This is a genomic window from Candidatus Micropelagos thuwalensis, assembly GCF_000469155.1.
GTDB classification, from domain to species: domain Bacteria; phylum Pseudomonadota; class Alphaproteobacteria; order RS24; family RS24; genus Micropelagius; species Micropelagius thuwalensis.
This window is the reverse complement of the sequence record NZ_AWXE01000001.1, coordinates 1-115,343: the sequence shown is the minus strand read 5'-3', so window position 1 is coordinate 115,343 and position 115,343 is coordinate 1. Positions and strand designations below refer to the sequence as shown.

Genomic DNA, 115,343 nt, shown 5'->3' with positions numbered 1-115,343 from the left:
AAATATTCCGGCCCAGGATAAGAGGTCTTTTTGTGCCAGACTGTTGACCCAAACTCGACACCCTTTTCCTGCAACCAGTTGATCATTTCAGGGCTGGTATCACAAAAATCTCTTAACGTTTCATCTGAGACAATGTCCTCTGACTCCTGCTTGAGATAGTTGAACATATTATCAGCCGTGTCAGCAATATTGGCTTCTTTTTGAATTGACGTCCCCGCACCTGCATATACCACAGCGCCATTAATTGTTGTTGCGCCGCCTCCTGCAAATTTATCAAGTGCGATAACTGAAAGCCCGTTATCAAGACTTTGCAATGCTGTTGCCGCACCGGCACCACCGAACCCGACAACTACTAAGTCCTTCGACTCATCCCAGGACACCGCATCTCGACTGGAAACTTTGATCGGCGCTTCTACAGACGAAAACCAGTTTTGATTTGACTGATCCATACCCTCTCCCCGAAAAATTATGTTTATTATTCATCAAGCCTTGCAACCCTACACATAGATTATCCAGATAGAAAGAGCTTAAAATACCATATTCAAGGAAATGCATCGAAATGGTTGCAGAAGTTTTTCTCTCTGATAGTTTTATGCTTAATAAATAAAAGGAGGTTGTTGTGAGCAAACCACAAATCGCATTAGTTACTGGCGCAAGCAGAGGCGCAGGCAAAGGTATCGCCCTTGGTCTCGCTGAAAAAGGGATGACTGTTTATGTAACCGGACGCAGCACAGAAGTCGGATCTGCTAAAGGTTGGGACGGGGCAACACTTCCCGGCACCGTTTTAGAAACAGCTGAAGAAATTACAAAAGCAGGCGGTAAAGGGATTGCTGTTGTTTGTGATCACGCTGATGACGCACAAGTCGCTGCACTATTTGAGCAAATAAAAGAAGAGCAAGGACGTCTGGATATCCTTGTCAACAATGCAGCTTATATTCACCCTCAACTAATTGAACCCAAACCGTTTTATGAAAAAGGCCTTGACGCTCAATTCATTTTGGATGTCGGCCTGCGCTCAGCCTATGTTGCCTCATGGCATGCAGCCAAAATTATGGCTGAGCAGAAAAGTGGTCTGATTGTTTTCACCTCTTCGTTTGGTGCGAGTTGTTACATGCACGGCGCTGCTTACGGCGCACAAAAAGCCGGACTGGATAAATTTGCCCATGACATGGCTGTCGATCTTGAAGATGTGAATGTACAGACACTCTCAATCTGGATGGGGCCACTGGTAACGGAAAGAGCAATAATAGCTGCTGAAGTCCACCCTGAACAATATACGGAATTTATGGCGACAGCTGAAACACCTGAATTTATCGGACGTATTGTCTACGCAGTTGCCAATGACGATAAAGCTTCAGAAATTTCTGGGCACACGGTCATTTCTGCTGAAATCGCAAAAGATCGATATAATATTTCTGATCGTGAAGGTAAATTCCCACCTTCCTATCGTGAGATGTTAGGATCGCCGAATCCACCAAATCCTGCAAAAGTCTACTAGTCCGACATGATGCGTACCGGGAAGTACCCTGCAATTAGTTTTGTATTTTGTCTGCTGGGATCACTCGCACTCGTCGCATGCGACCAACCGGTGGCTATAAATGCTGAGCCGTTAAATGCTGACCGCATTTTCCATAATGCGCACATCCTCACCATGTCTTTCGAAAATGAGCATGATGAGATGACGATTGCAAATGCTGTCGCCATTAAAGATGGGCGCATTATCGCTGTCACTAACGATACCCCTAATTACCCAGATAATTGGGTCGGACAAAACACGCACATCACCAACCTTGATGGGCGCACATTGATGCCGGGTTTTGTGCAAAGCCATGCTCATTTTAATTTAATTGTACTGAAAAAAATGACGGTTAACCTTGCTCCACCGCCAGATGGCGGCGTGGCCAATCTCACCAACCTCAAAGACGCATTAAGTGCCGCGGCACAGAAAATACCAGCAGGCTACCCCATTATGGGCATTGGCTATGACGACACTGTGATGGAAGAAAAAAGGCATCCAACGCGAGCTGACTTAGATGCTGTCTCTACCGAGCATCCAATAATAATTATGCACATTTCCTTTCATCTTGCTGTGATGAATTCCAAGGCCCTTGAAATGGCAGGCATTAATGAGGACACACCTGACCCGGAGGGCGGACATATCCAACGAGAGGCTAACAGCAATCGTCCTAATGGTGTGCTGGAAGAAACCGCCATGAATGTGATTGGTAAAATGCTTCCCCAACCTTCTCCACAACAGGCATTCAAAACTTATGATATCGTCGTAAAGGATTTATTGGCATTGGGATACACAACTATTGTTGAACATGCCAGTGACATCGCAATGGAAAAAGGCTTTCAAGCCTATTTTGCATCCCGTGATGTCCCGGTTGATATGATCGCTTACCGCCGCGTTGTACCCGATACCGAACCCATCGCCGCGCAAATGGCCAACATGACACGTGAAGATGTTAACGGCTTTAAACTTGGTGGAATCAAAATTCTGCTGGACGGTTCTATTCAAGGCTATACCGGACATTTAAGCCAGCCCTATCATGTGCCCCCCTCTGGCAAAGACACAAGCTATCGCGGCTACCCGCATCTACCGGCTGAAAAATTTAACGATATGCTCATGCAAGCTTATGCCGCTGATATTCCGCTGCTGGTGCACACAAATGGCGACGCGGCGATAGATGTCCTTCTGGATGGACTTGAAAAAGCAAATAAAGCTCACCCTAACAACACCCTCCGCCCAGTCAGTATTCACGCTCAGACCATGCGGCAAGACCAACTGGACCGTGCGCAGGGCGTATCTTTGATCCCGTCTTTTTTTGTCGATCATGTTTATTTCTGGGGTGATAGACATAGAGAAATTTTTCTTGGTCCTGACCGAGCGGCACAAATCAGCCCTGCTGGATCCGCTGAAAACCGCCAGCTGATTTACACAATCCATGATGATGCGCCCGTCGTTTCAGCTGATCCGTTTAGAACTCTTTGGGTTGCTGTTGCACGCCTCACCAGTTCGGGAGAAAAACTCGGTGCCGAGGAGGCCATAACGCGCCAACAGGCTTTGAAAGCCCTCACATTGAATAGCGCCTATCAACATTACATTGAAACAGAGAAAGGCTCTATTGAGGTCGGCAAACGAGCTGATATGATTATTCTCGATAAAAACCCTCTCACCGTTCCCGAGGCCGATTTGCGACATATAAAAGTCTTGGAAACAGTGAAAGACGGTGAAACTGTTTACACATTGGAACGTTAGTAAATAAGCAGGAGTTTAAAATGTCTTCATTGAAAGGAAAAACCGCACTCATTACCGGTGGCGGTCAAGGTGTTGGCCTCGGCATTGCATTGGCGTTAGCGAATGAAGGTGTGAATGTTGCTTTACTTGGACGTACCATGGAGAAGCTTGAATCGAGCTGTGCCGCTGTGAGCGAAAGAGGTAGCCGTGCTCTGGCTGTTGCCTGCGACGTGACGGTTGATGCAGATTTACGCACGGGCGTTGATGCAACAATAGAAGAATTCGGGCGACTTGATATTCTCGTTAACAATGCACAGCTTGTTCCACTTGCCCCTATTAATGCGCTTACCGATGAAGCGTTTGAAGACGGATTTAAGTCAGGTCCACTCGCTGTGTTACGGATGATGAAATATTGCTATCCACACTTAAAAGCAGAGGGTGGGAATATTGTAAACCTCTTGTCGTCTGTCATGAAACGCTGGGATATGTCGGGTTATGGTGGCTATGCGGCTGTTAAATCTGCCATTCAGCAACTCACAAGAGCTGCCGCGTGCGAATGGGGGCCGGATGGCATTCGGGTCAATGGCATTATGCCCCATGCCAAATCCCCAGCACTTGCAAACTGGATTAACACCAACCCTGAAGAAGCTGAAGCTTTTCAGGCCTCTATACCCTTGAGACGCGTTGGCGAATGTGAAGAGGATATCGGTGCATTCGTGATGCTGATGTGCCGAGAAGAGTCGCGTTATTTATCTGGTCAAACTATTGCGCTCGATGGAGGGCAAGCTTTTGTTGGTTAAATTAATTACCAGAGTTCAGGAATTTCTGAGCCGGTAATATCAACAATCTTTTTCATAAAACGAACGACTGTGTCGATTTCGTCTTCAGAAAAATGTTTTGTAAGTTGTTCCTCCAGCGCTTTGGACTGCGCAAGGAGTTCGATAAACACGCCCTGCCCTGTCTCCGTCAGCGAAATGTCGCCGGTGTCATTACCTTCTTGACTGATAAGTTCTTTTCTGGCGAGCCGCTCAAAAATTTCATTGTCAGGAGCATGCCCTGTATGCGCCAGCCGATCAGAAATGACCTCAGGAGACAAACCACCATTCATGGATAAAAGTGAAAGGCAGAAAAATTCCTGATCACTGAGACCTTGCTCTATATAAGTTTGGCGAACGGGAAGCGACGTCTGGAAATGCGCTCTGGAAATAAGATAGAGCAAATAGTTTTCAGTAAACTTACCACTGTGTAAATCCACGACCTCATCGGCATCTTCTTTTTTCAATTTCGGACGCGCATCGGCATATTTACCGCCGTGAAATATCAGAACGGGCAGAGGGTTGGTCTGATATTCGACAACCTCACCGACAAAAATAATATGGTCTCCGCCCTCATATTGGTAATGAGTTTTACAGCGAAACAAAGCCGCATATTCATTTAGAAGTGGGAAACCCATATCACAGGTGCTGAAATCAATACCGTCAAATTTGTCACCTTGCGAGCTGGCGAAGCGGTTGGAAATATCAGTTTGATGCGCCGCGAGAATATGAACATTAAAGCCACCGGAATTTTCAAAGGCCGGCATTGATTTTGCGGTTTTTGACAACGACCACAATACAAGAGGTGGATCAAGGGACACTGAGTTAAAACTGCTGGCAGTCACACCAACAGGCACTTTATCTTCATCCGAGGTCGTGACAACTGTTACACCTGTTGCAAACTGCCCGAGAGCATTTCTTAGTTCTTTTTGATCTGTGGTCACGACAATACCTTTCAACAATTTTAATAATATTTAGGTCATTCTTCGCCTAAATGAAGCTCGAAACTGCATCAATTACTTTGTCATCGCAACCGAAATATGCTTTTTTAATTACCTCAAGCAGAAGGTGAACAATAAATGACCCTTGAAGACAGAATTGACCGTCTAGAGTCCATAGAAGAAATACGTCAGCTGGTCAGCAAATATTCTCTCTCCCTAGATATGCGAGACCTAGACGCCCATGTGAATTTATTTGCTGAAGATATTCGTGTCAGTCGGGACGCCACTGGGCGCGCCCATCTCAAACAGTGGCTAGATGATACATTGAGGCTTCAATTTACCGGCACATCTCATCATGTGGGTAATCACATTATTGAGTTTGACGACCCTGACCACGCTCATGGTGTGCTGTATTCCAAAAATGAACATGAAACACCCAGTGAAAGCGGTGATGAATGGGTCATTATGCAGATGCTATACTGGGATAATTATGAACGCATTGACGGGCGCTGGTATTTCCGACGACGTCTGCCCTGCTATTGGTATGCTACTGATTTAAATAAACCACCTATTGGGGAACAAAAAATGCGATGGCCTGACAGAGACACCTATGATGGTGCGTTTCATGATTTATTTCCTTCATGGGAAAAGTTTTGGAAAAATCCCCCTAAGGATGGCGTCACGCCTGAAGTCGCCACCCCCGCCCCATGGGGAGAGTTTCTAAAAACGATGCGGGCCGGACAACCAGACCCAAAAATCAAAGTGCGCTAATAATTAATAGTTAATAAAGGTAATACCAATGACACTTTTTGAACCACTTCGTCTTGGCGATATAGACCTGAACAACCGTATTGTGATGGCGCCAATGACCCGCAGTCGCGCCGGACAGAATGATGAACCAACACAGTTAACAGTTGATTATTATGCCCAAAGAGCGTCAGCAGGTTTGATTATTACCGAAGGGGTTTATCCGAGCTATGACGGGAAAGGTTATGTTCGCACGCCGGGCATTGTGTCTGCGGAACAAATCGCTGCCTGGGAAAAGGTTTGTCATAAAGTGCACGAAAATGATGGCAAAATCGTTATGCAAATCATGCATTGCGGACGCATTGCGGCGGCAGCAAATAAACCAGATTTTGCGCGCACACTTGCCCCGTCCCCAATACACGCAGCCGGTAAAATGTATACCGACACTGACGGTATGGTTGAGCATGATGTGCCGTTAGAAATGACATTAGAAGATATTGAGCAGACAATTAACGACTATGCTACCGCAGCCCAAAACGCCATTAATATAGGGTTTGACGGGGTTGAGTTACACGCCACCAGTGGCTACTTGCCAGCACAGTTTTTATCCACCGGCACCAATCAGCGTGAGGACGATTATGGTGGGTCTCTTGAAAACCGCTTAAAATTTACTTTGGATGTTCTGGACGCCATGATTAATCAGGTGGGTGCAGGACGAATAGGCATGCGTATTTGCCCCGGTAACGCATTCAATGATTTGCATGATGATGATCCAGAGCAAACTTTCGCGGCATTGCTGGATGCCGTCTCGCCAAAAAGTCTGGCCTATCTGCATGTTATCCGCATGAAACCAGAGATGAATGGCGGTATTGATAACATTGCGCTGGCGCAAAAACATTTCAATGGACAGCTTATTTTGAATGAAAGCTTCACTAAAGAGTCTGCACAAAAAATCATAGAAAGTGGTCAAGCAAGTGCAGTCTCATTTGGCAGGTTATTTATATCCAACCCCGACCTTGTGCGGCGGTTTGAGACCAACGCTCCCCTTGCTGAAATGAATCTCAGCACGCTCTACACACCCGGCGAAAAGGGATATACGGATTACCCGTTTCTCTGATTATTCAGGGTGAATACAAAATCTTATTTTTGTGCAGCAGCATCCTGCGTGATTTTAAGGAAACTTGGAGGCTCGCCACCACCAAATACTTCTAAACATGCGCCAGAGACATAGGCCGAGTCGGTATCTGCCAAAAATAAACAGGCATGGGCAATATCTTGAGGCTGACCCATTCGTTTCATGGGCAGATTATCGGCAAGATAGGCCATGCCTTTCTCACCCCCATAATGTGCTTCGGAAGCTTCAGTTTTCACCAGCCCGACTATAATCGCATTAACCCGCACGTCAGGAGCCCATTCCATCGCTAATGAGGTTGTGACATTTATCAGCCCAGCTTTTGCCGCGCCATAGGCGACAGTTCCCGGTGACGACCGTGTTGCCGAGACACTTGAAATATTGATGATGGAGCCATTTACATGATTTGCGCGCATATAATTATAAACGGCTTGTGACAAATAAATTGGCGCCAGCAAATTCAACTTAATAACTTTTTCGGTTAAGGACGGGCTGGCTTCAGCTGAGGCGACAGGTGGCCCTCCCCCCGCATTATTAATCAAGGTCGTAACCGGATGTCCAAAACTCGCAGCAAAATCAATAAGCTTTTCGGCATTTTCTGCCTCTCTTATATCGAGTTCTATGAAATGAATGCGTTCGGCAATCTCATGATCAAAGGCCTCTGGTGCGGAACGTCCGCAGATCGCAACATGGGCGCCAGCTTTGGCAAAAGCTGTTGTGATACCCCTGCCAATCCCCTTACCGCCACCTGTAACGATGATTGTTTGACCGTTTAAATCCTTCATGAAAGCCTCCAGTGTTGGTAAGTATTGCGTAATTTTACCCTCATGTCTAAGTTTAGTTGTTTTGATAAAAGCAGTGGCCAAATAGAAGGTAAAATCATGCAAACAATTCCTGGTGTTTTAAAACAAACAGTTCATAAAAATCCTGACCTTGCAGCCATTGTCGATAATGGCACGACCACCAGTTATCGCGATTTACAACATCAGGTTTTAAAAGTCGCGGCGGCCTTCCAAACCAAAGGATTAAGCAAAGGAGATAAATTTGCTATCTGGGCACCAAATTGTGCTGAGTGGATTGTCACCGCGCTTGCCGGTCAGACATTGGGGAGCGTGCTTGTAACTCTCAATACCCGCTATAAAGGGTCGGAGGCCGCAGATATCATCCGCCGATCCGGGTGTAAACTGCTGCTCACAGTTGATGGGTTTCTCGGCCTTGATTATCCATCTATGATTGAGGGCGAAGATCTTCCCGATTTGCAGGAAACTCTCATACTTAGAGATAAAGACGGAAATGACGGCTTTCAAAACCTTCTGGATTTTGCTGATGCGCCGCTCGCTGAGGAAGCGCTAGATTACATAGGGCCAGACGACCCTTCAGACATCATTTTTACTTCCGGAACGACGGGCCTCCCCAAAGGCGCTGTCACACATCACGGGCAAAATATCAGCGTCTTCGATGTTTTTACCAATGCGATTGATATGCAGCAAGGTGATCGATATCTGGTGGTAAACCCTTTCTTCCATAGTTTTGGTTATAAGGCTGGCTGGCTGAGTTGCCTTATCCGCGCCGCCACAATCTATCCGCTTGGCGTCTTTGACCCCGGTGATGTTTTAAGACGTATTGAAGAAGATAGAATTACAGTCATGCCGGGTGCGCCAACGATTTTCCAGACCATCATGGATCATCCCGATTTTGATAAAAGAGACTTGTCATCCCTGCGCCTTGCAACGACAGGCGCTACGGTAATTCCTGTCGATTTGATCCGGAAAATGCACGAAGTCATTGGCATTGATCACGTTTATTCTGCCTATGGCCTCACAGAAACTTGCGGCGTTGTTTCTTTATGCCGGAAGGGCGACGATTTTGAAACCATCGCAACAACGGTAGGGCGTCCTCTTCCTGAAACAGAAGTTATCTTGGTGGACGAAGATGGAAATCAGGTGGACACCGGCGAAGAAGGAGAAATCTGGGTACGTGGTTTCAATGCCATGCAGGGCTATCTTGATGCGCCCGAAGATACAGCGCATACCATAACATCAGACGGCTGGCTGAAAACCGGTGATGTCGGCACAATGGATGACAAAGGCTATCTTCGGATAACTGACAGAAAAAAAGACATGATTATTGTCGGGGGCTTCAACGCCTACCCCGCAGAAATTGAAAAATGGCTGATGCAGCACCCTGACGTGATTGATGCTGCTGTTATCGGGATGGCGGATGACCGTCTTGGCGAAGTACCGCAAGCCTTTATTATAGCCCGCACCCCAGACATTGACACAGAAGCCCTGATGACGTGGATTAAGGAAAGAATTTCTAATTTCAAAGTGCCGCGCAAAATAACCGTACTTGAAGATTTGCCGCGAAACGCCTCTGGTAAAGTTCAGAAGTTTTTATTTGAGGAAATGTAGGTATTTGGAAAATAAATTCTGCAAAAATGATATTTTTTGCATATTTTAAGTAAAAATTCGTAAAAAACTGTTTTATTTTTACGCATATTTGATATTCTCATCCTAACGTTACAAATTTTACCGGAGGATCTTTAAAATGAGTCAAGCAGCCTTGGAAACCGGCAATATGTCCAGCATAAATGTGGCTCCTGTTTTGAAACTAATTGAGAAGAATGCACCTGAAGGAAAAGAGAACAGACAAATACCCAACAGCAGCATTGAAGCACTTCGTGAGCAGGGCTTTTTCAGAATGCTCCTGCCCAAAAAATATGGTGGCTATGAATGCACACCTCAGGAGTTCTTTCGCTCCGCAATCGATATTGCCGAGCGTGATATGAGCACAGCTTGGGCGGGGGGCATCATCGCCGTTCATGCTTATCAACTCGCCATTATGCCGCCGCAAGCAGCTGAAGAGGTTTATGCTGATACCCCTGACACTCTCATTTCATCCTCCTACAATCCAGCAGGCGCCAAAGTGAAAACTGTCGATGGTGGCTTTGAACTCTCCGGACGCTGGGGGTGGAGTAGCGGTTCAGGCCATTGCTCATGGACCTTACTGGGTGGTGTCATCACTGATCATCCGGACGGTATTCACTATCGAACATTCCTGCTCCCACGCAGTGATTACGAAATTGAAGAAACTTGGTTTCCGATGGGACTCCACGCTACGGGTTCTAATGACATTGTGATTGACGAGCCTGTCTTTGTACCCGAACACAGAACCCACATTCAAATGGATGGCTTTAACTGCGTTCACCATCAAGAAAACCCAATGTATTCAATACCTTGGGCGCAACTTTTTATCCGTGTCGTATCCTCCCCTTCTATCGGGGCTGCAAAACATGCGCTTCGCTTATTCATTGAGAATGCCACATCTAGCTCCACTGACCCGACGCGCCTTGCCGGAGACCCGGATGTGACGGTTCGGGTGGCTAAAGCCGCAACACTGATTGACGAAACCGAAGCTATAATTTTCAGAAACTTTGACGAGATGCTCGACAAGGTGAATAAGGGCGAAGAAATTCCCATGATTGACCGCGTGAAATATCGTTATCAAGCCAGTCTCGTTATTGAACGTATGATGGAAGCGGTTGACCTGATTTTTGATGTTGCTGGTGGACGAAGTGTTTATGACGGGTCGCCTATTCAGTCCATATGGCATGACATCCATATCGCCCGCGCGCATGTTGCAAATAATCCAGTCGGTTTTGCCCGCAATTATGGTGGTATTCAACTATCTGGCGAGAGCACGGACTTGTTTGTCTAATGGCTGAATATCTCGCTAAACCGCCAGAGGGCCGTTTTGTCGAAGCCGGCCCCATCAAGATGCATGTTCTTGAATACGGGAATCCTGATGACCCCGCCGTGGTTTTTCTCCACGGATCAGGGCCTGGGAATTGTGGCTACGCAAACTTCAGCAAAAACGCGCAGGAATTTGCTGATGCAGGTTTTTATGTCGTCCTTCCTGACCTTATCGGTTTCGGTTATACCGATAAGCCGATTGACCTTGGTGATTACACGCTTGATTTATTCTGTGACACACTGAAGGCAGGATTAATCTCCCTTGGCATTTCTTCCTGTAGTTTTGTTGGTAATTCTCTGGGGGGTGGGATTGCTGTCCAGATCGCCCTGAATGACCCAAATTTTGTGGACAAACTTATTATGATGGGTCCCGGCTGTATTGAAGAACAGCAGGATTATTTCACAATGCCCGGCATCTCGAAAATGGTTGATGCGCTGAAAGACGGACTTACTGAGGAAACACTTCAAAAAGTTTTGAGAAACTTTGTTTTTGATGAGACGCTAATCACACCTGACCTGATTGCAATGCGTTGGTATATTGTGAAAGATCAACCAAAGGAAGTCATCACAACGATGAAGACGCCTAATCTTGGGCCTAGACTTCAGGAGTTGACCTGTCCAATCCTTACTTTCTGGGGAGCTGATGATTTATTCATGCCACCCCAAGGGAAACAGACCTGCCTTAGGGCAAATAATCAGTCGCGTCTCATTGAGGTAAATGCTTGTGGTCACTGGGTGATGATTGAACACCCGCGTATGTTTAACGCCACCGGCATTGACTTTTTGAAACATGGCTAGAAAATAAAAATCAAATAATCAACAGAGGGTACGAGATGGGAATTGAAAATCTAGGTTACGTCAGATTGCAAGTGACTGACCCAAAAGCATGGGCAGATTTTGCAGTTGATGTTTTGGGCTTTGGCATTGCTGAACATGATGACGGAAATGGCTCGAAATATTTGCGAATGGATGACGCGCCTTTCCGTTATATTGTCGAACAAGGCAGCGAAGATAAATTTTTGGCAGGTGGCTTGCAACTTTCCTCTGCCGAGGCATATGCCGCATTGGTCGAGAAACTTCAGGGCGCGGGCATTCAAGTCGAGACAGGCTCAGAGGAAGAAGCCACTAGACGCGCCGTTACAGCTTTTTCATCCTGCTATGATCCATCCGGAAATCTCGTCGAGTTTTATTATGGGCGGCATGATGGCAGCCCCTTCACGCCCAATCATAACATCAAGGCCTTTATCACGGGTGAGATGGGGCTAGGACATCTGGTTATTCCCGCGCCTGAAAACGAGGCAACTGAAGAATTTTATACCTCCTTGTTTGGTTTTGGCATTAGTGACGACCTCACTCTGCCCCCACCTGTAGAAGGCGCACCAAACCAGCGTGTTTTATTTTTACACGCCGATAATCCGCGTCATCACACACTTGGACTCTATAACTTCCCAAGCCCGACTGGTCTTATCCACCTCATGATTGAAGTCGGGTCGATTGACGAAGTCGGCTATTGCATGGATCGGGTCAAAAAGGCTGGATTACATATTTTTTCTGACCTTGGTCGTCACTCTAACGATGAAATGGTATCATTCTATTTCTTTGCACCCGGCGGTATGGGGCTAGAATATGGCTATGACGGCAAGCAAATTGCCGACTGGTCACAATACACGCCTACAAAAACAACCTCTGGAGATTATTGGGGACATGAATATGATTTCCCACAGATTGGTGAGTAATCAACCAATTAAATTCAGTTTCCTGAGAACCTCAAAAATTGAAGGTATTTAGAATATCGGAAAGGGTCAAAATATGATCAATATTGACGAAAATGAAACCGTTCCACGCGAAGAAAAAGAAGTCGTTTACGAAGAAGAAAACCCGATACTTTACGAGGTCGTGGATAAAGTCGCTTATATAACACTGAACCGACCGACCTATCATAACAGTCAGAACAGCCAGATGCTTTATGCGCTAGATGACGCTTTTTATAAAGCAGTTGGCGATGATGGTGTGAAGGTGATTGTGTTGAAAGGCAATGGTAAGCATTTTTCCGCCGGTCACGATATCGGAACCCCAGGCAGAGATTTTACCATTGGTCGTGAAGACCGCCGTACCATGATTTATAATCACGACAACAAGCCGGGTGCTGAAAAAGCATTTATTCGTGAATATGAAGTTTATCTTGGGTTCTGCAACCGTTGGCGTGACATTCCAAAACCTACGATTGCTCAGGTGCATGGCGGATGTATAGCTGGCGGTCTGATGCTGGCTTGGGTATGTGACTTAATCATCGCCTCCGATACAGCTTTCTTCCAAGACCCGGTTGTCCAAATGGGTTTTCCCGGGGTTGAGTATTTCGCACATCCCTATGAGTTAAATGTTCGTATGGCGAAAGAATTTTTGCTTCTCGGTGAACGCTGGTCTGCTGACCGCGCTTTGTCTGCGGGTATGATTAACCGCGTCGTGCCGGTTGATGAACTGGCGTCGAATGTCACTAAGACAGCTTTGAAGATTGCTAGCCAGCCACGCCTTGCCGCCCTGCTGGTAAAGCAAGCTTGTAACCATGTTGAAAATCTTCAGAACAAGAAAAATGCTATGGATGGCATTTACGCAATGCATCACTTTGCCCATGCTCAAAACAGCATTGTAACTGGAGATTATATCGCCGGTTTTGATGGCAAAAAAATGGCCAAGTCAAATAAGAAAAAAGAGCAAGATTAATTTCATGTCCCTCGAAACGCGTCTCACAAAAACTCTGGGTTGCCAAGCGCCCGTCATCCAAACGGCGATGGGATGGGTTGCAACCTCTCAGCTGGTAAAAGCTTCTATTCACGGCGGCGGATTCGGTTTTCTCGCTGCTGCCGTGATGAGTGCCGAAGAGTGTGAGGCCGAAATTAAATCAATCAAGCAATCGGGTGATTACCCGTTTGGTGTGAACTTTCATTCCTTTCAAAAGGATGTCGATAAAATCGTCGATATGTGTATCGATTATAAAGTCGCCGCAATTTCCTATGGGCGCGCCCCTTCTGCTAAAGTCATTGACCGTGTCAAAGCCGCTGGCATTAAATGCGTGCCGACAATTGGTGCTGGGAAACATGCCCCAAAGGCTGTTGAGATGGGGGCTGATGTTCTGGTTTGCCAAGGGCAAGAGGGCGGTGGACATACCGGTTACACACCCACATGGCTTTTGTTGGCGCAAGTGTTGGATTACAAACTTGATGTTCCTGTTGTTGCCTGCGGTGGTTTCAGAGATGGACGCGGTCTTGCAGCGGCATTGGCTTTTGGCGCCGATGGGATTGCAATGGGTACGCGCTTTATGATGAGTGCGGAAAGTCCCGTACCCCAAGCCACAAAGCAGGCTTATCTTGATGCTGAGGTCACAAAAATACCCGTCTCAACAAAACTTGATGGCCTCCCCCAACGCATGGTCATGAACCCGACCTTACAAGACCTTGAAAATGCATCGTCGCTGGGCATGCTGTTCCGCGCTATAGTCAACGGTTTTAGATTCAAAGCTCAATCAGAAATGAGCATGCTTGAGACCGTCAAAACAGCCTGGAAAATGGCATCTGGAACGGACTTAACTCTCGGACAGACTCTCATGGCGGCTAATGCGCCGATAATTATTCAAAAGGCCATGGTTGACGGCAACCCCGATAAGGGCGTGCTCCCCAGCGGCCAAGTTGCCGGATTGATTAACGACCTTCCCGGCGCAGGCGACATTATTGATACCATCATCACTGATGCTCAAGAACGCCTCCAAAACACAAAGAGTGGAAATTAAATCATGCCGATTAATATAAATGTTGCCGATAATATTGCCGAGTTGGTTCTTGATCATCCGCCTGTTAACGCGTTTAACAGCCAAACATGGAACGAATTACCGACCATTATCACCGATTTAGGGAAGCGGCAGGATGTTCGGGTTCTTCTTATCCGAGCTGAGGGCAAAGGCTTTTGCGCTGGGGTTGATATTAAAGAATTAGCGGCAAACAGCGCGGCGATTGTTGAGGTCAATAAAGGGAATTATGAAACCTTCAAAGCCATTCATCACTGTGAGATTCCCGTCATTTCTGCGCCTCATGGATTTGTGATTGGCGGCGGCATCGGTATGTGCGGCGCATCGGATATTGTCATTGCATCAGAGGATTGTTTTTTCTCATTGCCAGAAATTGATCGTGGCGCGATGGGCGGTGCAGCACATTTACAAAGAATGATTCCGCTAACGAAAGTGCGCGCGGCATTCTTAACAGGTGGGCAGATCACAGCTCAAGAAATGCATCGCCTTGGCGGAATTGAAAATGTTGTGCCACGCGCGGAACTCGAAAATGAAGCCCGCAAACTCGCTACTGTTATCGCGGGCAAAAGTCGTGATGCGCTGAGAATTGCTAAACAGGCATTAAACGGCATCGAACCTTTTGACGTAGATGCGTCCTATCGCTGGGAACAGGGCTTTACCTTTGAAATGTATATGCATGAGGACAGCCAGAAATCACGCGATGCTTTTGTAGAAACCGGTAAAGCTGCCGATTTTGGGGATGCTTGATGGAAGCCGTATTTTCAAATGAGCAAAATCAATTTCGGCAGGAAGTGCGGGACTGGCTAAACGCCAATGTCCCAAGTGAACGCCTACCCTCTCTTGATACCCAGGAAGGTTTTGACCTTCACCGCGAATGGGAGAGAAAGCTTCATGCGGGAAATTGGGGCATGGTCACATGGCCTGAGGAATTTGGTGGGCGTGGATGTAGTCTAACGGATTGGCTGATTTTTGAAGAAGAATATTATCGCGCCGATGCCCCTTTGCGTGTGAGTCAGAATGGTATCTTCCTTCTTGGCCCGACCATTATGGAATATGGCACTGACGAACAAAAAGAACGCTTCCTTAAGCCTATGGCGGCTGGTGATGAAATCTGGGCACAGGCTTGGTCCGAACCCGGTGCAGGTAGCGATATGGCAGCTATTCGGAGTAAAGCTGTGCGTGATGGTGACGCGTATGTAATTACAGGGCAGAAAATTTGGTCATCTCGTGCCGTTTTTGCCGACTGGTGTTTTGGTTTATTTAGAACCGACCCGGAAAGCAGCCGACATCACGGCCTATCTAAGATACTTGTGCCCCTCGATAGTCCCGGTTTAACCGTCCGCCCGATTGCGCAGCTGGACGGAGATCCCGGTTTCGCCGAACTGTTTTTTGACGAAGTCCGTGTCCCTGTCGATAATCTTCTTGGCCCCGAACATGGTGGTTGGGGTGTCGCAATGGCGACAGCGGGTTTTGAAAGAGGTCTGTTGCTTCGTTCCCCCGCACGCTTTCAGGCCGCCGCTGCCAGGTTGGTAAAGCTGTATAAGCAAAATGCCAATCGCCTCTCCTCAGGTATTAAAGAACAAGTGCTACAGGCGTGGGGCGATACAGAAAGATTTACCGCAGCCACTTATGCGCTCGTCGCACAAGTTGATAGCGGCGCCTCCATATCCTCCGAGGCGAGTGCGAACAAAATCTTTTGGTCTGAAATGGATCGCGCGATGCATCGCACTGCCATGACCATAATGGGCATGCACGCCGAACTGGAAGAAGGCGAAGGAGCGATTGAGAATGGCAGATGGCTGGATGGCTATATGTTTAGCTTAGCCGGACCTATCTACGCCGGAACAAATGAAATTCAACGTAATATTCTTGCCGAGCGTGTTCTCGGTCTCCCACGACAATAAGAGAACCGGCATGAATTTGATCTACACATCAGACCAAAAGGAACTTATCGACGCGGCGGATGGTTTTTTCGCAGGCGAGCATACAGTTGAATATATGCGTCACCTTTTGGAGTCAGATTCTGCTGATACCCCCCCTTCATTATGGGACAATTTTGCTGAGCTTGGCCTGCTTGGGCTTCTGGCACCAGAAGAAAAAAATGGACTGGCGCAGGATTTTTCTGTCATGGCAGGTATTGCCGAAATGGCTGGCAATGTTGCCCTGACCGAACCCCTGATCGAAATAGCAGGCATCAGCGTGCCGGTTCTCGACGAGATGGGGGCAACTGTCGAATTAAATGCCGTGATTGCCGGGGATTTAAAAGTCCTACCTGTATGCGGACTATCCGGCATGGTTAGCCATGCGGATCTGGCGGATATGTTTCTCATCGGTGAAGGCGGCAAGGCGCGTCTGATTGATAAAAACGATGTCACCCTCACCCCGTTAAAATCTATCGACCCGTTGCGTAAGCTTTATAAAATTTCAATACCCGGCGACGGTCTGGACACGATTGACCAGCGCGGCACGATACTCAACGCATCCTTCCTTTGCGGTCTATCCAAGAGGATGGTCGCCCTATCGGTTGACTACGCTAAAGACCGCGAACAATTCGGCAAGCAAATAGGATCCTTTCAGGCAATTAAACATCAATTGGCAAATGTACACACACAAATCGAATTCACACGTCCGATTGTCCAACTCGCTGCCACACAAATGGGACGCTGTGTCCATCAGGCGAAAGTCTCATCAATTGACACGGCCATGCTTGCTGCAGAAACAGCCATTCAAGTTCATGGCGGTATGGGTTATACATTTGAAGTTAGTCTACACATGTTCATGAAACGCGTATGGGCTCTTTGCGGTGAATGGGGAGACCGCAGTCATCATATTAATATTCTCGAAGCCATGATTTTAGCCGATGATGCTGAACTGGGGCCGGGTACAACTTTCAATTACTAAGGAGAAGATTATGGGCGAAGCTTACATTATTGATGCAATCCGAACACCGACCGGCAGACGTAAAGGTACGCTGGCAGAAGTGCATGCTGCTGACTTGGGCGCTTTCATTCTGCGCACACTGGTTGATAGACATGATATTCCTGCGGAAGATTATGATGATGTTATCTTTGGTTGTGTTGACGCAGTTGGGCCTCTGGCAGGAAATATCGCTCGGACATGCTGGCTGACCGCCGGTTTCCCCGAAGCCATTCCAGGTGTGAGCGTTGACCGTCAATGCGGATCGTCACAACAAGCCGTTCATTTTGCCGCTCAAGGTATCATGGCGGGTGTTCAAGATCTTGTTATTGCAGGTGGCGTTCAAACCATGACAAAAATTCCGATTAGCTCGGCCATGATTCTCGCCCAGCCGCTTGGCTTTAACGATCCGTTCTCAGGCTCAGAAGGCTGGGTCAAAAGATATGGCAACGAACCTGTCTCACAATTCCACGGCGCAGAATTGATTGCCGAAAAATGGGATATTTCCAGAGAAGAGATGGAAGAATATGCCCTCGCCAGTCACCAGAGAGCTGCAGCAGCGATTGATGCAGGCAAATTTGATAATGAAGTCGTTCCGTTTAACGGTCTCGAAATGGACGAAACAGTCAGACGCGATACGACAATGGAAAAAATGGCGACCCTTGAACCGCTTCAAGAAGGCGGACGAATTCATGCCGGCATTTCCAGCCAGACATCAGATGCATCATCAGCTATGCTCTTAGCCTCTGAAGATGCGGTCAAGAAATATAACCTGAAACCCCGCGCAAGAGTTCATCACATGAGTGTTCGCGGCGATGATCCGATTTTCATGCTCACAGCCCCTATTCCCGCTACGGAATATGCGCTCAAGAAAACCGGCATGTCACTTGATGATATTGATTGTGTGGAAATTAACGAAGCCTTTGCTCCCGTGCCAATGGCATGGTTGAAAGAAACCGGCTATCCGCATGAAAAAACCAATGTGAATGGCGGGGCAATCGCACTGGGTCATCCGCTTGGTGCAACAGGCACAAAACTTATGTCGACTTTGCTGAACGAGCTGGAGCATTCTGGCGGACGTTATGGTTTGCAAACCATGTGTGAAGGTGGCGGTTTAGCTAATGTAACAATCATAGAAAGGCTTTAACTATGGGCTTGTGTGATAACCGAACAATAATAATAACCGGTGCTGGCGGCGGTCTTGGCCGCGCCTATGCAATCGCGCTTGGGGCAGCGGGGGGGAATGTTGTTGTCAATGACATCAACCCCGATACCGCTGCTGAAACTGTCAAAATTATCAATGACGCAGGTGGTCAGGCAATTGTTAACCTTGACGACATCACTGATTACGCCTCTGCAGGCAAAATTTTGACCACCACGATTGAACACTTTGGCGATGTGCATGCCGTTGTCAATAATGCAGGTAACAACCGAGACCGCATGTTTACATCGCTCAGTGAAGACGACTGGGACAATGTAATCCGCGTGCATCTGAAAGGGCATTTTTGCCTGTCATCACATGCCGCGAAATATTGGCGTGAAAAATCCAAAAATGGAGAAAACCCAGATGCACGGATCATCAACACAAGTTCCGGCGCTGGGCTTCAAGGCTCTGTTGGGCAGACCAACTATGCAGCCGCAAAGGGGGGGATTTTAACACTCACCCTCAACCAATCTGCTGAACTGGCACGTTATGGCATCACCGCAAACTCTGTTGCGCCGCAAGGCCGCACCGGCATGACGGAGGAAGTCTTTGCCGATATGATGAGAGCGCCGGAAGACGGTAGCTTCGACAAATTCGACCCTGCAAATGTTGCGCCGCTAATTGTCTATCTGTGCAGCCCGGCCTCAGCTGATATTAACGGTTATTGCTTCGAGGCTTTTGGTGGCAAGCTATCCATTGCCGATGGCTACAAAACTGGCCCGATTAAAGACAAAGAAGCACGTTATGAGCCGGAAGAAATCGAGGCGGTTATCCGCGAGTTAATCGATATTACACCACCAGCTCAAAAGGTTTATGGGAGCTAAAATCTATGCCGCCATTTCCATTCCAAGAAGATCACGAGATGATCCGGGAAGCCGTTAAAGGCTGGTTGTCTGATTGGGAAGATGGCGGCAAGACATTGCATCGTGTCGCAAAAGACGGTCACGGTTTTGACCGTGCCGCATGGGAAGGCTTTGCCCGAGATCAAGGTATGGCGGGCATAAGTATCGCCGAACAATATGGTGGTGCAGATATGGGGCTTTTGGGGCGAACCGTGATTATGGAAGAAACTGGATACACACTTTTCAGCGCTCCTTTCTTTTCAACCTGCGTTTTGGCGGCAGATATAATTGAAGCCTTTGCGAGTGAAGACGATAAAGCAGATTTGCTTAGTAAAATCGCCAGTGGTGATATTATTATTTCCGCACTCGATGGGCGAGGTAAATTATCCCTTGAAGACAATAAATTAAACGGCACCATCTCTCCGGCAACAGATGCCGTTCATGCCGACCTCATTTTGGTCGCAATACAGAACAAAGACAATGACATCGTGCTGACGGGCTATAGTCCGAATACTGCAGGATTAAGCGTCACGCCTTATGCCTCAATAGATCCAACCCGAAGTCAGGCAAAAGTATCATTTGATAATGTTTCACTCTCTGACGGACAGGCGATTGGAAAAACAGACGAGACTGCTTTTTCACAAACACTCCAGATCGCCCATGGCGCGCTCGCAGCTGAATGTGTCGGTGGCGGACAAAGGTGTTTAGATATGACACTGGATTACGCCAATCAGCGCGTTCAATTCGGTAGACAAATCGGTAGCTTTCAATCTGTAAAACATAAATGTGCGGATATGTTCATTGCTCTGGAAAGCGCTCGATCAGCATCATATTTCGCTGCATCTCCCGACTTGGATGGTGATCGCACAGCAAAATTTGAAGCTGCCTTAATTGCTAAAAACTATGCCTCTGAAGCTTTTTTTAAAATAGCAGGCGATGCCATCCAGATGCATGGCGGCATAGGGTTCACATGGGAATACCCCCTACACTACTTTTTCAAACGCGCCCGCAGCAACCGCGCCCTCTTCACGTCATCAGAAGACGGCTTTCAAATGCTAGCAGACCAAATCGGTCTTAAATCAAATACATCAGCAATAATGGGAAAATGACATGAGCATTCGCGAAGAACTCAACCAATGGATGTTGGAGAATTTAACCGGCGAATTTGAACAAATCAGATGGCGTGGTGGCCCCGGTGATGAGGACTCCTCACCCGAATTAAGACGCGCATGGGAACAAAAATTTGGGGAGGCCGGATGGATTGGCCTGCAATGGCCCAAAGAATATGGCGGACGCGATTTAAGCCTAATGGATTTTGTCGAGTTTAACGAGGAATATGCGCGTCATGGTGGGCCGGGACGTGCAGGCCATATTGGTGAAACATTAATGGCACCAACTATTTTGGCTTATGGAACGCAAGCACAAAAAGAACGCTTTCTCCCCGGCATTAAAAACGGCACCGAATTGTGGTGTCAGGGTTATTCTGAACCAAATGCGGGGTCTGACCTTTCCAACATCAAGACAAAAGCACGTCTCGTTGATGGTCACTGGGTGATTGACGGGCAGAAAATTTGGACCTCGCTGGCGCATGAGTCTGACTGGATTTTTGTTCTTGCGCGCGCTGAAGAAGGTACGAAAGGTCGCGACGGTCTGGTCTTCTTATTGGTTGAACTTGACCAGCCGGGTATAGATATTCGTCCCATTCACCAGATTAGCGGCACAGCGGAATTTAACGAAGTTTATTTCACAGAAGCCAAAACAGAGGCTGATAATATAATTGGAGAGGTCGGTGAAGGCTGGAAGATTGCCATGGCACTACTGGGCTTTGAGCGCGGCGCATCAACCCTCGGTCAACAAATGATGTTCCAAAATGAGCTGAACCTCATCATCAAAACTGCCAACGAAAACGGGCGCGCAAATGATCCCTCTCTTCGCCGACGTATTGCCGAAGCACATGCCGGTCTGAAGGTAATGCGCTTTAACGCACTCCGCATGTTAAATGGCACACAAGATGGCAGTACCAGCAAAGAAGGTTATATCTCAAAAATCTTTTGGGCGACCTGGCACCGCGATTTAGGTGAACTGGCTATGGACGTTATCGGTGCAGATGCCGAAATTATTGAAGATGAACTTTCGCCTATGCAAAAGCTATTCCTGTTCTCCCGTGCAGACACGATTTATGCAGGCACCAACCAAATTCAGCGCAATATAATTTCAGAACGCGCACTAGGCATGCCAAAAGAACCAAGAGGCAATACAAATGGTTGATTTGAAACTCCCGCCTACTTACGTCGAAGGGCATAATCTTCTTGCCGGAAAAACAGTCGTTATTACCGCCGCGGCAGGAACTGGCATTGGCTTTGCTGCAGCACGCAAATGTATTGAGGAAGGCGCAACTGTTTTCATTTCCGACATACATGAAGGACGGCTTTCTGATGCCGCAGAAAGGCTAGAAGCAGTCACCGGGCAAAAGCCCGATACAGCTTTATGTAATGTCACAGTTCAAGATGATGTTGATGCTCTTTTTGCTGCTGCAAAGAAATCACTCGGCCATATTGATATTGTCATCAACAATGCAGGTCTTGGTGGCACTGCAGATATCATTGATATGACAGACGACCAGTGGTCCATTGTTCTTGATGTGACATTAAATGGTTGCTTTAGAATTAACCGCGCAGCAATGCAGATTATGAAAGAACAGCAGCAGGGCGTAATTGTGAATAATGCCTCAGTGCTTGGGTGGCGCGCACAAAAGGGACAGGCGCATTATGCCGCCGCGAAAGCTGGTGTGATGGCCCTGACGCGCTGTGCCGCAATTGAAGGCACTGAATTCGGTGTACGGGTCAATGCTGTCGCACCCAGCCTTGCGATTCATGAATTTCTCCACAAAGTAACAACCAAAGAATTACTTGCTGAGCTTGAAGCAAAAGAAGCTTTCGGGCGTGGTAGTGAAGTATGGGAACAGGCTAATATTATGGTTTTCTTAGCCAGTGACTATTCATCATATCTCACGGGTGAAGTTATCTCATCTTCCAGCCAGCACGCATAAAGGATAAAAAATGGTTAAACAATATGAAACACCTGCAGCTCTTCTTGGTCAGGAGGGCGTTAAGCTCGGACCTACCGACTGGGTGGAAATGAAACAAGATCGCGTAAACATGTTTGCGGACGCCACCGACGACCATCAATGGATACATGTAGATGAGGCGAAAGCGAAGGACGGCCCGTTTGGTGGCACTATTGCTCACGGTTATCTAACACTATCACTCGCCAATAAATTTTTACCTCAACTGATAGAAGTTAAGCAGATGTCGATGGGGGTGAACTATGGTGTCGGTATGGCGCGGTTTCCGAATGCTGTTAAAGTCGGCGCACGTATTCGTGCAACGGGGGAGTTTATCTCTGTTGAAGAAATGAAGGGTGGTATTCAATCTACCTTACGCATCACAATCGAGATTGATGGCGAGGAACGCCCTGCTTGTGTCGTGGATACAATTAGCAGATACTATCCATAATAAAATTTAATCAGGGGACGTAGGAGGGGTTTATGTCTAGTGGTTTAAGAAAAGTCATCTTAAGTCTGTCAGTGGTCATCATAGCTCTGATAGGTGGCTGGTTTACCTTCAGCTTTTTAGCAGAAAACGGACATTTAGGTAGCGAACGCGATCGCGGGATTATTCAAGGCGCAGCCATTCCGGATAATATAGTGCTGGCGCGCCAGACTGCGGAATCCTCAGTTGCCCCTACCCCCTACAGAAAGCAAATCATGTTTGGTGATTTGCATGTGCATACGACTTATTCAACAGATGCGTTTTTATGGTCTCTCCCGCTCTATCAAGGCAAGGGGCTTCACCCACTTGCTGATGCTTGCGATTATGCGCGCTATTGCTCTGCTTTGGATTTTTGGGCCATTACCGACCACGCCGAAGCCTCTATCCCTGAGCGCTGGGAAAATGCAAAACAAAGTATTCGCGAATGTCAGGCCAAGTCCAATGATCAGTCTAACCCCGATATGGTGTCTATGATTGGTTTTGAATGGACGCAAGTGGGCATCACGCCTGAAACTCACTATGGTCATAAAAATGTAATTTTTAAGGGGCTAGATGATAAAGACGTTCCTGTCAGAACAATTGCCGCAGCTGGCATCACTTCGCTGGCTCTCAGAAACAATGCCAAGGGCATGCCGGCTATTGTGTCACTTATGGAATTTCAAGATCGCCAAATTTACTGGGATTTCAATACTTTCTTTAACAATATTCAGGACGTGCCAGAATGCGATACGAACACACCCTCTAACGAACTTCCTGCAAACTGCTATGAAACTGCCGTGACACCCGGCGATTTAATCCGCAAGCTTAGGGATGAACAAAATCTTGATCCACTTATTATTCCGCATGGTACAAGTTGGGGTCTCTACACTCCCCATAATACGACGTGGGACAAACAACTCAAACCTGAGAACCGACCAGAGGAATATTCTCTGATTGAAATATTCTCAGGCCACGGAAACTCTGAAGAATATAGGGATTTTGAAACACTTATAATTGACGATGATGGCAAGGCTATCTGTCCACCCGCCACTGAGGATTACACCCCCTCCTGCGTTCGTATGGGTGAAATCGTTGAGGAACGTTGTCTCGCCGAGGGAACATCATCTGAAGAATGTACGTTACGTGCTTCCGAGGCCAGAGAGATTGCAGCCTTTATGGGACCTTCCTACCATCTCGCAATTGGTGGTGATAGTGCCGCCGACTGGCTACTTTCCGGTCAATGCACAGATTGTTATTTACCGGCATTTCATCACCGTCCATTAACAAGTGTTCAAGCAGGTCTCGCGCTCTCACGTTTTGACGAGGATGCAGATAACCCGACACGATTTAACTGGGGTTTTATTTCTTCCTCAGACAATCACCGCGCCCGCCCCGGCACGGGATATAAAGAATTTGGTAGACGCCTGAATACTGAAGCGGCTGGCCCGAAATCTGCAGAATGGCTTGAAAGATTACAACCTGAAATGACACCCGTAGATGCTTATGTGCATCCGCTTGACCCTAATGAACTCGCGAAAAATGCGAATCTTGGTCTTGCAGAAGTTGAGCGGCAGTCAAGCTTCTGGCTCACCGGTGGTCTTGCGGCTGTACATACTGAAGGCCGTTCCCGTGAAGAAGTATGGGACGCTATGCAACGACGCGAAACCTATGGGACATCAGGCCCGCGCATGTTGATGTGGTTTGACCGTGTAGCTGAGGACGGCACAGAAACCCCAATGGGGTCATCTGTATCCACTACATCCAGCGGCACATTCAAAGTCAAAGCAGTTGGCTCGTTTAAACAAAAGCCGGGATGCCCTGATCACGCCATAGCTGCTCTTGGGGCGGAACGTCTAAATGATATTTGTGGTGGCGAGTGCTACAACCCCTCAGATGAGCGCAATCTGATAGAACGCATTGAGATTGTGCGTATCCGTCCACAAACCTCACCAGATGAAAAACTTGGGGATTTGATTGAAGATCCATTTATCGTTCATAACTGCCCTGCTGACCAGAATGGTTGTAGCTTCACTTTCACCGACCCTGACTTTAAAGCAGGAGAGAGAGATACGCTTTACTATGCACGCGCCATTCAGGAGCCTTGGCCAACGATTAATGCCGAACCTATAAAATGCGAATATGACGAAGAAGGTAATTGTGTAAAAGCAAAAGTCTGCACAGGTGATTATAGATCTGGCGATGATGAATGTCTGACCATGAAAGATGTGCGTGCATGGTCTTCCCCGATTTACCTAAATTATGGTGCGAGCTCTTCAACTGTATCGTCTAAATAGTCAGATACAAGTAATCATGTGAACAAGGCTGAATACGCTTTGAAAAATACACCTCTATTTACACTGGCAGGCTTGGCAGGACTTACTCTCGCTTTACTCACGGCATTGGGTATTTTGCCGCCCAAATTTGGCAATCAAGACTTACGATTGCGCGGCGATGTTCCAATAGCATCTATAAATGGTGAACCGGTCAGTAAGGTCGAATATCTTCGCGCCCTCACCGCCATGCAAGCCGGACTTGACCGCACTCTTACTGAGTCCGATAGAAGATCGGCGCTGCAAGTTCTGATTGATGAAGAGGTTATCCTTCAGCATGCACTTAACATCGGACTTGCACGTTCGGATCCTATGGCACGCAAAAACCTTGTTCAGGCACTTATGCGAAGCACAGCTCTCCTTACGGATTATGAAATAGACGCGCAGACACTCGAAACTTTCTTTCAAGAGAATAAAAATTTATTTGTTGCGCCGCGCATGGTGCGCGTCAGGGTCTTAACGACAGATGAAATTAAGACTGCAGACACCTTTAGACAAGCCATGATAAATGGTGAAAATTTTGATGCTGCTGGCCGCCGCCTCGGTTTAATTGAAAAAGATTTACCTGATGACATTCCTCTTGGTAAAGCTGCTGATTATCTTGGGGGTACCGCACGAGACAGGCTTGCAACATTAAAACAAGACGAGATTATTGGGCCAATAAAGTCAGGGTCAGACTTAAAACAAAGCTATATGTTCATCTGGTTGATGAAGGCTACACGAACTGAGGTTGACTTTGATGAGGTTGCTGACATCGTAAAAGCAGAATGGCAAAGAAGGCAGGAGGAAAAGGCATTTGAAACCTATCTTTCCGACTTGAGACGGGCAGCTGACATCAGGCTTTATGACGATGTGATTGAGACTGTCGACCGAAGCGATTACACCACACCACCAGACTCTATGAATTGATGCGCACATTATTCCTATTCATAGCTCTCATGGTTGGCATTCAGACGGATGCTTTAGCACACACCAAAAGTCAGTCTTTTTCTCAATGGGAGGTCATCTCCCAAACTGAGAATCATCGCCTGAAATTCCTTTTCTCAGTTGACCAACGGCGCATCACCCAACTTGCACAGCTTTATCCGTCTGTAGACTATGCGGCACTGCTGAAAAGTCATCTCATGGAGACCATAAACGTCACCCAAAATAAGAGCCGCTGTAAGCCTGAAAGCTTGGAAGTTGGTCAGCACGATAAGCTAGGCTATTTTCGCGCCCGAGGGGTTTTTAGTTGTTTGGAGACCGTCAGCACAGAACCACCTCAGATAGAGATAACAAGCTTCACTTTAGTTTCGCCCTCCCACATTCATCTCGCCAGGTTTTCAATTGCTGGAGAAAATCAGGAGATTGTCCTCAATAATGCAAAGCAGTATTTTGTTTTTGAAGCCACAAGCTTTATTGATAGCTTAAACGCTTTTATCCACCTTGGTTTTTTTCATGTCATCTCAGGTCTGGATCACATGATTTTTCTGCTTGCTCTGGCACTTTTTGCTACGCGTCCGCGATTAGCTGTTTTATGCATTACCGGCTTCACTCTCGGGCATAGCCTGACTCTTGGATTGGCTTTCGTAGATATCATCACGCCACGAGAAAAGCTTGTAGAGGCACTCATTGGCCTAACTATCGCACTTACGGCTTATGATGTTGCAGGAAAAAAAGGGGCAACCCACACGCCTTCTGCCATGCTACTCAGCATTGCAATAATGCTCATTTGCGGGTTAGCGATATATATTGGGCGCTTACCACTTGTAACGGGTTTATTCTTTACCCTGCCGCTGGCACTGTTTAGCTACCATCATTTGAGCCAATCCGGTCACATAAAGACAAAACTCTTTCCTTTACTTACTGTCGCTTTCGGGCTTGTTCACGGCGCAGGTTTTGCGGGTGGGTTAAAACATATTAATCTGGACAAAAGCGACATCCTGACGCCGTTAATTGGCTTTAATCTTGGTGTCGAACTGGCTCAACTTATTGCCCTCATGACAGTCTATATTTTGATATTCGGCTTAGAAAAGCGAACGAGCTTCAGGCGCGATAGGGTTGAATATTTTGTTGCACCTGCACTATTTGGGCTGGGTTTGTTCTGGTTCGCTGAAAGGATATTAATTTAATTTTAAGGGGCTTCACCCTCTTCAGCTATCGCACCCTCTGCTAGACGAATTTGCGCATTAAGCCAATAAATCTCATAACTGTTTTCAATCCCATTAATGGCTTCATCAAGCAATAGCTGTAGAGCCTCCAAACGAACCTTATTAACGCTTGGATCTGAGGCCTGTGTAGGATCCGCCAACAAAATTTCAATTATATGCATAGCGTGAACTGGCTGGCCCGCCTTATTAAATGAACGGGCTTTATCGAGCAAAGCATCGACCCCAGCTAGCGCAACGACATCAGGCATCACGTCACCTCTGTCGACACCGTAAAGCTCTGTTGTGCGGTCAAAATGGAACCATGTTGCATAATATTCCCAGATACTTTTCACTGCCCAGGACACACGCCCATGCGCTTGTGATAACTCAAGTTCCGGCGGCAAACTAATTGTTTCCATCAACTGATAAAGTGTTTTACCACTATTCATACCGGCAATGGTTTCATCATGAACATATTGCACGGCGTCTCTCATTTTTGTCAGACCAGCAACAATCTTTTCTTCTCCTCTCACAGGATCAAGATGCCCCGGCATAATGACTTCTGGTGCCAGTTCAATCAAACGATTGAGCGATTTAATGTATTCCATCGGCTTGCGGATTTTCTCACCACGCATTGTGAAGACATTTGGAAATTGTGGAAACATAGGGCCAAAAAAATCACCTGAGAGAAGCACTTTCTGCTCCGGCAACCACATCACAACATTATCCGCGCCCTCAGCGCCTGCCATGGCGTAAATTTCCATGACTTTACCGCCCAGTTCCAGACGATAACTATCACCTTCTTTCACTGTAAGCGTCGGCGTAATCCCACCATATGCAATCATTTCAGCCGTTGGTGGCTTTTCAGGCATGAAAGGAAACAAAAGACGGTTACGATTATGCAAATAAGGTTCCAGGGCTTTAAGGTAGCGCTGTTCCTCGGTGAACTGGTCATGAGCGATAATCTCAACGCCTTCTTCTCTCCAGTATTTCACACCGCCAATATGGTCAGCATGAGAATGACTGAGAATAATATGGGAAAGCTTATTGTCCTGCACAACCTCTTTCATGGCGGCAATTTGTTTTGGAACCTGCATCACTAGTCCTGTATCGAACAGCACATTGCCCGCATCGGTTGTCACCATGTAAATATTACCAATACCCGTGACCCGGAAAACACCATCAGCAACTTCAGTCGCTTCAATGGGGAGATTAATAAATTCCGCCGCTACGCTTGTCGAACCATTTTCCGCCTGTTTTTTCATACGGTTGGTAGCCAGGTCGTGAACGGTATCAAGTGCCTGTAATTGCACCTGTTTTTTAGCACTATCGGAATATTGATAAGTTAAGATGCCTATCACGACGAGGCCAATTACGCCGAATATTAAATATTTTATAAAATTCCCCATAGCCCCCTCCAATTACTCGTATTTAATACGTCCCTTTTCACCATAGCGCATTTGCAACACTTGTGATGCGACGCGACCAAAACCTGCCCAAGGCTGAAGCAAGGTCTTGTCGTCAGGTTTCACATCCTCAGCATAATCAGCCGGTGCACGCCATGCTGGGTTAGGCGAAATAGACACATAAAGACCGCTTACAGGATGCTGCGAACGCCAGTCATTAATTGCATCAGACATCTTTTTAACCCGCAACGGGTTTTCCTCCGCCAAATTATTCTTCTCATAAGGGTCTTCGCCCAAATCGAACAGATAATTGGTTATTTCAGTTGATCTGTTATGATGGTCAATAATTTGCACCAACTTATGATCTCCCTCAATCATCGCTAAACGGAATGAATTATATTCCGGACTGTTTGATGCAAAGAAAAGTGGCTTAGAACGTTTTATGTTTTTTGATTTTGTCATAGAGGACAAAACATCTATCCCATCAATTTTTTTCTTATTATGCATCTTGATATTAGCAGCAGCGGCGAGTGTTGGAAACACATCCATAACCGAAATGGTTTGCGTGGTTTCGCTTCCGGCTGGTATTTTACCAGGCCAGCGCATAATAGCGTTGACTCTTATACCCCCCTCAAAGGTTTCCAACTTGCCTCCACGGTAAGGTTCATTGACACCACCAAAACCAGCAAATCCACCATTATCACTGAAAAACAATATGATTGTATTGTCACTCACGCCTTGACGCTCCAACTCATCAAGAATACGCCCAATTGCCTGATCCATAGAGTCGACCATGGCAGCATAAGTACGTTTGGGAATAGGGAAATTAAGGCGGGACTTATATTTAGCCTCTAATTCTTCAGGTGCTTGCATTGGGCTGTGGGGGGCAAGAAATGGCACGTAGAGTAAGAAAGGTTTAGCTGGGTCGCGCAACTCTTTTAAAAATCGTACCGACTCGTCCCCATGAATATCAGTGGCATAAGCGTCTCTTTTGAGCGACTTACCGTTCTCCTGTAAATCATGACCGCCGGCAGACTCATGCGTGTAATAATCAACTTGAGTATTCAGATGACCGAAAAAATGATCAAAGCCGCGATGATGTGGCACAAGCGACTCATATTGCCGCCCGATATGCCACTTTCCAATCATTGCAGTTTGATAACCGGCCTTCCGGAAACTTTCCGGCATAAAATGTTCTTCAGGAGACACGCCGCCATGTTCCCAAGGTTGCAAACCGGCATAAGCAGTCCCCAGCTTTATGGGATCACGGGCGGTCATTAATGCTGAACGGGTTGGTGTGCAAATCGGTAAAGAGTAAAACCGATTAAGAACCATACCTTCAGACGCTAGACGGTCAAGATTTGGCGTCTGGATATCACTCCCACGAAAGCCAAGGTCGGCATATCCCAGATCATCAGCTAGAAAAATAACAATATTCGGTTTTTCTTCAGCTTCTGCACCACAAATGAAGGCGACAAAAATTAAGGTTAAAAAACTTAAACGCATAAAACCATCCCCCCCGTTAATTTTTTTATGTTTTAAATTCGTCTTGAATATTAGCCAGCGCAACTTCCAACAATAAATCTATCTTATCCTCAGCTGAGAGAATAAAGGCATCAATATTTTCAGATAAAATTGGGAACTCCTCGTGATCCATTTCACTGAATTGCTCAGAAATATAACCGCGAATATCTGCCCCTTCTACCGGCAGGCGTTCTTGACGGATGGCCTCAACAGCACCAGCGTAAGACGCCATCGTAATTATATGTGTAACTTTAATGGCCTGCTTGGCATCGAGGCCACACGAAACCAAATCGGCGAGAATCTTCTCCGTCAGAGTGAAATGGATTTTATAACCATAGTCTGTGACCGGGTGGCTGTGGATAAAAGATGGGTGTTGCTTCAGAATTTTTTGTACATTTTTTGTATATTCGTGAGCAAGTTCTTTCCAACCCTGCCCCCTATAATCGGGAAATGGCAACAATCTGATTGAATACTCAGCTGCTTCCATCAGGAGGGTTTCTCTGTTTTCAAAATATTGATAGAGAGTCGCTGTTCCGACATTTAGATGCTCTGCAAGGTTTTTCATCGTCAGGCTATCCAATCCGATTGACAAAGCGCCATTCAAAATATCATCACGTTTGAGAAGGCGTTTACGACCTCTGGTTTCTTTTTTCTCAAAATTTTGGGGTAATTCGGTGGACTGTGACGTCAAAACTCTTCCAGTTCTGTTCAAATGTTGTTCTATCTAGAATTTTAACAGTCTAAAGAAGAAAACACACTATGAAAACGGTATAATTTAAGAAAAATCAATAAGCATGCTTGACTAAAATTCAAAAACAATTTTTTATGAACCACGTTCGTAAATTAATAATGAGGGGTGGGATTATGCTCGAACAAAAGACTGTGTTCATTTCCGGTGCAGCTATGGGGATGGGTGCTTTAAAGGCAAAAACATTAGCGGAGCGCGGCTGGAGAGTCTTTGCAGGCATACTTCCGGGGGCAGATACGTCAGAATTAGGAGATAATCCCAACATTATGACAGTCGAGCAAGATGTCACTTCCGACAAATCGGTTAAAGACAGCGCCAAAATCGTTGCAAAAGAACTCGATGGCAAACCACTGGATTTGTTGATTAATAATGCTGGTATCGCAAACGTCGGTACTGGCGTCATTGAAGGCGCGTCGATTAAAAACGGCAAAACAATGTTTGAAGTCAATACTTGGGGTATGATGCGCGTAACCCAAGCTTTCTTACCATTCATTCGCCGTGGCCCAGGAAAATCCCGGATTATTAACTTTGCTTCCGGCGCGGTGAAGGCTAATCCGGTTGGCTCAGGTGTCTATAATATGTCTAAACATGCTGTGATCGGACTCACAAAGACGCTTCGTAATGAACTGGCGCCTTTTGGTATTCAGGTAACAGCCGTCGAACCTGGTGCCGTTAAAACACATATGACCGCCAATTCACGCGAAACAACTAAAGATGTCTGGAAAAATGTTTCTAAAGAAATGAACGATATTTACGCACCATATCTTTATGAAACCATTACAGATGTCATGCCAACGCAAATTGAAAAGGGCAATCCACCAGAAGTCGTCGTTAATCAGGTTCTCGGATTATTGGAAGTCAAAAATTGGAAATCCTCCTATTTAGTTGGAAAGGATGTCGCAATTATGGCGCCGTTATTTAAAATTCTACCAGATAGGTTATTTGAAAAAATGCTTCAAACAGCAAGCAAAATTCCACAATTTAAGGGGTAAATGATGAGTGATATAGCTTCACAATTTAAAGCACTTCAGGATGCGGCTCCCCGCATGCGTCAAACGACAGCCAAAGAACGTGCAGATCGTCTTAGATCTATCTGGAACGCACTTCTGGAACGTAAAGATGATATTTTCAAGTCAGGTCAAGAAGAGCGTCGCACCAATGATGTAGATGTTGCAGCCGAATTGGTCATGATTAAGGGCGAGTTAGATTTCACCATTAAAAATCTCGCAAAATGGATGCGCCCCGTACGGGTAAAAAACTCTCTCGCAACCATGGGCAAGCGATGTGAAATAAATTATCAGTCCAAAGGGGTTGTACTTAACATTTCGGCCTATAACGCACCAACCGCTGAATGTATTGTGCCGATGATACCGGCCATCGCTGCAGGAAACACGATTGCTGTGAAGCCGTCAGAACTTGCTCCAGTATCGGCACAAATTATGCAGGAAGTCATTAATAAAGCTTTGCCTGCTGATGAAGCACAGGTCATGCAGGGCGGTGTTGAGGTATCGCAGGAGCTACTCAAACTGCCTTTCAATCACATCTATTACACAGGTGGTATGACTGTCGGTAAGATTGTCATGAAAGCGGCTGCAGATCACTTCGCCTCCATTACACTTGAAATGGGCGGTAAATCGCCTGTCATCATTGATGAAACAGCCAATCTTGAAAATGCGGCGACCAAGCTTGCATGGGGTCGGGTAATGAATGCCGGGCAGGTTTGTATCGCGCCTGAATATATTGTCATTCACGAGTCCGTCAAAGACAAGTTCTTGGCTCTTATTAAAGAAAAAATAGAAGCGCTCTACAATTCTGATGGCTCCGGTCTGCAAAATTCCAGTTATGTGCCCCGCATCATTAATGAGCGTCATTATGATCGTATTAAAGGTCTTATGGATGATGCGGTTGCCAAAGGTGCGGAAGTGGTCTTTGGCGGCGGCGGCGATAAAGCAGACAGATATATCGAGCCGACAATTCTGACGAATATGTCTGAAGATATGGACATCATGAATGAAGAAGTGTTTGGCCCTGTCTTATCCGTTGTCAGCTATTCAAACCGATCTGAAGTACTTGATATTATTGCTAAACGCCCAACACCACTGGCGTTTTATGTCTATTCAACCAACAAAAATAACATTGATTACTTCTTGCAGAATTCGACCTCAGGCTCTGCGGTTGTGAACAATAACTGCATTCAGTCCGGCACGAATCCTAATCTGCCATTTGGCGGAGTTGGCACATCCGGAATGGGGCGTATCGGGGGCTATGAAGGCTTCAAGCATATGTCGAATGCCCGCTCAGTTGTGCATCAACCGTTGGACAAATTCCGCGACTTTCTTGTGCAATTGCCGCCCTATTCAAAGCGCTATAGCGATTTAATCATGAAGGGACTTAAGTAACTTTTTGCGCCTTATAAAGCAAAGTATATGGGGCAAAGCATCTAGAGTAATGAAATAATTTCTTTGCATAATTATAATTTGAATTATTTAGTTGAGTAAGCTTATACTTTTTTAACAGCAAAAATTGGGAGTTATTATGAACGCACCTGTTGATTTGGAGAGAATCCAAACTGGAGATGAACTGGAAAGATGCCCGTTCCCTATCCCTTATGGATGGTTCGGGGTTCAGTATTCTCATGAACTAGAAGTTGGCCAAGTAAAAATGGACACATTCTTTGGGAAAGAATGGGTTCTGTTTAGAGGCGAAGACGGCTCTGTCGGCATTACCGACCCTTACTGCCCGCATTTGGGTGCCCATTTGGGTCACGGCGGCATTGTTGAAGGAAACAATATTAGATGTACCTTCCACCACTGGCAGTTTAACTCTGAGGGATGGTGTAAAGAGGTTCCTTACGGCAAAGTTATGCCTGGTATCTGTAAAAAGAAACCGGTTCTAAAAACACTTCCTGTCGTTGAAAAATATGGCGTTATCTTCGCTTGGTATCATCCAGAGGATGCAGAACCAATGTGGGATCTTCCAATAGTACCGGAATTTGAAGACCCCGATAACCACGTAGATGTTCGTTACCATTCATGGGATATTGGTACATGTATACAGGAAATTGCTGAAAACTCAGTTGATACGCCTCACTTGAAATTTCTTCACGGGGCACCAATCATCCCACCAGTCGAGTTCGAGGCAGATGGTCCTATCTCCAAATATAACATTATGGATGGATATATTTGGGGTATTGGTCATGGCCCTGGCATATCAGAAACACGCCATAATAAAGGCGATGTCGCTATGCTCATGTTTGCTCTGTCAACACCTGTTCACGCTGAATTGACCAGAACACGTATGGCTTTCACATGGAAGAAATATCCTGAAGGTTCTGAGGACGCAAAAACTGCAGAACATCTTTATAATCACTCAATTGGTGAGGCGGAAGGTGAAGATTCAGCAGGTTTCGAGTCAGTTGATCTCATCGTTTGGGATAACAAGAAATACCGTCCAAATCCGCTTCTATGCGATGGCGACGGGCCCATCATGAAGTTCCGTGAGTACTTTAAACAATTCTATGTAGAAAGTGCTGAATAAAGCCGTCATCAGACCGTTTATTCGAATTTGAAAATTAAAAAGGGCACTCAATACGGTGCCCTTTTTTAATATGCATTTATTACATGTGGGAAGCGGTAATTTTGGCAGATGCCCTCATCACTTAGCGCGCCTCACAATGGTTTTTAAGACTGTTCAAAATATTCTGATAAACCTTACTATGCGCTGATGTACCAATTAATTTCATAGCAAGATTCATTATTATACCCGTCCCATCGACCTGGCAGTCATAGGCGACACGCGTCCCACTTTCTTCCTGTGTAAATATCCAGCTTCCAGTGCCGACCAGTGCGCCAGAGATATAGGCTTCATCAATACGTTGAGGCGCTTCAATAGATTTAATTTCACGCACAAATTCAGTCGTAAAAGGTGGTTTACCGAGGCAATGGGCAACCTGTACCCCTTCAGAAATCTTATCCGCACCCAGTATCTCGCAATGATAGTCTGGACACCAAGAGGTGAAATTATTGTAATCAGCAATCACATCAAAAATAAGCTGTGCAGGTGCTTGTATTACAATGTCATCAATTACAGAAATAGCAGGCATGGTGTCTCCTTAAAACAGCGTTATTTAATATCACGATTATAAACGGGGTTTTTCTTACGATTAAGTCCTGAAAGTCTGGCTCTAATTGTTTCAGCACGTTGGGCCGGTGTCACCGTCGGATGGTCGGGTGGCAGATATTGCTTCAAATCTGAAAATGATACGAGCTTTACTGCAGGCTGAGTAAGTTCCTCCTTCGGCGACTGGAAACGCACGAAAACACCGCCTATAGAATGTCCGACTGTATCCAACCAGTTTGGGACACCTGGGTCTTTATGCGCAAGCACATATCTAAAAACATTATCCGCATCGAGATATGCCTGCGCATCATTAAAAGAGACAAGATGCGAGCCATAATCAAGCGATTCCCCCCACATATTTGAAAGCTGAATATTGCTGTAAACAACATCAGCTTTCTGCACTTCAATCAGAACAGCTTCATCCGGTTCAACCTCAAAACGCATAACAGCAGTATGATTTGTAATAAACCCACCACTTCCTCCGGATTTAGCAGCAGTCGGCATGGGCATAGAATTGGCTGGAGCATTCATAATTTTTTCACGCCAAGCCTTAATATTATTTTCAATAATTCTACCCAAACCCAATGCACGAGGGTCAAACATTTTCATATTTAAGGGTGTGCTTGTGGCAGGCACACCTTTATCAAGCCCCAGAACTTCAACATTCAGGGTTGGCTCAATTTCATTATTCCAATCCTTAATCAATGATCGGATGACAAGCTGTCCTGCCCCGCCTTGCTCAGGAAGCTGTAAGAAATTCGGATGATTATCTAAATTCTCTGCACCGAGGAATATCTCATACCCCCCATTATCATCATATACCAGCGCATCAGACTCCATTGTGTCGCTTGTGCCAAATCCGTCGGGGCCAATATTAAATAATTGATAGGTTATATAACTCACATTCCCTTTTTGCCCGAAGACTCTGTACTGATATTTTGACGAAACCGGACCGACAGTTTGATAAACGGCATCCGGATTATCAAAGCCATATTTACACAAACGAGATGGACAACGGCTGATTGTCGGTGTGAGCGCATTATGGTCGCTCATAAACACACCATTCCACTGCTCTATGCGTCGCAATGCATAGCGATAGCCTTGGGCACGGTCGAGACTACCAGGCTCTGTTTCAGACTCAATATAGTTTCCGGCTTTGCTGAGAGCAGATACCACCGCAGAATATCCAATGCCCTCATTAGCAGAGAGAACCGATTTAAAAATAAAAGAAGGCATGAGTTTGATAATCACAAAACCGATTACCAAAAGTGAAAGAATGAAGAATTTAAGCCTATGTTTTATTATTAAATCCATATAGGCCATTCAACTTAAGCCATATTACTTGTTAGCATTTCAACAAGTTTGGCCTTCATCGGCTTAACCCAGACCTCTTTCAAACGGGCGTTGAGCAATCCAGCTTCTTCTAGTTCATCACATAGTTTCATCTGATGCGCGAGGTCGAAAAAGTCATGCTGGTGCGAGAACATTCCGTTGCCAGCATAGGTAATGAAAGACACGCCGGGCGTTTGATAAAAACTGCCATCAGGTCGTTTACCCGGCCCGCGATTCCACCAATGGGTTATGATACGGTTACCATTCACGGCATAGCCATCATAGGGAAAGGTCCAATCTTCAAAACCTCCCATATCTTCACCATAATGGGTTTCCTTGATTTGCTTACGACCAACAGCCGTCACAGGCCGAACACCGGCATACTCGCATAAATATACCGCATCCTCGGTATATGTTTCATCGACAAAAAAAGTCCAATCCGTCACCTCAGAAGCTTTTGAATGATGCTCTATTAATCTTTCAGCGGCGGCTCTAACCTCTTCTTCGGGATACACAGTCATGACTAACTCCAATAATTAAAACTCTAATAAACGCTTTAGGCCGGTGTTACTTTAAGTCCATCCAGCTCATCCGTAACTTTAATCTGACAAGATAGCCGCGACTCGGGACGAACATCATCAGCAAATTCAAGCATTTGCTCTTCATTTACATTTGGTGGCCCAACAAGTTCCCGGAAAGCTTCATCAACATAAACATGGCATGTGGCGCATGAACATGATCCGCCACAATCTGCTTCAATACCAGGAACACCATTACGGGTGGCAACCTCCATGACTGAGTCACCTTTTTGTGCTTCAAACTCAGACACGCTTCCGTCTGCACCAATGAAACTTATTTTGGCCATGATTAAATCTCCTTTAGTCGTTAGTTCAAATAAGATGAAACAACATTTTTGATTGTTTCTTTAATTCTTTGACGTCCGTAATTGAGCTCACCATTTTCGGGTTCATAGCTCACAGTCGCGTTGCGACCTGCATACAGAATGATATCTGGAAGCATTGGGTGGGCATCAGTCGTGACATCCAGATTTTGCGGGTTGCCAACAGCTTCACAGAATAACTCCAAATACTCTTTCCAACTTAAATTCTCATCCCCGATGAGATATGCCTTACCTGCCTCGCCATGCGTAAAACCTCCCAGCACAGCTTCCGCGACTGAAAGGCTACTAATGTGGTTAACACCACCTGCAGGTGCAATAAGTGGCACACCCTCTAGCTTACCGGCTGCATACATAGTCAACCCTTCAAGATGCGGTGCTTCTATACCGGGGAACTGCCCAATAATATAGGGCGCATCGAGACAAACAATTTCAAAATCAGGTGATGAAAAAGCGCGCAAGGCTTTGTCAGCTTCGTAACGGGAGCGCACATAGGCGCTGGTTTCAATATTCTGAGAAGCCACGACAGGATAAAAAGTTCCAATATAAACCGCTTTGGAAATATTGGATTGTGCCGCCTGTTCAAAAAAATAGGGCACCCGCACACCATTAGCATGCATAAAAAAAGTCTCGTCACTCTCCCCTTCTGGCAGCATACGAATATCCGCCCCAGCCGAGAAAACCAACCAGTCAAATGCGTTGAGTATCTCAAGTGAGATATCATCATGGATATAATCATGGGCGATGTGCGGGAATTCTAGAAGCGCAGGGTTGGAAGTCGGATTTCTGGACATAAGTGTTACCTCATGTCCTTTAGAGGCCATCAAACGGGCAGTTTCAGCACCAACAAGCCCAGTTCCGCCAACAATCAAAGTCTTCATAATTTCCCTCACATTTCTTCTTTTAAAGAACTGGTCTTTGCCCTCCGCATAGAATATCGGTAACTTTCTCAGTGTCCATATATTCTTTGAGGAGAAGGACTTTCCCGTTCTTGAAGATAAATAAAAAATGATAAAAATTCTGATACATAACGCCGGAAACGTGCATACCTTCACTTTCCGCTTCTACAGCAACTCGGTCATCTTCAGCAGTCATGCTGATGATCTTAAATTTAATACCATCGGGAAACGCTTCATAAATTCGTCCAGCAAATTCGACTATTTCAGCTTTCTTTTGTGTCCCCGAAATTAACGTATCACCAGATGTCCAGACAGCTCCTCCCTCATGATAAAGGTTTACAAAACCTTCAACATTGCCATTGGACATCTGATCAAAGAAATCAATAACTGTCTGTTTATTTTGTTCGGTGTTCATTAACTACCAGTCTTATCAAGACGCTGTCGAAAAGTTTATTTTCCTTTCGACAGCGTACCAGATAGATGACGTCGTCAATTAATCAGATTTAAATCAAGAAAAACCATACATGCGAGCGCCATTGCCCCAAGTAATTTTATCGGTTTCTTCTTCAGGCATATCCTTAAACATCTCGGCAACTTTAGCTTGCGCATTCGGCCAGTTACAGCACGGATGCGGGAAATCAGTTGACCAGAGAAGGTTCTCAACACCTAAATCATAACGGTTATTTACAGCTTCTGGCTCATCAACAAAGGTTACAGCCATTTGGCGTTTCCAGTATGTGCTTGGCAATTCCTTAACACCCGGGAAGTCATAATGCTGGTGCATACGGCGATCAAGGAATTCAAGGAAACCTGGAATCCAGAATAGTCCTGGTTCAACCCAAACAATTTTCAGATTTGGATGACGCTCCAGAATTCCTGTCAGGAAGTACCACATCATTGGCTCCATCATTAGTGATGGTGGCAGGCCTGTGAAGATACCTTTTTGCGGAGTTGGGTCACGGCGGAAAGTCCCCCAAAGATGCTTTGTCACGGTTAAATGGTGAGCAATCACAACACCTGACTCAGCGATGGCAGCAAACAATCTGTCATATCGCTCATCGTGGTAATCCGGCAGTCCAAGAACTGACGGAGAGTTAGGTAATTGCACTGAACGCGCACCCAGTTGAACAACGCGGTGAAGCTCTTCAATTGCAAAATCAATATCCGTAATCGGTAAATGATAAGTAATTAGAATGCGGTTTGGATCGACAGATGCAAATTCATAAAGCGCACGGTTAAACGCCTCAAGATTATCTTGAACAGTATCAAGATTATTATAAAAACGCATGTCATCCAGCGGGTCATTATACATGACCTCGTGAGCAACTCCGTCCATGTCCATGGCTTCAAGTCTAGCTGGGCCTTCGCGGTAACCAGGATGGCTGGCAGCCTCCAGATCTACGAAATCCTCCATAGCCAAACTTTCACCCTGCTTCATATCTTCGTCATATTTTTCATAAGCTTTCACGGCATCGTCAAAAGCGTCCAATTTGGTGCTGGCGACATGTTTCCGAATAGCTTCTGGTGGAATGTAGACATGAGAGTCTACTGAAAATAATTTACGATTTTCGCCACTCATGGGGCCCTCCTGCAGAGTAATAATTTAGAAAAACGCAGTTTTTACAAACTCATTTATAAAATAATAAGTCAACTTTCTCTGAATTACAATTTTAATCGAACGCCATTCGAAAAAAATTAAAAAAACGGCGGGAATAAAACCCGCCGTTTCAATCTTGATATAAGCGTCTGCTTAGAAGTTCATACCCATTGACACGCCATAAGAAGCTGGCTCGCCAAATACGAAGACATCATATGAAAGCGCTCTGAAACCAATACCATCAATACGGTACTCTTCATCAGTAATGTTTTTGCCCCAAAATTTCAGGAAGGCCGATTTACCGTTAGAGAGTTCATAGTTAAATCTTATATTCGCATTGATAAGGTCATGCGCATCATTTCCTTCATCTTGTGATGAAAGATGGTCATCTTTGTGGTTTAGGTTAATGTGCGCATACATTTCCAGTCTATCGTTGATTTGAGTATTGTAATCAAGTGAGACTGAATACTGCCACTCAGGAACACCTAGTGGGTCTTCCCTTAAATCCACCACAAGTGGTGTACCTGGAGGGCATAAAGCAATTTGCTGTTGAAATGTTGGTGTTAATTGGCACAGATATGGGTTAACCACTGGATCGTTTTGAACATCTGTGTATGCAGCATTACCGGATATAGTAAAGCTATCTCCAATGAGATGAACAAAATCAAACTCAAAGCCTTCCATTTCAGCAGTAGTATTTACAATTGCACGGTTGGTAGCAACTAGAGGCTCTTTCGGAACGTTAAACTGTTCATTATCGAGTTCATACTGGAACGCAGCAATGTTTAAACGTGTACGACCGTCATTGAATGTGCTTTTGATACCAATTTCATATGCTGTGATTTCTTCTGGATCAAAAACTAAATCGCAACCATATGATCTTCTTGGTCCAGTCTCTCCAGGGTTACATCTTGCAAGGATAAAGTTACCCTGTGCATCCGTGGTATTTTCTGGAAGAGAACCTGCGGTTTCATTAAAACCACCGGCACGAAATGACTCAGTTCTTGAAACATACAACATCGTGTCATCATTGAAGTCATACTCAATCATGAACGTAGGGTCTGTGCTATCAAAAGAAGTTGAAGCAATATTGGTAGGAATAATATTTCCTAAGAGGTCCCTGTTATCCACCATTAATGGAGAATGAGGTTGTTGAATAACGTCTTTTTCCTCATCAGAAACGCGAATACCAGCAGTAATTCTCAAGTTATCTTGTACATGGTAGGTAAGTTGAGAATAAGCAGCCATTGCATCTGTATCAACAATAAGAGGCAAACCTGAACCTCTTCTAGTGCGGGCTGCAGCTGTGGTACATCCCTGAACAAAAGCAGCCTGATTACCTCCATAAAGTGCAGGAGTACAAGCACCTAAAAGAGTTCCTAAATCAGCAAAAGCAGACGCATCAGTTCGGCTTGCATATCCTCCATCAATGTCTCTATTAGTTGCAGTATCTTCATTGAGATAGTAAAGGCCTGCGGTATATTCCAGCTTACCATCCATAACGTCACCGGTGAATGTTATTTCAAACTGGGTTTGTTCATGATCATCTGGGCCGGTACTGAGACTGTTATAGAAATCTGTCATAGGAGCTGACAAAGCGGCATAAAAGTCTGGTCTGAAGGGAACAAAGCCATTATTAGCAACTGTGCCGTTTAAGAAAAGTGGGTTGTTAAGACCTAGTGTCATTAAGCCACCGCCAGATTGCTGATTAAACACATACCCACCAGTTATTGCATTGAGACCAAGGCTTACACCAGGAACTACATCACCTAGATAAGGACCAGACCCAACAGAGAGAGCATCAATTTGGCCAACATCAGGCTGAAGTGAAACAGCTCTTTCACCATCTTGTGATCTAAACCCAGCATTGAATTTGACCTTATGATTATCGGCAATATCGTACTCAACGGTCAGCGACACACCCATATTTTCCATTGTACCTCTACCAACATTTTGCAGAGAGTTAGCAGTATCTTGTCTTCCAAAACGTGGGGTTACAACGCCCTCAAAACCAAATTGTGAAACTTGAGCAGGCTGATAAGTCCCATCAGGAACAGACTGGTAGTAAAGCGGTGTATTTTCCATTTCACCATAATCAGCACTGAAGTTTACAGTGAGGCTATCATTAACTTCGTTGAGGTAAGAAAACCTGTAGCCAACCTTATCACTAGCAGCAAAGTTTTCACCAAGCCCTTTATTTTCTACCCATCCATCATGCTCTGAGTGATAAGCAGAAAGTCTGATTGCTGATGAGTCATCTAAAGGAATATTGACGTAACCTTGAAGCTCTCTTTGACCAAATGAACCAAAGCCAGCCTCGATTTTACCAAAATATTCATCAGGATTTGGTTTTGCAGAAATCAGGTTAATTGCACCCGCAACAGCGTTACGACCATAAAGTGAACCTTGTGGGCCTTTAAGCACCTCGGCTCTAGCAAGATCAGGAGAGTCGAAGGCAATACCAATGATTTTACCCATATACATACCATCAACATACATAGCGACTTTACTGTCGAGACCATGCTGAGGGTCACCAGTACCGATACCACGCATGAAGATTCTAAAACCATTTGAGTTAGCCGCAGCCGGATAAGTCACCAAACCTGGAGTAAACTGTGACAAATCTGCAAAGCCATCAATATCTCTATTGTCTAATGCTTCTACATCAAACGCAGAGATTGATACTGGTACTTCTTGAAGTGACTCTTCACGTTTTTGAGCAGTAACAACTATGTTATCAATAGCTCTGCTTTCCTGAGCATTAACGGGTCCGGAGAATGATACTCCAGAGGTAATCAATGCCACTGCAAGCGATGACATGTAAAGTTTATTTGACATATTGGCTCCCTCCATTGTCAGCGTATTATTCAATCATGCATTGAAACTAAGTTTCATGAAAGATATTTATTAGATGATATTCAAAAATATCATTCGAAAAAAAACAACCTATTTTTTTAAAAGATAATAAGCACTTATTTACTATGGTAAAAATACCACATAAGGTTGATACAAGTAAATTTAAATTTATTGAGTATTAAAATTTTTATCCGCTTTAATAGGTTTTAAAAGAGCCCTTCCCCACATTGTCCCATAGAAAATACGGCCTTTTTCATCAATGGTAGGGCCTGAGAATTCTGAATTAAATTTCTGTCCGCCGATAATATAATGGAACGTCTCATCGCCTGTGTCCCAGTTTAGTGCTTCTAGTGTCCATTCTTTATTGCGGGCGCCAATAAAATATACCTGCCTAGTGCCAAGACTAACCCATGGCACGCCATTAGGTGAACTGACCTCGGCATTTACCCAAGCTGAATAAAGCTTTCGGGTCTCAGGATCCCATTGAAATTTTTGCACACCATAAGGCTGGATATCAGGATTGCCCCCCAGTGGCCCAATAAATAGGCCGTTCACACCTCCATCTTTGGGCATGAATGATGGGACATTTCTCGGCTGGTTATTCACCACAAGTACGCCATATCCGGCAACAATCACAGTTTGTTCAGTCTGAATTTTTTTTAGATTTAGCGGCCCCATCGTTACCGGCGCTAGACCGGCAATACGACGTGAAGGTGCTCCAGGCAATTTCTCCCAATCCTCAGGAACTTCATCCCGCCACATGAGGGTGACATTCATAAGCTCATCACCATCAGTCAGCGCAATCAGGCGATCTTCATCACCAAAGCCCATCAGCGCTGGTGTCGCACCGGAACCTCCACCTTTGCCGCTACGATATTCAGCAACCCATGCGCCATCTTTCGCCTCCTTAGAGAACCCCTCACCTGTCCAGATGACTTTATGCATATGATTGCGAGACACTACATAAATACCCCCCTCATCGTCTATGGCAATCGAGTTTCTGACCCAGCCATAACCCACGCCCAGCGACTCGGTATTTTCCTCATCAGCATAAGTAAGCTGTGTCATATGATACTGGGTCAAATCAGAGGAAATAGCGACCAGATATCCGTTTTCAGTCGGGTAAACAATCCAACCATCATAAGTCATATTCATACCCACTGTCGGCCCAGCAGCATTTTCAGGTAGCCTGAAAATGGCTTTTTCAACAATTTCGGAGGCTGCATCACCTTCCACAGCATCTCCATAGGCTCGAATGGAACCATCTTTATTGGCGATATATATCCAGCCGTTTTTACCGACGACACAATAGACACCTGAGATATCCATTAACGGACTTACAGCGCGCATTGCCGTTGGCAAATTCCAAACACTGTTATCCCTATCCAGGCTTGCAGTAATTTTCTCGGCCCAGGCCTCATTATATTTTTCAAATTTGTCGCTCGGCATATGCGCCAAAATTTCATAGGTCTCACTATCCAGCTTATAAATGCCATTGACCCCATTTGCCCAAATAACGCGTCTTCCGTCTGGATAGAGACTGGATGTATAAGCACCGAAATAACCTGGCCCTAAAAACTGGTAAACGATTTCATTCGGTTTTAATCTTCGCGTCACATCCATCGGGCCATTAATCGCCGTGGCATCCTGCTGAGAAGGATCACCATGCGGCAGGGCATTTACCCCGTCGGCAAGCTCAGTATTTTTAGGGGCAAGAAGCATCCCAACATCAGCACCGCGAAGCGCCTCTGGCAAATCAGGGGCCAACGATAATGCCGGCCATTGCTTGCCAGGTACAGGCGTTTTGCCTGGTGGCATAAGAAGTGTAATGGTTATCGCCAGACCGGCGATAAGCACCAAAAGACCAGCTAAAATAATAAGAATTGTTTTTTTAAATGTCATGAGCATTTCTCTTATTCTTGAGCTTGAAAATCAGCGGGAAGATTATGGAAGTAACTGCACTCTTCATTTCGATGGCGAATACGCCACCCCTTATCAGTGCGGACAAATTCATCGACATACCAAGCGCCTACAAAAAAGACATGTGGCTGGCCCTCACGCTCGACAATCATTGGGTTAAATAAAATTGTTCGGGTCTTGGCTTCATCACCATTAAAATTGATAAGCGGCACACCAATCATATGTTGACCGCCATTAAATTGTTGCAAAGCCCTATCCAGATATTCCTTGGCTTCCGGTAAGGTACATTTCAGACCACCCGTCGCGGTGTAATCAATGATGGCGTCTTCGGTGAAAAAATCATCCAACGCCTCCCAATCTCTATTATCAATCGCTTCACAATAGAGCGCGAGAATGTTCTGAATTTCCATTCGATCTGATAGTTCTTGGTGACTGATCATAATACCCCCCGATCAGATAATTATAGGCGTTGACTATATTGGATTAGTCTTCCCCCAGATAATTTTGACGATATACCGCAAATTTTTCTTTAATCATGTCCTCGGTGAGACCAAAATCTGAGATATCATATTTGTGCGGCGCACGATCCTCTCTTTTATTGGCTTCAATCCACTGCCCCATATCATTAATAACATCCGGCGTAACATCAATACCTGCCGCCAGCAAAACACGTTGCCCCTGGGCGATAGGGTCTTTCAACAATTCCGGATATTTTACATCCACAAATCTTTCCTCTGGTGACTTTGAACGCACCGACATAAAAGAGTCCGTCCATTGGCTTAATCTTTCAAACCAATATTCCCCAACCATAGCATGAGTAATTTCCTCAGACCCCATGCGATAAAGTGTGGACTCCATGCTGCAATAAGACGGTACGGTAGAAACTGGATCGCGGTGAGTCATCACTATTTTGGCATCTGGAAAAATCGCCATTGCCGTATCCAGTGCCATCAAATGGCCCGGAGTTTTTAGCACCCATTTTTTTCCTTCACGTGAAGGGTCTTGCCACATAAAGGATTGATAGATTTCTCTCAAATCCCTATAAGCTTGCTCACTATCCTGTGTCCCAAGCCAAGCGGCATAACTCGGCACATAGTAAGACGCCTCCATCATACTGCTTGAAAAAAGCTGTCCGAGAATAATGACCTCTTCATCCGGCTGATCAATGCTCATAGGATGAATAGACATAATCTCGGGAATTTTCTCCACCATGTAAGCTAATATGCCTTTTGCAGCCTCACGTCGTTGGCTCGAGTTGCCCTGAGCCTCCCCAGGAAAAGGGGCATAATTTTGCGTCTCATACCATTTAACACCCGTCATACCTTTTGCTGATGACAACATGCGATGCATCATGGTGCTACCCGTGCGCGGCAGACCAACCACGATTGCGCTCACATCAACGGGCAAGTCTTTAATTTCAGGATTTTGCTTGACCAATTCGATGTGGCGTAAGCGGTTGACCATGGCATTAATAACCATTCCCTGAACACCGCCTAGCCCGTCCTCATTTAGTCGCGCTTCGGTGTTAATCGATTCAATAAATTTATCCATATGGCCGAAGAACCATGTGTCACCGAAATCATCAAGGCCGGCGGTTTGACGGGCGGCATCCAGCAGCACACCCCTTTCAGGCATACTCATATGCCATAACCTCCTGACACAGAAATTTGCTGACCCGTCACATAAGCTGCACGGTTGGATGCAAGGAATACCGCCGCGTGACCAATCTCTTCAGGCTGACCCCATCTTTTAAGGGCAAGATTTTTATGTACCTCTTTCACCCATGTTTCGTCAAAATGCCCCTTCTTGGTCAACTCCAGAAACATGCCTGCCTCAATCACACCAACCAGAACACTATTTGCACGGATTTGGTTACGCCCCTCCTCGCGAGCAATGCCCTGGATGAGCGACTCGTTTGCCGCCTTTGGTGAAACGGAAAGGACATCTTCGTCAGGGAACTTACTATCCCCCGCAGAACCGAGATGCACCAATGACCCACCACCATTGTCGCGCATATGCAAAATACTTGCCTGCGCCGCAGCAAAGAAGCCATTGACTTCGGTATTAATGGCTCGCTTCCATTGCTCTGTCGTGACATCAGCAATCTTCACCTGATCAACAAGCGGCCCCGCCCCCCAAACAAGTGTGTGGACACGACCATGCGCCTGCGCTGCCTCAGCAACTGCTCGTGCCGCAGCGCCATCTTCGGTGACATCACAATGATGAAGAGACACTTTACGCCCTAAGGCTTCAACCTGCGCCGCAATATCTTTTGCGACATCTTCTTTTGACCGCCAGATAAGAGCCAAATCAGCACCCGCTTTTGCAAATTCCATAACAACGTGTTGACCGATCCCTCCGGTCGCACCGAAAATAAGTACCGCGCCATGTGAAAACATATCTTGCATATCACCCTCCAAATTTTATGAAAGCGCCTGAGCTTTCGTTCTTTTTTAACAAATTGATAAACCAAAAATCTTGTGCAAGAGTAACTTTATAAAATTTTGTCGCAAGTTGAATTTCAAAAAATTTAAATAGATAAAATATGTTTTGGTGGAGGAATCATGCTTTTAAAAGATAAGGTTGTAATCATTAGTGGGGTCGGCCCGGGCATGGGTCAGTCAATGGCGAAGCTGGCGGCACGCGAAGGCGCCAAAGTCGGTATGGGCGCACGCAATCAAGAATTTTTGGACTCAGTTGCCGCAGAAATCAAAGATAGTGGCGGAGAGGTTGTCGCCATATCAACGGATATCTCACAGGAAATCCAATGCCAAAACCTTGTCAATAAAGTTGTCGAAGCTTTTGGGAGAGTCGACGGACTTGTGAACTCCGCTTATCTTCATGGTGAATGGGCAACAACTGATGTTGCAGACACTTCGAGTTGGTCAGACCTATATGAAGTGAACTGTCTTGGCGCATTGCGTATGGCGCAAGCCTGCCTCCCCTCAATGAAAAAACAAGGTGGTGGGGCGATTGTGAATGTTTCAACAATGGCAACGGTCAATCCTTTCCCCGGTGAAGCCGCTTACGCAGCAAGCAAGGGAGCTATGCTCGCGATGACACGCCACATGGCAAAAGATTTTGGTCAGTACGGTATTCGCGTAAATGCCACCCGCATGGGCTGGATTGGCGGCAAGCCGGTCTATGATTATATTGACCGTCAGGTCGAAGCTGGCTTTGACAGAGATGCTGTTGTCGGTGAAATCACCCAGCGTATTCCCCTTGGCATTATCCCGCCGGAAGAAGATTGCGCTTTAGCCGTTCTCTATTTTATCTCTGATTATGCACGCGTTGTTTCCGGAGGCACTCTGGATGTCAATGGCGGGCAATATATGGCGCCATAATCAATGACGGCTCAATCACCTGCGGATGTCTGGAAGGACTTTTGCCATCAACTGGAACAAGCCGGTTCAGATGTACTGAATTGGGAAGCGTCACCTATGGAACAGGCAGAGGGATTGAGATACCTCTCACGCCTATTACGCATCAGCCTTGAAATGAATCTTGAAAATGCCGATCCGGCATTTCCCTATTTTTATCAAGCCTCTCATGAGACAGCTAAAATCGGTGCCGATAATCCTGATAATATTTATTTGAATGCAACCATAAGCGGACAACACAGCTATCGTGTTTATGGCAATAGGGGTAGCGCACCGGTTTTCAGCTTTGGTAGTAAAGCCAATCGCTATGCCGTTGACGGAACCATGGCATCCACCGGAGAACTTGATGTGCGCGATATGCATGTTGAAGCCGATGGCAGCTTCGAGGTGATTGTCAGTAAAGACAAACAAGAGGGCAACTGGTTGCCTCTCGCTGAAGATAGCTCAATGTTACTTGTGCGACAGACTTTTCTCGACCGTACTTCTGAAGAACCCGCCAAGGTTCAAATTGAAACTCTTGATGGCCCGGCAACCCCACCCTTAGCCGAAACACAAAACATCGCTGCTGCACTCACCCGAAGCACGGCCTTTGTGCAGGGAACTGCAAAACTTTTTATTGATTGGGCTGAGATATTTAGGCGCAATAATCTCAATACGCTCGACACGGTTGATCAGACAATGTTCTTCAGAGCCGGCGGCGATGCGATGATTTACTATCTTCACGGCTACTGGGATATTCCATCCGGCAAAGGGTTAAAAATCAGAACATCAATCCCAGATTGCGAGGGCTGGAATTTTCAACTGAACAATATCTGGATGGAGTCGCTTGATTATCGATATCACGACATCCACATCAATAATGCCTCAGCAAAACTTGACGACGATGGCGGGGTAACAATTATTGTCAGTGAGCGCGATCCCGGTTTCGGCAACTGGCTCGACACGGCAGGCCATACAAGAGGCACAATGTTGTTGCGCTGGACGGGCGCAGAAGATCACCCTGTTCCCATCTGTGAGGTAATAGATCTATGACAGAAGCATTAGAAAAACGTCTTGAGGCTCTCGAAGCGGAGAACGCAATTCGTAAACTCAAATATACATATCTCAATGCCTGTGACCGCAAAGATGTGGAGACCATTAGGGCCTGCTTCACCGAAGATGCTGAACTGGATTACCCGCCTATCGGAAAATTTGGCCTTGATGGTCTGATAGATATCTTCACCCAAATGGCAGCCACCACGCCAATAACAGATGTGCATCAGGCACATAATGGTGAGATAAATATTGACGGCGACACAGCCACAGGCTTTTGGAATCTCGGCTTCGCTACCTATGACCCGCGGGATAAATCCTTCCGCCTGCTGTCGAGTTTTTATCATGACCGCTACCGAAAAACAGTGTCGGGCTGGAAAATTTGCTACTCGCGCTCCGAACCAAGGGCAATCGTTGATGGCAGTCTCGCAGAAGACAGCATCAAGGGGGAATGGCTGGCTGAGTAAAACTCATTAATTGCTTAGGCTTATTGGAGGGTTTTGAGATGAAATTACTTAAGAGGATTTTTATAATTCTCTCTGTCTCATTGGCAGTGGTCGCGCTGGGTATTATTATTTTCGATGCCTCAATTCGCTTTGATGATCCAATTTGGGACATGGTTGAAGAAGGGCAAATTGACCCAAACATCCCAGAAAAAGAAAAGCTCTCTTTCAATCCAACGCGCCATTTATTGTGGGGCGACTTACATGTCCACACATCTTATTCCTATGACGCTTACACGATGGGCACACGCACCCTGCCCGATGACGCCTATATATTTATGCGCGGCGGCACGATTAAGCACGCTTTTGGCTACCCTATCCGCGCTGGCCGCCCGCTTGATTTTGGTGCCGTTACTGACCACGCTAAACTTTTAAACGGCCCGCGTAATATGGGCGGGGGCGAGAATGATAAGCCGGACGAAACAATTATTAACAGCCTTAAAAAAGGCAGCCCGTTGCACTTCACCTATAATTTCGTAAACCGTTTAACCAATACCATAGGCTCGCAGGCGGCAAGAGATGAGTATTATGGTACGATAGAGGTCAATGAAGCATCCCTAAGCGCTTGGGCGGCCTCGATTGAAGCAGCTGAACGGCACAATGACCCCGGAAGGTTTACGACCTTTGTCGGCTATGAATGGACGTCCATGCCCGATGAACAAAATCTGCATAGAAATGTGATTTATAAATCCACCCATGTACCGGAATACCCTGTCTCCTCAGTCATGTCCGAAAACCCCGAAGACCTATGGCTTGCACTGGATGAACAACGCGCTCAAGGCATGGAGATGCTGGCGATACCTCATAATTCAAATGTGAGTGACGGTAAAATGTTCGAGTCCCTAACCTTTGAAGGCAAAGCTATGAGTGCCGAATATGCGGCCTTAAGAAATCGCAATGAACCTCTTGTCGAAATTTTTCAGGTAAAAGGCTCCTCGGAAACGCACCCCAAACTTTCACCGAATGATGAATTTGCCGGATTTGAAATCCTTGATCAGATGCTTACATTTGATCAGCGCTTAAGCGAACCAAAAGGGAGCTATGCACGCGATGCCCTTCAAACCGGATTGAACATGGCGCATCAGAACGAATTTAATCCATTTATGTTTGGTGTCATTGGTAGCAGTGACAGCCATAACTCTTCCTCTTCAGTTGAGGAGGATAATTTTCACGGCAAACTGCCCCTCATTGACGGCACGCCTGCCCAACGGCTCGGGGTCGCTTTTGTTGGTCTCCCACAAGATGTAAACGCTTATGGAGCCGCCGGGCTTGTTGCCGTCTGGGCACAGGAAAACACCAGGGACTCTATTTTTGATGCCATGGCACGGCGCGAAACATTTGCTACATCGGGGCCTCGCATGTCGCTTCGACTTTTTGCTGGATGGGATATTGACCTTGATGCAATTGAAGGCAATTGGCTTGAAACCGCTTATGCACAAGCTGTCCCAATGGGGAGCATTTTGGAAGGTAGCAAAGAAAACACTGCACCCAAATTACTTGTTCATGCTGATAAAGACCCGATTGGTGCTAATCTCGATAGATTACAAATCATTAAATTATGGGTAGATGAGGACGGCACAAGCCGCGAAAAAATCTTTAATATTGCCGCATCTGATAATCGCTTATCTCAATCAAAAGACGGCCAGATTCCGCCGGTTGGTAATACCGTTAATATTGATAATGCAAGTTATGAGAATTCTATTGGTGCAATATCCCTCTCAGCGATTTGGCAAGACCTCGAATATGACCCGGCACAAAACCCGCTTTATTACGCACGAGTCATTGAAATCCCAACACCACGATACACAACTTATGATGCTAAATTTATGGGTATCACAGCCCCTGAACCTGCATTGATACAAGAGCGTGCGGTCAGTTCCGCTATCTGGGTACAAACAAAATAAAGCGCGGTAAGCTCTACACCTTACTCATATTTGATACGCCCTTTATCTCCATAGCGGCGTTGAAGCACGATTGACTCAAGCTGCCCGAAACCTTCATGCGGGGCTTCTTCAATTTTTTCTGCAGGAATAATAACGTCTGCGTAATCTTTTGGCGCACGCCAGCCGGGATGCGGGTTGATTTTGACATAGCTACCGCCAATCGGGTGCAAACTCCGCCACTCATTAATTTTCTTGTTTAGCTTTTTAACCACAGCCGGGTGATCTTCTGTGAGGTCATTTTTCTCATAAGGATCTGCCTCCAAATCAAACAGCTGATTGTTAAACTCGATCGAGGTCATTTTATGGTCGATATTTTGAACCAATTTCCATTTGCCATCAATCACACCAAGCTGGAACTTGTTGTAAACCGGTATGTTAGAGGCAAAGTAAAGCGCGCCTTCCCGCTTTGAAACATTTTCCCCCGTTATCGTTGACCAACGATTAACACCATCGATTTTTTTCTTAGTTCCATTGTCCACACCTGCTGCATGGGTGAGTGTTGGCAGCATATCCAACACCGAAACGATTTCGTCAACTTCACTACCGGCTGCAAGTTTTTCCGGCCACCGCATAACTGCCGTCACGCGAATACCACCCTCATAAACTTCCAGTTTACCCCCACGATAAGGCCCATTATCCGAGCCATAGTTTTCAAACCCGCCATTATCGCTGAAGAAAAACACAATTGTATTATCCGCAACGCTCTCTTCATCCAGCGCGGTCAGTACTTTACCAATCGCTTGATCCATCGAGTCGACCATTGCCGCATAAGTTTTGCGGGTACTGCCCGGTAAATCCAGACGGAAAGGATATTTATCTTTTAATTCCTCCGGCGCTTCCATAGGGGAATGAGGCGCGAGAAACGGGATATAAAGCATGAACGGTTTTGATTTATCTCTTAAATCAGTAATGAAACGGGCCGCTTGTTCACCATGAACATCCGTCGCATATTCACCATTGTGATCAACAGGCTTACCGTTCTCCTGAAAGTCATGCCCGTTAGCGACCTGATGATCAAAATAGCTAACCTGCGTATGCATATGCCCATAGAAATGGTCAAATCCACGGGCATTAGGGGTGTGCTGTTCAATCGTATGACCCAAATGCCATTTACCAACCATCGCTGTGTTGTAACCGGCACTTTGGAAACTTTGTGGCAAGAAATGTTCATCAAGAGAGACGCCACCATTCTCCCAAGGCATGAGAACAGAATAAGCAACGCCGAGTTTTAGAGGATCACGGCCCGTCATCAGCGCAGCACGTGTAGGCGAGCAAAACGGCGTGGCATAAAAGCGGTTCAGCTTTACCCCCTCTTTGGCGATACGGTCAATATTTGGGGTTTCAATATCACTGCCATGATAACCAACATCTGCCCACCCCAAATCGTCTGCTAATATAATGACAATATTCGGACGTTCATCGGCTATCGCATCGGTGAGATTAGCGACCCAAAAAATTGCACAAAAAAAACCTGTAACGCTCAGATAACACATCTTCTTAATTGTTTCGCTCATTGAAATATCCCCCACTTACCCCACTGAGATTCTGTCTGATTTTATTTACGAATCTCATTTGAAATTTCCTAAGGTTATAAACAATATCAGTTGAAAAAAGAAATCAAGATTTGTTCTTATTAATCATGGGTTACGGATAGGGGGTGTCATGAAAAGTTTTAATAATAAGGTTGCTGTCATAACCGGCGCAGGGGGCGGCATTGGAGGTGCGCTTTCAAAGGCCCTTGCTCAACGTGGGTGCCATCTCGCGCTGGTTGATTATAACCCAGATATGCTTGAGAAAACTGTATCGACCCTGACAGATACGGACGTCAAACTATCCACGCATATTGCCGATGTGACAGACAAAAAACGCATGGCAGCTTTGCCCGATGAAATCGTCGCTGGACATGGCCGTATCGATTTGCTGATCAATAATGCAGGTATTACGTTGCAAAAAAGTTTTGATACGCACAGCATTGAAGACTGGGAACGCATCGTAAATTTGAATTTCTGGGGCGTGCTTTATGGCTGCAAGTTTTTCAAACCTTTTCTCGAAAAATCTGCTGACGCACATGTCGTCAATATGTCCAGCATGACGGGCTTAGTTGGTTTGCCGGCACAATCTTCTTATTGCGCGACCAAGGCAGCCGTTAAAGGACTGACTGAGTCTCTTTGGGCTGAATGGGGTGCTGCTGGTATTGGCGTAACCTCAGTTCACCCTGGAGCTATTAAAACGGATATGATGCGCGCCACCCTCAAGGACTCAGATGACATAGCGGCGGCAGAGAAAAATATAGAAATGGTTGCCAAAATCGGCATGGCGCCGGATGTGGCTGCGGAAAAAATCTTACTTGCTGTGCAAAAGAAAAAAATGAAAGTTCTGGTCGGAAAAGATGCTGTTATTATGGATGCAATGAAAAGGTTTACACCAGGACTGATACATGGATTATTTGCCAAAATAGCAAGGAAACAATTTGCTGGTGCGCGCAATCAATAGTGCAAATTGAAACAGCAAACGAGATTGACAAATACATGCCAATTCATTTGATATGAGCATGTATGGAGGACAGATATGAGCACAGCAGAAAATCCTAATGTAGACTTCAACCCCGATGCCCTTGTGACATCTATTAAGGTTGAGATAGATGCACCCGCCTCGCTGGTATGGGACATCCTTATAGATATGCCTAAATATGGCGAGTGGAATCCATTCTGCATTGAATGTAACTCCACATTGGAAATGGGCGCACCGGTCAATATGAAACTGAAGAGCTACATCACACCAGATGAGGTTTTTGATAACTGCGAGTTTATCTGCGCCTTTGAGCCGGAGAAAATGATTTCGTGGGAACTGCCCTATTCTGATGAGTGGCCTTATCCCGCGCGCCGCGACCAGATTATTGAAAGTCTTGGCCCTGAAAAATGTAGCTATTATTCAACAGATGCCTTTCTTGGCGATAACGGCATTCATGTCATGCGCTTTGCCGGACCATGGGTCAAACTTGCATTTGATGATACAGCACATGCACTAAAAGCGCGCGCTGAAGCTTTGTATAATAAGTAAAAAGCGTAAGTTTCTTTGAAAATATAAAGAGGAAAATATGCCTGAAGATATGAATGAAGCCGTAAGTGATATTCTGGAAAGCGGCGGCGATAGCCTGCCAGATGACATCATGGTGGCTGCAGTAGAAAACTACGTTAAACATTTCAACAATGGTGATTATGAGGGGGTTACTGATCTCTTTGCTGAGAAGGCAACCGTTGAAGACCCAATTGGCACACCGATTAAAAACGGCAAAGCTGAAATAAAAGAATTCTATAAAATGTCCACCCAACTCGGTGCACAACTTGCGCTTAACGGGCCTGTTCGGGCCGCCACAAATGCGGCAGCATTTGCCTTTAGCGTAACGACACAGTCACCACAAGGTAATATTCAGGTTGATGTTATTGATACATTTAAGTTTGACGCAGAAGGTAAAGTGACTGAAATGTGTGCTTATTGGGGGCAATTAAACGTCAAAATGTAAAACTGCAATTAAGCAGGGTTTACAGAACTTCGCCCGCCCAATCATTAATCGCATCACACAGACTCTCAATTGCCGCGAAGGCAAATGAGTTGTGACCTGCGCCGGGCAACACCATAAATTTAATTGATGCCGCGTTGATGTAATCTTTCGGCGCTTCTTCGGGTGGGGCACCCAAATCATGCTCTCCAGCAGCCATAAATAATGGTACAGTGATTTTATTGACTTCAGGCCTGAAACTGCCACGTATCATGGACATATAGCCCCCGGCAGAAAAAAGCGATGACTGCACTTTCATAAGCAAGGCATGCGCGCCTTCATTTTCTGCACCAAATGTAATCGACTCAAGGCTCGGCCCGCCACTTTCATAATTGATGAAGGGCGCCTTAAACATGCGTAACACATGCGCCTTCATTTCTTTTTCGAGTCTTTCAGGCTGTTCGATAAACTTCATATCTTCTTCTAGTAAGCCCCAATCCAACCCACCTGCATTTGACCCAATCAGACAGATAGCATCAAACGGCATAAGTGCATTAATCAAGGTTATCATCATGCCGCCCATTGAATGGCCAGTACCGATTTTTTTCACATCGGTAATCGCTGGATGCGCAAAAAATTCTCCCAACGCTTGAACCGTAAAACTAACTGACTGACGCGGCGTGAAAAAAGGATGCGCTTCGTCTATTTTATTTTCGCCCACCCCGGCATGATCCATGAGCATTACTGCAAAGCCATGGTCACACATACGCGAGGCGAATGAATAGTCAAATCCTTCAGCCTGACCGAGATTAAAATAATCTTTAGTATTGCCACCACCTGGCTGGCAGAAAAACAAGGCTTTCACAGGCGTATCGGGTAGAAATAATGACGCTGTAAAATCTGTCTCAAAGCCATCCAGAAGGGTGACTTTGGTTTTCAGTGTTATGGCGTTTTTTAGCATTGTTCTTTAACCATATAATTTTGTGCCGATTAGATTTGCGGGCCCACAGTCAGAGACAGACCGTCATGGTCTTCTCTCAGGATAATTTGGCAACATAGCCTTGAAGTCGCCTTAATCTCGACGAGTTCTTCTAGAGATTCGAGCATATATCCCTCATCTTCGGTTCGTTCGCCGGTAAGTGCGTACCAATTTTCATCAATGTATACATGGCATGTACCGCATGAAGCCATACCACCGCATGTACCTTCAACAATGCCTGCATCACGAATGGTATTCATTAACTGTGAACCGGAAATCGCTGTGAGTTCTTTTTTTGCGCCATCTGCGTCTGTAACGTGAATATTAATCATTTTTGCCTATCAACAATAAATCGTACGAAGTTTGTATTGACTGGTTTGTCATAGTAGGTATTTTCAGAAACATGTTCGAAAATAATTAATGGTCTCTTACCTACTCTGATTATCATTTTCAAGCAAGACTTGTCTGAGGTCACAAAGTAGAGGAAACCGTAAAACATAATTTATAATTCCGGAGGATAAAAGCAATGTCGGGAGTTCTAGAAGGTCTTAAAGTTCTTGATTTAAGCTGGGGGGTCGCAGGTCCGATGACTGGTATGTTACTGGGCGACCATGGTGCAGATGTTACGCGCATTGAACGTCCTGAGGGTGACCCGTTTGAGGGCTTACTTGGATATAAGGTCTGGCATCGCGGTAAAAAAAATGCGGTTTTAAACCTCAAAGACGATGCAGATTTAGAAGTTTTTTATAAGCTGGCGGCAGATGCCGATATTGTTATTGAAAGCTTTAGTCCGGGCGTTACGACCCGCCTTAAGATAGACTATGCAACCCTTGCGGCGACTAATCCGAGACTTATTTATTGTTCCATCACTGGCTATGGTGACGACACCGAGGATAAAGACAAACCTGGTTATGACGGCCTTGTTGCCGCCCGTGTCGGCCTGCAATATGAACAGCGTGGATGGCCGGAAGGCAGTGTCTACCACATTAAAGGTTTGCCAGATATTTTTGAAGATTTGGAAATCGATAATGAATGGGTTCAAGGGGCGGATCGTGAAGGTCCATTACATGTGTCTTCTCCCTGGCCAAGTCTCGGAGCGTTTTTCTCCGCAGCGACGGGCATCTCTGCTGCGCTTTTCGCGCGGGAGCAAACGGGTAATGGTCAACAGGTTAAAACTTCACTCATGCAAGGTGCATTGGCATGTATGAGTGGCGTATGGCAACGCATGGACGACCCAGACGCCGAAGGTTTTAACACCTGGATTATGGGCAGCAAAAGCCCAAAAGGACACTTTAAAACTTCTGACGGTCGTTGGATTCATAACTGGGTACCAAACCCGCGCTTTATTTTGGAGTCCTCCAAAGGTGACAAGCTTGACGCTAGCCCTGATTTGACAGTTCAAAATGACCCTGACCGCTTTGGTATTGGACCCGAAGAACTTCTTGTCATGTCGCATTATCAACCCATACTTGCAGATGCGATGGGCAAATTCCCTTGTGATGAATGGGTTGAAGCGGCAGCGATTGCCGGCGTGACTATGCAAGAATGTCGGTCAATTGAGGACTCGTTAACTGACCCTCTTCTGATTGATGATGGCTGTGTGACAACTGTGGATGACCCTGAGCTTGGACCGATTAACCAAGTGGGCATCACTTACCGCCTTGAAAACAGCCAAGGTAAAGTAAAAGGCCCGACACGGGCTACGGGCAGTGATACGGAAGCTGTTAAAGAATATGCTGCGTCCCTCGCCTCTCCTGAGCGTATGGAGAAAAACACAATCAATGGTGACCCACCTCTAAAAGGTATTCGCGTGCTGGATCTAGGTCTGGCGATTGCCGGACCGTTTGGGTGTCAGTTGTTGGCGGATATGGGCGCGGAAGTGATTAAAATAAATACACTTTGGGATAGCTTCTGGCATCGCACACATATTGCCTACATGGCCAATCGCGGTAAACGCTCCATTGCTCTCATGCTCAAGCATCCAAAGGGGATGGAAGTGCTTAAAAAACTCATCGCCAGTTGTGACGTGGTGCAACATAATATGCGCTATGCCGCCGCTGAAAGATTGGGGCTTGATTACGAATCACTCAAGAAAGAGTTCCCTGAGTTGATTTATTGCCATACACGCGGTTTTGAAAAAGGTCCCCGTATGGGATTACCGGGTAATGATCAAACTGGTGCTTGCTTGTCCGGTATTCAATATTCAGACGGCGCCGTCCATGCCGGAGGGCATCCGCTTTGGTCACTTACCTCGCTCGGCGATACAGGTAACGGTTTCTTGTCTGCTATCGGAATTTGTCAGGCGCTTTATGAACGCAAAATAACCGGTAAAGGCCAGTTTGTTGACACCTCGATTATTAATGCGACTTTATTGAATACCAGCTATGCCGTCGCAAAACCCGATGGAAGCCCGGTTGACAGACCGCTTCTGGATTTAAACCAGACAGGCTTTGATGTTTATCACCGCATTTACAAAACTTCAGATGAGTGGATTATGGTCACAGCAATTAATGATGCACATAAATCCGCCCTTGATGGCATTATTGGTGCAGGAGCAGACGCGACGACGGCTGAAAATGTATTTGCCGGGAAATCAGCAGATGAATGGTTGAAAATTCTCGCCGATAGCGGTGTCCCCGCTGAACTGTCCGATAGAAAATACTCTCTCGACTTTTTCGACAATACAGATTTCAAAAAGCGTGGCTGGGCTGCGGAATATAATGACCGTTTTGTCGGCAAGCTTGAGCAGATTGGTTTGACCTATGACCTATCTGACACACCATGTCGCATTCCGACCAGCCCTCTCATCGTCGGAGATAATACTGAGGCTCTATTGCGGGAGCTTGGTTATTCCGAAGAAGAAATTGACGTGATGGCCAATGAGACAGCTGTTTTGTGTGACCCACCGCGTGAAGGACAATCGGAACTCGAAAGTCCTTGGAAAATATAAGTTAAATTGCGAACAACATTATAACAGGAGATTGTGATGCGCCCTGACCCGATACTGAGAATTGATACTGCTTTCTTCTGGGAAGCATGTGAGCGTGGGGAGTTTGTCGCCCAGAAATTTAATTGTGCCCGTGAAGGGGAAGCCTGCGATACTTTATGGCACCCACCCCGCCCGATGTGCCCCAAATGCCATTCCACTGAAAAAGAAATCCAAAAGCTATCCGGCCTTGGAACAGTTGTCAGTTGGTGCGTTGCGGTCAGACCACAGGCTTTTGGTTTTGAAGAGTCACCCATAGCCGCCCTCATCGAACTGGATGAAGGGTTGCGCTTTGTTTCAAATGTTGAAGGGGTCGCTGAAGGAGACATGCAACCCGGTATTCGTGTTCAGGTTGCTTTTGCCGATACCTCTGGTGGCAAAAAAGTCCCCATCTTTAAACCCGTTTCAGAATAAGTGTAGACACGCCAACCTACCCGCTTTTTAAAAGTCACATTAAAGGAAGACCAACATGTCCAAAACAAACAACCAAGCAGCTATTGTCGGTATTGGTCAGACCGAATTTTCAAAAGATTCAGGTCGTTCAGAACAGCAGCTTGCCGCAGAGGCCGTTATTGCCGCCTGCGAAGATGCAGGCATTAATCCCGAAGAAATAGATGGATGCATCACCTACACTATCGACAACTCTGATGAAGTTGACCTTCTACGTTCAGTAGGGTGTAAGGAACTGAACTATACAGTTCGTCTACCACAAGGCGGGGCCGCGAATGCCGCCACACTTTATCACGCTAAAAACGCCGTTGAGTCTGGCGTCTGTGATGTTGTGGTCATCTGGCGTGCCATGAACGAAAGATCTCAGTATCGTTTCGGTCAACCGACAGTTTCAATTTCCCCCGATGCTAATGGCTCAACATTTATTGAATGGTGCTTTCCTTTTGGCGCTCAGACACCCGCTTCATGGGAGGCACTGTCGTGTGGGCAGTATCTCAGCAAATATGGCGTGACAAGCGAAGATTTAGGTAATATCGCCGTGCTAATGCGTAAGCATGCCGCGACCAATCCGAATGCATGGTTTTATAACCAACCCATTACACTCGATGACCACCAGAATAGCCGATGGATTGTGAAGCCGTGGCTTCGTTTGCTGGATTGCTGTCAGGAGTCGGATGGTGGTGTGGCTATTATTGTAGCGCGTATGGATAAAGCCAAAGACTTGAAACAGAAACCTGCTCGCTTACTCGCGGCGCAATATTCCTTCTTATTTAACCATGAGATTATCTCAGATTTTTACGAAGGTGACCTCACAGGCTTGCCCTTCAGTGAGCGTGTAACAGAGAAGCTCATTGAAGACGCCGGCATTGCGCCAAAGGATACAGATGTTGCCATGATATATGATAACTTCACACCACAAGTCCTGCGCCAGCTGGAAGGTTTTGGCTACTGCGGGCCGGGAGAAGCCAAAGATTATATAGCCGATGGTAATATGGAGCTTGACGGCAAAACGCCTCTCAGCCCAAACGGGGGGCTTATTGGTGAAGGTTATATTCACGGTATGAATAATATCACTGAGGCCGTACGCCAGATTCGCGGTACGGCAGCAAATCAGGTACAAAACGTTGAAACAGCTTTTGTCGCTTCGGGTGTCGCCGGGGCCATTCTAGGTAAATAGGAAATAAAATGGTGCAAATTAAAGCAGGTACAAAACTTTTCAGCGCAGTGTGTGACACGCAAATTATGGTTCTGCGTGTACCGGCAGATGATTTAGATGTGTCATGTGGAGGTTTACCCATGCAAACTGAGGAAGCTGCTGAAAAATCTTCCATGACAGAGGAAGCAGGAGAAGGCAGTCTCGTCGGCAAACGCTATGTTGACGAAGCTGAAACCTTGGAGTTTCTATGCACGCGCGGCGGCGAAGGGAATGTCTCGGTGAATGGTGTCGCCCTAGAGGTTAAGCAAGCTAAACGGCTTCCCTCCTCTGATTAATCTAATTAAACCGGTAAGTTAAATGAATATTCACCTCATCCTTCAGATGGCCGCAGATAGCATGCCGGACAGGGAAGCCGTTGTTTGCGGATCTCAAAGAGTGACTTATCAGGCGCTCGCCGATGCGGTAAATGCACTCGCAGATAAGCTTGAAAACACCAAGAAACTTGCCTATCTGGCTGAGACAGGTGCAGCAGCTCCGGTTGCCATGTTTGCAGCAGCTTTACGCGGTATCCCCTATGTGCCGATTAATTACCGCCTGGCTGAAGACCAAATTAAGGCATTACTAAAAAGGGTTTCGCCTGCATTGTTAATTAGTGATGATGCGCCTGAGGTGGAAGGCATTTCCCTTATCACCCCAGCACAGGTGTTCTCACCTGGCACACCATGGGAAGGTTTCGCTCCCGATGAAGAGGGCGGAATCGCGATTGAGCTTTTCACCAGCGGGACAACAGGCGATCCTAAATCTGCTATTTTGCGTCATGATAACCTAATGGCTTATATTCTCGGCACGATTGAATTTATGAGCGCCGAAGAAACTCAAAGCACCTTGGTCAGTGTGCCGCCTTATCATATTGCCGGAATCTCGGCTATCCTGAGTTCCGTCTATGCTGGTCGGCGTATGGTACAGCTTCCGAATTTCTCACCTGAAGCATGGCTAAAATTAGCAATGCAAGAGAATATCTCACAGGCATTTCTTGTTCCGACTATGCTTCAGCGTATTATCGAGCATGTGACAAGCAAAAATGAAACGCTTCACCTCCCAGCCATGCAAGCCATTGCCTATGGTGGTGGAAAAATGCCTCATGCCGTCATTGAGCAAGCCATGTCACTAATGCCGCATGTGAATTTCACAAATGCGTATGGATTAACTGAAACCAGCTCTACCATTTGTTTGCTTGATCCCGATGATCATCGTGAGGCATTCGAGTCTGAGGATCCAGCAGTAAGGGCGCGTTTATCATCAGTTGGCAGACCTCTGCCGGCGGTTGAGTTGGAAATACGCGATGACAATAATGCACCTTGCGATGCTGGCGAAGCCGGATATGTATTTGTTCGCGGCGACCAAGTCAGCGGTGAATATCATGGCAGTGGGTCTTTATTGGATGAGAATGGCTGGTTCCCGACGCGCGATAGAGGCTATCTGGATGATGCCGGTTATCTCTTCTTAGACGGGCGGGCAGATGATGTTATTGTGAGGGGCGGCGAAAATATTTCCCCTGGCGAGATTGAAGATGTTTTGATTGAAATGTCGGATATTAAAGATGTCGCCGCGGTAGCTGTCGCTGATGATGAATGGGGTGAGGCAGTTGGCGTGGTAATTGTACCGACGGACATGACTGCACCGCCAGAAATTGAGGCCATAAAAACTCATGTTAGAGATCAACTCCGTTCCAGCCGTGTGCCGACACAGGTCAAATTCACAGAAGAATTACCCTATAATGAGACCGGCAAACTTCTACGCAGAGTTTTAAGGGATGGCTTTTCAACCTAACGAAAAAACGAACGTAATCGCTTACGCCAATACCCTGCTGGCGGGTTTAAATTTGTCACCTCTTTCTGATGTGCCTTTCATTGAAACACATCCAGCAATAAATAATGCGCGTTCCGGTGTGCAAGGTCATGCCCATCCTTCTAGCAACAACAAAATAATTCCAACGGCACTTGCCGATTATGCAGATGGTGCGCTCCTTGCCTTGAAAAGCGTTGCACAGGACAACCCATTAAAAACGAACCTCCCTGAATATGGAGCACACTTGCTTGGGGAGCGCATGGCATTATTCAACACCCACCCCAGAGAACAAGTTTCAGCAGGTGGAAGTTGTCATTTCTTCGAAGCGCGGAACGGTTATCTGGCAATCAATCTGGCACGAGATGAAGATTTTGACTTGCTTCCAGCACTCACCGACGCGCAGATACCGATAACAACAGACAAACAAATATTGGAAAATGCCTTTAAGAAATTTTCAATTCAAGACCTTATCCCTCTTGGTCGAGACCTAGGTCTTGCAATCTCTGCTGTTGCCCTTCCGGATTACGACTCTTTTGATAATTGGGTTAGCATGTCACCATCGGCAACATCACAATATCCTTCACCTAAAGTATCCCCGCTCGTCGTTGATCTCTCATCATTGTGGGCTGGCCCTTTGACTGGGAGTCTCTTGGCGATGCTGGGCGCTGAAGTCATTAAAGTCGAGTCGAGCAAGCGGCTGGATGGCGCGCGACGAGATAAAAGCGACGATCAGGGGGAAAAAGAATTTTATGACTTGATGAATGGTGGAAAAAAATCTTTTACATGCGATTTCACAACTCAGGAAGGACGCGAGCAGCTTCTGCAACTTATTGAATGCGCAGATATTGTTATAGAAGCCTCTCGCCCGCGCGCGCTCAGACAGTTGGGTATTCACGCCGAGACTCTCCTCGCAAAAAAACCAGGTAAAGTCTGGCTTTCTATAACAGCTTATGGTCACGGGCCGGCCACAGAAAACATAATCGGCTTCGGTGATGATATCGGTGTCGCCGCCGGACTTTCATCACTCATGGACATAATCCATGGTCGCCCCCTATTTGTTGGTGACGCGATAACCGACCCGCTAGGTGGGTTGCACGGCGCGCTGGCAACATGGGCCTGCTGGATGAACGGCGGTGGGATGATTGACCTTTCCTTATATCAAGTTCTCGGTTTTGCTTTATCACAAGACCCACTGATAAGAGCCTTCAATAAAAATAATTTAATCCGCCGAACGTCCGAATGGACTAAAATCCTGAACATGTCGGACGAAAATATGTATCCTGTCAGGAAAGCCTCAAAACCCGCTCCACCGCCGGGGTATCATAATGAAGAAATTCTAAGGAAACTGGATGCTCTTCAAAAAAGTTGATTTGGAAAACAGGGTTCAAGACATTCGTATTCGGGGAAAGCGGATAACGGATATTGCCCTTGATTTGATTGCTGAAGAGGGAGAGGAAGTCATATATGCCAATGGCGGCGCACTCCTACCCGGACTTCACGATCACCATATTCACATAAACGCGACTGCTGCATCGCTCAACTCACTTAGCTGCGGCCCACCAGAAGTGTCATCCGAACAAGAGCTTGCCGACGCACTTCACAAATCAGCTACTCATCAACCGCAACAATGGCTGCGCGGTGTCGGCTATTATCCTTTTAAAGGCAATGAAGAGAGTAACATTATTGATCGTGACTGGCTGGATAAGAACGGGCCTGACTGTCCGATTAGGATACAACATCGAAGCGGACGGCTTTGGGTTTTCAACACGAAAGGCTTAGATGCGCTGGGCAAAGCAGGCGTGTCACTGGATGCCAATATCCTTGATAAAGGTCATATCTATGATGCGGACGCATCTGTTCACGAAGCTCTAATGTCTGACCCTCAAAACCTTTCAGACCTTATCAACCTCTTACTGAGTTATGGAATTACGGGTGTTACAGAAGTTACACCCCGAAACGCAACCGAAGATTTTTTAAATTATCAAAAACATTGCGCACCTTTAAGAATGACTATTATGGGCCGCCCTTCCCTTTGTGACGCAACAGATAAATCTACTGATCGGGTAAGCATTGGACATGTTAAGTTGCATTATCACGACCATGACCTGCCTTCTCTTGAAACGCTGACCCAAGAAATTCAAGAAGCACATGCGCAAGGGCGCGGTGTGGCGTCTCATTGTGTCACTCATGCCGAACTAATGTTGACACTCGCTGCAATTGAAGCCGCAGGTCCGAGTAAGAAAGACAGAATTGAACATGCCGCTATCGTCACGCAAGATGCGCTGGACTGGATTAAGCAACTCAATATCGGCGTGGTCACACAACCTAATTTTATAGTCGCGCGCGAGCATGCATATCGACAAGATATTGATAAAGACATGCACCCTAATCTTTGGCGGCTGGGCAGTTTTCAAAAAAAAGAGATACCCCTTGCTGCCGGAAGTGACGCTCCCTTTGGCAGTTTTAACCCATGGCTAGCAATTCATGCGGCCATTCACCGCCCAGTAATATTTGATGATGGCGAAGCGTTATCTCCTGAGAAAGCGCTTGAGCTATATACGACTGAAGCAACGGATATGCGGATACAAAGAATTATTAAAATTGGTAGTGTGGCGGATTTGTGTCTCATGCACCAAAGCCGAAATGCACTTTTTAAAAACCCTATAAAAGCCAAAGTGCATATGACACTGATTGACGGCAAGATTGTTTATAAATCCTAAGCGCTCACAATCAGATTAAGTCACCATACGCGTTTCAATATTATCAATAAGCCCCCACTTATAAGCGGTTTCTGCTTTAATACGTTTCCCCGTTAAAACCATATAGGCAGTCTTGTGGCGCCCAATCCGACGAGATACGCTCACCGTCCCTCCCGCGCCGGGGATAAGCCCCATTCTAATTTCAGGTAATTGTGTCCAGGCCTTCGGATGTGCCGTCACCTCATGGGCAAACGCCGCAAGTTCCAGCCCTGCGCCAATTGCCGGCCCATTCAGATATGTCCGAACATGAACAGGATTATCCCGCCAGACCAATCGCGCAAGTAACCGCCCTGGGAGACGGACGCTGCGAATCCAGTGCGCAGTTGCCGGGTCTGCAACTTGTCCGAATTCTGGTAAAGCGCCCCCAATAGAGAAGCTTTTGCCAATAGCAGATAGAGAAAGCGTTTCAATCGTCTCATCTATCAGAGCCAGTTCGAAGGCTTCACATAAAGCATCCCGCAAATGAATGTCTATTTCATTATGTCTTTCAGGTGCGTTCAAACTCAGATTGAGGTGTTGCGCCTCCCGCGTCACTAAAAGCGGGCTTAGCGACACGTTTGACTCTGTTGGTGTTTCTCTATTTGCCAACCAATTTTTGAACTCGCGCCCCCCTTGAAGAAGAGCATAGGCAAAACTCTCCGCGGTTAATGCCGCTTCAAAATCCAATTTTTCTATGAGCCGCAAATGTTGAGTTAACACCAGAGACGCAACAGGATAATTCGTCACGATTTGCGCGATATAATCAGCGTCAGTTGTTGTATCCACCACCACATCAGCAACGTAAGACAAATGGTCGGGGAGTTTTTCCAACTGGTTGGAAATAACACAGACAACACAAGGAAGTTCAGCAAGCCATCGCGAAAATTCACATGAAATATCATCATTCTCAGCTTCGAGCACCACATATGGATGAGGACTTTCCGGGCCAAAAAAATCATTGCCGACTCCAGCCTCAAACAACTGTTCTAAAGTTTCACAACTCATGATATTTGTCTTTGCAACTGAGATGACAGCCCCCGTCATATGAATATATCAACATTGATCTATTTCAATTTGGCATGTTTTTATTTGACAGAAAGATTTAATTCAATGAATATTCGAATATGGTTCGAAAATTAAAAAGCGAAAAATATTTATGTCAGCGCTGGAAACAATTAAAAACAAATTCGGTTGGTTGTCCCTTGATTCTGACCTAGGAATTGATTTCGTAAACCGCCGTTAAAGTGGAGAGGTAGATATGTCAGCAGCAGAAGAGATTAAAACATACAAAAATATACCAGATGTCGATGGATTACCGTTACTGGGAAACACGCTGGAAATGGCAAAAGATCCAGCTGCATTATTTCTAAGAGCCTACAGAGACTACGGCCCGGTATATCGGGTGAATGTTTTCGGACGAAAACAGATTGTGATTGCTGGTCGAGAGGCTGCTCTATTTATGTCGACAAAAAAAGGACGCGAAAGCCTTCGATCACGTGAGTTTTGGGAGCCAATGAGAGAATTTTATGGTGCCTCCAAAATGTTAACACGTGAGGATGGCGAAGTTCATCAACGTCTTAGAGGTGTGATGCGTGATGGCTTTTCTAGAGAAGCAGTTCGCGGTAGGTATCATGAACTTGCTGCTACGATTGACGACTCGATTTCAAGCAAATGGAAAACTGGCTCTGAAGCGCCTGTTGTAGAGGCTTTCCAATATATGATTGTTCAAGAACTTGGGGAAATTCTTACAGGATCTGCACCTCTAGAATATGTCCGCGATATTCGGGTTAACATTCTTTATATCCTTAATGTGCTTGTGACACAGGTCAGACCTAGATTTTTCTTGGGCCTGCCTGAATTTAAGAAAGCCAACAAACGCGTTGAAGAACTCAGCCGGGATATGATTATCGAATTCAAAGCGCATGCTGAAAAAGGAACATTACCTAACAATTTGTTGGGTGATATTATGCGTGCACATATTGAACACCCTGATCTAGTTCCTGAAACTGATTTATCCCTACTTCTTACTGGCCCATATGTTGCTGGGTTAGACACAGTTGCCAACACACTCGCAGCCGCCGTATACGGTATTCTCAGAACACCTGGCGTATTGGAACGTGTTCAAAAAGAAGCTGACGCCTTGATGGCAAAGAAAACTATAACAGAAGATGATATTCGTGAATTAATTGTAATTGGTGGGTGCATTCGTGAAGCAATGCGGATGTGGCCTATTGCCGTTGCACAAATGAGAACGGCTACGCAGGATTTTGAATTTGAAGGCTACCTCATTCCAGAAAATGAGAAACTCTATATTGGCACAAGCGTATCTCACTTTATGGAAGAGTATTTCCCAGATCCTGAAGTTTTTGATCCAGACAGATATCTAGATGAAAACGCACAACACATGCAACCAGGCGTCTATTCACCATTCGGTAGAGGTCCACACACATGCCTTGGTCAAAATCTTGCGGAAGTGCTAATGGGTATGACCATTGCCCGCCTTTTCCATCGCCTGGATATGACACTGGAAAGTGAGGATTATATTCTCAAGACCAAGTCATTCCCGACACCTGGCCCTGCGATGGACTTTAAAGTCAAAATAAAAGGCGAAAGAATGCCAGCTGATAAGCTTATACCTGAAGCCTAGGTTTTCTGAATTTTCTAAGGAAAATGGAGGCCTTAGTGCCGCCCTTTTTTATTGCTTAATTTTTGCAATCTTAAAACTGATTTGGTCGGACTACAGCATCTGTTCCGCCATCCACATAAAGCACACTGCCATGCATGAAGGAAAAGGCATCACTGACCATCAGCACGATAACATTCGCGATTTCATCAACATTCGCTGTTCTGTTCAACGGTACAGGAATAGCTTCTAATGCGCCTTTTAAGTCAGGATTATCCCGGACACCTTGAAGCATAGGTGTCTCTGTCATACCTGGCGCAATAGCATTCAAACGCACACCGGCTGTCCCCCATTCATGCGCCCGATGACGTACCGCGCGCGCCACCGCGTGTTTGGATAAACCGTAAGTTTCGGCAGAAGGTGCATTACCAACAATATCGACCGCAGCCTGCTCATCATGAGCAAGCAAGGCTTTTACAAGCTCATTTTCCGGATCGACGCCCATTTGGGCCGAGTTGGAACTTAGCGCCAGAGCAACTGCGCCAGGACGCCCTTTCATAGCGGGGAAGAATCCATCTAACAGCTCTACCGTGCCAAAATAATTTACAATCATCACAAGTTTTCCATCTGGCAGATGCCCCCCCATACCAGCAGCAGTAATAAGGATGTCGATTTCCGAGCCTGTTTTTTCAAGAGTTTCTGAAATTGCCTTTTTGCGACCTTCTAATTTCGATAAATCAGCGATAATATCCGCATCGCGAAGATCAATACCAATTATCTCGTGTCCGGCAGCTAAGAGCTTTTGAGTAACCTCCCGACCGATACCTGATGCGCAACCTGTAATGACAATTGTAGACATTTTAATTTACCCTGTTAATTCTAATCTCTCAGAAACTAACATAAAATAACTGGCATGTAATTTAGGAATTAACGAGTTGCATGAAGCCATTCCCCCACAACACTTGGTTAAGCAGGCTTTTTATAAATATTTGAAAAATACTAAAATGAACTACACATCACAAAATATATAACTTGTGAATAAAAGTAAAATATGACTTAAAAGCATTAATTTGACATTTTATAATAAAAATACTACGAACTCCGTAATACTTATTCAATATATTCAAAAAGGTCTTACATAGTCACTATGTCGAATTCATTTTCAAAAAAACTTACGCTTTCAGTTTCACCTCTCGCACTACTTATTGCCTCAGGAGCTCCAGAAATTAGCTTTGCGCAATCTGTCAACTCTATTGATGAGATTGTTGTCACAGCTCGGAAGAAAGATGAGAGCCTACAAGATGTCCCGGTGGCTGTTTCAGCACTAGGTGAGGAAGCCCTAGATCAACTTGGGGTCGATACATTTGAGGATTACCTGACACAGCTACCCAGCGTAACTGCAGGGGGGTCAGGCCCAGGACAAAATACAATTTATATTCGTGGTTTGGCCTCCACTACACCAAACCTTACAACATCTGGTGTAGCCGGACTTGCACCTAATGTTTCTTTTTATCTCGACGAACAGCCATTAGCACAACCAGGTCGTAACTTAGACGTTTACGCTGCTGATATTGAACGTATTGAGGTACTTTCTGGACCTCAAGGGACACTTTTTGGTTCCAGTTCTCAAGCAGGTGTTGTCCGGATGATTACAAATAAACCCGATTTAGACGGATATTCGGCTGAAATTACCCTTCAAGGGTCTATGATGTCAGAAGGTGATCCAAGCACTAAAATTGAAGGTATGGTAAACGTTCCACTCAGCGATAAAACAGCAATTCGTGTTGTCGGCTATTATGATAAAAAAGGTGGTTACATTGACAATGTTGCTGGCACTAGGAGCACAGAACAAAGCGCTAGATTCCGTCCAGTAGGCACTGTTCGCAACAATGGCGTCCCTGTATCAGCAGGACGTGCAGGATTTCAATCTACTGCAGATTTAAGCAATGTAAATTTCACCGTTGCTGATAACAATTCTCTAGTCGAAGATAACTTTAACGAAGCTTCTTATGCAGGTATTCGTGGAACAATAAAGCATCTTATAAATGATGATTGGAGCGCTTTGCTCTCAGTCACTAACCAAACAATTGAAACAGATGGTGTTTTTTACGCGGACCCAGAATTAGGTGAATTACAAATTCAACGTTTCAATAATGATAACAGCGAAGACGAATTCACTAATCTAAGTTTAACATTAGAGGGACGTTTGGGAAATCTGGAAGTAATTTATGCAGGCGCTTATACAGATAGAGAAGCAGAACAAATAATTGATTATACTGATTATCTTTTTGTTGGTCAGTATCTACCTTATTATATTTGTGACGGATCGGTATCATATCCTGCTGCAGGTGCATTGCCCGCTGGTAATTGTTATACCCCGAGTATGTTTGTTGACTCGAGAACCGAAATGACTGTGGAGACACACGAATTGCGTTTTAACACAATGTCAGATGGATCTTTATCAGCAACTTTCGGCGGATTTATGAGCGAATTAGAGTTAAAAGAATTTAATGATTTTGTTTATCCTGGCCATACATCAGTTGTAGACGGATTTCCTCCTAATTACCCATTGACCAATACTGCAGTTACAGGTTTAGTTGGCAATGCCGCACCGGGTTATTTCTCTGATCCTGGCCCCTTCCCCGCTGGAACTGTTTTCAGAAATGATATCTTAAGGACAGATGAACAAATTGGTTTATTTGGTGAAATTAATTATGAGCTAGTTCCAAACTCTTTAGAATTAACCCTTGGCGCAAGGTATTATGACATTGAAGTTGATATGGAAGGTTCTGCAAATTCGTCTTTCTTTAACTTAGGTGCCGCATCAGATGCACAAAGAGCAGGTACAAATATTTCAGCAATATATGGACCGAATAGACCTGCAGGAAATCCAGATAAAGCTGCATCTGACGGAACAATTTACAAGGCAACTGCGAAATTTACTCCCGACGAAGACAAGATGTATTATTTTACTTATTCTGAAGGCTTTAGAGCAGGCTTACTTAACCGTCCAGGAGGTGCCAGCGGTCCTAATGGTTTTACAGTTCCTTTCGCTGTTGATACTGATGAAGTCAAAAATTATGAATTCGGCTGGAAAACCCTGTTACAAGACGGTTCTCTTCGTTTAAACGGTAGCATGTTCTTTGTTGAAGTAGATGGTCTTCAAACCACCATTTTTGATACAAGCATTGTAAATCTTTTCTTCTCTGATAATGCAGCAAATGCTGAAATAAAAGGCCTTGAAGCAGATTTCATTTATATAACCGATATTGACGGCCTTTCCTTAGCTGGTGCCGCATCTTTCCTTGATACAGAAATTACTGAGAAAATAACACCAACAAACGATGTTGTTGTAGGCGATGAACTTGCCTTTGCTCCTGGTTATCAAGGTAATCTGAGAGTGCGTTATGAGTGGACGATGAGTAATGGATATATTGGTCATGTAATGCCCCAGGTAACCATCTCAGATAAAAGTTATTCCGACATAATTCAAATTAATCGAGATGAAATTGATAGCTGGATGAGTTTCGACATACGTTTGGGTGTCACCAGTGAAGAGTGGTCAAGCGAGTTATTTATCGAAAATGTAACTGATGAAAGAGCTGAAATTAGCCGTGATTTTGTCTATGATACAAATCGTGTGACTTATATGCGTCCAATGACAATTGGTCTAAAAGTCAATCGAAAATTCTAAATAGCGTTAGCGCGGAAAATTGGGACCAGGATGAATGATTTGGGTTTGGTGATTAAGGAAGCCAGCCAAGCCGTTAAAGCGCATAACTTTACGCATGCTCTTGACCTACTGACCCAAAATCTCGATCAAGATCCCAATCATACTGATAGCCTGTATCTCGCCGCAGTTTGTTCGCGATATATGCAATCATATGACCGTGCCCAAGACTATCTCAATCAGCTTTTGAAGCTCGCCCCAGATATGGGGCGGGTTTATCAGGAACTCGGCCACCTCAAACGTGCAACAGGCGATATTGAAACTGCTATAGCTCAATATCGGCATGCCTGTGAACGTAACCCCGGCTTACTTGCCTCTTGGCAGGTGCTTTTCGAATTCTATAAATATCAAAACAACACAAATGCCGCTAACCATGTGAAGGAAAAAATCGACCGGCTCAACGCCCTCCCACCAGCTTTACTGCATGTCACCCAGATTTTGCATGAAGGCCGGCTTGCGGAGGCAGAAGAATTATGCCGGAAATTCCTACAACAAAACCCCAAAAATACAGAAGGTATGAGCCTGTTAGCAGAGATTGCGAGTCGGCTTGGCTATCTAGGCGATGCCGAGTTTCTGCTTGAGAGTGCCGTGGCATTTAATCCTGAAGATGCAGAATTGCGACTTAGCTACATGCTGCTCCTGCGCAAAAAACAGGATTTTGCCGCTTCCATAGAACAGGCAAAAATTCTTTGTGAACGTTTTCCCGACAATCTTACTTATAAGGCTCAAATGGCAATCGAGAAGATGCAAAACGGGGATTATGAGCAAGCAATTGATATTTTTGACAGTGTGCTTGCTATTGCACCGAAAGACCCGAACACCCTGACCTCTAAAGCGCACGCGCTCAAGACTTTTGGCAATAATGAAGCTGCAATCCAAAATTATCAGGCGGCTTATGTCTCAAAACCCGACCATGGGGAAGCTTATTTCTCGCTCGCGAATTTAAAAACCTATACTTTCACGCCGCAGGAAGTTGCTCTCATGGAAGCGCAAATAAATCGCCCCGAATTACCCCAGAAAGACCGCGCCTATTTTCATTTTGCCATGGCGCATGCTTATGAAAAAGAGAAACGCTTTGAGGACAGCATTCATCATCTTAAGCAGGGAAATTTAATTAAGCGCCAACAAAGTAGCTATTCCAGTAAAAGAATGACACAGGAAATAGATGCCCATATAGATATTTGCTCCACGTCATTTTTTGAGACACATGCTGCAGGTGGGTGCGATGCGCCCGACCCGATATTTATTGTAGGTCTGCCGCGCGCCGGCTCAACATTGATTGAACAAATTTTGGCCTCTCATTCGCAAGTTGATGGCACCCTTGAACTTCCCAACATTTTAACTCTTGCACAAAGTTTACGCGGTCAGGAACGTCTCTCTGGAATCGGAAACTATCCAGAAGTCCTGAAAACCCTGTCACCGGAAAAGCGTTTGGAGATGGGGGAAGCCTATATCAATGATACACAAATGCATCGAAGCGGGGCGCCCTACTTTACCGATAAAATGCCGAATAATTTTCGTCATATTGGACTCATACATCTTATTCTGCCCACCGCAAAAATAATTGATGCACGCCGCGCACCACTTGATTGTTGCTTCAGCGCATTTAAGCAGCTTTTCGCTCAAGGTCAGGAATTTAGTTACGGATTAGAGGAACTCGGCACTTATTACCGGGATTATGTTCGTCTTATGGCGCACTGGGATGATGTGTTACCTGGCAAAGTTTTGCGTGTGCAACATGAAGATGTTATTGATGATTTGGAGGGTCAGGTGCATCGTATCCTTGAATATCTTAACTTACCTTTTGAAGAGCAATGTATCTCTTTTCATGAGAATCGTCGGTCAGTAAGGACTGCAAGTTCAGAGCAGGTCAGAAAACCAATTAACACAGATGGAGTCGGCAAATGGAAAGCCTATGCTAAAGATTTACAACCGCTGGCACAGGCATTGGGTGATGATTTGATATCTCCAGAAGATTTATCCTTAATTTTATCCGAGAGAGCGTGATGGAAAAAGATAATCAAGAGTCACTGACCATTACTGAAAATAAATTATTCCCGGCTGATACGGATTATGAAATCGGTCAGGATAATATCGAGATTTTCGGATTGGATATCCATAACCCCGTTTTTGCTCTTAGCGCTACTTTAGCTCTCATATTTTCTGGCCTTGTGCTGGCTTTTCCAGAAACCTCGACATCAGTCTTGCTCGGCACGCGTGATATCATTCTCGACTTGTTCGATACCATGTTCTCGCTATCAATTATTGCGCTCACTGGTTTTATTCTGTTTTTGATTGCCTCCCCCTTCGGGCGCATCCGTCTTGGTGGAGATGATGCAAAACCCGAATTTGGCTTTATCTCATGGGTCTGCATGCTATTTTCTGCTGGTGTTGGCATTGGTATGACCTTTTACGGTGCTGCAGAGCCTCTTGCCTATTATACCGGGACATATGGCACCCCTCTCGGGGTCACAGCAGAAACCCCAGAAGCCTACCGGCTTGCTTTCAGCGCCACCCTCTTTCATTGGGGGATTAGCGGCTGGTCGGTATATGCGTTAATTGGTCTTGCTATTGGCTTTTTTACCTTCAATCGGGAACTTCCTCTCACCATTCGGTCAATTTTTTATCCGCTTCTGGGCGAAAGGGTTTGGGGCTGGCCGGGTCATATTATTGATGTTGTTGCTGTATTATCCACTTTATTTGGATTGGCAACCTCTCTCGGCCTTGGCGCTCAGCAGGTATCAGCTGGGTTGAATTATCTTTTCGACATCCCAAAAACCTTACAAACCCAAGCCCTGGTCATCATGTCTATTACCAGTCTTGCCATTTACTCCGTTGTGCGCGGGCTGGACAGAGGCGTAAGAAAGTTGAGTAACATTAATATTAGTATGGCCGCTTGTTTGTTGTTATTTGTCATTTTAGCCGGGCCGACAAAACTTGTTCTGTCTTCATTTGCAGATAATTTTGCCAATTATTTTGTTGATATGTTCAGGCTAAGCACACTCGACCGCCCCGTAGACAGGCAATGGTATCATGACTGGACAATTTTTTACTGGGCGTGGTGGATATCCTGGTCACCTTTTGTTGGTATATTCATCGCCCGCATTTCAAAAGGCCGTACCGTTAGAGAATTTTTACTTGTGGTCATGACTGCACCACTTATCATCGCTCTGATTTGGTTCAGTTCCTTCGGTACAACAGCAATTTCGCAATATGATGCCAATATCGGCAGCCTGCCAAATAATACGGGGGACATATCACTCGTACTTTTCTTGATGCTGGAAAATCTTATTTTCCCAGTTCTTTCCAGCCTGTTTGCGCTCGGGCTTCTGGTTTTCTTTTTTGTGACCTCATCTGACTCTGGCTCACTGGTCATAGACAGCATAACCTCAGGCGGTAAACTCCATGCTCCAAAACCTCAGAGGATTTTCTGGGCATCTGTTGAAGGATTACTGGCGATTGTTCTCCTTGTAGGTGGCGGTTCGTCAGCGCTCGGCGCCATCCAGGCAGGTGCGATTTCAATGGCACTGCCATTTTTAATTATTCTTCTTGCTGCATCTATCAGCTTGACCAGTGGCCTCTATTCGGAGTTGAGTTATATGAAAACAAAAACCCTACATAAAGAGAGTGATGCATATGAGAAATAATAATCTTGAGGACGCATTGGTCGCCATTCGACGCATTATGCGTGTTACCGAGATCAATTCGCTGTCGCTTGCAAAAAAAACTAAGCTGACACCAACACAAATGATTGTTCTCCAAGTGATAGCCACCACTGATGAGGCAACACCGAGTTTTATTTCAAATAAAACAACCCTCGGCTATGCAACCATCACAACTGTGTTAAATAAATTGGTTTCGCGAGACCTCATCACCCGCAAAAAAGGTGATCTCGATAAACGTATGCAGTTTGTAAAAATTACTGAGAAGGGACGCGAAACAATTGAACTTGCCCCTGACATGCTTCAAAGCCAGTTCGAGAAAAACTTTCAGAATTTACATGACTGGGAGCAAAGCATGATTGTTGCGTGTCTGCAACGGGTCTCTTTCTTCCTTGAGGCTGAAACAATCGATGCCGCACCAATTCTGGATTATGGTGAACTGAACCAACCGCCACAAACTTAGGCACCTTGTCCTCAGATTTATAGGGGAACCATTTAGAAATGGTGCGGTCGAGAAGACTCGAACTTCCACGGGTGTTACCCCACAGCGACCTCAACGCTGCGCGTCTACCAATTCCGCCACGACCGCACTGGTAAGAGAACCACGCTTTAGCAAATCCGGCTGGTTGCCTCAAGCTAAATTTTGAAAAGTTTATATACCCTCACCATAGACAAATTCAGTGCCGTGCATGCCACATTCTTCTTTGTCTTGTTCAGACCAACGACCGGAACGATAGTCATCCCCTTCTTTGACTTTATCCGTGCAAGGCATGCATCCAATAGACAAGTAACCATCTTTGACAAGTGGGTGCTTAGGGAGGTTATGGGTTTCCAAATACGCCTGCAGGTCATCCAACGTAAAATCTACAAGTGGGTTTACGCGTAACCTAGCGGCAGCTTCGTCATCTATTTCAATGCGTTGCATAGAACTACGCTGGGTTGTCTGAAAACGCTTGCGTCCCGTTAATACAGCCTTAAATCCCTTCAAGGCGCGTTGTTGTGGCAGAAACTTACGAATATGACAGCATAAATCATTATTTTTCTGCCACAAATCCTCATTGCTGTCTTTTTCAGCCAAATCTGTTGGGTGCGGACCGATAGATCGCACATCGGTCAGCCCAAGAAGCGTTTGCAGACGATCTCTGTAACGCAAGGTTTCTCCAAAAAGCTTGCCAGTGTTTAAAAAGATAACGGGTGTCGTCGGGTCAATTTGCGCCACCATATGCAACAGCACAGCTGACTCCGCACCAAAAGATGAGACGACGCATATCTCATCTTTAAACTCATCCCTTAGAATGGTAGTCAGAAACTCAACTGCCGACAATTCAGCAGTGCGTACCAGCATCTCCGTAGCTTCAAGCGTAAGATTCTCTTCTAGGACTTCTCTGTCTTTAATGGACATGGGCAATCTAACCACCCTTCTTTATCAATCAAATCATTCGTGTTCTTTGTGACCTCGCCAAAGCTCAGACCTTCATCACGCCACTTATGCCGTGCCGCACCAATTATTTCCAGCCTATCTGCCCAAACAGGGGCAAAACGTGCTGCCAAAAACTCTCTTAACAGTCGCGCCAGCGCAGGCGACATCCCCCCCGTGGAGGCCGTTAGAAGCAATTTTCCCCGCCGGATAATAGACGGCACATGAAAATCACAAAGCGGCTTCACATCTTCAACATTAACAAGCACACCCTGTTCCCGGGCTTGTACTGCTAATTTTTCCGCCTCTTCTGCCTCCAGATTAGCAATAAAGATGATAGCATAACTGCTTATATCTTCTGCTGATGGCAGATGTAGCTTGACCATATCTCCAGCGGCTGCCTTCATCTCGTCATCCGGATCAGGTGAGAAAATGTCAATCTCGCTGACATCTGCATCGCGAAGCATATCCAACCGCTTCACCGCCTGAAGTCCATTCCCGATAACAGCAACTTTTAAGGACGATACATCTAAGATAATCGGAAGCATGATTAACCTTTCTCACTATATATAACGGTTACATTAATTTTTGTCATTATTAAATGTAGAATTATTTATTATACATAATATTGATGTATAATATAAATCACACAGTTTCTTTATTCTCGGTATAATATTTAATATGACAGAAATTGGCGAGCAAATCACTCATCCTATCTATATTGAGCAATCAAGTGAAATTGATGGCTTACCGAGCTGTCGGCTATCAACGACGCCTGTATCTTATCCTGAGGCCGTGGCGGAGATGGAAGCCCATATAGAGGCCATGCGCGCAGGAGAATGTGGGGAACTGTTGTGGTTTCTCGAACATCCCCCCCTTTACACGGCAGGCACAGGCGCACAAGAAAGCGATTTACTCAGTCCTCAAAAACTTCCTGTCTTCAAATCCGGTCGCGGTGGGCAGTTTACATATCACGGGCCTGGACAGCGCGTTGTCTATGTCATGCTTGACCTCAATCAGAGGGGACGTGACGTCCGACAATTTGTTAAGCAGTTACAAAACTGGATTATTCATGCGCTTAATGAATGTGGTCTAGAGACCAGAGCCGATAACACTCATATAGGTGTCTGGGTTGACAGACCAGATCTTGGAGAAAATCGCGCAGATAAAATCGCCGCTATTGGTATCAGATTACGAAAATGGATGAGCTTTCATGGCATTTCGATAAATGTAAGCCCTGATTTGACACATTTCAGTGGCATTGTCCCGTGCGGGATAACTGACCAGAATGTCACCAGCCTAAAGGCATTAGGCATGAACATATCTATGGCAGAACTAGATGAGGCTTTGATTAAAACGTTTCAGACCAGTTTTGAAATAAATTAACTTATTCAAATTCGATCATAACATCATCAACGGCAAGCTTATCCCCAGCAGCGACCAAGACAGACTTAACTTTGGCATCTTTCTCGGCACGAAGAATATTTTCCATCTTCATGGCTTCCACTACTGCGAGAGCTTGACCTGACTTAACCTCTTGTCCCTCTTCAACATCAATGGACATCACAACGCCGGGCATCGGGCAAAGCAGCTCTTTACTACTTGCCCCATCGGTTTTCTCAGGCATAAAGACCATAAGCTCCTGCGCCCGCAAACTTCTGACAAAAACCTCTTGCGCCTTACCACGCGAAGTCAACACATAACCTTCCGGCATGGTATCGACGGCAAGTGAAATAGCTTGACCACTCACTTTACCTTCGAAAAATAAATCACCCGGCAACCAGAGGCTTTCAAGCTCAAAGGTTTCATCGTCCAGAACGATACCATTTTCATCAAACCGCGCCGTGAAAACCTGATCTTCGACCTGCACCGCCATCGCATCCGGCAGTGTCGCCTCATAATTGGGCATGGCACCAGAAATTTCAGATGCTCGATCCAGCACATAAGAGCGTATATAAAAACCGATAACAGCGCGTTCTTTTATTTGCTCAGAAGATAGAGGCGCGCCTTCAAAACCATCAGGGTATTCCTCGGCAATAAATGCCGTGGTCAGCGCACCTTCACGGAAACGATCATGTTGCATAATCGCGGCGAGAAAATCTATATTATGGCGAATACCGTCAATTCTAAATCTGTCTAACGCATCAGCCATCGCATCAATTGATGCAATACGATCATCAGCATGCGTTACCAGTTTGGCAATCATCGGGTCATAAAACAGTGAAATTTCACCGCCCTCATACACGCCAGTATCATTACGAACAGTTATACCATCTGTCACACCTTCATGTGGCGGACGATAACGAGTTAAACGACCAGTTGATGGAAGGAAACCTCTATATGGATCCTCAGCGTAAATCCGGCTTTCCATAGCCCAGCCATTCAACTTTACATCTTTTTGCGCCAGTGACAGCTTTTCACCCGCAGCAACCTTAATCATCTGCTCAACAAGATCGATGCCCGTAATCAGTTCGGTAACGGGGTGTTCAACCTGCAAGCGTGTATTCATTTCCAGAAAGTAAAAGTTTTTATCGCCATCAACGATGAATTCCACCGTTCCTGCGGAACAATAGTCAACCGCTTTTGACAGCGCTACAGCCTCTTTACCCATCGCCTTTCTGGTTTTCTCATCCAGAAATGGGCTTGGCGCTTCCTCAATAACTTTTTGATTTCGTCGCTGAATGGAGCATTCTCGCTCCCCCAGATAAATCACATTGCCATGCTTATCACCCAGCACCTGAATTTCAATATGACGCGGTTGTGTAACAAATTTTTCAATGAATATTCTGTCGTCACCAAAGCTTGAGGCCGCTTCATTTTTGGAGGACTGAAAACCTTCCCTGGCTTCCTCATCATTCCAGGCAATCCGCATACCCTTACCACCGCCCCCCGCAGAGGCTTTAATCATAACGGGATAGCCAATGTCAGTCGCTATTTTAACCGCTTCATCGGCATCCTCAATCAGTCCCATATGCCCAGGAACCGTGCTAACACCGGCTTCCATGGCGAGCTTTTTGGAGGTAATTTTATCCCCCATCGCCTCGATCGCCCCAGCAGGTGGGCCAATAAAAGCTACTCCAGCCTTATCAAGTGCTTCAGCGAAAAGCTTATTCTCACTCAAAAAACCATAACCCGGATGTACCGCTTCCGCGCCAGTTTGTTTAATCGCATCGAGAATTTTATCAATAATCAGATAACTCTCAGACGCGGGCGCACCACCAATATGGACAGCTTCATCGGCCTCACGCACATGCAACGCATCAGCATCAGCATCTGAATAAACAGCGACTGTCTTAATTCCCATAGCTCTGGCTGTCCTGATAACGCGACAGGCAATTTCACCACGGTTAGCAATTAAAATCTTTTGAAACATGTTTGTGACCTATAGCGGAATATTGTCGTGTTTTTTCCAAGGATTATCCAGCTTCTTGCCTTTCAGCAAAGCCAAAGCACGACAAATCCTCATACGGGTGTTTCTGGGCTGTATCACTTCATCAATGTACCCACGCTCGGCAGCTACAAACGGGTTCAAGAACCTATCCTCATATTCTTCCGTGCGTTTTTCAATCTCCTCAGGATTATCCAGCGATTTACGGAAAATAATCTCAACCGCCCCTTTCGCGCCCATAACAGCAATCTCTGCTGTCGGCCATGCGTAGTTCACATCGCCGCGCAAATGTTTAGACGCCATCACATCATACGCGCCACCATAGGCCTTGCGTGTGATAATTGTGATTTTTGGAACTGTTGCTTCCGCATAGGCAAACAGCAACTTTGCACCATGCTTAATTAATCCGCCATATTCCTGTGCTGTCCCCGGCAGGAAGCCCGGGACATCCACGAGCGTGACAACAGGAATTTCAAAAGCATCACAGAATCTGACGAACCGCGCAGCTTTTCGGCTCGAATCGCTATCCAGCACACCGGCAAGAACCATGGGCTGATTAGCTACGAACCCCACCGTGCTACCTTCCATACGTCCAAAACCAACGACGATGTTTTTGGCAAAATCTTTTTGAATTTCAAAAAAATCGCCTTCATCAGAGACTTTATAAATTATTTCCTTGATGTCGTAAGGCATGTTCGGATTGGATGGGATTAAGGTATCTAAAGATAAATCCGGCTTATCTGCTGGCTCATGGCTTGGCAGAACAGGCACACCCGACCGGTTGGATTGCGGCAGGAAGTCAATAAATCGCCTAAGCTCGGTTAGCGCTTCAATATCATTGTCATAAGCCCCATCTGCAACAGAGGATTTTGTAGTATGCACTTTCGCGCCGCCCAACTCCTCTGCTGTAACCTATTCATTTGTTACGGTTTTAACAACATCAGGGCCTGTTACAAACATGTAGGATGAATTTCGTACCATAAAGACAAAATCAGTGAGTGCAGGTGAGTAAACATCTCCGCCAGCACAGGGCCCCATAATCATGGTGATTTGTGGAATAACACCGGAGGCCAGTGTATTTCTTTGGAATACCTCGGCATAACCGCCAAGAGCGTCAACGCCTTCCTGAATCCGCGCACCACCGGCATCAAGAATACCGATTATCGGTAGACCGTTACGAAGCGCCATATCCTGAACTTTATTGATTTTCTGGGCGTGGGCTTTAGAGAGTGACCCACCAAACACGGTAAAATCTTTGGCAAAAATATAAATAGCGCGCCCATTTACCGTACCCCAGCCAGTTACGACACCATCGCCAGGAATTTTCTGATCTTCCATACCAAATTCATGGCAATCATGTTCAACGAACATGTCATATTCTTCAAAAGATCCTTCATCGAGGAGAAGTTCTATGCGCTCTCTCGCCGTCAGCTTGCCTCTCGCATGCTGAGCTTCAATTCTTTTTTCGCCACCGCCCAATCGGGCAATTCGACGTCGTTCTTCAAGTTTTTCTATGACTTCTCTCATCCCACCCTACTCAAGTCTGTCTCTTAAACGTTGATATTTAATAATTTGAATCACGAAAAAAATAAAGAAAAATAGTCACTTAAAGTCTCTATTTCCCTTTTCATTCCTTCCAGCCGCGCCATCGCTTCGCTGTCTTCTCCCCATTGTTCAAACTGGAAAAAATCATCCAGGAACGCAGCACGCCAGATATTTTCAGCCTTATCTTCGCCAGACTCCATACGTAATGCCAGAACAGCTGACCCCAGTAAACCTGCCCCATGCGCCAGTCCCGTTAACCGCAAAGGATTAGGCTCCAGCCCCTCTCCTCCTTGGGCAATCTGAGTCAAAACCTCAATACTTGATTGTGATTGTTTTATCGGCGCAATACCTGCCCCGGTTTGAAGAGATACGCCATAGGTTGCCCTCACCCAATCTAGATAAGGCGACCATATCTCATCCTGACGTTGCACCAACGTGTCAGGATGCGTAGCGCGATAACACAGTAAGTCTGTCTCGCCATAAGAAGCAAACGCCTGTGCGGTTGCCTTATAGCTTTCCGATACGCGGTCAAGAGCCGTATAAACAAGGCGGCTCATCGGCATATCAGATAAAATGATGTCATCGTCAACTTGCCGCCATTCATCCGCCACGGCTTCTGCCAGTTGCGCATATGGCAGTAAGAGCAGTTTTTTTGCAGGAGTCATAAGTTTATGTGTATCAAGACGAATGATATGGCCCTCTGCCAACTCTTCAATGCTTACCTTTTCATAAAATCTGCGTGGCATTGCTAGCTTGCCTCACGAGGAAACGGGTCTTCGTAATCATTCGACTCAAATCCAAGAAGCCCCCAACTTTCAGCCATGTGCGCCTGTAAATCCGCAGCAACAATCAGACGACCACCAGACGGATGTGGCATGTCAATCATACGCGCATGGAGATGTAACTTATTTGGCAGTTCACCCCCGGTTTCAATCTCGGGGAGCGTATATTTATTATCCCCGACAAGGGGATGACCAATCGCCAGGGCATGAGCACGAATTTGATGCGTGCGTCCGGTTATCGGCATAAAAGCCACCCATGAGAAAACCTGCCCCGCCCGCGACACAACACTGAAGCGCGTTATCGCTTTCATCGCTTCTTTATCGTGATCCTCAGCAGGCCGTACACGCTCATTGCCATCACCAGCGGCGCGCTTAACAAGTTTCAGCTTAATATCGCCTTGCTCAGGGCGTGGAACCCCGTGAACCAGTGCCCAATAGATTTTTCTGGTTTCCCTTTCAGCAAAAGCTTTCGTTAGTGCCGAGGCAGCTTTACGGTGCTTAGCGAGCAGCAATACGCCAGATGTGTCTCGGTCAAGGCGGTGAACCAGTCTTGGCCTTTCCCCTTTATCTGCCAGCACATCGAGCAAGGCGTCTACATGCCAGTCAGTTTTTGACCCGCCCTGCACAGCCAATCCGGACGGCTTGTTGAGCGCAATTACATCCGCGTCTTCATAAATGATACTTTTTAAAATCATGTCCTGCAGGTGCAGGGGAACAGCGCGTTTTTCTTGTTTAGCTCTCTGCTTTGATTGGTCCGGTGTTACCAATGGCGGTACACGTATCATCTGCCACGCTTCAAGTCGCAAAGACGATTTTGCGCGTCCGCCATCAACACGAATTTGTCCCTTGCGTAGGAGTTTTTCTAACTGGATATGACTAATATGAGGAAAAAGTGAACGAAACCAACGATCAAGCCGCATCCCGGCTTGATCCGGCTGCACCTGTAAATGTTGCACACCGCTCATTATCGCCCCTTAATTCTCATTTCACCTTGCAAGCTAACGTATTGACGTTCTTATAATTCGTCCAGCCCGTCTGATTTCTAAACTCCACTGCTCTGATGGCTTGTTCAACAAGGCAACCAATTCCGCAACACTTTTAATTTCTATCCCGTTAATAGAGAGAACAATATCTCCCGGGCGTAAACCGACTCTCGCGGCGCGGGCGCGTTTATCAACGGTTAGGATAATAACGCCTTTTTCTTCAAGGCCTAATTTAAAAGCCTGCCCTATCTCATCAACCACTGCAGGATTGAGATTGCTGACCTTCACGGTGTTAAAAATATGTTCCCCAGTCAGTGTTGTTTCATTTCGTGGTGGGACATCTGGCGGGGCGGTAAGTTTAACGTTAACAGTATTCCCTTTTCCTTGCCTGAGATAGCCAATTTCCGCTCTCGCCCCAACACCAGCAACAGCCATACGATAACGAAAATTCTCAGGTTCGAGAATTTCTTTACCATTAAATGTCCTCACGACATCGCCAGATTTTAAGCCAGCTTTTCGTAAAGGACTATTGGGGTGAAGCTTAACAATGAGCGCCCCCACAGGTTTTGCCAACCCAAGTGTCTGGGCAAGCGATTGAGAGACTTTCTGTAATTCCATACCGGCCCAGGGGCGCACTATTCTTCCATCAGAAAGCGCCGCATCAACAACTTGCTGAACCATATTAGAGGGAATAGCAAAGCCGATCCCTACTGACCCACCCGAACGGGTATAAATCGCCGTATTCACGCCGAGTAAACGCCCATCCATGGTAACCAATGCGCCACCGGAATTGCCCGGATTAATCGGTGCATCCGTTTGAATAAATGACTGAAAATCTGTCACACCTACACTGGTCCGCGCTAGTGCCGAAACAATCCCATTCGTCACGGTCTGTCCAACACCAAACGGGTTGCCAATCGCCAACACAAAATCACCAACATTCACCGTGTCAGAATTTCGATAAGGCAGAGCTGGAAATCGCTCTTCTGCATCAAGAATCTTCAAAACGGCAAGATCTGTGCGTTCATCTGCAAGTAAGAGCTCGGCTGAATACTCTCGTCTGTCTGACAAAACAACCTTAAACGCCTCAGCGCCGCTAATCACATGATTATTGGTCACAACAATCCCCTCAGCGGAGACAATCACCCCCGAGCCGAGTGAGTTTTCCAATCTCTCCCTTTGACCAAAATTATCCCCGAAGGATCGACCAAAAAATTCTTCAAAAAATCTGTCATTGAATAAGCTAGGTCGGCGTGCCTTCACACGGCGGGTCGCATAAACATTTACAACCGCTGGTGCTGCCTGTTCAACAACCGGCGCAAAGCTCAGCTGCACATCTTTCAAGGACTTAGGAATACGTGGCTCAGCAGAAGCCATGTTTGTCAAAATAAAAACGCTGACAAATAGAAAAGTGAAATTTAGCGAACGGCGGGTAAGGCCGAATACAGACATAAAAGTCGAGAAGACGAGACCGTTAGATGGCTTCTTCAACACCCTCATCATCCACCTGAACAGGACCCGAGTCTTGACCACGCGCCTCAGGGTCACGGTCAACAAATTCAATCACAGCCATGGGTGCATTATCACCAAATCTGTAACCGGCTTTGAGAACACGCGTATAACCGCCTGAACGGTCTGCATAACGTGGTGCCAGCGTTTCAAACAGCTTCTTTGCCCATTCTTTTTCTGGCAGTTTGGCTATTGCCTGGCGTCGAGCGTGCAAATCACCACGCTTACCAAGCGTTACAAGCTTCTCAACATAAGGACGAAGCTCTTTAGCTTTTGGCAGAGTGGTAACAATCTGCTCATGTTTGATCAATGCGACTGCCAGATTCCCCAACATAGATTTGCGGTGACTTTGGGTGCGGTTTAATTTTCTGCCTGCTTTAGCGTGACGCATGGTTCTCTCCGAATTCGCAGATAATAAAGTTAAAAATTTTCTTCAAACCTTTTGGCAAGTTCTTCAATATTTTCAGGTGGCCATGTGGGGACTTCCATACCCAAATGCAGGCTCATTTCTGAAAGTACTTCCTTAATTTCATTCAAGGATTTACGACCAAAGTTTGGTGTCCGCAACATTTCAGCTTCAGATTTCTGAATCAAATCGCCGATATAAACAATATTGTCATTTTTCAAGCAATTGGCTGATCTAACTGACAATTCAAGCTCATCAACTTTCTTCAACAAGGCCGCGCTGAAACCAATTTCCTCGGCAACAGAGACAGTTTCAGGAACTTGTTCAGGCTCTTCAAAGTTGATAAATGTCTGCAACTGGTCTTGCAAAATTCTTGCAGCCAACGCAAGAGCGTCTTCAGGTGAAACAGAACCATCTGTTTCAATGTCCATGGTCAACTTGTCATAATCAAGCACCTGACCTTCGCGCGTATTTTCAACATTGTAGGAAACACGACGCACTGGGCTGTAAAGACTGTCCACAGGAATGAGGCCGATAGGCGCATCATCCGCACGATTTTGCTCGGCCGGAACATAGCCATTACCTGTGTTAACAGTGAATTCAAAACGCACATCTGCACCATCATCAAGCGTGCAAAGAACAAGATCAGGATTGAGGATTTCAACATCTGCGATTTCTTCAATATCGCCGGCAGTCACAACACCTGGCCCCTTTTTGCTGAGTATCATGCGCTTCACGCCTTCGCTGTGGCACTTTACAGACATCTGCTTAATGTTTAGCACAATGTCTGTGATATCTTCACGCACACCCGCAATGGATGAAAATTCATGCAAGACACCGTCGATTTGAACGGAAACAACAGCTGCGCCTTGAATAGAAGACAATAAAATCCGGCGCAAGGCATTACCCAATGTAAGACCAAAACCACGCTCAAGTGGTTCGGCAACGATGCGCACATGACGATTGCTGTCATGACCAGGAACGATATCCAGTTTTGTAGGTTTGATAAGCTCTTGCCAATTATTCTGTATCATGGCGGCTCCTCTTAATGGTTAATGACTTCAGTAATTAGACGCGACGGCGTTTCGGCGGGCGACATCCATTATGTGGAATTGGCGTTACGTCACGAATGCTGGTAATCGTAAAACCGATAGATTGCAAAGCGCGGAGGGCTGACTCACGACCAGAACCTGGCCCCTTAACATTGACCTCAAGGGTTTTCATCCCGTGATCCATGGCCTTTTTACCTGCTTCTTCAGCAGCGACTTGCGCGGCATAAGGTGTGGATTTTCGCGACCCCTTAAACCCCATAGCACCCGCAGAACACCAGGAAACAGCGTTGCCTTGAGCATCTGAAATAGTAATCATGGTGTTATTAAAGGTAGAATTAACATGAGCCACACCAGAAGTGATGTTCTTTCGCTCTCTGCGGCGGACTCGGGTTTTATCAGTAGCCATAAAACAGTTCCTCTACTTTTTCTTACCGGCAATAGGTTTCGCAGGACCTTTGCGGGTGCGTGCGTTAGTATGTGTACGCTGACCGCGAACAGGCAGATTACGACGGTGACGAAGACCACGGTAAACCCCCAAATCAAGCAAGCGCTTGATATTCATGGCAATTTCACGTCTTAAATCGCCCTCAACGGTATAATCCCCGTCAATGGTTTCACGAATTTTAATGACTTCTGCATCGGAAAGTTCATTAACTCTCCGTTCCGGCATGATGCCGACTTTTTCACAAATTTCCTTGGCTTTCGTGTTGCCAATGCCGTGAATATAAGTCAGGGCAATCACCACACGCTTGGCAGTCGGAATATTTACACCTGCTATACGAGCCACTTAATTCTCCTCATCTCCGTAAGGGAGTGGAAACTGCAGATAAAGAAACAGCTGATTAGCCCCAACTGTTAGACATTTCTGCTACATGTCACCGAAAAACGGGATTATAAAAACTTCCGCTCAACAGTCAACTTGTTTCCCCTACCTTATCCTTTCTAAAGTCCTAAAATCTCTACAATATCTTCAGTCACGGTATCCATATCCTGCATACCATCAACATGCTTCACCAAACCTTTTTGTGCGTAATATTCTGACACCGGTGCGGTTTGTTCCTCATATACTTTCAAGCGATGGGCCAACGCTTCCTCATTATCGTCATCACGCGGGCCACCCTCGGTTTGGGCAGACCGGATACGAATACGCTCAAGCAACTTATTATGGTCTACCTTAAGCTCAAGAACCGTGTCCAACGTCATGCCTTTATCACTCAACATGGCATCCAGTGCCTCAGCCTGAGCTATATTTCTGGGAAACCCATCCAGAATGAAACCGTCAGAACAATCTGAGTCTTCGATACGATCAGATATAATGCCAACAACGACCTCATCCGGCACAAGATCACCACGTGCCATAATATCCTTAGCTTTAAGGCCAATTTCTGTTTCAGCAGCCACGGCGGCACGCAACATATCACCCGTAGAAAGCTGACGAAGATTATGGTTACTCTCTAGCCGTGCGGCCTGAGTGCCTTTTCCGGCACCGGGAGGGCCAAGGAAAATCAATTTCATCGGCGGGACCTCCCAACACGGGATTGCTTAATCAGCCCTTCATATTGATGAGCAAAGAGGTGGCTCTGGACTTGGCTAACCGTATCCATGGTCACACTGACCACAATCAACAAGGATGTACCGCCAAGATAGAAAGGCACGCTGTATTGATTAATCAAAACTTCTGGCAAGAGACAGACAAGCGTCAGGTAAAGCGCACCAACAACAGTCAAACGTGTGAGCACTTTATCTAGATATTCTGCAGTTCTCTCACCCGGACGAATGCCCGGAATAAAACCACCACTCCGCTTAAGATTATCTGCTGTGTCAGACGGGTTAAAAACAATCGACGTATAAAAGAAGCAGAAGAAGATGATACCACCCGCATAAAGAGCCATATAAAGCGGCTGGCCACGACCCAGCAATGCCGTCACAGTACCTAGCCACTCAGAACCGCCTGTACCTGAAAAATTGGCGACAGTAATGGGCAATAAAAGCAAAGATGACGCAAAAATCGGCGGAATAACACCTGCAACATTCAGTTTCAAAGGCAAATGAGAGTTTTCGCCACCTGTCATTTTATTACCAACCTGACGCTTCGGATATTGAACGATCAGACGGCGTTGCGCGCGCTCCATGAAAACGATGAAGGCAATAACGACGGCAACCATGACAAGAAGCATCAGGATAACAAGCGTAGACAACGCGCCTTGGCGACCCAACTCGAGCGTGCTGACCAGCGCACCCGGAAGTTCTGCGACAATACCAGCAAAAATAATCAGCGAAATTCCATTACCAACACCGCGAGCAGTTATCTGCTCACCGAGCCACATAAGGAAAACTGTGCCACCAACGAGTGTAATAACAGCGCTGATTTCAAAGAAAACTCCAGGATTAATAACAATACCTTCAGCCCGTTCCAGCCCAACGGCAATCCCGAAACCCTGCATCGCTGCCAGTACAACCGTACCATAGCGCGTATATTGGTTAATCTGTTTCCGACCCTGTTCCCCACCTTCTTTTTTGAGATGCTCAAGATGTGGCACAGCAGATGTAAGAAGCTGGATAATAATGGAAGCCGTAATATAAGGCATAATGTTCAGGGCAAAAATCGCCATCCGGCCGACAGCACCGCCTGCGAACAGGTTGAACATGCCGATAATACCGCCCTGATTTTGTTCAAAAAGCGCATTCACTGCCTGTGGATCAACACCAGGCAAAGGAATATACGTTCCAAGGCGATAAATCAGCAGCGCACCAAGTGTAAACCAGATACGTTGTTTCAGTTCCGTCGCCCCCTTAAAGGATGACAGGCTGAGATTTGCTGCTAATTGCTCTGCTGCTGAAGCCATTTTACGCCCTGCTTAAGCCTTACTCACTCTGGTTATCTTCGTTATCTGTATCACCAGAAGCAGTCTCCTCGGCGAGAGCCTCTTCTTCAGTGTCAGTTTCTTCTACATCAGCTTCAGCTTTTTTTGCGGCCTTCTTTTTGGCCTTTTTTTCAGCTTTCGCATCGTCATCATCTTTGCTTGGCGCGGGAGCAAGAACGGTAATTTTGCCGCCCAGTTTTTCAATTGCTTCTCTTGCAGAGGCCGAAACACCAAAGACTTCAAAATCCAGCTTAGTTTTCAATTCGCCATTGCCAATAATACGCACACCATCAAGTTCGCGGCGGATAACACCAGCGCTTTTCAGGCTGGCAGTGTTAACAGGGTCAGATGCATTCAGTTTTCCAGCATCCAAAGCCTGTTGAAGACGGCCAAGATTTACCGCATTCAGTTTTTTAGGGTTTGGCACATTAAAGCCGCGTTTTGGTAAACGCATGTGAAGTGGCATTTGCCCACCTTCAAAGCCCTTAATAGATACGCCAGAACGTGACTTTTGACCTTTTACGCCTCGTCCGCCGGTTTTACCTTTACCAGATGACGTGCCGCGACCAACACGCACACGCGTTTTACGTGCGCCTTGATTATCTCTTAATTCATTGAGTCTCATAGTCAGTCTCCAAGCCCTTAGGCGTCTTCCACGATACGAACAAGATGCGAGACTTTGGCAATCATGCCCCGCACAGCTGGCGTATCTTCTAAAGTTTTACGGCGATGCAATTTATTCAGACCCAGACCAACGAGTGTCGCGCGTTGATCTTGAGGACGCCCAATTGGGCTTCCGATTTGCTCTACAGTCACTGTGTTTTTCTTCGCCATCATTCACTCCTTGCCGATTATGCGTCGGCAGCATCAACCCCGCGACGGGAAATTATATCTGAAACCTTCTTGCCGCGACGCGCTGCAATCTGGCGCGGACTCGCTTGCTTGCTAAGGGCATCAATCGTAGCGTGAACCATATTATAAGGGTTTGATGTCCCGATTGATTTCGCAACAACATCCTGCATACCCAATACCTCAAAAACTGCACGCATCGGACCACCGGCAATAATACCTGTACCGGGAGGTGCAGCGCGAAGAAGTACTTTACCTGCTCCATGATGACCACGAATGTCATGATGCAATGTACGACCTTCTCGAAGAGGCACACGGATCATTTTGCGTTTGGCAGCTTCAGTTGCTTTACGAATAGCTTCTGGAACTTCACGCGCTTTACCAAGCCCGTAACCAACCCGACCTTTTTGGTCACCAACTACAACGAGTGCCGCGAAACCAAACCGGCGACCACCTTTGACCACCTTGGCAACACGGTTAATATGCACAAGCTTATCTATAAACTCGTTGTCGCGATCGTCATCGCGGTTATCGTTACGATTATCACCTCTGGCCACGAGTCCGTCTCCTTAAAATTTTAAGCCGGCTTCACGCGCGGCCTCGGCAAGAGCTTTAACTCTGCCATGAAATAGATATCCGCCACGGTCAAAGATAACCGTTTCAACGCCGGCTGTTTTAGCTCTTTCGGCAACCAATTTGCCTACAAGACCCGCAGCCTCTTTATCAGAACCCTTCTGCCCGGAAAAATCCTTATCTTTACTGGAGGCAGCGGCTACCGTTACACCATTCTCATCGTCGATGACCTGTGCATAGATATGCTGAGACGATCTGAAAACCGATAATCTGGGCTTACCATTTGCCAGCTTTCTCAGACGCATTCTAACGCGCTTTTTCCGTCTATCATCTTTTGAAATCTTCTTCACCATAGCGAAATCCTATTTCTTCTTACCTTCTTTACGGAAGATATACTCACCGACATATCTCACGCCCTTACCCTTATAAGGCTCCGGCGGACGATAAGAGCGTATCTCAGCAGCGACCTGCCCAACTTTTTGTTTATCAATCCCAGATACTGTGATTTCCGTCTGGGATGGGCATTCGACTTTAATGCCTTCAGGCACTGAAAAATCAACATCATGGCTGAAACCAAGGCTCAGCTTTAGTTTTTGACCTTGAACCTGAGCGCGATAACCGACACCTTGCAATTCAAGTTTTTTCTCAAAACCTTCGGAGACACCCGTCACCAAATTAGCAACGGTTGAACGGCTCAAGCCCCAAAAACTTCTTGCTGCTTGTGACTTTTCCTTCGGGCTAACAAGAATACCTTCATCTGTCTTCTCAATCGCAATCAAGTCAGACAACACGGCACTCATTTCTCCCTTAGGTCCCTTAACAGCCAATGCTTGACCGTTGAGGCTAACCTCAACGCCACCGGGTACAGGAACAGGTTTTTTACCAATGCGAGACATTTCTTTTCCTCATAGCATTCTCAAATTAGGCCCCATCAGAAGATGCGGCAGAGAACCTCCCCACCTACATTGTTTTCACGCGCTGCAGAGTCAGACATAACCCCTTTTGGCGTTGATAAAATTGAAATACCAAGTCCGTTTTGAACAACAGGCATGGTCTTTACAGATGAATAAACACGGCGACCAGGTTTTGAAACACGCTGAATATCTTGGATGACAGGACGCCCTTCATGATATTTCAATTCGATTTCAAGCTCAGCCATCGTGCCGGTAAACTGTTTTTCGGAATATCCGCGGATATAACCTTCATCCTTCAGCACATCAAGCACCCAACGGCGCAGTTTGGAGGATGGGGAAACAACACTCGACTTGCCACGCATTTGAGCATTGCGGATACGTGTGAGCATGTCACCAAGAGGATCGTTTAAGTTCATAATACTCCCCCTACCAGCTCGACTTAACCATTCCCGGTATTTGACCTTTAGAGGCCAAATCTCTCAGTGAGATCCGGGACATGTTCAATTTTCTGTAATATCCGCGAGGGCGACCAGTCACACCACAACGGTTGCGTACACGCGACTTGGCAGAATTGCGCGGGAGTTCTGCAAGCTTAAGACGCGCTTTAAAACGCTCCTCATTTGTCAGCGACTCATCCTTGGCCGTAGCCAGCAATTCCGCACGCTTAGCAGCATATTTATCTGCCAGGCGAATACGTTTTTTATTACGTTCTACAGAGCTTTTTTTAGCCATAACTACCTCTCTCCGCTCTTGTCAGTTCTTGTCCGAGAAGGGAAAATTAAATGCACGAAGAAGTTCACGAGCTTCAACGTCCGAAGTCGCGGTTGTGCAAACAATGATATCCATTCCCCAGATCGTATCGACCTTGTCATAGTCGATTTCCGGAAACACAATATGTTCTTTAAGACCCATGGCGTAATTGCCATTGCCGTCAAAACTTTTAGGATTAAGACCTCTAAAGTCACGCACACGCGGCAAGGCGATGGTGACCAATCGATCAATAAATTCATACATATTTGCCTTACGAAGTGTAACCTTGACACCAAGCGGCATATCTTCACGAACCTTGAATGTCGCGATGGAGTTACGTGCACGCGTGACGACAGGCTTTTGACCTGCAATCAGCTCCATATCAGCATAGGCAGCCTTCACTTTTTTTGTGTCTGTGGTGGCCTCACCGATACCCATATTCAAAACAACCTTATCAAGTTTTGGCACTTGCATCGGATTGGCATAGCTGAACTGCTCTGTCAGCTGGGCACGAATGCTGTCGTCATAATGCGTCTTAAGACGTGGAATGTAATCTGCTTCAGCCATCGATGACATCTCCTGACTTTTTGGCAAATCTTTGTTTTTTGCCGTCTTTATCAAATTGATACCCTACTCGGCTTGGCGTTCCATCTTTAGGATCAGCAATGGCGAGGTTGGAAATATGAATTTTGGACTCGCGTGCAATGATACCACCCTCAGTCTGGGCAGTCTGACGCTGGTGACGCTTCACAATATTCACGCCTTGCACCAGCGCACGGTTTTCAGAAGGAAACACGCCAAGAACTTCGCCTGACTTGCCCTTATCGCGACCAGTCAGCACAACAACCTTATCGCCTTTTTTAATTTTCAATTTTGTCGGCATTACAGAACCTCCGGCGCAAGAGAAACGATTTTCATGTGATTTGTTGCTCTTAATTCACGTGTGACCGGCCCAAAAATTCTGGTACCCACAGGCTCGCCTGAATTATTCACCAACACAGCTGCATTTCTGTCAAAGCGAATGACACTTCCATCATTACGACGAATTTCTTTGGCTGTGCGAACGATTACCGCACGCATAACGTCACCTTTTTTCACGCGACCGCGCGGAATTGCTTCCTTTACGCTGACCACGATTGTGTCACCAATGCCGGCGCTCATGCGTTTTGAGCCTCCGAGAACCTTAATGCACTGCACCCGGCGAGCACCCGAATTGTCGGCAACGTCCAGATTGGTTTGCATCTGTATCATTGTATTATTCCTTACCTAGCCTCAACTATTCCGTAATGACTTCCCAGCTTTTTAGCTTTGAAATCGGACGACACTCTCGGATGCGAACCGTATCTCCGGTCTTGAACTGATTTTCAGCATCATGAACGTGGTACTTCTTAGATTTTCGAACGGTCTTTTTCATCACAGGGTCAGTCAGACGACGCTCAACCCGAACAACAACAGTTTTGTCGGTTTTATCGCTAACAACAGTTCCTTGTAGAATACGTTTTGGCATTTCTATTTAGTCCTCAATTAAACGACCCTACTCGGCCTGTTTTCCCTTAAATTCATTTTTAGCGGTCTGCACACGGGCAATTTCCTTACGCACCTGACCGATACGCGCCATATTTTCAAGCTGACCTGACGCTTTTTGAAAACGCAGATTGAACTGTTCTTTTTTCAGTTCCACCAAGCGGTCATTTAGCTGGTCGGCTGTCAAATCTCTGATTTCAGCAATCTTCATAAACCCAACTCCTAGTCTTGGTCACCAACGCGTGAAACAACACGTGTCTGAACCGGAAGTTTAGCGGCAGCGAGCTTAAGAGCCTCATGCGCAACATTTGCAGGCACACCGTCAACTTCAAACATAATCCGACCGGGTTTGACACGGCAGGCCCAATATTCTGGCGAACCCTTACCTTTACCCATCCGTACTTCAGTCGGTTTTTTAGAAACCGGTACATCAGGAAAGATACGAATCCACACACGTCCGGCACGTTTCATATGACGCGTAATCACACGACGTGCAGCCTCAATCTGGCGTGATGTGACGCGCTCTGGTGTCGTTGCTTTAAGACCAAAGGCCCCAAAATTAAGCGCAGTCCCACCCTTAGCATTACCTTTAATGCGGCCTTTATGGGCTTTACGGAATTTTGTACGTTTAGGTTGCAGCATTGTCCCTAACCTCTTGCCATTTCTCTAGACGAGCCAGCATTGTCATCATTACCTTGCTCACCGCGCTTATCACGTGCCATCGGATCGTGCTCTACGATTTCACCTTTGAAAATCCAGACCTTAATACCGCAAACGCCGTAAGCCGTATGCGCTGAACCGACACCATAATCAATATCTGCGCGGAGAGTATGAAGTGGCACACGCCCCTCCCGATACCACTCAACACGCGCAATCTCAGCGCCGCCAAGACGTCCACCGCAATTAATCCGAATACCCTCAGCACCTAACCTGATAGCTGACTGAACAGCCCGCTTCATGGCACGTCGGAAACCAACACGACGCTCTAACTGCTGGGCTATGCCATCAGCAACAAGCTGAGCATCAATTTCAGGCTTTCTAACTTCAACAATATTCAAAAGCACTTCACTATCGGTAATTTTAGAAATCCGCCGACGGAGCTTCTCAATATCAGCACCTTTTTTCCCAATAATCACACCAGGACGTGCCGAATGGATAGTGACACGGCATTTTTTATGCGGACGCTCAATAATGATTTTGGATACAGCCGCCTGCTTAAGTTCATTTAGAAGCATTTCACGGATATTTAAATCTTCGTGTAAAAGCGTTGCATATTCTCCTTTTCTGGCATACCAGCGGGAGTCCCATGTTCGGTTAACACCCAGGCGCATACCAATCGGATTAATTTTCTGTCCCATTAGGCTTCTCCTCCGGCCTGAGTTTCTTCCATCTCACGAACGATAATTGTTAGCTGGCTGAAAGGCTTGATAATGCGTGCTGCACGACCTTTCGCGCGAGGGCGGAACCGCTTCATGACGAGGTTCTTACCGACATAAGCTTCAGCGACGACGAGACTATCAACATCTAGATCGTGGTTGTTCTCTGCGTTCGCAATCGCACTTTCGAGAACTTTTTTTACTTCCCCGGAAACGCGTCTGCGCGAGAATGTTAAATCAGCGACAGCTTTCTCAGCTTTTTTGCCTCTAATTAATTGCGCGACAAGATTGAGCTTTTGCGGGCTGGTACGGATCATCCGGCCCACCGCTTTGGCTTCATTATCAGCAAGTTGTCTTGGTTTAGATGCCTTACCCATCTTACTTCCTCTTAGCCTTCTTATCGGCAGCATGGCCGTAATACGTTCGCGTTGGTGCAAATTCACCGAATTTATGACCAACCATTTCTTCTGTCACGAGAACAGGAATGTGTTTCTGACCGTTATGGACACCAAAATTCAACCCAACAAACTGCGGGAGAATGGTAGACCGACGGCTCCAAGTCTTGATGACGTCGTTTCTACCGGACTCACGAACGGCTTCCGCTTTTTTAAGCAGATAACCATCGACAAACGGGCCTTTCCAAACTGAACGTGTCATAATTTATTCCTAACGCTTTTTCTTCATATGGCGGCTGCGCAAAATATATTTGTCCGAAGATTTGTTCGAACGTGTGCGCTTACCTTTTGTTGATTTACCCCACGGAGTCACAGGATGACGTCCGCCCGATGTTTTACCTTCACCACCACCATGCGGGTGATCTACCGGGTTCATGGCAACACCACGCACGCTCGGTCTTTTACCCATCCAGCGGTTACGACCTGCTTTGGCAAGCTTGATATTGCTCTGATCAGGATTTGAAACAGCCCCGATGGTTGCCATGCAATCACCATGAATAAGGCGCTGCTCACCTGAACCTAGACGAATAATCGCATAGGTTTGATCACGCCCAACAATCTGGGCGAATGCACCGGCAGAACGAGCAATCTGACCACCCTTACCTGGCTTCATCTCAATATTATGAATAATGGAACCGATTGGAACGGAACGCAATGGCATCGCACAACCCGGCTTCACATCAACTTTTTCACCAGCAATCACCTTATCGCCAACACCCAGACGCTGAGGCGCAATGATGTAAGCCAGTTCACCATCTTCATATTTGATAAGCGCAATAAAAGCGGTTCTGTTAGGATCATATTCCAGACGCTCAACCGTCGCAGCCATATCCCATTTACGGCGTTTAAAGTCGATAATTCTGTAACTGCGTTTGTGACCACCACCGCGACGACGCGCTGTAATTCGACCGGCGTTGTTACGCCCGCCGGATTTGGTCAAGCCTTCAGTTAACGTCTTAACCGGTTTGCCTTTATGCAGCGCAGAACGGTCAACAAGTATCAAACCGCGCTGACCGGGAGTCGTTGGATTGTATGTTTTTAATGCCATAGCTTTATAACCTTTTCATGATGTCCGGATTAGAGACCGGTCGTCACATCAATCGAATGCCCCTCTTCAAGCGTTACAATCGCGCGCTTACTATCGCTCTGCTTACCCAAAATCCCGCGAAAACGTTTAACCTTACCTTTGCGGTTAAGCGTGTTAACGGCCTTAACTTTGACATCAAACAGCGCTTCAACAGCTTCCTTGATGGAAGGTTTGTCTGCATCCGACGCCACATTGAAAACAACTTGATTATGCTCAGAAGCCATTGTTGCTTTCTCGGTAATGACAGGATCGCGCAGAATATCATAATGACGGGGCGTTGCCTTTACTTTGCTCATTTGAAACGCTCCTCAAGGCTGTCAATTGCGGCCTTTGTTAAAACCAAATGATCACGGCGCAGAATGTCATAAACATTAATACCCTGAACCGGCAGCACATCGATTTTCTCGATGTTGCGTGCAGCACGTGCGAAGTTTTCATTCACATCACTACCATCAATAATTAAGGCTGAAGTAATACCCAGCTTAGTGAGCTGGTTACGCAAGACGGATGTCTTACCGTCTTTAGACTCTGCCTTATCGAGAACAATCAGTTGCTCAGCTTTAACCTTACTGGACAAAGCTGTTTTCAGCGCAAGTGTACGAACTTTTTTCGGCAATTTAGTCGCATGGCTTCTGACAACAGGGCCATGTGCGCGCCCACCACCAATAAAAATATTAGATTTGCGGTTACCGTGACGTGCACCACCGCCACCCTTTTGGCGACCGAATTTTTTAGTAGTACCGACAATTTCACTACGGTTTTTGGTTTTGTGTGTACCGGCCTGACGGCTTGCAAGCTGGTAATTAACCATGCGGTGCAAAAGATCAGCACGCAAATCAAGACCATAAACACTGTCGTTAAGATCAACTGTGCCGGATTTGGTGGCTTCAAGTGTGGTTACATCTGTTTTCATCACTCGCCCCCCTTATCTTCTTCTGCCGGAGCTTCTTCAGAAACAGTCTCCTCTGCCGGAGCTTCTTCAGCGGCAACATCTTCTGTTGCTGCTTCTTCGACAACAGCCTCCTCAAATGGCGTTTCTTCTGCTTGTGTTTCTTCTGCTGGCGCTTCATCAACTGGTGTTTCCTGAGAAGGTGAATTCAGTTCGACAATCGCAGCCGGCATTGGCACACCCTCTGGAAGCGGACGCTTGGCAGCATCACGCAAAAGCACCCAACCGCCCTTAGAACCGGGTACGGCGCCTTTAACCATGATAAGGCCACGCATAACGTCCGTTTTAACAACCGTCAGGTTTTGCGTGGTTACACTCGCATCACCCATGTGACCGGCCATTTTTTTACCTTTGAACACCTTACCAGGATCCTGGCATTGGCCCGTTGAGCCGTGACTACGGTGCGAGATTGATACACCGTGAGACGCGCGCAAACCACCAAAATTATGGCGTTTCATGGCCCCGGCAAAACCCTTACCAATGCTTACACCGGTTGCATCAATTTTCTGGCCTTCCAGAAAATGATTGGCAGCCAGTTCAGCACCAATATCAATCAGATTATCTGCGGTAACTCGAAACTCTGCGAGTTTGCGCTTAGGCTCAACTTTAGCTTTAGCAAAATGCCCACGCAAAGCATTGGTCGTCCGTTTCACTTTTCTGAAACCGGAACCAAGCTGTACGGCATTATAACCGTCTTTATCTTCCGTGCGTTGGGCAACAACCTGACAATTATCAAGCTTCAATACTGTGACTGGCACATGTTGACCGTCCTCAGTAAATAGACGGGTCATTCCAACTTTCTGCACGATCACTCCGGACCGCATGGCTACTCTCCTTCGCTCACTCTAGAGCTTAATTTGAACATCAACACCAGCTGGAAGATCCAGCTTCATTAATGCGTCGACTGTTTGGGGTGTTGGATCAACAATATCCAACATGCGCTTATGGGTACGGATTTCGAATTGCTCACGACTTTTCTTGTCAATGTGCGGCCCACGCAAAACAGTATATTTTTCAATATGTGTCGGCAAAGGAATGGGACCGCGTACATCGGCACCTGTCCTTTTGGCTGTATTCAAAATCTCAAGCGCGGAATTATCCAAAACGCGATGATCAAAAGCTTTCAGCCGAATACGGATATTTTGGTTTTGTACCATTTCCCAATCCTAACCTTACCTAGAAGTCCTACTCGATGATTGATGAGACGACGCCTGCGCCGACTGTTCTGCCGCCTTCACGGATCGCAAAGCGCAGTTTCTCTTCCATCGCAATTGGCACAATCAGTTCAACTTCCATCTCAACATTATCGCCGGGCATAACCATCTCAGTACCGCTCGGCAACTGACAAACACCCGTCACATCCGTCGTACGGAAGTAAAACTGCGGACGATAATTCGTGAAGAATGGCGTATGACGACCACCCTCCTCTTTCGTCAAAATATAAGCCTCAGCCTTGAACTTCGTGTGTGGCTTGATCGTGCCGGGATGACAAAGAACCTGACCACGCTCAACTTCCTCACGCTTCGTACCACGAAGAAGAACACCAACATTATCGCCAGCCTCACCTTGATCAAGAAGCTTGCGGAACATCTCAACACCAGTACAAGTCGTCGTCTGGGTCTCTTTGATACCAACAATCTCAATCTCTTCGCCAACATTGATAATACCCCGCTCAACACGACCCGTAACAACCGTACCACGACCAGAAATCGAGAAAACATCCTCAATCGGCATCAAAAATGGCTGATCCTTAGGGCGGTCTGGCTGAGGAATATAAGCGTCAACCTCACTCATAAGTGACAAAATCGCTTCCTTGCCAATCGTATCATCACGACCCTCAAGCGCCGCAAGCGCAGAACCCTTAACAATCGGAATATCGTCGCCAGGGAACTCATAAGAAGATAAAAGCTCACGAACCTCCATCTCAACAAGCTCAAGAAGCTCATCATCGTCAACCTGGTCAACCTTGTTCAAAAAAACAACAAGTGCAGGAACACCAACCTGACGCGCAAGAAGAATATGCTCACGCGTCTGAGGCATAGGACCATCGGCAGCGTTAACAACCAAAATCGCGCCATCCATCTGAGCCGCTCCAGTAATCATGTTCTTCACATAGTCAGCGTGACCAGGGCAATCAACATGCGCATAGTGACGACCTTCAGTCTCATACTCAACGTGAGCCGTGGAAATCGTGATGCCGCGCTCCTTCTCCTCTGGGGCCTTATCAATATCAGCATAATCAGAAAACTCAGCTCCGCCATGCTCAGACAAAACCTTCGTAATCGCTGCCGTCAACGTCGTCTTACCATGGTCAACGTGACCAATCGTGCCAATGTTAACGTGGGGCTTCGTGCGCTCAAACTTCTCTTTCGACATGTCTATCTCTCTCCAGCTTGATGATGTTCTAAATACTCAATTAATTGTTAGGCCAGTTGTGACAGAACTTCATCTGACACGGCTTGTGGCACGGGTTCATAGTGATCAAAAAGCATACTGTACTGGGCACGGCCCTGTGTCATAGAACGCAAATTGTTCACATAACCAAACATATTTGCCAAAGGCACCATTGATTCAATTACCGAAGCATTGCCTCTGGCTTCTGTACCGCGAACCTGCCCACGACGACTGTTTAGGTCACCAATAACATCGCCCATATGCTCGTCTGGGGTAACAACCTCAACAGCCATGATAGGCTCCAGCAATTTCGCACCGGCTTCTCTAGAAGCTTCACGGAAAGCAGCACGTGCAGCGATTTCGAATGCCATGACACTGGAGTCAACATCGTGATATGCCCCATCATGAAGGATGACTTTGAAGTCAATCATCGGGAAACCTGCAAGCACGCCATTTTCACGGACGCTTTCAATGCCCTTTTCAACGCCAGGGATATATTCCTTAGGAATGGCACCACCGACAATTTTGTTTTCAAACTCAAACCCGCCACCCGGCTCAAGTGGCTCGATAGTCATTTTCACACGAGCGAACTGACCGGAACCACCCGTTTGTTTTTTGTGCGTGTAATCAACATCGGTTACCTTTGTGAAGGTCTCGCGATAAGCCACTTGCGGTGCACCAACATTGGCCTCCACCTTGAACTCACGCTTCATGCGATCAACAATGATATCAAGATGTAACTCGCCCATACCGGCGATAACGGTCTGACCGCTTTCTTCGTCGGATTTAACACGGAAAGACGGGTCTTCCTGCGCCAGGCGACTCAAAGCAAGACCCATTTTTTCTTGGTCTCCCTTGGTTTTCGGCTCAACAGCAACCTCGATCACTGGATCTGGGAATTCCATTCTTTCCAAAATAACAGGGCTTTCTTGCACGCATAATGTGTCACCTGTTGTTGTGTCTTTCAGACCAACAAGGGCAACAATGTCACCGGCAACAGCATCTTTAATTTCTTCACGGGAATTAGCATGCATTTGAAGCATACGACCGATACGCTCACGCTTATCTTTCACAGTATTGACAAGCGTCTGACCACTTTCAAGCTTACCGGAATAAATACGGGCGAAAGTCAAAGAGCCAACAAACGGATCATTGGCAATTTTAAAAGCCAGCATAGACAGTGGCGCATCGTCAGAGCTTTCACGTGTAATTTCTTCTTCTGTTTTGGCATCAATACCGGTAATCGCAGGGACATCTAGCGGTGATGGCATAAAGTTCACCACAGCGTCGAGTAAAGGCTGAACACCTTTGTTTTTAAACGCTGTCCCATTCAGAACAGGTACAAAGTTTTGATCAATCGTGCCTTTACGAATGCAGCGAATGAGGGTTTCTTCGTCAGGCTCCTCACCTTCAAGATAGGCTTCCATGACATCATCATCAACCTCAACAGCCATTTCGATGAGCATGGAGCGATATTCGTCGGCTTGCGCTTTAAGGTCGTCACGGATATCGACATATTCATATTCCGCGCCAAGATCCTCAGCTTTCCAGAGAACTTCCTTCATTTTGATGAGATCTATAAGACCTTCATACTCGGCCTCAGCACCAATCGGTAACTGAGCTACCAACGGCGTTGACCCCAAACGGTCTTTAATCATTTCAACACATCTAAAGAAGTCTGCGCCCGTGCGATCCATTTTATTAACAAAACACATACGCGGGACAGAATATTTATCCGCCTGACGCCAAACTGTTTCAGATTGCGGCTCAACGCCAGCAACAGAGTCAAAAACAGCGACAGCACCATCCAAAACCCGCAAAGAACGCTCAACCTCAATAGTGAAGTCAACGTGACCGGGTGTGTCGATGATGTTAATACGCTTATCATTCCAAAAACAGGTCGTGGCAGCGGATGTAATAGTGATACCGCGCTCTTGTTCTTGCTCCATCCAGTCCATAGTGGCCGCACCATCATGGACTTCGCCAATTTTATAGCTAACGCCGGTATAGTAAAGAATCCGTTCTGTCGTTGTCGTCTTGCCGGCATCAATGTGAGCCATGATGCCGATATTGCGATAATCTTCTAGGGGCGTTTTACGAGACATTCTTGGGATCCTTTAGATTTCAATTACCAGCGATAATGTGAGAAGGCACGGTTGGCCTCCGCCATACGGTGCGTATCTTCGCGTTTTTTAACAGCATTACCGCGATTATTAACGGCATCCAGAAACTCACCAGCCAGACGATCAACCATGGTGTTTTCACCGCGGGCACGCGCAGCAGCAATCAACCAGCGAATAGCAAGCGCAGCCTTACGATCGGCGCGGACTTCAACCGGCACTTGATATGTTGCACCCCCCACACGACGCGAGCGAACCTCAACAGCAGGCATCACATTTTCAAGGGCCTCATGGAAGACCTCGACAGGGTTACGACTAATTTTGCTTTCAACCTGATCAAGCGCGGCATAGAGAATTTTTTCTGCGATTGATTTTTTACCGTGCAACATGAGGCTGTTCATGAACTTGGTCAGAACAACATCCCCATATTTGGCATCAGGGTTAATTTCTCGTTTTTCTGCGCGATGGCGACGTGACATAGTAAAAAACTCCTATTTCGGACGCTTCGCGCCATATTTAGAACGGCGCTGCTTACGGTCTTTAACGCCCTGCGTATCCAGAACACCGCGTACAATATGATAACGAACACCTGGCAGGTCTTTAACACGACCTCCGCGAATCATGACAACGGAGTGCTCCTGAAGATTATGACCCTCGCCGGGTATGTAACTCGTCACCTCAAACCCGTTCGTCAAACGAACACGCGCCACTTTACGCAGCGCGGAGTTTGGTTTTTTTGGTGTCGTTGTATAAACGCGTGTGCAAACACCGCGTTTTTGCGGACAGGCTTCCATGGCTGGAACCTTATTCCGTTTTACAATCTTTTTCCGCGGCTTGCGGATCAACTGGTTTATCGTTGGCATATGTCTCGCCCAATTTCCAAACACAAAAAAGGCTTCTCTGCGCGTCCAAATTCAGACACAAGAAAAACCAAAAAGTCTGCAGACACCGCCTAAATCGAAAAGGTCTGAAGACTCACTTCACAGAGGATTTCGGATTAGCCGAAATCATGCACCCAATAATTACTTCAATAAAACAACAGCGTTTAGGTATTTGATATGCCACCAAAGTCGCGACATATATTATGAACCTACGGCCCTGCTACTAAAGTGTGTGTTTTTTAGCTAATGCAACTCACACTGTCAACCGGATTTCAAGAGAAATTCAAGGTTTTTACACCTTAAATTTCTCTCAAAACTAAACCTCAGTTTCTAGTGTAGTTTCAACGTCAACCTCATCTTCTAAGAGTGCTTTATCACGCTCAGAAGCTTCGGATTTCAGACGTTGCATCACCCCGCCAGTACCGGCAGGTATCAGACGTCCGACAATGACATTTTCTTTCAGACCAACGAGGCTATCTTCTTTACCGTTAATGGCAGCTTCAGTCAGCACGCGTGTGGTTTCCTGGAAGGAAGCCGCTGAGATAAATGACCGCGTCTGCAATGACGCTTTGGTGATCCCCAAAAGGACAGGCGAACCTTTAGCCGGCTCTTTGCCCTCCGCGACAAGCTTTTCATTGACTTCGTCAAATTCGACCCTGTCTGTCTGTTCACCCGGTAAAAAGTCGCTATCTCCTTGATTTTCAATTTCAATTTTCTGAAGCATTTGACGTACAATGACCTCAATATGCTTATCATTAATCGTCACGCCTTGCAGTCGGTAGACATCTTGAATTTCATTAACAAGGTATGCTGCAAGATCTTCAACACCGAAAATCGCCAAAATATCGTGCGGAGCCGGTAGACCATCAATCAGATAATCGCCTTTTTCAATACGATCCCCATCCTGAACGGAAAGGTGTTTGGCTTTAGGAACAAGATATTCAACTTTTTCAAGCGACTCGTCATCCGGGTGAATTGTAATCCGGCGTTTATTTTTATAATCACGCCCAAATTCAATTGTCCCGCCAATTTCAGCAATAATCGCATGCTCTTTTGGACGACGAGCCTCAAAAAGTTCGGCAACACGCGGCAGACCACCAGTAATATCACTGGATGTCGCGCCTTCAGTAGGAATACGCGCCAATGTATCACCGGCATGGACTTTGGCGCCTGCTTCAACTGACAAAATCGAGCCTACTGAAAGTAAGTATCTGGCTTCCTTACCGCTCGCCAGCGTTTTAATCGCACCTTTATCGTCTTTCAGAACAATGGCAGGCTTCAAATCAGCCGCTTTGGAACCAGATTGAGGGTCAATCACAACACGTTGGGAAATACCCGTCGCTTCGTCAGTCACCTCATTAATCGAGACACCTTCAACGACATCCTCAAAATGCACCTCCCCTTCGACTTCCGTCAGAATTGGCAGAGCATAAGGCTCCCATTCACCAATACGCTCGCCGCGCTTGATTTCATCGCCGTTTTTAACCCGCAAACGTGTACCGTATGTGAGTTTATGGCTTGCACGTTCAAGACCGTTTTCATCAACAATCTTAACTGTGACGTTACGATCCATAACAACAAGCCTGCCTGCACTATCTGAAACGACATTGACATTCTCAAGAGAAATCAAACCATCGGCATTGGCTTCCACGAAAGATTGGTCAACCACCTGCGCCGTACCACCAATGTGGAACGTCCGCATCGTCAGCTGCGTACCAGGCTCACCAATAGACTGTGCGGCAATAACACCAACAGCTTCACCCATATTCACAGGCGTTCCGCGTGCAAGGTCACGACCGTAACAATGAGCGCAAACACCGTGACGTGTTTCACAGGTCAGAACAGATCTAATTTTGATACCAACAAGATTTGCCGAGTCAATCGCATCGGCATGCTCTTCGAGGATCATCTCGCCTTTTTTGACGATAACTTCCCCGGTAACCGGATCAACAACATCATCCGTCGGAACACGACCAAGAACACGTTCAGACAAAGATGTGATCACTTCACCTGCATCAATTACAGCAGAAACAGTCAAACCTTCGGATGTACCGCAATCATCTTCCGTAATGATGCAATCTTGTGCAACATCAACAAGACGACGGGTCAGATAACCGGAGTTAGCAGTTTTCAGAGCTGTATCAGCAAGGCCTTTACGGGCCCCGTGAGTGGAGTTGAAGTATTCCAGAACCGAAAGACCTTCTTTAAAATTTGAAATAATCGGCGTTTCGATAATTTCACCAGAAGGTTTCGCCATCAGACCACGCATACCAGCCAATTGCTTCATCTGAGCAGGTGAACCACGCGCACCAGAATGAGCCATCATGTAGATGGAATTAATAAAGCCGTTCGGATCAGCATCCTCAGGATTCAGGGATGAAATTTTACCCATCATCACTTCAGCCACACGATCGGTACACTTCGCCCAGGCATCAACAACTTTGTTATATTTCTCGCCTTGCGTAATCAGGCCATCAATATATTGCTGTTCATATTCCTTAGCGAGTTGCTGAGTTTCATCTATCAGTGGCAGCTTCTCTTCAGGAATGACCATATCGTCTTTACCAAAGGAAATACCCGCCTTACAGGCCTGACGGAAACCGAGGAACATGATGTGGTCACAGAACAGAACTGTCTCTTTTTGACCGCAATGGCGATAGACAGAGTTAATCGCTTTAGAAATTTCTTTCTTCGTAAGCAATTTGTTCACCGTTGAATAAGGGACAGCAGGATGTTTTGGCAGTTCCTGCGCGACCATCATCCGACCTGGGGTGGTTTCGACGATTTCGGTAATCGGGTTACCTTCATCATCAAAACTGCCAACCCGTGCTTTAATCTTAGTGTGAATGGTCACAACACCGTTATCGAGTGCATGCTCGACTTCCGACATTGTGGCAAAAACCATACCTTCACCTGGGGCGCCTTCACGCATCAGAGTGATATAATAAAGGCCAAGGACAATATCCTGAGACGGAACAATAATCGGGGACCCGTTAGCCGGATGAAGAATATTATTCGTGGACATCATCAAAACACGCGCTTCAAGCTGTGCCTCAAGCGACAGCGGCACATGAACAGCCATTTGGTCGCCGTCAAAGTCCGCATTAAAAGCAGCACAAACAAGCGGGTGTAATTGAATGGCTTTACCTTCAATCAAAACCGGCTCAAATGCCTGGATACCAAGACGGTGAAGCGTCGGCGCACGGTTCAACAAAACCGGATGCTCACGAATAACTTCATCCAGAATATCCCAAACTTCAGGACGTGCTTTCTCAACCATCTTCTTAGACTGCTTAACAGTAGAAGACAGGCCTTTGGCCTCAAGCCGTGCATAAATAAATGGTTTAAACAGTTCCAGCGCCATTTTCTTCGGCAGGCCGCATTGATGCAATTTTAGCTCCGGGCCGACCACAATCACCGAACGACCAGAATAATCAACACGTTTACCGAGCAAGTTCTGACGGAAACGCCCTTGCTTACCTTTCAACATATCAGAGAGTGATTTCAACGGACGCTTGTTCGCTCCCGTAATCACCCGACCACGACGTCCATTATCAAATAACGCATCGACAGACTCCTGAAGCATACGCTTTTCGTTACGGATAATGATATCCGGCGCACGCAACTCAATCAGTCTTTTCAAACGATTGTTACGGTTGATGACGCGGCGATACAAATCGTTCAGGTCAGAGGTTGCAAAACGACCACCATCCAGCGGTACAAGCGGACGCAGTTCCGGCGGAATAACCGGAATGACAGTCATAATCATCCATTCAGGACGGTTATTTGACTTCAAAAAGGCTTCAACAACCTTAAGGCGCTTAGCAAGTTTCTTTGGCTTCAACTCAGTCGTGGCTTCTGCGATTTCAACTTTCAAAAAGTCACGAAGTTCTTCGAGATCCAGCTCGGCGAGCATAATACGGATGGCTTCAGCACCGATACCGGCGACAAAACTATCATCGCCATACTCATCCATGGCTTCATAATATTCATCTTCGGTCAGCAACTGGCCTTTACTCAAACCCGTCAGCATAGGATCGAGAACAATAAAGTTCTCAAAATAAAGCACACGCTCCAGGTCTTTCAATGTCATATCCAACAACAGACCGATACGACTTGGCAATGATTTCAAAAACCAGATATGCGCAACAGGAGCAGCCAGTTCAATATGGCCCATACGCTCACGGCGTACCTTGGTCAACGTCACCTCGACACCGCATTTTTCGCAGATAATATCTTTATATTTCATGCGCTTATATTTGCCGCACAGACATTCATAATCCTTGATAGGCCCAAAAATTCTGGCACAGAAAAGACCGTCACGCTCTGGCTTGAAAGTACGATAATTGATTGTTTCAGGCTTTTTAATTTCGCCATATGACCAGGACAAAATCTTTTCAGGACTCGCGATGGAAATCCTAATCTGGTCAAACATTTGAACGCCCCCTTGAGGGCCGAAGATATTCATGACCTCTTGATTCATAGGTCGTTTCTCCTTCTCTGGTCAGCAGGCCATCTGCCGACTGTGGTACGAATTAACTACTCGCTCTGTTTACTTTCCGTCAGTTCGACATTGAGGCCGAGTGAACGAATTTCTTTAACCAAGACATTGAAGCTCTCAGGAATACCTGCCTCGAAAGCATCATCGCCTTTAACAATGGCTTCATAGACCTTGGTTCTACCCGCCACATCATCTGACTTAACGGTCAACATTTCCTGTAACGTATAGGCAGCACCATAAGCTTCCAACGCCCAAACTTCCATCTCACCAAATCGCTGACCACCAAATTGCGCTTTACCGCCAAGTGGTTGTTGCGTGACAAGACTGTATGGCCCGATAGAACGTGCGTGGATTTTATCATCAACCAAGTGGTGAAGTTTCAGCATATAAATATAGCCAACCGTCACTTTACGATCAAAGACCTCACCGGTCCGCCCGTCCCTAAGAACGACCTGACCGGACGCATCCATCCCCGCATTGGACAACACGTCAACAATGTCCTCTTCAACTGCGCCGTCAAATACCGGCGTAGCCATTGGCACACCTTTTCTAAGCGTGTAGCTCATTTCAACGGCTTCGCCTTCGGATAACTCCTCGACACCATTATCGCCTTCATAAATACCGGCAAGCGTCTGCTTAACCTGAGAAGCATCGCCGCTTTGCTCGTAGGCGGTAATCGCATCTGAAACCTGCTTACCAAGACCTGAACACGCCCAACCCAAATGGGTTTCAAGAATTTGACCGACATTCATCCGGCTTGGCACACCTAGCGGGTTGAGAACAATATCAACAGGTGTACCGTCCTCAAGATAAGGCATGTCTTCAACAGGCATAATCCGGCTGATAACACCTTTGTTACCATGACGACCGGCCATTTTATCGCCAGGTTGCAGCTTACGCTTAACAGCAACATAGACCTTGACCATTTTCATCACGCCCGGCGGCAACTCATCACCACGCTGAAGCTTTTCAACCTTGTCCTCAAAGCGAGCTTCCAGAGCTGCTCTGCTGTCTTCAAACTGCTTTTTCAAGGCTTCGACTTCGGACATAGCTTTGTCATTTTTGAGAGCAATCTGCCACCACTGACTGCGCGGCACATCCTCAAGCAAGGCTTCCGTGATTTTTGTTTCCGACGAAATATCCTTTGGACCGCTGGCGGCAATTTTGCCGTTTAACAACTCTTGCAGTCTGTCATAAACATTACGCTCAAGGATGAATAATTCATCATCACGGTCTTTTGCGAGGGCTTCGATTTCCTCACGCTCAATGGCCAATGCACGTTCGTCTTTTTCAATGCCGTGACGGTTGAAAACACGCACCTCCACAACCGTACCCGATGCACCGGGCGGAAGTTTCAGGGATGTGTCTCTCACATCAGAGGCTTTCTCTCCAAAAATGGCACGCAGAAGTTTTTCTTCCGGTGTCATAGGGCTTTCACCCTTCGGTGTAATCTTACCGACCAGAATGTCGCCTGGGTTCACCTCCGCGCCAATATAAACAATACCGGCTTCATCGAGGTTACGCAGAGCATCCTCACCGACATTGGGTATATCACGCGTAATTTCTTCAGGCCCCAGCTTAGTATCACGGGACATGATTTCGAACTCTTCAATATGAACCGAGGTAAACACATCATCGCGCACAATGCGTTCCGAAATCAGAATTGAGTCTTCGAAGTTGTAACCATTCCATGGCATAAACGCGACAAGCACGTTACGACCAAGTGCCAATTCACCTAATTCGGTGGAAGGGCCGTCGGCAACGACATCACCAGCCTGAACACGGTCACCTACCCTAACCAGCGGACGCTGATTAATACAAGTGGACTGATTAGAACGCTGGAACTTCCGAAGATTGTAAATATCAACGCCAGATTTTGAGGCATCGACCTCTTCCGTAACACGCACAACAATACGCGTCGCGTCAACCTGATCAACAATACCGGAGCGACGGGCGGTCACAGCCGCACCGCTGTCTCTCGCAACAACTTCTTCCATACCTGTACCAACAAGCGGCGCATCTGCTTGCAGCAGCGGCACAGCCTGACGCATCATATTGGAACCCATAAGCGCTCTGTTTGCGTCATCATTTTCAAGGAAAGGAATTAACGCCGCCGCAACAGAAACAATCTGCTTAGGTGATACATCAAGATAATTCACCATTTCAGGCGGCACCATCTCAAAGTCGCCATTCACACGACAGTTAATTAGCTCATTTTCAATGACACCTTTTTCATTAAATGAAATTGTCGCCTGCGCCACACGGTATCGGGCTTCTTCCATCGCAGAAAGATAATCCACCTGATCCGTCACTTTACCGTCAACCACTTTACGGTAAGGGCTCTCAATGAAGCCATATTTATTGATACGAGCAAATGTCGCCAGCGAGTTAATGAGACCGATATTCGGCCCCTCTGGCGTTTCAATCGGGCAAATTCTGCCGTAATGTGTTGGGTGTACGTCACGCACTTCAAAACCTGCTCGTTCACGCGTTAAACCACCCGGGCCAAGGGCTGAAAGACGACGCTTATGCGTAATCTCAGAAAGAGGATTGGTTTGGTCCATGAACTGAGAAAGCTGGGATGACCCAAAGAACTCACGAACCGCAGCAGCAGCAGGTTTTGCATTAATCAAATCCTGCGGCATCACCGTATCATTATCGACAGAACTCATGCGCTCACGAATAGCACGCTCCATGCGCAAAAGACCGACACGATATTGGTTTTCCATCAGCTCACCGACGGACCGCACACGACGGTTTCCAAGATTATCGATATCGTCAATCTCGCCCTTGCCATCACGCAAATCAACAAGTGTCCGCATTACGGCGACGATATCTTCTTTCCTTAGAATTTTGACATCGTCATCACAATCCAATTCAAGACGAATATTCATTTTCACACGGCCAACAGATGAAAGGTCATATCTTTCTTCATCAAAGAAAAGACCATCAAACAGGGTTTGAGCTGTCTCAGCTGTCGGCGGCTCACCCGGGCGCATGACACGATAAATTTCTTCAAGCGCTGTCAGCTTGTCTGAAGACTTATCCGCCTGCAACGTGTTACGGATAAACGGACCTTTATTAATCGGATCCGTATTCAGTGTGGAAATTTCCGTGTGACCATTTTCAAGCAATGAAGCAAGCAAGTCTTCGGTAATCTCGTCACCGGCTTCGGCATAGATCTCACCAGTTTCCATGTTGAAGACCTCTTCAGCAAGGAAACGACCAATCACTTCCTCATCACTGACGAGAAGATTTTCAAGCCCATCTTCTTCGAGGTTTTTAGCAAGGCGCGGGGTAATTTTCTTGCCAGCTTCAATTGCCACTTTTCCAGTTTTGGCGTCAATTAAATCAAAAGCAGGTTTTGTACCGCGACGGGCATCCTTATCAAAAGGTGTAACCCATTTATCATCCTTGCGCGAGAAGTTGATGCTTTCATAGAACAGAGACAAGATTTCTTCATCATCAAAGTCAAGCGCATGCAACAGCATTGTTGCCGGCAGTTTCCGACGGCGATCAATACGTACAAAAAGAATATCTTTAGCGTCAAATTCAAAATCGAGCCAGGAGCCACGATAAGGGATAACGCGCGCCGCAAACAGAAGCTTGCCTGAGGCATGGGTTTTCCCGCGATCATGATCAAAAAATACGCCAGGGCTCCGGTGCATTTGAGAAACAATAACCCGCTCGGTGCCATTCACAACAAATGTGCCGTTAGAAGTCATAAGCGGCAAATCGCCCATGTAAACTTCTTGTTGTTTAATGCCTTTAATTGAACGTGCCTCGGTTTCCTCATCTACATCATAAACAATGAGATTGAGCGTAACCTTGAGTGGAGCGGCAAAGGTCATGCCACGTTGTTGACATTCCTCAACATCATATTTCGGTTGTTCAAATTCATAAGATACGAATTCCAGTCGAGATGTTTTCGCGAAATCATCGATTGGAAAAACCGATTTAAATACGGCCTGCAGGCCCATATCTTCCCGACCGCCATCAGGTTCTTCCGCCTGCAAAAACTGATCATAGGAATATTTTTGAACCTCAATGAGGTTAGGCATATCCAGAACTTTAGGGATACGTCCAAAAGAGCGTCTTATACGTTTGCGTCCGGCATAAGCTTGCGACATGTGGTTTCCTCGCTCGCAGCAATAAATTTTACGGAGTAATAAGTAATATACGCATCCCCACACTCCGTGGATGAGGATGTCAGGGGCGGGGCTAACCCCGCCCCATCAACTTATTTAAGCTCTACAGTAGCACCTGCGGCTTCGAGTTTTTCTTTCAACTCGTTGGCTTCTGCAGCTGGAACGTCTTCTTTGACATCTTTCGGTGCGCTTTCCACGATTTCCTTAGCTTCTTTCAAACCAAGGCCGGTAATCGCCCGAACCTCTTTGATGACGTTGATTTTCTGGTCGCCAGCAGCAGCCAGAACAATGGTGAAGCTGTCTTTTTCTTCAGCAGCACCACCAGCATCGCCTGCAGGAGCCGCAGCAGCAACAGCTACTGGGGCCGCAGCAGAAACGCCCCACTTCTCTTCAAGAAGTGTTGACAGTTCTGCAGCTTCAAGCACTGTCAGGCTTGAGAGTTCTTCAGCAATCTTTTCAAGATCAGCCATATTTTCTACTCCTTCAAATATCCGGATTGGCTTTAATTAAGCCTCACCCTTCGCAGCATAAGCACCAATAACCCGCGCCAGTTGACCAGCAGGGGCTTGCGTTACACCGGCTATTTTTGTAGCTGGTGCATTCAATAATCCGACAAGTTTGCCCCTAAGAGCATCCAATGATGGCAATGATGCCAGATTTTTAACCTCAACCTCATTCAGGATTTTGTCGCCCATAACCCCACCCAATAATTTTAGGTCTTGGTTATCTTTAGCAAAATCAGCGGCAATCTTTGGCGCGGCGACTGGATCTTCAGAATAGACGATCGCAGTTGGGCCGTTAAAAAGGTCAACCAGAGGTTCAGCATTAGTATCTGCGAGAGCGAGTTTAACCAAACGGTTCTTGGTAACTTTTACGCTACCGCCAACCTCGGCCGCACGATGACGCAGATCTTCCATTTGCGGCACCGTCAACCCGGCATAGTGGGTGACAACCACAACGCCAGCATCTGCAAAGACGCCACCGAAGTGCTCAACGAGCTTTTCTTTTGTCGCTCTATCCACTTTCTCTCTCCGTGCGCACAACCCCTGTGCGCTTGGGGGCGGACGTCGTGGCCTATAAAGCCTAAACGACACACCGGTTCAGTTTTGCCCAGTTAGCTAAGCCAAAGCTCAGATAAATCGACAGTTCATCTGTCCCGGGTCCAGCCCAAACCGGTAAAACCGGTAAAACCTTCACCCGTCTCATCCGGGAAATTAAGCCGCTAATAGCGACACCCGAAATCTCGGACAGTCATTCGACGGTAAAACCGCCTATCTGGCGCAAACGCCAAATATTTAGCCGTCGGCAGCAGCCGCGACGTCAATCTTCACACCAGGCCCCATAGAGGAACTCAGCGCGATACGTTTAATAAATGTTCCTTTCGCACCGCTAGGGCGCGCTTTTTGTACAGCAGTCAAGAATGCCTGAACATTTCCGGTAATTTGCTCTTCACTGAAACTGGCCTTACCAACACCAGCATGAACAATACCCGCTTTTTCTACACGGAATTCAACCGCACCACCCTTAGCCGCCTTAACAGCTTCGGCAACATCTGTCGTCACAGTGCCAACTTTCGGATTCGGCATCAAATTACGCGGGCCAAGCACTTTACCCAAGCGACCAACAAGCGGCATCATATCCGGCGTGGCAATGCACCGATCAAAATCGATTGTGCCAGCCTGAACCGTTTCCATAAGATCCTCAGCACCGACTAAATCTGCACCGGCTTCCTTGGCCTCATCAGCTTTGGCGTCTTTTGCAAAAACAGCAACACGAACAGAACGTCCACTACCATTCGGCAATTCAACGACGCCGCGAACCATTTGGTCAGCGTGACGCGGGTCAACGCCAAGATTCAAAGCAACCTCAATGGTTTCGTCAAATTTCGCGGTTGCGCGTTCTTTAACAAGCTTTACGGCTTCCTCAAGGGAATATAGTTTTTTGGGGTCAATGCCTTCTCTGGCGGATTTAATGCGTTTTGCAGTAGCCATTACGCCCCCCTCACTTCTAGACCCATGGCGCGGGCAGAACCAGCAATTTGCTTGGCAGCTTGTTCCACATCATTGGTATTGAGGTCTTTTAATTTCTCATTGGCGATTTCACGACACTGATCCATCGTGACAGACCCGGCAACTTCACGACCTGGCAGACTGCCACCTTTGGATAATTTAGCTGCCTTTCTGAGATAAAAAGAAGCTGGCGGCGTCTTAATCTCGAATGTGAAAGACTTGTCTTCGAAGATCGTCACAATTGTTGGAATAGGAATATCTTTTTCCATTTCCTGCGTCTTGGCATTAAACGCCTTGCAAAATTCCATGATATTCAACCCACGCTGTCCCAGCGCTGGACCGATGGGCGGGGATGGGCTTGCGCCTCCCGCCGGCACCTGCATTTTCAGGTAGCCTTCAATCTTTTTAGCCATCTCTCGTTCCTTTCATCCAGAAGCATCCAACTTCCGGCATTGCGATTATGGTCCGCGGTCCAACACGTCAAATGACGCTCCCGCGTTATTCATGTTCAGAGTTTTTCAACCTGCCCATATTCAAGCTCGACCGGCGTAGCCCGACCGAAAATTGACACGGAAACTTTCAACCGTGCCTTTTCTTCATCAATCTCTTCGACAAGACCGTTGAAGGAAGCGAAAGGCCCGTCACAAACACGGATCTGCTCGCCAATTTCGTAAATCACTGAAGGTTTCGGACGCTCTACCCCCTCTTGCACCTGATTAACGATGCGATCAACTTCGCGTTGAGGGATAGGTGTCGGACGGTTTTCAGCACCCAGAAAACCCGTAACCTTCGGTGTATTTTTTACCAAATGATATGCATCATCTGTCAAATCCACTTTAACCAGCACATAACCGGGGAAAAACTTGCGTTCTGCATTTACCTTGCGTCCACGTCTTAGCTCGACCACCTCTTCGGTAGGGACCAGAATTTCTTCAAAGAGATCCTCCAAACCCGAAATGCGCGCTTGCTCCTGAATGCTGTCAGCCACCTTCTGTTCGAAGTTAGAATAGGCGTGCACGATGTACCATTTATGAGCCATCAATTATTAATTCCCAATATCCAGAAGTAGCTGAACTAAAAAGCCGAATATCTGGTCAGCAATGAAAAAGAAAACAGAAGCAATCACGGCCATTATGAAAACCATCACAGTCGTAATCATGGTTTCCCGACGTGTCGGCCATGTAACCTTGCGGACTTCGGAACGAACTTCCTGCAGAAATCCAAATGGGTTTGCCATGATGAGCCTCTTCTTCCTATGTGTCAGGATAACGCAACTATTCCTGACCTTCAAAACTTTATAAATCCTGCCTAATTAACAGAGACCTATTGAGCCTTACGCTTTTTAGGGTGTCTCCTTACCGGTGGCAGGAGTGGAGGGACTCGAACCCCCAACCCCCGGTTTTGGAGACCGGTGCTCTACCAATTGAGCTACACTCCTAAAGCGATAATTCTATTCACCTTTATAGAAGTCCTACTCGATGATTGATGAGACGACGCCTGCGCCGACTGTTCTGCCGCCTTCACGGATCGCAAAGCGCAGTTTCTCTTCCATCGCAATTGGCACAATCAGTTCAACTTCCATCTCAACATTATCGCCGGGCATAACCATCTCAGTACCGCTCGGCAACTGACAAACACCCGTCACATCCGTCGTACGGAAG

The 115,343-nt window shown here is 46.3% G+C and carries 115 protein-coding genes, 2 tRNA genes and 1 pseudogene (1 of these 118 running past the window's edge); 46 read left to right on the top strand and 72 right to left on the bottom strand.

Features of this window, described 5'->3' with window-relative positions:
• Window positions 1-449: the 5' portion of an FAD-binding protein gene (locus RS24_RS00590; protein ID WP_021776228.1), read on the bottom strand. 1,249 nt of this gene lie to the left of the window's left edge; the window shows 449 of its 1,698 coding nt (coding positions 1-449); the start codon lies at window positions 447-449; its stop codon lies off the left edge, out of view.
• Between the two features lie 170 nt (window positions 450-619).
• Between RS24_RS00590 and RS24_RS00585 the strand changes: the two genes are divergently transcribed.
• The 3 genes from RS24_RS00585 to RS24_RS00575 are packed head-to-tail and all read left to right on the top strand — an operon-like array spanning window position 620 to window position 4,041.
• Window positions 620-1,498 carry an SDR family NAD(P)-dependent oxidoreductase gene (locus tag RS24_RS00585; RefSeq protein ID WP_021776227.1) on the top strand — a complete coding sequence of 293 codons (879 nt, stop codon included), beginning with the start codon at window positions 620-622 and terminating at the stop codon, window positions 1,496-1,498.
• Window positions 1,499-1,507: 9 nt separating this feature from the next.
• On the top strand, window positions 1,508-3,262 hold the full coding sequence (locus tag RS24_RS00580; protein ID WP_157833773.1) for an amidohydrolase: 1,755 nt from the start codon (window positions 1,508-1,510) through the stop codon (window positions 3,260-3,262).
• 20 nt (window positions 3,263-3,282) lie between these two features.
• On the top strand, window positions 3,283-4,041 hold the full coding sequence (locus tag RS24_RS00575) for an SDR family NAD(P)-dependent oxidoreductase (protein ID WP_021776225.1): 759 nt from the start codon (window positions 3,283-3,285) through the stop codon (window positions 4,039-4,041).
• Between the two features lie 5 nt (window positions 4,042-4,046).
• On the opposite strand, the gene RS24_RS00570 is transcribed toward RS24_RS00575, so the two are convergent.
• The gene (locus tag RS24_RS00570) at window positions 4,047-5,000 is read right to left on the bottom strand and encodes a flavin reductase (protein ID WP_021776224.1); all 954 of its coding nucleotides are present in this window, start codon (window positions 4,998-5,000) and stop codon (window positions 4,047-4,049) included.
• Window positions 5,001-5,135: 135 nt separating this feature from the next.
• Between RS24_RS00570 and RS24_RS00565 the strand changes: the two genes are divergently transcribed.
• Entirely contained in the window at window positions 5,136-5,768 is a 633-nt protein-coding gene (locus RS24_RS00565) for a nuclear transport factor 2 family protein (RefSeq protein WP_021776223.1), read from the top strand.
• 28 nt (window positions 5,769-5,796) lie between these two features.
• Entirely contained in the window at window positions 5,797-6,861 is a 1,065-nt protein-coding gene (locus tag RS24_RS00560; protein WP_021776222.1) for an alkene reductase, read from the top strand.
• A 23-nt stretch (window positions 6,862-6,884) separates the two neighbouring features.
• Here the strand turns inward: RS24_RS00560 and RS24_RS00555 are convergent, their stop codons facing one another.
• Entirely contained in the window at window positions 6,885-7,661 is a 777-nt protein-coding gene (locus RS24_RS00555) for an SDR family oxidoreductase (protein ID WP_021776221.1), read from the bottom strand.
• 96 nt (window positions 7,662-7,757) lie between these two features.
• On the opposite strand from RS24_RS00555, the gene RS24_RS00550 reads away from it, so the two are divergent.
• From RS24_RS00550 to RS24_RS00465, 18 genes are all read left to right on the top strand, one after another.
• Window positions 7,758-9,287, top strand: a complete 1,530-nt coding sequence (locus tag RS24_RS00550; protein ID WP_021776220.1) for an AMP-binding protein — start codon at window positions 7,758-7,760, stop codon at window positions 9,285-9,287.
• A 136-nt stretch (window positions 9,288-9,423) separates the two neighbouring features.
• Complete coding sequence (locus RS24_RS00545) at window positions 9,424-10,593, top strand: acyl-CoA dehydrogenase family protein (RefSeq protein WP_021776219.1); 1,170 nt, start codon at window positions 9,424-9,426, stop codon at window positions 10,591-10,593.
• Window positions 10,593-11,426 carry an alpha/beta fold hydrolase gene (locus tag RS24_RS00540; protein WP_021776218.1) on the top strand — a complete coding sequence of 278 codons (834 nt, stop codon included), beginning with the start codon at window positions 10,593-10,595 and terminating at the stop codon, window positions 11,424-11,426. The genes RS24_RS00545 and RS24_RS00540 overlap by 1 nt, the downstream gene beginning before the upstream one ends.
• 35 nt (window positions 11,427-11,461) lie before the next feature.
• Window positions 11,462-12,364 carry a VOC family protein gene (locus RS24_RS00535; RefSeq protein WP_021776217.1) on the top strand — a complete coding sequence of 301 codons (903 nt, stop codon included), beginning with the start codon at window positions 11,462-11,464 and terminating at the stop codon, window positions 12,362-12,364.
• Window positions 12,365-12,437: 73 nt separating this feature from the next.
• The gene (locus tag RS24_RS00530) at window positions 12,438-13,349 is read left to right on the top strand and encodes an enoyl-CoA hydratase (RefSeq protein WP_021776216.1); all 912 of its coding nucleotides are present in this window, start codon (window positions 12,438-12,440) and stop codon (window positions 13,347-13,349) included.
• Between the two features lie 4 nt (window positions 13,350-13,353).
• The gene (locus tag RS24_RS00525) at window positions 13,354-14,412 is read left to right on the top strand and encodes an NAD(P)H-dependent flavin oxidoreductase (protein WP_021776215.1); all 1,059 of its coding nucleotides are present in this window, start codon (window positions 13,354-13,356) and stop codon (window positions 14,410-14,412) included.
• Between the two features lie 3 nt (window positions 14,413-14,415).
• On the top strand, window positions 14,416-15,174 hold the full coding sequence (locus RS24_RS00520) for an enoyl-CoA hydratase family protein (protein WP_021776214.1): 759 nt from the start codon (window positions 14,416-14,418) through the stop codon (window positions 15,172-15,174).
• Complete coding sequence (locus tag RS24_RS00515) at window positions 15,174-16,331, top strand: acyl-CoA dehydrogenase family protein (protein ID WP_021776213.1); 1,158 nt, start codon at window positions 15,174-15,176, stop codon at window positions 16,329-16,331. The genes RS24_RS00520 and RS24_RS00515 overlap by 1 nt, the downstream gene beginning before the upstream one ends.
• A 10-nt stretch (window positions 16,332-16,341) precedes the next feature.
• Entirely contained in the window at window positions 16,342-17,328 is a 987-nt protein-coding gene (locus RS24_RS00510) for an acyl-CoA dehydrogenase family protein (RefSeq protein WP_021776212.1), read from the top strand.
• 10 nt (window positions 17,329-17,338) lie between these two features.
• Window positions 17,339-18,490, top strand: coding sequence for an acetyl-CoA C-acetyltransferase (locus RS24_RS00505; protein WP_021776211.1), 1,152 nt, complete (start codon window positions 17,339-17,341; stop codon window positions 18,488-18,490).
• A 2-nt stretch (window positions 18,491-18,492) separates the two neighbouring features.
• Window positions 18,493-19,371, top strand: coding sequence for an SDR family oxidoreductase (locus RS24_RS00500; protein ID WP_021776210.1), 879 nt, complete (start codon window positions 18,493-18,495; stop codon window positions 19,369-19,371).
• Window positions 19,372-19,376: 5 nt separating this feature from the next.
• Window positions 19,377-20,498, top strand: coding sequence for an acyl-CoA dehydrogenase family protein (locus RS24_RS00495; protein WP_021776209.1), 1,122 nt, complete (start codon window positions 19,377-19,379; stop codon window positions 20,496-20,498).
• A gap of 1 nt (window position 20,499) precedes the next feature.
• Entirely contained in the window at window positions 20,500-21,657 is a 1,158-nt protein-coding gene (locus RS24_RS00490; protein WP_021776208.1) for an acyl-CoA dehydrogenase family protein, read from the top strand.
• Window positions 21,650-22,438: an SDR family oxidoreductase gene (locus RS24_RS00485; protein WP_021776207.1), complete on the top strand. Its 789-nt coding sequence runs from the start codon at window positions 21,650-21,652 to the stop codon at window positions 22,436-22,438. The genes RS24_RS00490 and RS24_RS00485 overlap by 8 nt, the downstream gene beginning before the upstream one ends.
• Window positions 22,439-22,448: 10 nt before the next feature.
• Complete coding sequence (locus RS24_RS00480) at window positions 22,449-22,904, top strand: MaoC family dehydratase (RefSeq protein ID WP_021776206.1); 456 nt, start codon at window positions 22,449-22,451, stop codon at window positions 22,902-22,904.
• Window positions 22,905-22,936: 32 nt separating this feature from the next.
• Window positions 22,937-25,213 (top strand): DUF3604 domain-containing protein, encoded by a 2,277-nt coding sequence (locus tag RS24_RS00475; protein ID WP_021776205.1) that lies wholly within the window; start codon window positions 22,937-22,939, stop codon window positions 25,211-25,213.
• Between the two features lie 39 nt (window positions 25,214-25,252).
• Entirely contained in the window at window positions 25,253-26,158 is a 906-nt protein-coding gene (locus tag RS24_RS00470; protein WP_021776204.1) for a peptidylprolyl isomerase, read from the top strand.
• Complete coding sequence (locus tag RS24_RS00465) at window positions 26,158-27,360, top strand: HupE/UreJ family protein (protein WP_021776203.1); 1,203 nt, start codon at window positions 26,158-26,160, stop codon at window positions 27,358-27,360. The genes RS24_RS00470 and RS24_RS00465 overlap by 1 nt, the downstream gene beginning before the upstream one ends.
• 2 nt (window positions 27,361-27,362) lie before the next feature.
• On the opposite strand, the gene RS24_RS00460 is transcribed toward RS24_RS00465, so the two are convergent.
• The 3 genes from RS24_RS00460 to RS24_RS09595 are packed head-to-tail and all read right to left on the bottom strand — an operon-like array spanning window position 27,363 to window position 30,999.
• Window positions 27,363-28,787 carry an MBL fold metallo-hydrolase gene (locus tag RS24_RS00460; protein ID WP_021776202.1) on the bottom strand — a complete coding sequence of 475 codons (1,425 nt, stop codon included), beginning with the start codon at window positions 28,785-28,787 and terminating at the stop codon, window positions 27,363-27,365.
• A 12-nt stretch (window positions 28,788-28,799) separates the two neighbouring features.
• Entirely contained in the window at window positions 28,800-30,290 is a 1,491-nt protein-coding gene (locus RS24_RS00455; RefSeq protein ID WP_021776201.1) for a sulfatase-like hydrolase/transferase, read from the bottom strand.
• A gap of 25 nt (window positions 30,291-30,315) precedes the next feature.
• Window positions 30,316-30,999, bottom strand: coding sequence for a TetR/AcrR family transcriptional regulator (locus RS24_RS09595; RefSeq protein WP_021776200.1), 684 nt, complete (start codon window positions 30,997-30,999; stop codon window positions 30,316-30,318).
• A gap of 173 nt (window positions 31,000-31,172) precedes the next feature.
• Between RS24_RS09595 and RS24_RS00445 the strand changes: the two genes are divergently transcribed.
• The 3 genes from RS24_RS00445 to RS24_RS00435 all read left to right on the top strand — a co-directional run bounded on the left by RS24_RS00445 (window position 31,173) and on the right by RS24_RS00435 (window position 34,593).
• Window positions 31,173-32,048, top strand: coding sequence for an SDR family NAD(P)-dependent oxidoreductase (locus RS24_RS00445; RefSeq protein WP_021776199.1), 876 nt, complete (start codon window positions 31,173-31,175; stop codon window positions 32,046-32,048).
• A gap of 3 nt (window positions 32,049-32,051) precedes the next feature.
• Entirely contained in the window at window positions 32,052-33,455 is a 1,404-nt protein-coding gene (locus tag RS24_RS00440; protein ID WP_038300478.1) for an aldehyde dehydrogenase family protein, read from the top strand.
• A 136-nt stretch (window positions 33,456-33,591) separates the two neighbouring features.
• The gene (locus RS24_RS00435) at window positions 33,592-34,593 is read left to right on the top strand and encodes an aromatic ring-hydroxylating oxygenase subunit alpha (RefSeq protein ID WP_021776197.1); all 1,002 of its coding nucleotides are present in this window, start codon (window positions 33,592-33,594) and stop codon (window positions 34,591-34,593) included.
• Between the two features lie 121 nt (window positions 34,594-34,714).
• Here the strand turns inward: RS24_RS00435 and RS24_RS00430 are convergent, their stop codons facing one another.
• The 12 genes from RS24_RS00430 to RS24_RS00375 form a co-directional block, all read right to left on the bottom strand.
• Entirely contained in the window at window positions 34,715-35,158 is a 444-nt protein-coding gene (locus RS24_RS00430; RefSeq protein WP_021776196.1) for an SRPBCC family protein, read from the bottom strand.
• A gap of 20 nt (window positions 35,159-35,178) precedes the next feature.
• Complete coding sequence (locus tag RS24_RS00425) at window positions 35,179-36,489, bottom strand: hypothetical protein (RefSeq protein ID WP_157833772.1); 1,311 nt, start codon at window positions 36,487-36,489, stop codon at window positions 35,179-35,181.
• A gap of 14 nt (window positions 36,490-36,503) precedes the next feature.
• Complete coding sequence (locus tag RS24_RS00420; protein WP_021776194.1) at window positions 36,504-37,028, bottom strand: nuclear transport factor 2 family protein; 525 nt, start codon at window positions 37,026-37,028, stop codon at window positions 36,504-36,506.
• Between the two features lie 35 nt (window positions 37,029-37,063).
• Window positions 37,064-37,372, bottom strand: a complete 309-nt coding sequence (locus RS24_RS00415) for a 2Fe-2S iron-sulfur cluster-binding protein (RefSeq protein ID WP_021776193.1) — start codon at window positions 37,370-37,372, stop codon at window positions 37,064-37,066.
• A 20-nt stretch (window positions 37,373-37,392) separates the two neighbouring features.
• A complete protein-coding gene (locus RS24_RS00410; RefSeq protein WP_021776192.1) occupies window positions 37,393-38,286 on the bottom strand; it encodes an NAD-dependent epimerase/dehydratase family protein in 894 nt (297 codons plus the stop codon).
• A 22-nt stretch (window positions 38,287-38,308) separates the two neighbouring features.
• Window positions 38,309-38,719 carry a nuclear transport factor 2 family protein gene (locus RS24_RS00405; RefSeq protein WP_021776191.1) on the bottom strand — a complete coding sequence of 137 codons (411 nt, stop codon included), beginning with the start codon at window positions 38,717-38,719 and terminating at the stop codon, window positions 38,309-38,311.
• 93 nt (window positions 38,720-38,812) lie between these two features.
• Entirely contained in the window at window positions 38,813-39,883 is a 1,071-nt protein-coding gene (locus tag RS24_RS00400; protein ID WP_021776190.1) for an amidohydrolase family protein, read from the bottom strand.
• Between the two features lie 171 nt (window positions 39,884-40,054).
• The gene (locus RS24_RS00395) at window positions 40,055-42,739 is read right to left on the bottom strand and encodes a TonB-dependent receptor (RefSeq protein WP_021776189.1); all 2,685 of its coding nucleotides are present in this window, start codon (window positions 42,737-42,739) and stop codon (window positions 40,055-40,057) included.
• Window positions 42,740-42,925: 186 nt separating this feature from the next.
• Window positions 42,926-44,659, bottom strand: a complete 1,734-nt coding sequence (locus RS24_RS00390) for a hypothetical protein (RefSeq protein ID WP_021776188.1) — start codon at window positions 44,657-44,659, stop codon at window positions 42,926-42,928.
• Window positions 44,660-44,670: 11 nt separating this feature from the next.
• Window positions 44,671-45,117: a nuclear transport factor 2 family protein gene (locus RS24_RS00385; protein WP_021776187.1), complete on the bottom strand. Its 447-nt coding sequence runs from the start codon at window positions 45,115-45,117 to the stop codon at window positions 44,671-44,673.
• A 43-nt stretch (window positions 45,118-45,160) separates the two neighbouring features.
• The gene (locus RS24_RS00380) at window positions 45,161-46,318 is read right to left on the bottom strand and encodes a sulfotransferase family protein (protein WP_021776186.1); all 1,158 of its coding nucleotides are present in this window, start codon (window positions 46,316-46,318) and stop codon (window positions 45,161-45,163) included.
• Window positions 46,315-47,085 (bottom strand): SDR family NAD(P)-dependent oxidoreductase, encoded by a 771-nt coding sequence (locus tag RS24_RS00375; protein ID WP_021776185.1) that lies wholly within the window; start codon window positions 47,083-47,085, stop codon window positions 46,315-46,317. The genes RS24_RS00380 and RS24_RS00375 overlap by 4 nt, the downstream gene beginning before the upstream one ends.
• Before the next feature lie 156 nt (window positions 47,086-47,241).
• Here RS24_RS00375 and RS24_RS00370 point away from each other — a divergent pair, with 156 nt between their 5' ends.
• The 4 genes from RS24_RS00370 to RS24_RS00355 are packed head-to-tail and all read left to right on the top strand — an operon-like array spanning window position 47,242 to window position 51,496.
• A complete protein-coding gene (locus RS24_RS00370; protein WP_021776184.1) occupies window positions 47,242-48,021 on the top strand; it encodes an SDR family NAD(P)-dependent oxidoreductase in 780 nt (259 codons plus the stop codon).
• Window positions 48,022-48,024: 3 nt separating this feature from the next.
• A complete protein-coding gene (locus tag RS24_RS00365) occupies window positions 48,025-49,089 on the top strand; it encodes a DUF1214 domain-containing protein (protein ID WP_021776183.1) in 1,065 nt (354 codons plus the stop codon).
• On the top strand, window positions 49,086-49,556 hold the full coding sequence (locus tag RS24_RS00360; protein WP_021776182.1) for a nuclear transport factor 2 family protein: 471 nt from the start codon (window positions 49,086-49,088) through the stop codon (window positions 49,554-49,556). Before RS24_RS00365 ends, RS24_RS00360 begins: the two co-directional genes overlap by 4 nt.
• A gap of 38 nt (window positions 49,557-49,594) precedes the next feature.
• Complete coding sequence (locus tag RS24_RS00355) at window positions 49,595-51,496, top strand: DUF3604 domain-containing protein (RefSeq protein WP_021776181.1); 1,902 nt, start codon at window positions 49,595-49,597, stop codon at window positions 51,494-51,496.
• 20 nt (window positions 51,497-51,516) lie between these two features.
• Here the strand turns inward: RS24_RS00355 and RS24_RS00350 are convergent, their stop codons facing one another.
• Complete coding sequence (locus RS24_RS00350; RefSeq protein WP_021776180.1) at window positions 51,517-53,049, bottom strand: arylsulfatase; 1,533 nt, start codon at window positions 53,047-53,049, stop codon at window positions 51,517-51,519.
• Between the two features lie 148 nt (window positions 53,050-53,197).
• Here RS24_RS00350 and RS24_RS00345 point away from each other — a divergent pair, with 148 nt between their 5' ends.
• The 3 genes from RS24_RS00345 (at window position 53,198) to RS24_RS00335 (ending at window position 55,058) form a co-directional block, all read left to right on the top strand.
• Complete coding sequence (locus tag RS24_RS00345; RefSeq protein WP_021776179.1) at window positions 53,198-54,028, top strand: SDR family NAD(P)-dependent oxidoreductase; 831 nt, start codon at window positions 53,198-53,200, stop codon at window positions 54,026-54,028.
• A 75-nt stretch (window positions 54,029-54,103) separates the two neighbouring features.
• Entirely contained in the window at window positions 54,104-54,595 is a 492-nt protein-coding gene (locus RS24_RS00340) for an SRPBCC domain-containing protein (protein ID WP_021776178.1), read from the top strand.
• A 37-nt stretch (window positions 54,596-54,632) separates the two neighbouring features.
• Window positions 54,633-55,058, top strand: coding sequence for a nuclear transport factor 2 family protein (locus tag RS24_RS00335; protein WP_021776177.1), 426 nt, complete (start codon window positions 54,633-54,635; stop codon window positions 55,056-55,058).
• Window positions 55,059-55,077: 19 nt separating this feature from the next.
• Here the strand turns inward: RS24_RS00335 and RS24_RS00330 are convergent, their stop codons facing one another.
• Both RS24_RS00330 and RS24_RS00325 read right to left on the bottom strand, forming a co-directional pair.
• Window positions 55,078-55,995, bottom strand: coding sequence for an alpha/beta hydrolase family protein (locus tag RS24_RS00330; protein WP_021776176.1), 918 nt, complete (start codon window positions 55,993-55,995; stop codon window positions 55,078-55,080).
• Window positions 55,996-56,024: 29 nt separating this feature from the next.
• Window positions 56,025-56,345 carry a 2Fe-2S iron-sulfur cluster-binding protein gene (locus tag RS24_RS00325; protein WP_021776175.1) on the bottom strand — a complete coding sequence of 107 codons (321 nt, stop codon included), beginning with the start codon at window positions 56,343-56,345 and terminating at the stop codon, window positions 56,025-56,027.
• 194 nt (window positions 56,346-56,539) lie between these two features.
• On the opposite strand from RS24_RS00325, the gene RS24_RS00320 reads away from it, so the two are divergent.
• From RS24_RS00320 to RS24_RS00290, 7 genes are read left to right on the top strand one after another with little or no spacing between them, the layout of a single operon-like run.
• On the top strand, window positions 56,540-58,963 hold the full coding sequence (locus tag RS24_RS00320) for a CaiB/BaiF CoA transferase family protein (RefSeq protein WP_021776174.1): 2,424 nt from the start codon (window positions 56,540-56,542) through the stop codon (window positions 58,961-58,963).
• 36 nt (window positions 58,964-58,999) lie between these two features.
• Window positions 59,000-59,413: a Zn-ribbon domain-containing OB-fold protein gene (locus RS24_RS00315; RefSeq protein WP_021776173.1), complete on the top strand. Its 414-nt coding sequence runs from the start codon at window positions 59,000-59,002 to the stop codon at window positions 59,411-59,413.
• 55 nt (window positions 59,414-59,468) lie between these two features.
• The gene (locus tag RS24_RS00310; RefSeq protein WP_021776172.1) at window positions 59,469-60,626 is read left to right on the top strand and encodes a thiolase C-terminal domain-containing protein; all 1,158 of its coding nucleotides are present in this window, start codon (window positions 59,469-59,471) and stop codon (window positions 60,624-60,626) included.
• Window positions 60,627-60,634: 8 nt separating this feature from the next.
• Window positions 60,635-60,940, top strand: coding sequence for a hypothetical protein (locus RS24_RS00305; protein ID WP_021776171.1), 306 nt, complete (start codon window positions 60,635-60,637; stop codon window positions 60,938-60,940).
• Window positions 60,941-60,962: 22 nt separating this feature from the next.
• Window positions 60,963-62,435, top strand: coding sequence for a class I adenylate-forming enzyme family protein (locus RS24_RS00300; RefSeq protein WP_021776170.1), 1,473 nt, complete (start codon window positions 60,963-60,965; stop codon window positions 62,433-62,435).
• Window positions 62,419-63,822 carry a CoA transferase gene (locus tag RS24_RS00295; protein ID WP_021776169.1) on the top strand — a complete coding sequence of 468 codons (1,404 nt, stop codon included), beginning with the start codon at window positions 62,419-62,421 and terminating at the stop codon, window positions 63,820-63,822. The genes RS24_RS00300 and RS24_RS00295 overlap by 17 nt, the downstream gene beginning before the upstream one ends.
• A complete protein-coding gene (locus RS24_RS00290; protein ID WP_021776168.1) occupies window positions 63,803-65,173 on the top strand; it encodes an amidohydrolase family protein in 1,371 nt (456 codons plus the stop codon). Before RS24_RS00295 ends, RS24_RS00290 begins: the two co-directional genes overlap by 20 nt.
• Before the next feature lie 15 nt (window positions 65,174-65,188).
• Here the strand turns inward: RS24_RS00290 and RS24_RS00285 are convergent, their stop codons facing one another.
• Window positions 65,189-66,196, bottom strand: a complete 1,008-nt coding sequence (locus RS24_RS00285) for an enoyl-CoA hydratase/isomerase family protein (protein ID WP_192814045.1) — start codon at window positions 66,194-66,196, stop codon at window positions 65,189-65,191.
• A 253-nt stretch (window positions 66,197-66,449) separates the two neighbouring features.
• Here RS24_RS00285 and RS24_RS00280 point away from each other — a divergent pair, with 253 nt between their 5' ends.
• Window positions 66,450-67,838 carry a cytochrome P450 gene (locus tag RS24_RS00280; protein WP_021776166.1) on the top strand — a complete coding sequence of 463 codons (1,389 nt, stop codon included), beginning with the start codon at window positions 66,450-66,452 and terminating at the stop codon, window positions 67,836-67,838.
• 70 nt (window positions 67,839-67,908) lie between these two features.
• Here RS24_RS00280 and RS24_RS00275 read toward each other — a convergent pair whose 3' ends face one another.
• The gene (locus tag RS24_RS00275; protein WP_021776165.1) at window positions 67,909-68,673 is read right to left on the bottom strand and encodes an SDR family oxidoreductase; all 765 of its coding nucleotides are present in this window, start codon (window positions 68,671-68,673) and stop codon (window positions 67,909-67,911) included.
• A 288-nt stretch (window positions 68,674-68,961) separates the two neighbouring features.
• Between RS24_RS00275 and RS24_RS00270 the strand changes: the two genes are divergently transcribed.
• From RS24_RS00270 to RS24_RS00255, 4 genes are read left to right on the top strand one after another with little or no spacing between them, the layout of a single operon-like run.
• The gene (locus RS24_RS00270) at window positions 68,962-71,508 is read left to right on the top strand and encodes a TonB-dependent receptor (RefSeq protein WP_021776164.1); all 2,547 of its coding nucleotides are present in this window, start codon (window positions 68,962-68,964) and stop codon (window positions 71,506-71,508) included.
• Between the two features lie 30 nt (window positions 71,509-71,538).
• Window positions 71,539-73,551 (top strand): tetratricopeptide repeat-containing sulfotransferase family protein, encoded by a 2,013-nt coding sequence (locus RS24_RS00265; RefSeq protein WP_021776163.1) that lies wholly within the window; start codon window positions 71,539-71,541, stop codon window positions 73,549-73,551.
• Complete coding sequence (locus RS24_RS00260) at window positions 73,551-75,191, top strand: BCCT family transporter (protein WP_021776162.1); 1,641 nt, start codon at window positions 73,551-73,553, stop codon at window positions 75,189-75,191. The genes RS24_RS00265 and RS24_RS00260 overlap by 1 nt, the downstream gene beginning before the upstream one ends.
• Complete coding sequence (locus tag RS24_RS00255) at window positions 75,181-75,669, top strand: MarR family winged helix-turn-helix transcriptional regulator (protein ID WP_021776161.1); 489 nt, start codon at window positions 75,181-75,183, stop codon at window positions 75,667-75,669. The genes RS24_RS00260 and RS24_RS00255 overlap by 11 nt, the downstream gene beginning before the upstream one ends.
• A gap of 39 nt (window positions 75,670-75,708) precedes the next feature.
• Here RS24_RS00255 and RS24_RS00250 read toward each other — a convergent pair.
• The 3 genes from RS24_RS00250 to RS24_RS00240 all read right to left on the bottom strand — a co-directional run bounded on the left by RS24_RS00250 (window position 75,709) and on the right by RS24_RS00240 (window position 77,171).
• A tRNA-Leu gene (locus RS24_RS00250) sits at window positions 75,709-75,795 on the bottom strand.
• 63 nt (window positions 75,796-75,858) lie between these two features.
• On the bottom strand, window positions 75,859-76,608 hold the full coding sequence (locus tag RS24_RS00245; RefSeq protein ID WP_021776160.1) for a phosphoadenylyl-sulfate reductase: 750 nt from the start codon (window positions 76,606-76,608) through the stop codon (window positions 75,859-75,861).
• The gene (locus tag RS24_RS00240) at window positions 76,581-77,171 is read right to left on the bottom strand and encodes a precorrin-2 dehydrogenase/sirohydrochlorin ferrochelatase family protein (protein WP_021776159.1); all 591 of its coding nucleotides are present in this window, start codon (window positions 77,169-77,171) and stop codon (window positions 76,581-76,583) included. Before RS24_RS00240 ends, RS24_RS00245 begins: the two co-directional genes overlap by 28 nt.
• 133 nt (window positions 77,172-77,304) lie before the next feature.
• Between RS24_RS00240 and lipB the strand changes: the two genes are divergently transcribed.
• Window positions 77,305-78,009 (top strand): lipoyl(octanoyl) transferase LipB, encoded by a 705-nt coding sequence (lipB, locus tag RS24_RS00235; RefSeq protein ID WP_021776158.1) that lies wholly within the window; start codon window positions 77,305-77,307, stop codon window positions 78,007-78,009.
• Window position 78,010: 1 nt separating this feature from the next.
• Here the strand turns inward: lipB and RS24_RS00230 are convergent, their stop codons facing one another.
• The 46 genes and pseudogenes from RS24_RS00230 to RS24_RS00005 all read right to left on the bottom strand — a co-directional run.
• Complete coding sequence (locus tag RS24_RS00230) at window positions 78,011-79,996, bottom strand: acetyl-CoA carboxylase biotin carboxylase subunit (protein ID WP_021776157.1); 1,986 nt, start codon at window positions 79,994-79,996, stop codon at window positions 78,011-78,013.
• A gap of 9 nt (window positions 79,997-80,005) precedes the next feature.
• Window positions 80,006-81,538: pseudogene (locus RS24_RS00225) on the bottom strand (acyl-CoA carboxylase subunit beta).
• 50 nt (window positions 81,539-81,588) lie between these two features.
• Entirely contained in the window at window positions 81,589-82,302 is a 714-nt protein-coding gene (locus RS24_RS00220) for an ATP12 family chaperone protein (RefSeq protein ID WP_021776154.1), read from the bottom strand.
• Window positions 82,303-82,304: 2 nt separating this feature from the next.
• Window positions 82,305-83,303, bottom strand: a complete 999-nt coding sequence (locus tag RS24_RS00215) for an RluA family pseudouridine synthase (RefSeq protein WP_021776153.1) — start codon at window positions 83,301-83,303, stop codon at window positions 82,305-82,307.
• A 33-nt stretch (window positions 83,304-83,336) separates the two neighbouring features.
• Window positions 83,337-84,815 carry a DegQ family serine endoprotease gene (locus RS24_RS00210; protein WP_239642381.1) on the bottom strand — a complete coding sequence of 493 codons (1,479 nt, stop codon included), beginning with the start codon at window positions 84,813-84,815 and terminating at the stop codon, window positions 83,337-83,339.
• Window positions 84,796-85,221 carry a 50S ribosomal protein L17 gene (rplQ, locus tag RS24_RS00205; RefSeq protein WP_021776151.1) on the bottom strand — a complete coding sequence of 142 codons (426 nt, stop codon included), beginning with the start codon at window positions 85,219-85,221 and terminating at the stop codon, window positions 84,796-84,798. The genes RS24_RS00210 and rplQ overlap by 20 nt, the downstream gene beginning before the upstream one ends.
• 29 nt (window positions 85,222-85,250) lie before the next feature.
• Window positions 85,251-86,270 carry a DNA-directed RNA polymerase subunit alpha gene (locus RS24_RS00200; protein WP_021776150.1) on the bottom strand — a complete coding sequence of 340 codons (1,020 nt, stop codon included), beginning with the start codon at window positions 86,268-86,270 and terminating at the stop codon, window positions 85,251-85,253.
• 34 nt (window positions 86,271-86,304) lie between these two features.
• Window positions 86,305-86,694, bottom strand: a complete 390-nt coding sequence (gene rpsK, locus RS24_RS00195; protein ID WP_021776149.1) for a 30S ribosomal protein S11 — start codon at window positions 86,692-86,694, stop codon at window positions 86,305-86,307.
• A gap of 12 nt (window positions 86,695-86,706) precedes the next feature.
• Window positions 86,707-87,075, bottom strand: coding sequence for a 30S ribosomal protein S13 (gene rpsM / locus RS24_RS00190; RefSeq protein ID WP_021776148.1), 369 nt, complete (start codon window positions 87,073-87,075; stop codon window positions 86,707-86,709).
• Between the two features lie 155 nt (window positions 87,076-87,230).
• Window positions 87,231-87,803: an adenylate kinase gene (locus RS24_RS00185; RefSeq protein ID WP_021776147.1), complete on the bottom strand. Its 573-nt coding sequence runs from the start codon at window positions 87,801-87,803 to the stop codon at window positions 87,231-87,233.
• Window positions 87,800-89,134, bottom strand: coding sequence for a preprotein translocase subunit SecY (secY, locus tag RS24_RS00180; RefSeq protein ID WP_021776146.1), 1,335 nt, complete (start codon window positions 89,132-89,134; stop codon window positions 87,800-87,802). Before secY ends, RS24_RS00185 begins: the two co-directional genes overlap by 4 nt.
• 19 nt (window positions 89,135-89,153) lie before the next feature.
• A complete protein-coding gene (rplO, locus tag RS24_RS00175) occupies window positions 89,154-89,777 on the bottom strand; it encodes a 50S ribosomal protein L15 (protein ID WP_021776145.1) in 624 nt (207 codons plus the stop codon).
• Window positions 89,778-89,794: 17 nt separating this feature from the next.
• Window positions 89,795-89,989 carry a 50S ribosomal protein L30 gene (gene rpmD, locus RS24_RS00170; protein WP_420885935.1) on the bottom strand — a complete coding sequence of 65 codons (195 nt, stop codon included), beginning with the start codon at window positions 89,987-89,989 and terminating at the stop codon, window positions 89,795-89,797.
• A 14-nt stretch (window positions 89,990-90,003) separates the two neighbouring features.
• Window positions 90,004-90,558: a 30S ribosomal protein S5 gene (gene rpsE / locus RS24_RS00165; RefSeq protein WP_021776143.1), complete on the bottom strand. Its 555-nt coding sequence runs from the start codon at window positions 90,556-90,558 to the stop codon at window positions 90,004-90,006.
• 12 nt (window positions 90,559-90,570) lie between these two features.
• Window positions 90,571-90,927, bottom strand: a complete 357-nt coding sequence (gene rplR / locus RS24_RS00160) for a 50S ribosomal protein L18 (protein WP_021776142.1) — start codon at window positions 90,925-90,927, stop codon at window positions 90,571-90,573.
• A 9-nt stretch (window positions 90,928-90,936) separates the two neighbouring features.
• Window positions 90,937-91,470 carry a 50S ribosomal protein L6 gene (gene rplF, locus RS24_RS00155; RefSeq protein WP_021776141.1) on the bottom strand — a complete coding sequence of 178 codons (534 nt, stop codon included), beginning with the start codon at window positions 91,468-91,470 and terminating at the stop codon, window positions 90,937-90,939.
• 35 nt (window positions 91,471-91,505) lie between these two features.
• Complete coding sequence (rpsH, locus tag RS24_RS00150) at window positions 91,506-91,904, bottom strand: 30S ribosomal protein S8 (RefSeq protein ID WP_021776140.1); 399 nt, start codon at window positions 91,902-91,904, stop codon at window positions 91,506-91,508.
• A gap of 10 nt (window positions 91,905-91,914) precedes the next feature.
• Window positions 91,915-92,220, bottom strand: a complete 306-nt coding sequence (gene rpsN, locus RS24_RS00145) for a 30S ribosomal protein S14 (protein WP_021776139.1) — start codon at window positions 92,218-92,220, stop codon at window positions 91,915-91,917.
• 21 nt (window positions 92,221-92,241) lie between these two features.
• Window positions 92,242-92,805 (bottom strand): 50S ribosomal protein L5, encoded by a 564-nt coding sequence (rplE, locus tag RS24_RS00140; RefSeq protein WP_021776138.1) that lies wholly within the window; start codon window positions 92,803-92,805, stop codon window positions 92,242-92,244.
• Complete coding sequence (gene rplX / locus RS24_RS00135; protein WP_021776137.1) at window positions 92,798-93,121, bottom strand: 50S ribosomal protein L24; 324 nt, start codon at window positions 93,119-93,121, stop codon at window positions 92,798-92,800. Before rplX ends, rplE begins: the two co-directional genes overlap by 8 nt.
• Window positions 93,121-93,489 (bottom strand): 50S ribosomal protein L14, encoded by a 369-nt coding sequence (gene rplN / locus RS24_RS00130; RefSeq protein ID WP_021776136.1) that lies wholly within the window; start codon window positions 93,487-93,489, stop codon window positions 93,121-93,123. The genes rplX and rplN overlap by 1 nt, the downstream gene beginning before the upstream one ends.
• A gap of 25 nt (window positions 93,490-93,514) precedes the next feature.
• Window positions 93,515-93,745, bottom strand: a complete 231-nt coding sequence (gene rpsQ / locus RS24_RS00125; RefSeq protein ID WP_021776135.1) for a 30S ribosomal protein S17 — start codon at window positions 93,743-93,745, stop codon at window positions 93,515-93,517.
• A gap of 27 nt (window positions 93,746-93,772) precedes the next feature.
• Complete coding sequence (gene rpmC / locus RS24_RS00120) at window positions 93,773-93,973, bottom strand: 50S ribosomal protein L29 (RefSeq protein WP_021776134.1); 201 nt, start codon at window positions 93,971-93,973, stop codon at window positions 93,773-93,775.
• 11 nt (window positions 93,974-93,984) lie between these two features.
• On the bottom strand, window positions 93,985-94,404 hold the full coding sequence (gene rplP / locus RS24_RS00115; RefSeq protein ID WP_021776133.1) for a 50S ribosomal protein L16: 420 nt from the start codon (window positions 94,402-94,404) through the stop codon (window positions 93,985-93,987).
• A 5-nt stretch (window positions 94,405-94,409) separates the two neighbouring features.
• A complete protein-coding gene (rpsC, locus tag RS24_RS00110) occupies window positions 94,410-95,120 on the bottom strand; it encodes a 30S ribosomal protein S3 (protein WP_021776132.1) in 711 nt (236 codons plus the stop codon).
• On the bottom strand, window positions 95,120-95,515 hold the full coding sequence (gene rplV / locus RS24_RS00105; protein ID WP_021776131.1) for a 50S ribosomal protein L22: 396 nt from the start codon (window positions 95,513-95,515) through the stop codon (window positions 95,120-95,122). Before rplV ends, rpsC begins: the two co-directional genes overlap by 1 nt.
• Window position 95,516: 1 nt before the next feature.
• Window positions 95,517-95,795 carry a 30S ribosomal protein S19 gene (rpsS, locus tag RS24_RS00100; protein WP_021776130.1) on the bottom strand — a complete coding sequence of 93 codons (279 nt, stop codon included), beginning with the start codon at window positions 95,793-95,795 and terminating at the stop codon, window positions 95,517-95,519.
• A gap of 9 nt (window positions 95,796-95,804) precedes the next feature.
• Entirely contained in the window at window positions 95,805-96,641 is an 837-nt protein-coding gene (gene rplB / locus RS24_RS00095) for a 50S ribosomal protein L2 (protein ID WP_021776129.1), read from the bottom strand.
• Between the two features lie 29 nt (window positions 96,642-96,670).
• On the bottom strand, window positions 96,671-96,976 hold the full coding sequence (locus RS24_RS00090; protein ID WP_021776128.1) for a 50S ribosomal protein L23: 306 nt from the start codon (window positions 96,974-96,976) through the stop codon (window positions 96,671-96,673).
• Window positions 96,973-97,593 carry a 50S ribosomal protein L4 gene (gene rplD / locus RS24_RS00085; protein WP_021776127.1) on the bottom strand — a complete coding sequence of 207 codons (621 nt, stop codon included), beginning with the start codon at window positions 97,591-97,593 and terminating at the stop codon, window positions 96,973-96,975. The genes RS24_RS00090 and rplD overlap by 4 nt, the downstream gene beginning before the upstream one ends.
• Window positions 97,593-98,453: a 50S ribosomal protein L3 gene (gene rplC / locus RS24_RS00080; RefSeq protein WP_021776126.1), complete on the bottom strand. Its 861-nt coding sequence runs from the start codon at window positions 98,451-98,453 to the stop codon at window positions 97,593-97,595. Before rplC ends, rplD begins: the two co-directional genes overlap by 1 nt.
• A gap of 21 nt (window positions 98,454-98,474) precedes the next feature.
• Window positions 98,475-98,786, bottom strand: a complete 312-nt coding sequence (gene rpsJ, locus RS24_RS00075) for a 30S ribosomal protein S10 (RefSeq protein WP_008520583.1) — start codon at window positions 98,784-98,786, stop codon at window positions 98,475-98,477.
• Window positions 98,787-98,814: 28 nt separating this feature from the next.
• A complete protein-coding gene (gene tuf / locus RS24_RS00070) occupies window positions 98,815-100,005 on the bottom strand; it encodes an elongation factor Tu (protein WP_021776125.1) in 1,191 nt (396 codons plus the stop codon).
• A 47-nt stretch (window positions 100,006-100,052) separates the two neighbouring features.
• Window positions 100,053-102,128 (bottom strand): elongation factor G, encoded by a 2,076-nt coding sequence (gene fusA, locus RS24_RS00065; RefSeq protein ID WP_021776124.1) that lies wholly within the window; start codon window positions 102,126-102,128, stop codon window positions 100,053-100,055.
• 23 nt (window positions 102,129-102,151) lie between these two features.
• On the bottom strand, window positions 102,152-102,622 hold the full coding sequence (gene rpsG, locus RS24_RS00060; protein WP_021776123.1) for a 30S ribosomal protein S7: 471 nt from the start codon (window positions 102,620-102,622) through the stop codon (window positions 102,152-102,154).
• A 12-nt stretch (window positions 102,623-102,634) separates the two neighbouring features.
• Window positions 102,635-103,006 (bottom strand): 30S ribosomal protein S12, encoded by a 372-nt coding sequence (gene rpsL / locus RS24_RS00055; RefSeq protein WP_038300384.1) that lies wholly within the window; start codon window positions 103,004-103,006, stop codon window positions 102,635-102,637.
• 334 nt (window positions 103,007-103,340) lie between these two features.
• Entirely contained in the window at window positions 103,341-107,507 is a 4,167-nt protein-coding gene (gene rpoC / locus RS24_RS00050) for a DNA-directed RNA polymerase subunit beta' (RefSeq protein WP_021776122.1), read from the bottom strand.
• A 56-nt stretch (window positions 107,508-107,563) separates the two neighbouring features.
• The gene (rpoB, locus tag RS24_RS00045) at window positions 107,564-111,655 is read right to left on the bottom strand and encodes a DNA-directed RNA polymerase subunit beta (protein ID WP_021776121.1); all 4,092 of its coding nucleotides are present in this window, start codon (window positions 111,653-111,655) and stop codon (window positions 107,564-107,566) included.
• Window positions 111,656-111,765: 110 nt separating this feature from the next.
• Window positions 111,766-112,143, bottom strand: coding sequence for a 50S ribosomal protein L7/L12 (gene rplL / locus RS24_RS00040; RefSeq protein WP_021776120.1), 378 nt, complete (start codon window positions 112,141-112,143; stop codon window positions 111,766-111,768).
• A 36-nt stretch (window positions 112,144-112,179) separates the two neighbouring features.
• Window positions 112,180-112,695: a 50S ribosomal protein L10 gene (gene rplJ, locus RS24_RS00035; RefSeq protein WP_021776119.1), complete on the bottom strand. Its 516-nt coding sequence runs from the start codon at window positions 112,693-112,695 to the stop codon at window positions 112,180-112,182.
• 273 nt (window positions 112,696-112,968) lie between these two features.
• A complete protein-coding gene (gene rplA, locus RS24_RS00030) occupies window positions 112,969-113,664 on the bottom strand; it encodes a 50S ribosomal protein L1 (RefSeq protein WP_021776118.1) in 696 nt (231 codons plus the stop codon).
• A complete protein-coding gene (rplK, locus tag RS24_RS00025) occupies window positions 113,664-114,095 on the bottom strand; it encodes a 50S ribosomal protein L11 (RefSeq protein WP_021776117.1) in 432 nt (143 codons plus the stop codon). The genes rplA and rplK overlap by 1 nt, the downstream gene beginning before the upstream one ends.
• Window positions 114,096-114,190: 95 nt before the next feature.
• Window positions 114,191-114,721 carry a transcription termination/antitermination protein NusG gene (gene nusG / locus RS24_RS00020; protein ID WP_021776116.1) on the bottom strand — a complete coding sequence of 177 codons (531 nt, stop codon included), beginning with the start codon at window positions 114,719-114,721 and terminating at the stop codon, window positions 114,191-114,193.
• A 6-nt stretch (window positions 114,722-114,727) separates the two neighbouring features.
• The gene (gene secE / locus RS24_RS00015) at window positions 114,728-114,919 is read right to left on the bottom strand and encodes a preprotein translocase subunit SecE (protein WP_021776115.1); all 192 of its coding nucleotides are present in this window, start codon (window positions 114,917-114,919) and stop codon (window positions 114,728-114,730) included.
• Window positions 114,920-115,044: 125 nt separating this feature from the next.
• Window positions 115,045-115,120, bottom strand: a tRNA-Trp gene (locus RS24_RS00010).
• Window positions 115,121-115,153: 33 nt separating this feature from the next.
• On the bottom strand, window positions 115,154-115,343 hold a 190-nt coding region (locus RS24_RS00005), incomplete at its 5' end, for an EF-Tu C-terminal domain-related protein (protein WP_021776114.1).

Coding starts and splice junctions, on each gene's coding strand:
- RS24_RS00580 (WP_157833773.1), top strand. CDS start 1,508: ATGCGTACCGGGAAGTACCCTGCAATTAGTTTTGTATTTTGTCTGCTG.
- RS24_RS00575 (WP_021776225.1), top strand. CDS start 3,283: ATGTCTTCATTGAAAGGAAAAACCGCACTCATTACCGGTGGCGGTCAA.
- RS24_RS00565 (WP_021776223.1), top strand. CDS start 5,136: ATGACCCTTGAAGACAGAATTGACCGTCTAGAGTCCATAGAAGAAATA.
- RS24_RS00560 (WP_021776222.1), top strand. CDS start 5,797: ATGACACTTTTTGAACCACTTCGTCTTGGCGATATAGACCTGAACAAC.
- RS24_RS00555 (WP_021776221.1), bottom strand. CDS start 7,661: ATGAAGGATTTAAACGGTCAAACAATCATCGTTACAGGTGGCGGTAAG.
- RS24_RS00550 (WP_021776220.1), top strand. CDS start 7,758: ATGCAAACAATTCCTGGTGTTTTAAAACAAACAGTTCATAAAAATCCT.
- RS24_RS00545 (WP_021776219.1), top strand. CDS start 9,424: ATGAGTCAAGCAGCCTTGGAAACCGGCAATATGTCCAGCATAAATGTG.
- RS24_RS00540 (WP_021776218.1), top strand. CDS start 10,593: ATGGCTGAATATCTCGCTAAACCGCCAGAGGGCCGTTTTGTCGAAGCC.
- RS24_RS00535 (WP_021776217.1), top strand. CDS start 11,462: ATGGGAATTGAAAATCTAGGTTACGTCAGATTGCAAGTGACTGACCCA.
- RS24_RS00530 (WP_021776216.1), top strand. CDS start 12,438: ATGATCAATATTGACGAAAATGAAACCGTTCCACGCGAAGAAAAAGAA.
- RS24_RS00525 (WP_021776215.1), top strand. CDS start 13,354: ATGTCCCTCGAAACGCGTCTCACAAAAACTCTGGGTTGCCAAGCGCCC.
- RS24_RS00520 (WP_021776214.1), top strand. CDS start 14,416: ATGCCGATTAATATAAATGTTGCCGATAATATTGCCGAGTTGGTTCTT.
- RS24_RS00515 (WP_021776213.1), top strand. CDS start 15,174: ATGGAAGCCGTATTTTCAAATGAGCAAAATCAATTTCGGCAGGAAGTG.
- RS24_RS00510 (WP_021776212.1), top strand. CDS start 16,342: ATGAATTTGATCTACACATCAGACCAAAAGGAACTTATCGACGCGGCG.
- RS24_RS00505 (WP_021776211.1), top strand. CDS start 17,339: ATGGGCGAAGCTTACATTATTGATGCAATCCGAACACCGACCGGCAGA.
- RS24_RS00500 (WP_021776210.1), top strand. CDS start 18,493: ATGGGCTTGTGTGATAACCGAACAATAATAATAACCGGTGCTGGCGGC.
- RS24_RS00495 (WP_021776209.1), top strand. CDS start 19,377: ATGCCGCCATTTCCATTCCAAGAAGATCACGAGATGATCCGGGAAGCC.
- RS24_RS00490 (WP_021776208.1), top strand. CDS start 20,500: ATGAGCATTCGCGAAGAACTCAACCAATGGATGTTGGAGAATTTAACC.
- RS24_RS00485 (WP_021776207.1), top strand. CDS start 21,650: ATGGTTGATTTGAAACTCCCGCCTACTTACGTCGAAGGGCATAATCTT.
- RS24_RS00480 (WP_021776206.1), top strand. CDS start 22,449: ATGGTTAAACAATATGAAACACCTGCAGCTCTTCTTGGTCAGGAGGGC.
- RS24_RS00475 (WP_021776205.1), top strand. CDS start 22,937: ATGTCTAGTGGTTTAAGAAAAGTCATCTTAAGTCTGTCAGTGGTCATC.
- RS24_RS00465 (WP_021776203.1), top strand. CDS start 26,158: ATGCGCACATTATTCCTATTCATAGCTCTCATGGTTGGCATTCAGACG.
- RS24_RS00460 (WP_021776202.1), bottom strand. CDS start 28,787: ATGGGGAATTTTATAAAATATTTAATATTCGGCGTAATTGGCCTCGTC.
- RS24_RS00455 (WP_021776201.1), bottom strand. CDS start 30,290: ATGCGTTTAAGTTTTTTAACCTTAATTTTTGTCGCCTTCATTTGTGGT.
- RS24_RS00445 (WP_021776199.1), top strand. CDS start 31,173: ATGCTCGAACAAAAGACTGTGTTCATTTCCGGTGCAGCTATGGGGATG.
- RS24_RS00440 (WP_038300478.1), top strand. CDS start 32,052: ATGAGTGATATAGCTTCACAATTTAAAGCACTTCAGGATGCGGCTCCC.
- RS24_RS00435 (WP_021776197.1), top strand. CDS start 33,592: ATGAACGCACCTGTTGATTTGGAGAGAATCCAAACTGGAGATGAACTG.
- RS24_RS00430 (WP_021776196.1), bottom strand. CDS start 35,158: ATGCCTGCTATTTCTGTAATTGATGACATTGTAATACAAGCACCTGCA.
- RS24_RS00425 (WP_157833772.1), bottom strand. CDS start 36,489: ATGGATTTAATAATAAAACATAGGCTTAAATTCTTCATTCTTTCACTT.
- RS24_RS00420 (WP_021776194.1), bottom strand. CDS start 37,028: ATGACTGTGTATCCCGAAGAAGAGGTTAGAGCCGCCGCTGAAAGATTA.
- RS24_RS00415 (WP_021776193.1), bottom strand. CDS start 37,372: ATGGCCAAAATAAGTTTCATTGGTGCAGACGGAAGCGTGTCTGAGTTT.
- RS24_RS00410 (WP_021776192.1), bottom strand. CDS start 38,286: ATGAAGACTTTGATTGTTGGCGGAACTGGGCTTGTTGGTGCTGAAACT.
- RS24_RS00405 (WP_021776191.1), bottom strand. CDS start 38,719: ATGAACACCGAACAAAATAAACAGACAGTTATTGATTTCTTTGATCAG.
- RS24_RS00400 (WP_021776190.1), bottom strand. CDS start 39,883: ATGAGTGGCGAAAATCGTAAATTATTTTCAGTAGACTCTCATGTCTAC.
- RS24_RS00395 (WP_021776189.1), bottom strand. CDS start 42,739: ATGTCAAATAAACTTTACATGTCATCGCTTGCAGTGGCATTGATTACC.
- RS24_RS00390 (WP_021776188.1), bottom strand. CDS start 44,659: ATGACATTTAAAAAAACAATTCTTATTATTTTAGCTGGTCTTTTGGTG.
- RS24_RS00385 (WP_021776187.1), bottom strand. CDS start 45,117: ATGATCAGTCACCAAGAACTATCAGATCGAATGGAAATTCAGAACATT.
- RS24_RS00380 (WP_021776186.1), bottom strand. CDS start 46,318: ATGAGTATGCCTGAAAGGGGTGTGCTGCTGGATGCCGCCCGTCAAACC.
- RS24_RS00375 (WP_021776185.1), bottom strand. CDS start 47,085: ATGCAAGATATGTTTTCACATGGCGCGGTACTTATTTTCGGTGCGACC.
- RS24_RS00370 (WP_021776184.1), top strand. CDS start 47,242: ATGCTTTTAAAAGATAAGGTTGTAATCATTAGTGGGGTCGGCCCGGGC.
- RS24_RS00365 (WP_021776183.1), top strand. CDS start 48,025: ATGACGGCTCAATCACCTGCGGATGTCTGGAAGGACTTTTGCCATCAA.
- RS24_RS00360 (WP_021776182.1), top strand. CDS start 49,086: ATGACAGAAGCATTAGAAAAACGTCTTGAGGCTCTCGAAGCGGAGAAC.
- RS24_RS00355 (WP_021776181.1), top strand. CDS start 49,595: ATGAAATTACTTAAGAGGATTTTTATAATTCTCTCTGTCTCATTGGCA.
- RS24_RS00350 (WP_021776180.1), bottom strand. CDS start 53,049: ATGAGCGAAACAATTAAGAAGATGTGTTATCTGAGCGTTACAGGTTTT.
- RS24_RS00345 (WP_021776179.1), top strand. CDS start 53,198: ATGAAAAGTTTTAATAATAAGGTTGCTGTCATAACCGGCGCAGGGGGC.
- RS24_RS00340 (WP_021776178.1), top strand. CDS start 54,104: ATGAGCACAGCAGAAAATCCTAATGTAGACTTCAACCCCGATGCCCTT.
- RS24_RS00335 (WP_021776177.1), top strand. CDS start 54,633: ATGCCTGAAGATATGAATGAAGCCGTAAGTGATATTCTGGAAAGCGGC.
- RS24_RS00330 (WP_021776176.1), bottom strand. CDS start 55,995: ATGCTAAAAAACGCCATAACACTGAAAACCAAAGTCACCCTTCTGGAT.
- RS24_RS00325 (WP_021776175.1), bottom strand. CDS start 56,345: ATGATTAATATTCACGTTACAGACGCAGATGGCGCAAAAAAAGAACTC.
- RS24_RS00320 (WP_021776174.1), top strand. CDS start 56,540: ATGTCGGGAGTTCTAGAAGGTCTTAAAGTTCTTGATTTAAGCTGGGGG.
- RS24_RS00315 (WP_021776173.1), top strand. CDS start 59,000: ATGCGCCCTGACCCGATACTGAGAATTGATACTGCTTTCTTCTGGGAA.
- RS24_RS00310 (WP_021776172.1), top strand. CDS start 59,469: ATGTCCAAAACAAACAACCAAGCAGCTATTGTCGGTATTGGTCAGACC.
- RS24_RS00305 (WP_021776171.1), top strand. CDS start 60,635: ATGGTGCAAATTAAAGCAGGTACAAAACTTTTCAGCGCAGTGTGTGAC.
- RS24_RS00300 (WP_021776170.1), top strand. CDS start 60,963: ATGAATATTCACCTCATCCTTCAGATGGCCGCAGATAGCATGCCGGAC.
- RS24_RS00295 (WP_021776169.1), top strand. CDS start 62,419: ATGGCTTTTCAACCTAACGAAAAAACGAACGTAATCGCTTACGCCAAT.
- RS24_RS00290 (WP_021776168.1), top strand. CDS start 63,803: ATGCTCTTCAAAAAAGTTGATTTGGAAAACAGGGTTCAAGACATTCGT.
- RS24_RS00285 (WP_192814045.1), bottom strand. CDS start 66,196: ATGAGTTGTGAAACTTTAGAACAGTTGTTTGAGGCTGGAGTCGGCAAT.
- RS24_RS00280 (WP_021776166.1), top strand. CDS start 66,450: ATGTCAGCAGCAGAAGAGATTAAAACATACAAAAATATACCAGATGTC.
- RS24_RS00275 (WP_021776165.1), bottom strand. CDS start 68,673: ATGTCTACAATTGTCATTACAGGTTGCGCATCAGGTATCGGTCGGGAG.
- RS24_RS00270 (WP_021776164.1), top strand. CDS start 68,962: ATGTCGAATTCATTTTCAAAAAAACTTACGCTTTCAGTTTCACCTCTC.
- RS24_RS00265 (WP_021776163.1), top strand. CDS start 71,539: ATGAATGATTTGGGTTTGGTGATTAAGGAAGCCAGCCAAGCCGTTAAA.
- RS24_RS00260 (WP_021776162.1), top strand. CDS start 73,551: ATGGAAAAAGATAATCAAGAGTCACTGACCATTACTGAAAATAAATTA.
- RS24_RS00255 (WP_021776161.1), top strand. CDS start 75,181: ATGAGAAATAATAATCTTGAGGACGCATTGGTCGCCATTCGACGCATT.
- RS24_RS00245 (WP_021776160.1), bottom strand. CDS start 76,608: ATGTCCATTAAAGACAGAGAAGTCCTAGAAGAGAATCTTACGCTTGAA.
- RS24_RS00240 (WP_021776159.1), bottom strand. CDS start 77,171: ATGCTTCCGATTATCTTAGATGTATCGTCCTTAAAAGTTGCTGTTATC.
- lipB (WP_021776158.1), top strand. CDS start 77,305: ATGACAGAAATTGGCGAGCAAATCACTCATCCTATCTATATTGAGCAA.
- RS24_RS00230 (WP_021776157.1), bottom strand. CDS start 79,996: ATGTTTCAAAAGATTTTAATTGCTAACCGTGGTGAAATTGCCTGTCGC.
- RS24_RS00220 (WP_021776154.1), bottom strand. CDS start 82,302: ATGCCACGCAGATTTTATGAAAAGGTAAGCATTGAAGAGTTGGCAGAG.
- RS24_RS00215 (WP_021776153.1), bottom strand. CDS start 83,303: ATGAGCGGTGTGCAACATTTACAGGTGCAGCCGGATCAAGCCGGGATG.
- rplQ (WP_021776151.1), bottom strand. CDS start 85,221: ATGCGTCACGCTAAAGCAGGCAGAAAATTAAACCGCACCCAAAGTCAC.
- RS24_RS00200 (WP_021776150.1), bottom strand. CDS start 86,270: ATGATACAGAATAATTGGCAAGAGCTTATCAAACCTACAAAACTGGAT.
- rpsK (WP_021776149.1), bottom strand. CDS start 86,694: ATGGCTACTGATAAAACCCGAGTCCGCCGCAGAGAGCGAAAGAACATC.
- RS24_RS00185 (WP_021776147.1), bottom strand. CDS start 87,803: ATGAAATTGATTTTCCTTGGCCCTCCCGGTGCCGGAAAAGGCACTCAG.
- secY (WP_021776146.1), bottom strand. CDS start 89,134: ATGGCTTCAGCAGCAGAGCAATTAGCAGCAAATCTCAGCCTGTCATCC.
- rplO (WP_021776145.1), bottom strand. CDS start 89,777: ATGAGACTCAATGAATTAAGAGATAATCAAGGCGCACGTAAAACGCGT.
- rpmD (WP_420885935.1), bottom strand. CDS start 89,989: ATGATGGCGAAGAAAAACACAGTGACTGTAGAGCAAATCGGAAGCCCA.
- rplR (WP_021776142.1), bottom strand. CDS start 90,927: ATGGTGAAGAAGATTTCAAAAGATGATAGACGGAAAAAGCGCGTTAGA.
- rplF (WP_021776141.1), bottom strand. CDS start 91,470: ATGTCTCGCATTGGTAAAAAACCTGTTCCTGTACCCGGTGGCGTTGAG.
- rpsH (WP_021776140.1), bottom strand. CDS start 91,904: ATGAACTTAAACGATCCTCTTGGTGACATGCTCACACGTATCCGCAAT.
- rpsN (WP_021776139.1), bottom strand. CDS start 92,220: ATGGCTAAAAAAAGCTCTGTAGAACGTAATAAAAAACGTATTCGCCTG.
- rplE (WP_021776138.1), bottom strand. CDS start 92,805: ATGGCTGAAGCAGATTACATTCCACGTCTTAAGACGCATTATGACGAC.
- rplX (WP_021776137.1), bottom strand. CDS start 93,121: ATGCCGACAAAATTGAAAATTAAAAAAGGCGATAAGGTTGTTGTGCTG.
- rplN (WP_021776136.1), bottom strand. CDS start 93,489: ATGATACAGATGCAAACCAATCTGGACGTTGCCGACAATTCGGGTGCT.
- rpsQ (WP_021776135.1), bottom strand. CDS start 93,745: ATGCCAAAACGTATTCTACAAGGAACTGTTGTTAGCGATAAAACCGAC.
- rpmC (WP_021776134.1), bottom strand. CDS start 93,973: ATGAAGATTGCTGAAATCAGAGATTTGACAGCCGACCAGCTAAATGAC.
- rplP (WP_021776133.1), bottom strand. CDS start 94,404: ATGCTGCAACCTAAACGTACAAAATTCCGTAAAGCCCATAAAGGCCGC.
- rpsC (WP_021776132.1), bottom strand. CDS start 95,120: ATGGGACAGAAAATTAATCCGATTGGTATGCGCCTGGGTGTTAACCGA.
- rplV (WP_021776131.1), bottom strand. CDS start 95,515: ATGGGTAAGGCATCTAAACCAAGACAACTTGCTGATAATGAAGCCAAA.
- rpsS (WP_021776130.1), bottom strand. CDS start 95,795: ATGACACGTTCAGTTTGGAAAGGCCCGTTTGTCGATGGTTATCTGCTT.
- rplB (WP_021776129.1), bottom strand. CDS start 96,641: ATGGCATTAAAAACATACAATCCAACGACTCCCGGTCAGCGCGGTTTG.
- RS24_RS00090 (WP_021776128.1), bottom strand. CDS start 96,976: ATGAGCAAAGTAAAGGCAACGCCCCGTCATTATGATATTCTGCGCGAT.
- rplD (WP_021776127.1), bottom strand. CDS start 97,593: ATGAAAACAGATGTAACCACACTTGAAGCCACCAAATCCGGCACAGTT.
- rplC (WP_021776126.1), bottom strand. CDS start 98,453: ATGCGGTCCGGAGTGATCGTGCAGAAAGTTGGAATGACCCGTCTATTT.
- rpsJ (WP_008520583.1), bottom strand. CDS start 98,786: ATGGTACAAAACCAAAATATCCGTATTCGGCTGAAAGCTTTTGATCAT.
- tuf (WP_021776125.1), bottom strand. CDS start 100,005: ATGTCGAAAGAGAAGTTTGAGCGCACGAAGCCCCACGTTAACATTGGC.
- fusA (WP_021776124.1), bottom strand. CDS start 102,128: ATGTCTCGTAAAACGCCCCTAGAAGATTATCGCAATATCGGCATCATG.
- rpsG (WP_021776123.1), bottom strand. CDS start 102,622: ATGTCACGTCGCCATCGCGCAGAAAAACGAGAAATTAACCCTGATGCC.
- rpsL (WP_038300384.1), bottom strand. CDS start 103,006: ATGCCAACGATAAACCAGTTGATCCGCAAGCCGCGGAAAAAGATTGTA.
- rpoC (WP_021776122.1), bottom strand. CDS start 107,507: ATGAATCAAGAGGTCATGAATATCTTCGGCCCTCAAGGGGGCGTTCAA.
- rpoB (WP_021776121.1), bottom strand. CDS start 111,655: ATGTCGCAAGCTTATGCCGGACGCAAACGTATAAGACGCTCTTTTGGA.
- rplL (WP_021776120.1), bottom strand. CDS start 112,143: ATGGCTGATCTTGAAAAGATTGCTGAAGAACTCTCAAGCCTGACAGTG.
- rplA (WP_021776118.1), bottom strand. CDS start 113,664: ATGGCTACTGCAAAACGCATTAAATCCGCCAGAGAAGGCATTGACCCC.
- rplK (WP_021776117.1), bottom strand. CDS start 114,095: ATGGCTAAAAAGATTGAAGGCTACCTGAAAATGCAGGTGCCGGCGGGA.
- nusG (WP_021776116.1), bottom strand. CDS start 114,721: ATGGCTCATAAATGGTACATCGTGCACGCCTATTCTAACTTCGAACAG.
- secE (WP_021776115.1), bottom strand. CDS start 114,919: ATGGCAAACCCATTTGGATTTCTGCAGGAAGTTCGTTCCGAAGTCCGC.